The 112,702-nt window shown below is 61.2% G+C and carries 108 protein-coding genes and 1 pseudogene (2 of these 109 cut by a window edge); 43 read left to right on the top strand and 66 right to left on the bottom strand.

Annotation, left to right across the window (positions count from 1 at the left end; genetic code table 11):
- The 15 genes from J4D52_RS07400 to J4D52_RS07330 all read right to left on the bottom strand — a co-directional run.
- Positions 1–449, bottom strand: the 5' portion of a protein-coding gene (locus J4D52_RS07400; RefSeq protein WP_102676326.1) for a pyridoxamine 5'-phosphate oxidase family protein. The gene continues 445 nt to the left of window position 1, outside the view; only the first 449 of its 894 coding nucleotides appear in the window; it begins with the start codon at positions 447–449; its stop codon lies off the left edge, out of view.
- Positions 450–514: 65 nt separating this feature from the next.
- The gene (locus tag J4D52_RS07395; RefSeq protein ID WP_102676311.1) at positions 515–1,138 is read right to left on the bottom strand and encodes a glutathione S-transferase family protein; all 624 of its coding nucleotides are present in this window, start codon (positions 1,136–1,138) and stop codon (positions 515–517) included.
- A gap of 130 nt (positions 1,139–1,268) precedes the next feature.
- Entirely contained in the window at positions 1,269–2,171 is a 903-nt protein-coding gene (locus J4D52_RS07390) for a LysR family transcriptional regulator (protein WP_102676310.1), read from the bottom strand.
- 58 nt (positions 2,172–2,229) lie between these two features.
- Positions 2,230–2,886 carry an HAD family phosphatase gene (locus tag J4D52_RS07385; protein WP_025806902.1) on the bottom strand — a complete coding sequence of 219 codons (657 nt, stop codon included), beginning with the start codon at positions 2,884–2,886 and terminating at the stop codon, positions 2,230–2,232.
- Positions 2,883–4,085 (bottom strand): sugar MFS transporter, encoded by a 1,203-nt coding sequence (locus tag J4D52_RS07380; RefSeq protein ID WP_102676309.1) that lies wholly within the window; start codon positions 4,083–4,085, stop codon positions 2,883–2,885. Before J4D52_RS07380 ends, J4D52_RS07385 begins: the two co-directional genes overlap by 4 nt.
- Positions 4,078–4,983, bottom strand: a complete 906-nt coding sequence (locus J4D52_RS07375) for an ABC transporter substrate-binding protein (protein WP_102676308.1) — start codon at positions 4,981–4,983, stop codon at positions 4,078–4,080. The genes J4D52_RS07380 and J4D52_RS07375 overlap by 8 nt, the downstream gene beginning before the upstream one ends.
- Positions 4,976–5,584 carry a GDP-mannose pyrophosphatase NudK gene (gene nudK / locus J4D52_RS07370; RefSeq protein WP_063433474.1) on the bottom strand — a complete coding sequence of 203 codons (609 nt, stop codon included), beginning with the start codon at positions 5,582–5,584 and terminating at the stop codon, positions 4,976–4,978. Before nudK ends, J4D52_RS07375 begins: the two co-directional genes overlap by 8 nt.
- A 4-nt stretch (positions 5,585–5,588) precedes the next feature.
- Entirely contained in the window at positions 5,589–6,500 is a 912-nt protein-coding gene (gene mtnP / locus J4D52_RS07365; RefSeq protein WP_025806898.1) for an S-methyl-5'-thioadenosine phosphorylase, read from the bottom strand.
- Positions 6,497–7,609, bottom strand: coding sequence for a fatty acid desaturase (locus tag J4D52_RS07360; RefSeq protein WP_025806897.1), 1,113 nt, complete (start codon positions 7,607–7,609; stop codon positions 6,497–6,499). The genes mtnP and J4D52_RS07360 overlap by 4 nt, the downstream gene beginning before the upstream one ends.
- Positions 7,610–7,611: 2 nt before the next feature.
- Complete coding sequence (locus J4D52_RS07355; RefSeq protein ID WP_102676307.1) at positions 7,612–8,310, bottom strand: HAD family hydrolase; 699 nt, start codon at positions 8,308–8,310, stop codon at positions 7,612–7,614.
- Positions 8,307–9,680, bottom strand: coding sequence for an NAD(P)/FAD-dependent oxidoreductase (locus tag J4D52_RS07350; protein ID WP_102676306.1), 1,374 nt, complete (start codon positions 9,678–9,680; stop codon positions 8,307–8,309). The genes J4D52_RS07355 and J4D52_RS07350 overlap by 4 nt, the downstream gene beginning before the upstream one ends.
- Entirely contained in the window at positions 9,661–10,767 is a 1,107-nt protein-coding gene (locus tag J4D52_RS07345) for a DegT/DnrJ/EryC1/StrS aminotransferase family protein (RefSeq protein ID WP_102676305.1), read from the bottom strand. Before J4D52_RS07345 ends, J4D52_RS07350 begins: the two co-directional genes overlap by 20 nt.
- Positions 10,764–11,276 carry an NUDIX hydrolase gene (locus tag J4D52_RS07340; protein WP_226303174.1) on the bottom strand — a complete coding sequence of 171 codons (513 nt, stop codon included), beginning with the start codon at positions 11,274–11,276 and terminating at the stop codon, positions 10,764–10,766. The genes J4D52_RS07345 and J4D52_RS07340 overlap by 4 nt, the downstream gene beginning before the upstream one ends.
- Positions 11,276–12,385, bottom strand: coding sequence for a DegT/DnrJ/EryC1/StrS aminotransferase family protein (locus J4D52_RS07335; protein ID WP_025806892.1), 1,110 nt, complete (start codon positions 12,383–12,385; stop codon positions 11,276–11,278). Before J4D52_RS07335 ends, J4D52_RS07340 begins: the two co-directional genes overlap by 1 nt.
- The gene (locus tag J4D52_RS07330) at positions 12,375–13,454 is read right to left on the bottom strand and encodes a Gfo/Idh/MocA family protein (RefSeq protein ID WP_025806891.1); all 1,080 of its coding nucleotides are present in this window, start codon (positions 13,452–13,454) and stop codon (positions 12,375–12,377) included. Before J4D52_RS07330 ends, J4D52_RS07335 begins: the two co-directional genes overlap by 11 nt.
- A gap of 935 nt (positions 13,455–14,389) precedes the next feature.
- Between J4D52_RS07330 and J4D52_RS07325 the strand changes: the two genes are divergently transcribed.
- From J4D52_RS07325 to J4D52_RS07300, 6 genes are all read left to right on the top strand, one after another.
- Positions 14,390–15,070 carry a DUF3313 domain-containing protein gene (locus J4D52_RS07325; protein WP_102676304.1) on the top strand — a complete coding sequence of 227 codons (681 nt, stop codon included), beginning with the start codon at positions 14,390–14,392 and terminating at the stop codon, positions 15,068–15,070.
- A gap of 130 nt (positions 15,071–15,200) precedes the next feature.
- A complete protein-coding gene (locus J4D52_RS07320; RefSeq protein ID WP_063433652.1) occupies positions 15,201–15,662 on the top strand; it encodes a hypothetical protein in 462 nt (153 codons plus the stop codon).
- Positions 15,663–16,145: 483 nt separating this feature from the next.
- On the top strand, positions 16,146–16,967 hold the full coding sequence (locus tag J4D52_RS07315) for a winged helix-turn-helix domain-containing protein (RefSeq protein ID WP_063433485.1): 822 nt from the start codon (positions 16,146–16,148) through the stop codon (positions 16,965–16,967).
- Positions 16,964–17,446, top strand: a complete 483-nt coding sequence (locus tag J4D52_RS07310) for a hypothetical protein (RefSeq protein WP_063433487.1) — start codon at positions 16,964–16,966, stop codon at positions 17,444–17,446. Before J4D52_RS07315 ends, J4D52_RS07310 begins: the two co-directional genes overlap by 4 nt.
- A gap of 588 nt (positions 17,447–18,034) precedes the next feature.
- Positions 18,035–18,385: a hypothetical protein gene (locus tag J4D52_RS07305; RefSeq protein WP_063433489.1), complete on the top strand. Its 351-nt coding sequence runs from the start codon at positions 18,035–18,037 to the stop codon at positions 18,383–18,385.
- Between the two features lie 374 nt (positions 18,386–18,759).
- Positions 18,760–19,260, top strand: coding sequence for an outer membrane beta-barrel protein (locus J4D52_RS07300; protein WP_081251697.1), 501 nt, complete (start codon positions 18,760–18,762; stop codon positions 19,258–19,260).
- A gap of 1,021 nt (positions 19,261–20,281) precedes the next feature.
- Here the strand turns inward: J4D52_RS07300 and J4D52_RS07295 are convergent.
- The 4 genes from J4D52_RS07295 to J4D52_RS07280 all read right to left on the bottom strand — a co-directional run bounded on the left by J4D52_RS07295 (position 20,282) and on the right by J4D52_RS07280 (position 27,917).
- Positions 20,282–25,018 (bottom strand): hypothetical protein, encoded by a 4,737-nt coding sequence (locus tag J4D52_RS07295; RefSeq protein WP_124303807.1) that lies wholly within the window; start codon positions 25,016–25,018, stop codon positions 20,282–20,284.
- A 306-nt stretch (positions 25,019–25,324) separates the two neighbouring features.
- A complete protein-coding gene (locus J4D52_RS07290) occupies positions 25,325–25,900 on the bottom strand; it encodes an N-acetylmuramidase family protein (protein ID WP_063433495.1) in 576 nt (191 codons plus the stop codon).
- 11 nt (positions 25,901–25,911) lie between these two features.
- Positions 25,912–26,586, bottom strand: a complete 675-nt coding sequence (locus tag J4D52_RS07285; protein WP_063433497.1) for a hypothetical protein — start codon at positions 26,584–26,586, stop codon at positions 25,912–25,914.
- A gap of 611 nt (positions 26,587–27,197) precedes the next feature.
- Positions 27,198–27,917 (bottom strand): hypothetical protein, encoded by a 720-nt coding sequence (locus J4D52_RS07280; protein ID WP_124303809.1) that lies wholly within the window; start codon positions 27,915–27,917, stop codon positions 27,198–27,200.
- Between the two features lie 542 nt (positions 27,918–28,459).
- On the opposite strand from J4D52_RS07280, the pseudogene J4D52_RS07275 reads away from it, so the two are divergent.
- Positions 28,460–28,600 (top strand): annotated as a pseudogene (locus tag J4D52_RS07275) (OprD family outer membrane porin); the annotation flags it as partial.
- Positions 28,601–28,882: 282 nt separating this feature from the next.
- Here the strand turns inward: J4D52_RS07275 and glmS are convergent.
- The 21 genes from glmS to rpmH form a co-directional block, all read right to left on the bottom strand.
- The gene (gene glmS, locus J4D52_RS07270; RefSeq protein ID WP_102676303.1) at positions 28,883–30,715 is read right to left on the bottom strand and encodes a glutamine--fructose-6-phosphate transaminase (isomerizing); all 1,833 of its coding nucleotides are present in this window, start codon (positions 30,713–30,715) and stop codon (positions 28,883–28,885) included.
- A 10-nt stretch (positions 30,716–30,725) separates the two neighbouring features.
- Entirely contained in the window at positions 30,726–31,493 is a 768-nt protein-coding gene (locus tag J4D52_RS07265; RefSeq protein WP_007924514.1) for a DeoR/GlpR family DNA-binding transcription regulator, read from the bottom strand.
- A 227-nt stretch (positions 31,494–31,720) separates the two neighbouring features.
- Entirely contained in the window at positions 31,721–33,088 is a 1,368-nt protein-coding gene (glmU, locus tag J4D52_RS07260; protein ID WP_063433529.1) for a bifunctional UDP-N-acetylglucosamine diphosphorylase/glucosamine-1-phosphate N-acetyltransferase GlmU, read from the bottom strand.
- A 114-nt stretch (positions 33,089–33,202) separates the two neighbouring features.
- Positions 33,203–33,628, bottom strand: a complete 426-nt coding sequence (locus J4D52_RS07255; protein ID WP_009051696.1) for a F0F1 ATP synthase subunit epsilon — start codon at positions 33,626–33,628, stop codon at positions 33,203–33,205.
- A gap of 45 nt (positions 33,629–33,673) precedes the next feature.
- Complete coding sequence (atpD, locus tag J4D52_RS07250) at positions 33,674–35,050, bottom strand: F0F1 ATP synthase subunit beta (protein WP_009041461.1); 1,377 nt, start codon at positions 35,048–35,050, stop codon at positions 33,674–33,676.
- A gap of 27 nt (positions 35,051–35,077) precedes the next feature.
- Complete coding sequence (gene atpG / locus J4D52_RS07245) at positions 35,078–35,938, bottom strand: F0F1 ATP synthase subunit gamma (RefSeq protein WP_025806880.1); 861 nt, start codon at positions 35,936–35,938, stop codon at positions 35,078–35,080.
- Between the two features lie 50 nt (positions 35,939–35,988).
- Entirely contained in the window at positions 35,989–37,533 is a 1,545-nt protein-coding gene (atpA, locus tag J4D52_RS07240; RefSeq protein ID WP_007924506.1) for a F0F1 ATP synthase subunit alpha, read from the bottom strand.
- 21 nt (positions 37,534–37,554) lie between these two features.
- Entirely contained in the window at positions 37,555–38,091 is a 537-nt protein-coding gene (locus tag J4D52_RS07235; protein ID WP_007924505.1) for a F0F1 ATP synthase subunit delta, read from the bottom strand.
- A 12-nt stretch (positions 38,092–38,103) separates the two neighbouring features.
- On the bottom strand, positions 38,104–38,574 hold the full coding sequence (locus tag J4D52_RS07230) for a F0F1 ATP synthase subunit B (protein ID WP_007924504.1): 471 nt from the start codon (positions 38,572–38,574) through the stop codon (positions 38,104–38,106).
- A gap of 57 nt (positions 38,575–38,631) precedes the next feature.
- Positions 38,632–38,889 carry a F0F1 ATP synthase subunit C gene (gene atpE / locus J4D52_RS07225; RefSeq protein ID WP_002555987.1) on the bottom strand — a complete coding sequence of 86 codons (258 nt, stop codon included), beginning with the start codon at positions 38,887–38,889 and terminating at the stop codon, positions 38,632–38,634.
- A 133-nt stretch (positions 38,890–39,022) separates the two neighbouring features.
- Complete coding sequence (gene atpB, locus J4D52_RS07220) at positions 39,023–39,892, bottom strand: F0F1 ATP synthase subunit A (protein ID WP_025806879.1); 870 nt, start codon at positions 39,890–39,892, stop codon at positions 39,023–39,025.
- A 16-nt stretch (positions 39,893–39,908) separates the two neighbouring features.
- Positions 39,909–40,316, bottom strand: a complete 408-nt coding sequence (locus tag J4D52_RS07215) for a F0F1 ATP synthase subunit I (protein ID WP_016703952.1) — start codon at positions 40,314–40,316, stop codon at positions 39,909–39,911.
- 148 nt (positions 40,317–40,464) lie between these two features.
- On the bottom strand, positions 40,465–41,337 hold the full coding sequence (locus J4D52_RS07210; RefSeq protein WP_102676302.1) for a ParB/RepB/Spo0J family partition protein: 873 nt from the start codon (positions 41,335–41,337) through the stop codon (positions 40,465–40,467).
- Positions 41,338–41,346: 9 nt separating this feature from the next.
- The gene (locus tag J4D52_RS07205) at positions 41,347–42,144 is read right to left on the bottom strand and encodes a ParA family protein (RefSeq protein ID WP_009051700.1); all 798 of its coding nucleotides are present in this window, start codon (positions 42,142–42,144) and stop codon (positions 41,347–41,349) included.
- A gap of 18 nt (positions 42,145–42,162) precedes the next feature.
- Complete coding sequence (gene rsmG, locus J4D52_RS07200) at positions 42,163–42,807, bottom strand: 16S rRNA (guanine(527)-N(7))-methyltransferase RsmG (RefSeq protein ID WP_009051701.1); 645 nt, start codon at positions 42,805–42,807, stop codon at positions 42,163–42,165.
- A complete protein-coding gene (gene mnmG / locus J4D52_RS07195; RefSeq protein ID WP_025806877.1) occupies positions 42,804–44,696 on the bottom strand; it encodes a tRNA uridine-5-carboxymethylaminomethyl(34) synthesis enzyme MnmG in 1,893 nt (630 codons plus the stop codon). The genes rsmG and mnmG overlap by 4 nt, the downstream gene beginning before the upstream one ends.
- 587 nt (positions 44,697–45,283) lie before the next feature.
- Complete coding sequence (gene mnmE, locus J4D52_RS07190; RefSeq protein WP_063433537.1) at positions 45,284–46,654, bottom strand: tRNA uridine-5-carboxymethylaminomethyl(34) synthesis GTPase MnmE; 1,371 nt, start codon at positions 46,652–46,654, stop codon at positions 45,284–45,286.
- Positions 46,655–46,745: 91 nt separating this feature from the next.
- The gene (gene yidC, locus J4D52_RS07185) at positions 46,746–48,428 is read right to left on the bottom strand and encodes a membrane protein insertase YidC (RefSeq protein ID WP_009051704.1); all 1,683 of its coding nucleotides are present in this window, start codon (positions 48,426–48,428) and stop codon (positions 46,746–46,748) included.
- A 2-nt stretch (positions 48,429–48,430) separates the two neighbouring features.
- On the bottom strand, positions 48,431–48,676 hold the full coding sequence (yidD, locus tag J4D52_RS07180) for a membrane protein insertion efficiency factor YidD (RefSeq protein WP_010465488.1): 246 nt from the start codon (positions 48,674–48,676) through the stop codon (positions 48,431–48,433).
- Positions 48,669–49,070 (bottom strand): ribonuclease P protein component, encoded by a 402-nt coding sequence (rnpA, locus tag J4D52_RS07175; RefSeq protein WP_025806875.1) that lies wholly within the window; start codon positions 49,068–49,070, stop codon positions 48,669–48,671. The genes yidD and rnpA overlap by 8 nt, the downstream gene beginning before the upstream one ends.
- A 16-nt stretch (positions 49,071–49,086) precedes the next feature.
- Positions 49,087–49,221, bottom strand: coding sequence for a 50S ribosomal protein L34 (gene rpmH, locus J4D52_RS07170; RefSeq protein WP_003213577.1), 135 nt, complete (start codon positions 49,219–49,221; stop codon positions 49,087–49,089).
- A 567-nt stretch (positions 49,222–49,788) separates the two neighbouring features.
- On the opposite strand from rpmH, the gene dnaA reads away from it, so the two are divergent.
- The 4 genes from dnaA to gyrB are packed head-to-tail and all read left to right on the top strand — an operon-like array spanning position 49,789 to position 55,997.
- On the top strand, positions 49,789–51,309 hold the full coding sequence (gene dnaA, locus J4D52_RS07165) for a chromosomal replication initiator protein DnaA (protein WP_023967689.1): 1,521 nt from the start codon (positions 49,789–49,791) through the stop codon (positions 51,307–51,309).
- A 38-nt stretch (positions 51,310–51,347) separates the two neighbouring features.
- Positions 51,348–52,451, top strand: a complete 1,104-nt coding sequence (dnaN, locus tag J4D52_RS07160) for a DNA polymerase III subunit beta (RefSeq protein WP_009046209.1) — start codon at positions 51,348–51,350, stop codon at positions 52,449–52,451.
- Positions 52,452–52,471: 20 nt separating this feature from the next.
- A complete protein-coding gene (gene recF / locus J4D52_RS07155) occupies positions 52,472–53,575 on the top strand; it encodes a DNA replication/repair protein RecF (RefSeq protein ID WP_007924472.1) in 1,104 nt (367 codons plus the stop codon).
- 4 nt (positions 53,576–53,579) lie between these two features.
- A complete protein-coding gene (gene gyrB, locus J4D52_RS07150) occupies positions 53,580–55,997 on the top strand; it encodes a DNA topoisomerase (ATP-hydrolyzing) subunit B (protein WP_007924471.1) in 2,418 nt (805 codons plus the stop codon).
- A 77-nt stretch (positions 55,998–56,074) separates the two neighbouring features.
- On the opposite strand, the gene J4D52_RS07145 is transcribed toward gyrB, so the two are convergent.
- Positions 56,075–56,791, bottom strand: a complete 717-nt coding sequence (locus J4D52_RS07145; RefSeq protein ID WP_007921041.1) for a response regulator transcription factor — start codon at positions 56,789–56,791, stop codon at positions 56,075–56,077.
- Positions 56,792–57,022: 231 nt separating this feature from the next.
- On the opposite strand from J4D52_RS07145, the gene J4D52_RS07140 reads away from it, so the two are divergent.
- The 4 genes from J4D52_RS07140 (at position 57,023) to J4D52_RS07125 (ending at position 61,823) form a co-directional block, all read left to right on the top strand.
- Positions 57,023–57,313, top strand: coding sequence for a hypothetical protein (locus tag J4D52_RS07140; RefSeq protein WP_025806873.1), 291 nt, complete (start codon positions 57,023–57,025; stop codon positions 57,311–57,313).
- 304 nt (positions 57,314–57,617) lie between these two features.
- Positions 57,618–58,307 carry an aquaporin Z gene (gene aqpZ / locus J4D52_RS07135; protein ID WP_007921032.1) on the top strand — a complete coding sequence of 230 codons (690 nt, stop codon included), beginning with the start codon at positions 57,618–57,620 and terminating at the stop codon, positions 58,305–58,307.
- 198 nt (positions 58,308–58,505) lie between these two features.
- The gene (locus J4D52_RS07130; protein ID WP_025806872.1) at positions 58,506–59,492 is read left to right on the top strand and encodes a FecR domain-containing protein; all 987 of its coding nucleotides are present in this window, start codon (positions 58,506–58,508) and stop codon (positions 59,490–59,492) included.
- A 12-nt stretch (positions 59,493–59,504) separates the two neighbouring features.
- A complete protein-coding gene (locus J4D52_RS07125; RefSeq protein WP_102676325.1) occupies positions 59,505–61,823 on the top strand; it encodes a CHASE2 domain-containing protein in 2,319 nt (772 codons plus the stop codon).
- 170 nt (positions 61,824–61,993) lie between these two features.
- Here the strand turns inward: J4D52_RS07125 and J4D52_RS07120 are convergent, their stop codons facing one another.
- The 4 genes from J4D52_RS07120 to glyQ form a co-directional block, all read right to left on the bottom strand.
- Positions 61,994–62,764: a 1-acyl-sn-glycerol-3-phosphate acyltransferase gene (locus J4D52_RS07120; RefSeq protein ID WP_025806870.1), complete on the bottom strand. Its 771-nt coding sequence runs from the start codon at positions 62,762–62,764 to the stop codon at positions 61,994–61,996.
- 85 nt (positions 62,765–62,849) lie between these two features.
- Entirely contained in the window at positions 62,850–63,383 is a 534-nt protein-coding gene (gmhB, locus tag J4D52_RS07115) for a D-glycero-beta-D-manno-heptose 1,7-bisphosphate 7-phosphatase (RefSeq protein WP_025806869.1), read from the bottom strand.
- 7 nt (positions 63,384–63,390) lie between these two features.
- Positions 63,391–65,445 carry a glycine--tRNA ligase subunit beta gene (gene glyS / locus J4D52_RS07110; RefSeq protein WP_102676301.1) on the bottom strand — a complete coding sequence of 685 codons (2,055 nt, stop codon included), beginning with the start codon at positions 65,443–65,445 and terminating at the stop codon, positions 63,391–63,393.
- Positions 65,442–66,395: a glycine--tRNA ligase subunit alpha gene (gene glyQ, locus J4D52_RS07105; RefSeq protein ID WP_003177094.1), complete on the bottom strand. Its 954-nt coding sequence runs from the start codon at positions 66,393–66,395 to the stop codon at positions 65,442–65,444. Before glyQ ends, glyS begins: the two co-directional genes overlap by 4 nt.
- A gap of 81 nt (positions 66,396–66,476) precedes the next feature.
- On the opposite strand from glyQ, the gene J4D52_RS07100 reads away from it, so the two are divergent.
- The 3 genes from J4D52_RS07100 (at position 66,477) to J4D52_RS07090 (ending at position 68,282) form a co-directional block, all read left to right on the top strand.
- Complete coding sequence (locus J4D52_RS07100) at positions 66,477–67,040, top strand: DNA-3-methyladenine glycosylase I (protein ID WP_102676300.1); 564 nt, start codon at positions 66,477–66,479, stop codon at positions 67,038–67,040.
- Positions 67,041–67,084: 44 nt separating this feature from the next.
- Entirely contained in the window at positions 67,085–67,972 is an 888-nt protein-coding gene (locus J4D52_RS07095) for a lysophospholipid acyltransferase (RefSeq protein WP_023967681.1), read from the top strand.
- Positions 67,973–68,042: 70 nt separating this feature from the next.
- Complete coding sequence (locus tag J4D52_RS07090; RefSeq protein WP_025806866.1) at positions 68,043–68,282, top strand: pilus assembly protein PilZ; 240 nt, start codon at positions 68,043–68,045, stop codon at positions 68,280–68,282.
- Between the two features lie 149 nt (positions 68,283–68,431).
- Here J4D52_RS07090 and J4D52_RS07085 read toward each other — a convergent pair whose 3' ends face one another.
- From J4D52_RS07085 to def, 5 genes are all read right to left on the bottom strand, one after another.
- Positions 68,432–68,749, bottom strand: coding sequence for a tetratricopeptide repeat protein (locus J4D52_RS07085; protein ID WP_102676299.1), 318 nt, complete (start codon positions 68,747–68,749; stop codon positions 68,432–68,434).
- Positions 68,750–68,893: 144 nt separating this feature from the next.
- The gene (gene trkA, locus J4D52_RS07080) at positions 68,894–70,267 is read right to left on the bottom strand and encodes a Trk system potassium transporter TrkA (protein ID WP_023967678.1); all 1,374 of its coding nucleotides are present in this window, start codon (positions 70,265–70,267) and stop codon (positions 68,894–68,896) included.
- A 24-nt stretch (positions 70,268–70,291) separates the two neighbouring features.
- Positions 70,292–71,617: a 16S rRNA (cytosine(967)-C(5))-methyltransferase RsmB gene (gene rsmB, locus J4D52_RS07075; protein WP_025806865.1), complete on the bottom strand. Its 1,326-nt coding sequence runs from the start codon at positions 71,615–71,617 to the stop codon at positions 70,292–70,294.
- The gene (gene fmt / locus J4D52_RS07070) at positions 71,614–72,573 is read right to left on the bottom strand and encodes a methionyl-tRNA formyltransferase (protein ID WP_102676298.1); all 960 of its coding nucleotides are present in this window, start codon (positions 72,571–72,573) and stop codon (positions 71,614–71,616) included. Before fmt ends, rsmB begins: the two co-directional genes overlap by 4 nt.
- A 69-nt stretch (positions 72,574–72,642) precedes the next feature.
- A complete protein-coding gene (gene def / locus J4D52_RS07065; RefSeq protein ID WP_009041482.1) occupies positions 72,643–73,149 on the bottom strand; it encodes a peptide deformylase in 507 nt (168 codons plus the stop codon).
- 152 nt (positions 73,150–73,301) lie between these two features.
- Here def and J4D52_RS07060 point away from each other — a divergent pair, with 152 nt between their 5' ends.
- The 3 genes from J4D52_RS07060 (at position 73,302) to J4D52_RS07050 (ending at position 76,130) form a co-directional block, all read left to right on the top strand.
- Positions 73,302–74,327: a LysM peptidoglycan-binding domain-containing protein gene (locus J4D52_RS07060; protein ID WP_063433551.1), complete on the top strand. Its 1,026-nt coding sequence runs from the start codon at positions 73,302–73,304 to the stop codon at positions 74,325–74,327.
- 81 nt (positions 74,328–74,408) lie between these two features.
- Positions 74,409–75,518 carry a DNA-processing protein DprA gene (gene dprA / locus J4D52_RS07055; RefSeq protein WP_102676297.1) on the top strand — a complete coding sequence of 370 codons (1,110 nt, stop codon included), beginning with the start codon at positions 74,409–74,411 and terminating at the stop codon, positions 75,516–75,518.
- A 54-nt stretch (positions 75,519–75,572) separates the two neighbouring features.
- Positions 75,573–76,130 (top strand): L-threonylcarbamoyladenylate synthase, encoded by a 558-nt coding sequence (locus tag J4D52_RS07050; RefSeq protein WP_025806861.1) that lies wholly within the window; start codon positions 75,573–75,575, stop codon positions 76,128–76,130.
- Between the two features lie 136 nt (positions 76,131–76,266).
- On the opposite strand, the gene J4D52_RS07045 is transcribed toward J4D52_RS07050, so the two are convergent.
- Positions 76,267–77,244 (bottom strand): NADPH:quinone reductase, encoded by a 978-nt coding sequence (locus J4D52_RS07045; protein WP_025806860.1) that lies wholly within the window; start codon positions 77,242–77,244, stop codon positions 76,267–76,269.
- 168 nt (positions 77,245–77,412) lie between these two features.
- Here J4D52_RS07045 and hemF point away from each other — a divergent pair, with 168 nt between their 5' ends.
- Positions 77,413–78,330: an oxygen-dependent coproporphyrinogen oxidase gene (hemF, locus tag J4D52_RS07040; protein WP_053276807.1), complete on the top strand. Its 918-nt coding sequence runs from the start codon at positions 77,413–77,415 to the stop codon at positions 78,328–78,330.
- 115 nt (positions 78,331–78,445) lie between these two features.
- Positions 78,446–79,267, top strand: coding sequence for a shikimate dehydrogenase (aroE, locus tag J4D52_RS07035; protein ID WP_102676296.1), 822 nt, complete (start codon positions 78,446–78,448; stop codon positions 79,265–79,267).
- A 120-nt stretch (positions 79,268–79,387) separates the two neighbouring features.
- Here aroE and J4D52_RS07030 read toward each other — a convergent pair whose 3' ends face one another.
- From J4D52_RS07030 to betC, 3 genes are all read right to left on the bottom strand, one after another.
- Positions 79,388–80,956: a SulP family inorganic anion transporter gene (locus tag J4D52_RS07030; protein ID WP_102676295.1), complete on the bottom strand. Its 1,569-nt coding sequence runs from the start codon at positions 80,954–80,956 to the stop codon at positions 79,388–79,390.
- 155 nt (positions 80,957–81,111) lie between these two features.
- Positions 81,112–82,056: a choline ABC transporter substrate-binding protein gene (choX, locus tag J4D52_RS07025; protein WP_102676294.1), complete on the bottom strand. Its 945-nt coding sequence runs from the start codon at positions 82,054–82,056 to the stop codon at positions 81,112–81,114.
- Between the two features lie 15 nt (positions 82,057–82,071).
- Positions 82,072–83,586 carry a choline-sulfatase gene (gene betC / locus J4D52_RS07020; RefSeq protein WP_102676293.1) on the bottom strand — a complete coding sequence of 505 codons (1,515 nt, stop codon included), beginning with the start codon at positions 83,584–83,586 and terminating at the stop codon, positions 82,072–82,074.
- Positions 83,587–83,700: 114 nt separating this feature from the next.
- Here betC and J4D52_RS07015 point away from each other — a divergent pair, with 114 nt between their 5' ends.
- Entirely contained in the window at positions 83,701–84,651 is a 951-nt protein-coding gene (locus J4D52_RS07015) for a choline sulfate utilization transcriptional regulator (protein WP_025806854.1), read from the top strand.
- A gap of 9 nt (positions 84,652–84,660) precedes the next feature.
- Here J4D52_RS07015 and J4D52_RS07010 read toward each other — a convergent pair whose 3' ends face one another.
- Positions 84,661–85,311, bottom strand: coding sequence for an NAD(P)-dependent oxidoreductase (locus tag J4D52_RS07010; RefSeq protein WP_102676292.1), 651 nt, complete (start codon positions 85,309–85,311; stop codon positions 84,661–84,663).
- Between the two features lie 80 nt (positions 85,312–85,391).
- Between J4D52_RS07010 and J4D52_RS07005 the strand changes: the two genes are divergently transcribed.
- Positions 85,392–85,718, top strand: coding sequence for a DOPA 4,5-dioxygenase family protein (locus J4D52_RS07005; RefSeq protein ID WP_053276814.1), 327 nt, complete (start codon positions 85,392–85,394; stop codon positions 85,716–85,718).
- A 121-nt stretch (positions 85,719–85,839) separates the two neighbouring features.
- Here J4D52_RS07005 and J4D52_RS07000 read toward each other — a convergent pair whose 3' ends face one another.
- From J4D52_RS07000 to trpB, 3 genes are all read right to left on the bottom strand, one after another.
- Positions 85,840–86,307 (bottom strand): anti-virulence regulator CigR family protein, encoded by a 468-nt coding sequence (locus tag J4D52_RS07000; protein ID WP_102676291.1) that lies wholly within the window; start codon positions 86,305–86,307, stop codon positions 85,840–85,842.
- A 121-nt stretch (positions 86,308–86,428) separates the two neighbouring features.
- On the bottom strand, positions 86,429–87,241 hold the full coding sequence (trpA, locus tag J4D52_RS06995) for a tryptophan synthase subunit alpha (protein ID WP_097306349.1): 813 nt from the start codon (positions 87,239–87,241) through the stop codon (positions 86,429–86,431).
- Positions 87,241–88,476 (bottom strand): tryptophan synthase subunit beta, encoded by a 1,236-nt coding sequence (trpB, locus tag J4D52_RS06990; protein WP_009046242.1) that lies wholly within the window; start codon positions 88,474–88,476, stop codon positions 87,241–87,243. Before trpB ends, trpA begins: the two co-directional genes overlap by 1 nt.
- A 129-nt stretch (positions 88,477–88,605) precedes the next feature.
- Here trpB and J4D52_RS06985 point away from each other — a divergent pair, with 129 nt between their 5' ends.
- The gene (locus J4D52_RS06985) at positions 88,606–89,499 is read left to right on the top strand and encodes a LysR family transcriptional regulator (RefSeq protein WP_063433572.1); all 894 of its coding nucleotides are present in this window, start codon (positions 88,606–88,608) and stop codon (positions 89,497–89,499) included.
- Here the strand turns inward: J4D52_RS06985 and J4D52_RS06980 are convergent.
- The gene (locus tag J4D52_RS06980) at positions 89,496–89,822 is read right to left on the bottom strand and encodes a YqjD family protein (protein ID WP_025806848.1); all 327 of its coding nucleotides are present in this window, start codon (positions 89,820–89,822) and stop codon (positions 89,496–89,498) included. The genes J4D52_RS06985 and J4D52_RS06980 overlap by 4 nt on opposite strands.
- A 159-nt stretch (positions 89,823–89,981) precedes the next feature.
- On the opposite strand from J4D52_RS06980, the gene J4D52_RS06975 reads away from it, so the two are divergent.
- Both J4D52_RS06975 and J4D52_RS06970 read left to right on the top strand, forming a co-directional pair.
- Complete coding sequence (locus J4D52_RS06975; protein ID WP_025806847.1) at positions 89,982–90,197, top strand: dodecin; 216 nt, start codon at positions 89,982–89,984, stop codon at positions 90,195–90,197.
- A gap of 130 nt (positions 90,198–90,327) precedes the next feature.
- Positions 90,328–90,552, top strand: a complete 225-nt coding sequence (locus J4D52_RS06970) for a DUF1161 domain-containing protein (RefSeq protein ID WP_063433575.1) — start codon at positions 90,328–90,330, stop codon at positions 90,550–90,552.
- A 67-nt stretch (positions 90,553–90,619) separates the two neighbouring features.
- Here the strand turns inward: J4D52_RS06970 and J4D52_RS06965 are convergent, their stop codons facing one another.
- Entirely contained in the window at positions 90,620–91,621 is a 1,002-nt protein-coding gene (locus tag J4D52_RS06965; protein ID WP_063433577.1) for an LLM class flavin-dependent oxidoreductase, read from the bottom strand.
- 242 nt (positions 91,622–91,863) lie between these two features.
- On the opposite strand from J4D52_RS06965, the gene J4D52_RS06960 reads away from it, so the two are divergent.
- Positions 91,864–92,295 carry an OsmC family protein gene (locus J4D52_RS06960; protein ID WP_025806844.1) on the top strand — a complete coding sequence of 144 codons (432 nt, stop codon included), beginning with the start codon at positions 91,864–91,866 and terminating at the stop codon, positions 92,293–92,295.
- A gap of 217 nt (positions 92,296–92,512) precedes the next feature.
- Positions 92,513–92,752, top strand: a complete 240-nt coding sequence (locus J4D52_RS06955; RefSeq protein ID WP_025806843.1) for a DUF1161 domain-containing protein — start codon at positions 92,513–92,515, stop codon at positions 92,750–92,752.
- A 4-nt stretch (positions 92,753–92,756) separates the two neighbouring features.
- On the opposite strand, the gene J4D52_RS06950 is transcribed toward J4D52_RS06955, so the two are convergent.
- On the bottom strand, positions 92,757–93,176 hold the full coding sequence (locus tag J4D52_RS06950; RefSeq protein WP_025806842.1) for a hypothetical protein: 420 nt from the start codon (positions 93,174–93,176) through the stop codon (positions 92,757–92,759).
- A 42-nt stretch (positions 93,177–93,218) separates the two neighbouring features.
- Positions 93,219–93,632, bottom strand: a complete 414-nt coding sequence (locus J4D52_RS06945; protein ID WP_063433580.1) for a hypothetical protein — start codon at positions 93,630–93,632, stop codon at positions 93,219–93,221.
- A gap of 59 nt (positions 93,633–93,691) precedes the next feature.
- Here J4D52_RS06945 and J4D52_RS06940 point away from each other — a divergent pair, with 59 nt between their 5' ends.
- Positions 93,692–94,771 (top strand): aminopeptidase, encoded by a 1,080-nt coding sequence (locus J4D52_RS06940; RefSeq protein WP_063433582.1) that lies wholly within the window; start codon positions 93,692–93,694, stop codon positions 94,769–94,771.
- Positions 94,772–94,786: 15 nt separating this feature from the next.
- Here the strand turns inward: J4D52_RS06940 and J4D52_RS06935 are convergent, their stop codons facing one another.
- Entirely contained in the window at positions 94,787–95,437 is a 651-nt protein-coding gene (locus J4D52_RS06935; protein WP_025806839.1) for an HAD family hydrolase, read from the bottom strand.
- A gap of 28 nt (positions 95,438–95,465) precedes the next feature.
- Positions 95,466–96,011: a gamma carbonic anhydrase family protein gene (locus J4D52_RS06930; RefSeq protein ID WP_025806838.1), complete on the bottom strand. Its 546-nt coding sequence runs from the start codon at positions 96,009–96,011 to the stop codon at positions 95,466–95,468.
- A gap of 102 nt (positions 96,012–96,113) precedes the next feature.
- Between J4D52_RS06930 and prlC the strand changes: the two genes are divergently transcribed.
- The gene (prlC, locus tag J4D52_RS06925; RefSeq protein ID WP_063433584.1) at positions 96,114–98,165 is read left to right on the top strand and encodes an oligopeptidase A; all 2,052 of its coding nucleotides are present in this window, start codon (positions 96,114–96,116) and stop codon (positions 98,163–98,165) included.
- A complete protein-coding gene (locus J4D52_RS06920; protein WP_009046254.1) occupies positions 98,162–98,449 on the top strand; it encodes a YheV family putative zinc ribbon protein in 288 nt (95 codons plus the stop codon). The genes prlC and J4D52_RS06920 overlap by 4 nt, the downstream gene beginning before the upstream one ends.
- 135 nt (positions 98,450–98,584) lie before the next feature.
- Here J4D52_RS06920 and J4D52_RS06915 read toward each other — a convergent pair whose 3' ends face one another.
- The gene (locus tag J4D52_RS06915) at positions 98,585–99,241 is read right to left on the bottom strand and encodes a tyrosine-protein phosphatase (protein WP_063433586.1); all 657 of its coding nucleotides are present in this window, start codon (positions 99,239–99,241) and stop codon (positions 98,585–98,587) included.
- Positions 99,242–99,546: 305 nt separating this feature from the next.
- On the opposite strand from J4D52_RS06915, the gene J4D52_RS06910 reads away from it, so the two are divergent.
- The 6 genes from J4D52_RS06910 (at position 99,547) to J4D52_RS06885 (ending at position 107,400) form a co-directional block, all read left to right on the top strand.
- Positions 99,547–100,290, top strand: a complete 744-nt coding sequence (locus J4D52_RS06910; RefSeq protein ID WP_063433588.1) for a gluconate 2-dehydrogenase subunit 3 family protein — start codon at positions 99,547–99,549, stop codon at positions 100,288–100,290.
- Positions 100,291–100,292: 2 nt separating this feature from the next.
- Complete coding sequence (locus J4D52_RS06905) at positions 100,293–102,077, top strand: GMC family oxidoreductase (RefSeq protein WP_025806833.1); 1,785 nt, start codon at positions 100,293–100,295, stop codon at positions 102,075–102,077.
- A gap of 12 nt (positions 102,078–102,089) precedes the next feature.
- Complete coding sequence (locus tag J4D52_RS06900; protein WP_063433590.1) at positions 102,090–103,415, top strand: cytochrome c; 1,326 nt, start codon at positions 102,090–102,092, stop codon at positions 103,413–103,415.
- Positions 103,416–103,562: 147 nt separating this feature from the next.
- Positions 103,563–104,621: a PA0069 family radical SAM protein gene (locus tag J4D52_RS06895; RefSeq protein ID WP_102676290.1), complete on the top strand. Its 1,059-nt coding sequence runs from the start codon at positions 103,563–103,565 to the stop codon at positions 104,619–104,621.
- Positions 104,622–105,006: 385 nt separating this feature from the next.
- Positions 105,007–105,741 (top strand): carbonic anhydrase, encoded by a 735-nt coding sequence (locus J4D52_RS06890; protein WP_009046260.1) that lies wholly within the window; start codon positions 105,007–105,009, stop codon positions 105,739–105,741.
- A 90-nt stretch (positions 105,742–105,831) separates the two neighbouring features.
- On the top strand, positions 105,832–107,400 hold the full coding sequence (locus J4D52_RS06885) for a SulP family inorganic anion transporter (RefSeq protein WP_063433594.1): 1,569 nt from the start codon (positions 105,832–105,834) through the stop codon (positions 107,398–107,400).
- A gap of 149 nt (positions 107,401–107,549) precedes the next feature.
- Here J4D52_RS06885 and J4D52_RS06880 read toward each other — a convergent pair whose 3' ends face one another.
- Positions 107,550–108,200 carry a hypothetical protein gene (locus J4D52_RS06880; protein ID WP_025806830.1) on the bottom strand — a complete coding sequence of 217 codons (651 nt, stop codon included), beginning with the start codon at positions 108,198–108,200 and terminating at the stop codon, positions 107,550–107,552.
- Positions 108,201–108,572: 372 nt separating this feature from the next.
- Between J4D52_RS06880 and coxB the strand changes: the two genes are divergently transcribed.
- From coxB to J4D52_RS06860, 4 genes are all read left to right on the top strand, one after another.
- Positions 108,573–109,700: a cytochrome c oxidase subunit II gene (gene coxB, locus J4D52_RS06875; RefSeq protein ID WP_053276832.1), complete on the top strand. Its 1,128-nt coding sequence runs from the start codon at positions 108,573–108,575 to the stop codon at positions 109,698–109,700.
- Positions 109,701–109,782: 82 nt separating this feature from the next.
- Positions 109,783–111,384 carry a cytochrome c oxidase subunit I gene (gene ctaD, locus J4D52_RS06870; protein ID WP_038583292.1) on the top strand — a complete coding sequence of 534 codons (1,602 nt, stop codon included), beginning with the start codon at positions 109,783–109,785 and terminating at the stop codon, positions 111,382–111,384.
- A 49-nt stretch (positions 111,385–111,433) separates the two neighbouring features.
- On the top strand, positions 111,434–111,988 hold the full coding sequence (locus J4D52_RS06865; RefSeq protein ID WP_063433596.1) for a cytochrome c oxidase assembly protein: 555 nt from the start codon (positions 111,434–111,436) through the stop codon (positions 111,986–111,988).
- A 34-nt stretch (positions 111,989–112,022) separates the two neighbouring features.
- Positions 112,023–112,702, top strand: the 5' portion of a protein-coding gene (locus tag J4D52_RS06860) for a cytochrome c oxidase subunit 3 (protein ID WP_102676289.1). Its footprint extends 208 nt past the window's final position; only the first 680 of its 888 coding nucleotides appear in the window; it begins with the start codon at positions 112,023–112,025; its stop codon lies beyond the right edge, outside the window.

Here is a 112,702-nt window from a genome sequence, read left to right as displayed (position 1 = left end):
GACTCGAACTGACGCAGCTGGATGTAGCGCGGGCAGTTGCCGAAAGACTGCTCGACCCCCAGGGCAAAACCGCTGTCGTCCAGCTGGACGATCCGACCGTTGAGGCGGTTGCGCCGCCGGGTGTGCAGTTCGATGCCCAGCAGGCCGACGGCCGCGCCCGGCGTCAGCTGGGCAGGGTCTTCGGCGGCTGGCAGGCTGTCGAGCCGCAGCAACCCAGGGGTTGGCGAGCGAGCGAAACCGACAGCCCCTTCGAGCACGCTGGCCCAGGGATTGCCCCGGTTATCCACAGCCCCGAGCAACATGAACGGCAGCTGTTGATAAAACTGCCGGTGCTGGTCGGGCATCTCGCTGCGGATGACCTTGCGCCCGACGACGTCCATGCGTTCGGCCACGCCAGCCTGGGCTTGCAGGCGGGTTTCGCCTGCGTGCCAGGGGGATCCGGTATTCATCATGAGTCTCCCCTGCGTCGATGACGCAGCATTCAGCGGGCCCGGGAGGTGCCGGGCCGCCAGGTTCAGGCGCTTTGCAGGCCCACCGCGGTGCGCGGCATGCCGACGAAGCCGGGCAAGGCTTCGATGCGCGCCAGCCAGGCGCGGACCTGTGAATAATCCGCCAGCGACACATTGCCCTCGGGGGCGTGGGCGATATAGCTGTAGCCGGCGATATCGGCGATGGTCGGTTCGCTGCCCGCCAGGTAAGGGCTGGCCGTCAGTTCCTGCTCGACCACCTTGAGCAACGCATGGGAGCGGTCGATGGCCTCCTCGGCGTTGCGCTGCGCGCCGAATACGGTGATCAGCCGCGCCACCGCCGGGCCGAACGCAATAGGTCCCGCCGCCACCGACAACCAGCGCTGGACCCGTGCCGCGCCAACCGGATCGCTGGGCAGCCAACGGCCCTGGCCGTACTTCTGCGCCAGGTACACCAGGATCGCGTTGGAGTCGGCCAGCACCACGCCCTGGTCGTCGATCACCGGCACTTGGCCAAAAGAGTTCAGCGCCAGGAAGTCCGCCTGTTTGTGCTCGCCCTTCGCCAGATCGACGAAGATCAGCTCAAAAGGCAGCCCTAGCAACGACAACATCAGTTCGACGCGATGGGCATGACCGGAACGGGGGAAGTTGTAGAGCTTGATGGCGTGCATGGCAGACTCCGCTGGGCAGGGGTGCGGCTCACACGAGCGGCACTGACGGACGCCATCTTCCCTCTCGAGTCAAAACAACAGAATCACCAGAAAACACAATCCATCATTTCAGCCAGCGCAATGATCCGCGCTACGGTTGCAACGCCGGATGTTCGCGCAGCGCCTGCACCGCGAAGTCGACGAAACTGCGCACCCGCGCCGGGGCCTTGCGCCCGCCCTGATACACCACATGGATCGGCAGCGGCGCCAGTTCGAACTCCGCCAGGACAATCTCCAGCTCGCCGGCCGCCACCTTGCCCGCGACCTGGTACGACAGCACCCGGGTCAGGCCCAGCCCCAGGCACGCGGCACTGATCGCCGCCTGGTTGGCGGTGACCACCAGCCGCGGTTCCGGGCGAACGCTCAAGGGGGTTCCGTCCTCGTCGAACAGCCAGCTTCTGGACTGGCCGATGGAAGACGGGGCAATCACTGGCGCCTGGCGCAACTCCTGCGGATGTCGCGGCCGCCCATGCCGGGCCAGGAAAGCCGGGGACGCGCAAATGACCCGCCGCACCTCGCCGACGCGCATCGCGTGCTGGCCGCTGTCGGGCAACTCGCCGATGCGCACCGCGACGTCCATGCCCTCCTCGACCATGCTCACCACCCGGTCGACCAGCAGGGCGTTGATGCTGACCTCGGGAAAGCGTTCCAGGTAATCCACCATCAGCGGGGTCACGAACAGCTCGCCAAACAGCACCGGAGCGGTGATCGTCAGTTGTCCGCGCGGAAGGGCATGGATGCCGGCGGCCGAGGCCTCGGCGTCCTGCAACTCGGCGAGGATGCGCCGGCTGTCTTCCAGGTAACGCTGGCCGGCTTCCGTCAGCAGCACATTGCGCGTGGTGCGGGTCAGCAACTGGGTGCCGATACGCTGCTCCAGCGCCGCCACCGCCCGGGTCACGCTGGGCGCGGACAACCCCAGGCGCCGGGCCGCGGCAGCGAAGCCCTGCTCCTGGGCGACGCTGATGAACACCTGCATTTCCTGGAATCGGTCCATGGCGGTCCTCGCAGTACGGCGCCCTGCCCCGGCACTGTCCCGCATGGGTCGCCCGGGCTCAGGCAGGGACCTGGAGTCGCTGCCACAAGGCCTCATCGTTGAAGTCCCGGATGATACTCCGCGCACCCGCCTCGCGAAGCTGAGTTTCCTCGAGCCCCGACAGCATGCCGAAGGTGTGGATGCCCGCCGCTGCCGCGGAACGCACACCGGCCAGCGAGTCCTCGAAGGCCAGCGCCTGATCGGCGCTCACCTCCAGCAGTTGCAGGGCCGTCAGGTAAGGCAGCGGGTCGGGCTTGCCGCGCGCCAGCTCACCGCCGATCACCAGCGCATCGAAGCGCTCGGCGATCCCCAGGCCCTGGAGCATGGCTTCGGCGTTTTCCCGGGGCGCGTTGGTCACCACCGCCATGGGGATGCCGGCCGCCTGGGCATAGTCCAGGGTGCGCAGCACGCCGGGCACCGGAGTGGTCTCGCGCAGCTGGGCGCGGAACATGGCCTCCTTCTGCGCCGCCAGTTCCGGGTACTGTGCCGCCGGGGTATTGGGAAACAGACCGGAGAAAATCATGTCGTCGGGAAAGCCCATCACATGAGCCTTGTAGTAATCCAGGCTCATGGACTTGCCCCAGCGCGCCAGCAACTGGTTGTAGGCGTTGAGGTGCAGGTCATCGGTGTCGATGAGGGTGCCGTCGAGATCGAACAACAGGGCAGAAAGCTTCAAGGGCGTGCTCCGGGAAAATGCAGACCGCGCGCGATCGGCAGCATAAGAAAGGGATAAACAATCAACAGGCTGAAAGCCGCTTCGACCCCGATCCGCGAGGACAACAAGCCCAGCAGGAAAGGCGCCAGCAACAGCGCCACACCCACCGCCTGCGAGGCCTGGGCGCTGATGGCCGAGCTGGCCTGGGGCGCGACACGCATCGCCGAACCGAGGATCAACGGGAAGAAATTGCCCAGGCAGGCGCCCAGGACAAAGATGAACAAGGCTGTCAGCAGCTGGGCCTGGCTGAAGTACAGCACCACCAGGGTGGCGATGGCCCCGAGCATCACGCCGACCAGCAGCGGCAACGGGTTGATGCGGATCAACGCATAACGGCTGGCCAGGCGCCCGCACACCGTGCCGGCAAAATACAGGCTCATCAGCGTGGCCGCGGCCGAGGCGCTGACCTGGACGTGCACGGCCAGGTATTCCGCGCCCCAGAAGCCGACTCCCCATTCCGCGGAAATCCCCAGCAGCACCAAGGCCCACAGGCTCAGTTGCACCCGCCGGGTCATGAGGCTCTGCCCGCTCTCGCTGGCTTGATGGGCGGCGGCGAGTGTCGCCGGGGCGTTCCAGGCACTCAGCGAGAGCAAGGTCACCAGCAGCGCGACAGCGGCGATGCTGCCCGGCACCAGGCGCCACGACAGCCCCAGGCCGGTCATGCTACCCACCAGCAAGGCGCCGCCGAGCACGCACAGCCCGGCGACTATGTGCGCCTCCACCAGCCTCGGCGCGGCCTGCTCGCGATAACGCTCGCCCAGGGCCGCCTGCCCCACCGCCAGCACAAACCCGCCCGACAGGCCCATCGCCCCGGCGGCGAGCAAGGTCAGCGACCAGTGCCCGGCCAGCGCGAACAGACTGCTGGCGATAACCACCGAGAGGCAGGCGATGGTGCTCATGCTCGTCGACCGCACCCGTCGTTCCAGCCAGCGATAGGGCCAGCCAACCAGCGCCAGGCCGGCGGCATAGGCGGCGAAATGCAGGCCGGCCCAACCGAGGTCGAGCGCCAGGGTTTCGCGCAGGAACGGCATGATCGGCCCGAGCAACCCTTGCTGGGCGCCAAACAGACCGAACAGCAGGTAAAGAAACCACGGGCGCGCTTCACGGACCTGGTCCTGGCGGCTGAGCGCTTGACTGGAATCCCGCGCGGCTTCAGCCATGAGCCGTCTCCCGGCTGAACAGCGCCTGCCATTGCCGGCAACGCGCGGCCTTGTCCCGACTGGCCTGCAAGGCCGGCAGCGGTTGCAGCGTTCCGGTCGGATGGGCCTGGCCCGGCACCACCTTGCCATAACGCTGGCTGATCGCCGCCGCAGCAGGCGTGAGCATCCACTGCAACGCCTGCTGCGCATAGGCGGCGTTGGGCGAGCCGGCCCGGCAGGCGAACACCTCGTCCTCATAACAGCGCGCATCTTCGGGCACGCACCAGCGCAGGTGCGGGTGCTGTTCGGCGGCGCGGGTGGCCGCGGTCGACACCGTCACCCCCAGCCAGGCCTGCCCCTGCACGACCGCCTCGATCGGCGCCGTGGAGGAACCGCTGATCGAAGGGTCTTGCCTGGCCACCTGGGCCAGCAGCGCCCAGGCCTGCTCGCCATAATGTTCGAGCAGTGCGCCAAGATGCAGGTAGCCAGCGCCGGAGCGCCCGGGGTCGGGCAAGGCCAGCCGCCCGGACCACTCGGGGCCTGTCAGGTCCTGCCAGCTGGTCGGCACCGCTAGGCCCTCACGGGCGAGGACCTTGGGGTCATAACAGAAGGCCGGGACGAAACCCGACGCCGCGAACCAGCGGCGATCCGTGGCCACCGCGGCGTCCGGCAGGCCGGCGAACTCGATGTCCGTCAGCGGCATCAATTGCCAGGCCAGACCGGGGTCGAGCAAGGCGGTGGCCGCCGTCCCCAGCAACAGGTCCCAGGCCCCGGCGCTGCCGCTGTGCAGGCGTTCGATCAGCTCCGAGGTGGAACAACGGGTCAGGCGCACCGGCATGCCGATGTGCTGGCTGATGCCGGCGATGAATTCGGCCAGCTCGGCATGCTCCATCGAGCTGATGGCGTTGAGCTCAGTCATCGGCGGCCTCCAGCAAACGGTGCAGCTTGGCGTACTGCAGCAGCATGATGGTCTTGCCGTCGCAGATCTCGCCGCTGTCGATCATCGCCAGGGCGCGGTCGATCGGCAGTTCCAGCACTTCGATCTCTTCGCCCTCGTGTTCCAGGCCGCCGCCTTCGCCCTGCTTGTCTTCATCGAAATATTCGCCGACGAAAAAGTGCAGGCGCTCGGTGACCGACCCCGGGCTCATGAAGGCTTCGAACACCTTGCGCACCTCACGGATGCGATAGCCGGTTTCCTCCTCCGTCTCCTTGTGGATGCAGGTACGCGCATCGTCCTTGTCCAGCAGCCCGGCACAGGTTTCGATCAGCATGCCGTCGTGTTCGTTGACGAAGGCTGGGAAGCGAAACTGCCGGGTCAGCACCACCGTCTGCTTGGCCCGGCTGTACAGCAGGATGGTGGCGCCATTGCCGCGGTCGTAGGTTTCCCGGTTCAGGGTGCGCCAGACGCCGTCGCGGCCCTGGAAGTCGTAGGTGGTCTTGCGCAGCACGTACCAGTTGTCCGAGAGCACTTCGACCTGATGGATCCGCACACGGTCCTTGGTGGAGATGGCCTGGTTCATTGACTCACTCCTTGTTCGCTGACAGATGAGTGGCATTGGGCGCAACGCTCAACAGGCGCTCGACCATGCGTGGGTCGCGGTGCTCGGGAGCGGTCATCACCGCGGTGTCCAGGGCGCGGTCGCAACCGCAGGGGCAGGCCCCGGCATGCCGGCCCAGGCGCGTCACGGCTTCGGTCACCAGGCGTCGGGTCAGGTTGAAGGTGTCCGCCATGCGTTGCGCCACCAGCGTGGCGTTCACCGGCTCATGGGATTCGTGCCAGCAGTCGAAATCGGTCGGAATGGCGATCATCGCGTAGCAAAGCTCGGCCTCGCGGGCCAGCTTGGCTTCGGGCATCGCGGTCATGCCGATCACCGTGCCGCCCCACTGGCGGTACAGGTGGGACTCGGCGCGGGTGGAGAACTGCGGGCCTTCCATGACCACGTAGGTGCCGCCGTTGCGCGCCTGGATATCGGCGGCCTCGGCGCTCTCGGCGAGCACGCCGCGCATGCGCGCGCAGACCGGCTCGCCAAAGGGCACATGGCCGACCAGCCCGGGGCCGAAAAAGGTTTTTTCACGCTGGATGGTACGGTCGATGTACTGGTCGATCAGCACAAAGCTGCCTGGAGGCGCGTCGTGGGTCAGGCTGCCCACCGCGCTGACCGACAGCAGTTGCGTGCAACCGACACTGCGCAGCGCGGCGATGTTGGCGCGGGCATTGATCGAGGCCGGCGGAATCACGTGGCCCACGCCATGCCGTTGGACAAAGGCCACGGGCACGCCATTGAGCGTGCCCAGGGTGAGCGGCGAGGACGGAGTGCCGAAGGCGGTCGTGCACTCCACCTGCTGAATGTCCTGCAGGCCTGGCAGCTGTTGCAAGCCGCTGCCGCCGATGATGCCGATACGTTGAACGTGCTGGGTTGGAGTGGAATGGGTCACAGGCTACCTCTCGACTTCAGGGGGGACGGTTCGTGTTCGCTGCACACCAGGCGTTCATAGAGTTCGGACAGGGCCGTGGGCGCATTGCCGCGGGGCAACAGCAACCCTTCGCTGGCGTTGGTGCTGTAGCGCGGTTCGTGGATTTTCAGGTGCCGGTCGATCGCCGGCAGGTAGTTCCAGCGCACGCCGGGGTACAGGGAATGCGCCAGGTGATAGGCGTCGGACGTCGGGGCGATGAACACCCGCACCAGCCAGCCGGAAATCCCGAAGTAATCGGTGGGCCGGCCCGCCAGGTATTCCAGCTCGCGGCGGTTGCGCGCGGTGCCTTCGATGAACCAGCGGTGCTCGGTCAGCAGCGAGATCCAGGCAAAGACCGGATAGGACGTCAGCAACGGCAGCAGCCAGCCGAACAACACGCCTTTCCAGCCGCCGAAGGCGTACAGCAGCGCCGCCACCGCCGCCACACTCAGGCACCGCACCAGGGTGGTCAGGCGGGAATGGTTGAGCAGACTGCTGCGCACCAGGGTGGTGAGATTCACCCAGGCCCCGCGAGGGGTCAGCGGGTACAGCAACAGGCCATAGAAACCGCTGGGCGACAGGCCCGCAACGTAGCCGCCGGCATGCACCCGGGCGCGGTTGGGGTCGAGTTGCGGATGGTTGGGGTGGCGATGGTGCTCCAGGGTATGGGTCTGGTGCCGGCTGCGCATGTCACGCTTGAACATCGGGAACTGGTAGAACAGGTTGCTCAGCCACCACTGCCAGCCATGGTGGCGACACAGGGCGAAGTGCACCGCGTTGTGCCCGAATTCCTGCAACGCGCGCATGCGCCCGCCGCTCCACAGCAGCACGGCCAGCCAGGCCAGCGGCGACGAGTAGATCGATGCCGCCTGCACCGCGGCGACTATATCCAGCCACGTCCAGACAAAGGGCAGCGGCGCGAACCAGGTATCCAGCGGGCGGTAGTACTGCTCCCGCCGCCCCTCCAGGCGCGGTATCAGCTTGAGCAGGCGCAGCACCCGCTGCGCATCCCGGTAATAGAACGCCACCAGCGCGCGCAACAGCAGCGAAACAGCGATCAGGCCAAGCAGGACAATGTGCGCAGTGTCCATGATCAAGCCCCCTCGCGAACGACGGCGCGCCGCTCGTTGCTGGCGTAATGGCCCAGCAATTCGCCCAGCCCGCCGAAGACAGGGGCGTCGGCCTGCCGCAGGCGGTCGATGTCCTGATGGCCGGTGCTGACCAACAGCGGCTTCCAGCCGACGGCCCGCGCCACGTCGTAGTCGTGCAGGGTGTCGCCGATGAACAGGGTGCGCCCGGCCGGTGTGCCGAGCCTCTCCTGGAGCATCAGGGCCTCGGTGGTCTTGCTGGTGGCCTGGTTGTGGCTCAGCCCCACGACATGCTCGAAATGCCCGCGCAGGCCCTTGGCCTCCAGGGTCTGGAGCAGCACGTCGCAATGCGAGGCGGACACGATGGAGACGCCAATACCGGCATTGCGCGCCGCCTCCAGCACCTCGAACACCCCATCGTGCAGCGGACACTGCGCGACATTCGTATCGAAGTGCTCCAGGTAGTGCTCGACGATTTGCGCGAAGGGCGTGCGCTGCAGATCGAACCCCAGGGAGGCGTAGAAATCGGCAATCGGAAAGTCGAACAGCGCACGGTAACGAACGGCATCGATGGGCGGCACCGCATAGCGCTCGCCACAGCGATTGACCGCGCTGACCGCCAGGGCGATGTCGTCGATCAGGGTGCCGTTCCAGTCGAATACCAGGTGTTCGATCCCCGAGAAGTGCAGTCGATCATCGATCATGGTCGGGTTTTCTCCGCAAGAAGGGCGTTGAGGGCGATACGCGAGGCGATCGCCGGTGTGTATAGCTTGCTGGGCTCCATCACCAGGTTGGTCACGCCAATCTGGGTTTCCAGGGCCCGCCGATTGTTCGCCGAGACCTGGCCCAGGCCGGCGCCGTACCAATGATGGAAACGGGTGCGCCAACTGCGCTGGCCGACGGTTTCGGGAAAGCGGAAGTCTTCGGTGGTGGCCATGCTCCAGGCGCCATCGACCACCCCGCACAGGCGGCCCTGCAACTGGCGAAAGCCCTGGCCGTCCTGCAGCAATACCTCGTCGATGTGGCGGTCGATGCAATCGGCCTCCAGCGCGCCGATGGTCATGCCCTGGCTGTATAGCGGGTTCATGCTGCTCAGGGCGTCGCCGACCACCAGCAGCCCGGCGGGCCAGTGCTCGACCCGGTCGAAGTGGGTGCGGCGGCTGCCGGGCATCTTGAAGGTATGGACCGGCGACAGCGGCTCGGCGTCGCGGATCACCTCATGGATGTCCGGCACCGGAAGCGCCGCCAGCGCCTGCAGGAACTCCTGCGGATCGTTGCCGGGAAAGTGGCCGAACCAGCCACCGGTGGTGACCATCCAGCGGTCGCCTTCGATCGGGCTGATCACCCCCATGGAGCGCTGCAACGGCGCCTTGGGCAGCACCAGCAGCACTTGCCACTGCTCGGCATAGGCCGGAAGGCGCCGGTAGATGCGCGACGCATAACCCAGCTCGGTCTTGACCACGCTGGTCTCGACCTCGCCGAAGCCGGCCTCTTTCAGCCACGTCGGCAACCGCGTGCCACGCCCGCTGGCGTCGACCAGCAGGTCGCAGCGCAGCGTCCGCTCGCCATGGCCATCGTCGACGGTCACCGCCTCGACCCGCCGGGAAGGATCGGCCCCGGTGAACTCGATCTGTGTGACCCGGGTGCTGGACAGCACCTCGACATTCAGCACGCCGAGCAAGGCCCGGCGCAGCTGGTTGTCGATCAGGCGCCGGCTGCAGTAATGGGCATAGATGCCACTGCGGTAGCGGTTTTTCCAGCGCCCGCCCTGGTACCACTTCACGTCGTGACCCAGGTCGGCCACTTGCGCGCCCCCCTGCTCCAGGGCGCTCAGGGTGCCGGGGAAGATGCCTTCGATGATCTGCTTGCCGCGCAGCAGCAACAGGTGGACGTGATGCTCCTGGGGCAGGCTCTGGCGCGGGCCGGTCTCGTCGAAGAAATCACTCTTCTCGATCACCGTGACCCGCTGGAAACGCCGGGCCAGGACCGCGGCCGTCAGGCAGCCCGTCACGCTGCCGCCGATGACCACGGCATGTCGACCGCCCACGGCGGTATCAGGCTGGGGAGTAGTCATTGAGCACCTTTGCAATGTATGCCAGGTCGTCGTCCGCCAGGCCCGGGTGCAGCGGCACCGTGGTCAGCGAACGCAGCAACCGGGCGGCGTTGGGGCAATCGCGGCGGTACTGCGCCAGCAGCGGCAACTGGTACAGCGGCTGGTTGTCGTACTTGCCGATGTCCGATGGGATGCCATGACGCTGCTGGTAATGCACCAGTTCACGCCCATCGTGCCCCACCGCCTGCAACAGCAAGGCATAGGCGTTGGCCTCTCCACCGGGGGTCAGCGGCAGTTCGCGGAGCGCCGGGTTGTCCAGTTGCTCCAGCAGCCGCCGGCGGTTGTCCTGGCGCTGGTGCAGACGGCTTTCCAGCTGCCGCGAACGCGCCAGCCCGAGGGCGGCCTGCAGGCCACCGAGCTTGAGGTTGATGCCCAGGGTTTCGCCGGTGAGGTTGCCGAAGCGGGTGTAGGCCCGGATACGGCTGGCGCGCTCGTCGTCATCGGTCATGACAAAACCGCCCTCACCGGTGGACATGAACTTGCAGTCATGGGTGCTGAAGCAGCTGATGTCGCCATGCTGCGCCAGCCAGCTGCCGTTCAGGCGCGTCAGGTGCGCGTGGGCCAGGTCCTGGATCAGCGGGATGCCGGCCTGGCGCGTGGTGGCCCAGGAGGTGTGCGAGGCGATCGGATACCCCCACATCGGCACCTCGATCACCGCGCAGGTCCGCGGGCCGATGCAGCGTTGCAGGTCATCCGGGTCGAGCCCGAAGCTGTCCGGCGCCACATCGCAGAACACCGGGACCAGGCCCAGGGACAGAATCGGCAGGACGGTGCAGATCGGGCACGTGGGCGCGACTATCACTTCGTCCCCCGGCTGGAAACGCACGCCGGCCAGTGCCGCGGTGACCGAAGCGGCCCCCGACGACACGGCGATCACGTGGCGCACGCCGTACAGCACGGCGAGCGCGGTCTCGTAGTCCTCGACGATCTGCGAGGTGCCGGTCAGCCCTGTCGCCAGGGCGCGTTGCAGCTCGGGCACATCGTCGGCGGTATCGTGGCCGCACTTGTCCGCGATGACCCGGGTGGGTCGGGAGATAGCCTGGTTCATGGCGCCACCTTCCTGCCGACCATGTCCCACACCTCGGCATCGGCGAACACCCGGTCCACCATGCGCCGGAAGTTGGGGAACATCTTCAGCTCGGCAGTTTCCTGCCGGCTGAAGAAGCGCGCGTTTTCCACCTCGCGCTCCGGCGGGCAAGCCCGCAGGTCGGTGGCGGTGAGGTAGATCAGGTCCAGGTGGTAATGCGGCCCGCGCTTGTCATCGATGAACTCGCAGAGGATCCGGTAAGGCTGGTGCAACACCGTGACATCGGTCTCGGCATCGGCCAGTTCCAGGTCACGCTCGCCCAGCAGGGCGGCGTGAATCCCGGTTTCCTCGTAGATCTCGCGCAGCACCGCCACATCAGGGGTTTCCCCCTGTTCTATATGGCCGCCCGGGTACAGCCAGACCCCCAGCTTGCGATGGTGCAGCAGGAGCATCTTGCGGTCCGGATTCAACACGAACGCCGAGGCCGTGAAATGCCGGTCCAGGGTCGAACGATCGGGAACGTCCGTCATCATGGCGCACCGTACTGGTTGATCCGTTCGGCCATGTAGTCCAGTTCGGCGCGGGTGATGTCCGGATGGACCGGGATGGTGGTCATGCTGGCCAGCAGCGCCTCGGCGTTCGGGCAGTCGTTGCGGTACTGGGCCAGCGCCGGGAACTCGTAGAGTGCCTTGCAGCCGTAGCGCTTGATGTCCGACGGGATGCCCGCCTCGTCCAGGTAATCGATGAAGGCCCGGTTGTCGGCGAAGTGCAGTTCCAGGTTGAGGAAGTAGTAGTTGGTCCGTCCGCCCTCGATGATGACCTTTTCCCGCACCTTGCTGTGGTCGAGTTGCTGCAGGAAGTAGGTGGCATTGGCGCGTCGTTGCTCGATCTGCGCGGCCAGCGAATCCAGGCGATTGGCGCCCAGGGCGGCAGGCAGCGCGGCCAGCTTGTAGTTGAGGCCGAAGTCCTTGCCGTTGAGGTTGCCGAAGCGGCTGTAGTCGCGGCAGCGCTGGGCCAGTTGGTCGTCGTCGGTGAGGATGAAACCGCCCTCACCGGTGGCCAGCGGCTTGCGTTCATGGGTGCTGAAGCACGACAGGTCGCCATAGGCCGACAGTGGCCGGCCGTTGAGGGTGCTGCCATGGGAATGCGCGAGGTCGAGGATCAGCTTGATCCCCAGCTCGCGGGTCAGGCCTTGCAGCTCATCGACTTCGGTGGGGTAGCCCCACATCGGAATATCGATGATCGCCCGGGTGCGCGGGGTGATGCGCGCCTTGATCGATTCCGGGTCGGCGCCGAAACCGTGACGGCGGGTGTCGACGAAGATCGGGTTGGCGCCAGCGGCGATGATCGGATAGATGGTGCACAGCGGGCAGCTCGGCGTCAGCAGGACGTCGTCGCCGGGACCGACGCCGGCGGCGTAGATCGCCACGCTCAGGGCCGCGCCACCCGAGGAGACCGCGATCGCATGCCGCGCCTCGAACCAGGCCGCCAGCTTGGCCTCGTATTCGCCCACCACATCGCTGGTGCCGGACAGCGGCCGTTCCAGGGTGTTCTGCAGGGTCAGCAGATCGTCGGCGTACACCGGACGGTACTTGTCGGAAACAGAGATGCGGGCGGCGCTGGAGAGATTAGAGGACATTGGTCTGGGCTCCGAGAAAGGCTGGGGACTTGGCGGCATGGGTGGAGTGGAGGGCAAGCACGGGGGCGACATCGGCGCGGGCGCTGTCGGCATGACAGATCTGCTCGATCACCCGGAAGGTCGGCAGCAGGCTCTCGAAGCTGGCCTCGTAAGGCGAACGGTTGCGCACCGCGTCGAAGAACTTCTCCAGTTCGCCGAAATAACCGCTGCGCTCATAACCCGAATCCAAAGGCCCTGGCTGCCACGCACCACGCCAGCGCTTGGCGGTACCGGTGGCGCTGGTGCCATGCACTGGCTCGTGCAGGGTGATGTTCCACAGGTTGTTGAGCTCGACCATCATCGAATTGGAGCTGACGATCTTCATGTCGAATTCGAAGTACGGGAACATCGTCCCGCTCAGCAGGCTGACCGTCGCGCCGGAGCTGAAACCGAGCTCCAGGCTCACCAGCAACGAGTCCTCGTGGCGTTGCACCCGGGATTCGATATCGCGTAATTCGCCGCCGCCGAAGGTCACGCCAAGGTCGATGGTGTGAATCGCCTGGGCCAGCAGGAACGAACGCAGGGTGGAGTCCAGCCCCCACAACGGCGCGGTGGGTTTGCTCGCATAGTGGTTGAGCTGGATGTGCACGACCTTGCCGAACTGCTCGGTGCGCGTCATATCACGCAGCTGGCGCATGGGCTTGGCATATTTGAAGTTCATGCCCACGCCGGTGACCACCTGGGCCTGACGAGCCGCGCCGATCAGGTATTCGAGCTCGGCGAGGGTGAAGCACGGCGGCTTCTCGACGAAGACATGCACGCCCTTGGCCATTGCCTTGATCGCCAGGTCGCGGTGCGCCTGGGGCGGGCACGCCATGACCACCGCATCCAGCGCAGCGGTATCGAGCATCTCGTCGAAGTCGTCGGTGATCGCGACCTCGGAAATGAAACGGTGGATTTGTCCGGCGCGGGTCAGGTCGCTGTCGCACACGGCGACGATGCGAATATCCGGCATTTGCAGAAGCGTGGGCAGCAGGTTTTCTTGCATCTGCGCGCCGAGGCCGACGATGCCAACTCTGAGAACAGTCATAACCATCTCCATCCTGGAAAAGTGGGTACTGCGTCATGAAAAGGTTGGACGAACGACTACACGGGATCCGCCTCGGGTCACCTGCGGGGTGAGCCGATCCGGTCCGACATTCGCTTCAATCGAGGCAGGATTGCCTCAGAACAACGGATCACCTTTACAGAGTCCGTTCGGGCTGTTGCCCAGGGTCATCCGGGTAGAACACCCGGATGTTTCACGCCACACGCCGACACCCGCTTGATGACCAGAAGTCACCAAGGTGCGGCGAGCAGAATGGATATGACCGCGCAGGCGGCAGGTATGAGGGGAGGCAGGTCGAATTGGCTGCCAGTCACTGTGAGCGACCTGGCCGAAAGCCTTGACCAGAGAATCAGGTCTTCGTTGGAAAACCGAATAACGACCGAAATGACGATACGCATGCATGGCTGAATCATCCTTGAAGCAATAAATCTATCCCTTGTTATGCAGAAGCTCATGTTCCGTGAGCCCTTGCTTGCCACACACCTCATCAATGTGTGGCTTGGATGTATAGATCAGGCTTTTTCGGAGCGCAAATCAGTTGCTATATCGTTTCATCATATTGTTTTGAACAATCCGGACATAAGGCAACGGGCCATATAGGCCCGTTGTCACCATCGTCGAACCGCCGGGAAAAATTGAAACCGGATAATCAAATCCGTCTCACCAGAAGCCCGGGCCTCGAGCTGAGAGGCCTGGATGCACTTGGCTTGCCTAGTCCCCTGACATGCGGCCGGATACGCACGGGCGATGAAATTTGATCGTTGTTGAGGATTATTGATTCGGATTATCCAGCCACTCCGGGCAGCATCCACCACGCATTGAGCGACAGGCAAGCATCCGCTTCGCGTAGCTCAGGTCGGTGCCGGGGGCCAGGTCGGAACCTGAATGACAACGTTCATCACTTGGGAACAGAACACATGTGCATGTCGAATAAATGGATCGTGGGAATTGCCTTGAGCTGCATATTCCAGGTCGGATGTGTCTCGAAGGTGGCGCAGCAAGAGCAATATTCGGGCTTCCTCGCCAATTACCAGGGACTGGAGGAACACACCACGCCAAGTGAACAGAAGGTGCTGCGCTGGGTGGCGCCAGGGTTCGATCCTCACGCCTATTCCACTGTCGTGTTCAAGCAGGTAGAGCTGTATCCAGCGCCAAAACCGACCGAGCGCGTCAACCTGCAAACCCTGAAAGACCTGCAGATCATCGCCAGCAACAGTGTCAGGAACGCATTCGCTCCCACCTACAGGATCGTCTCGAATGCGCAGCAGGCACCGGCCCATTCGCGGACATTGATCTTGCGGGCGGCTATCACCGACGTCAGCGCCAGCAACGAGGGCATGCATTGGTATGAGGTCGTCCCCATCGCCGCCATTGTCGGGGCAACCCAGGCAGCCACCGGCCATCGCGATCAGACGGCCGAGTTGTATCTCGAAGCCGACCTGATCGATGCCAAAACCGGTTTGCCGGTAGCCAAGATGGTGCGCAAGGTGTTCGGCGAGACCTTGAAAAACGCCAGCCAGCCGATAGTCGCCAACGACTTCAAGGTCGCCTTCAAAAGCATGACCAACGACATGCAGACACTGCTTTCCAGGCAGTGACAACCGCGGGATACCCAGCGCAAACCTTGCATTGCCTCGAAAGGCCTAGGGTTTCAGAACGACAGTCACGCTGCGCCTGCCAAAAAAAGCCACCAGGCCAGGCAACGACGTCCAACGAGAGTCCGACTTGATGAAAATACTGAGTTTTACCTTATCGGCCTTTGTATTGCTCGCCAGCTCCGGTGCGTTGGCGGCAACGGTAGTTCCCCTGAAAGGCCAGACTTCCCAGACGATCCAGCAAGACACCAGTGCCTGCCAGTCGCAGGCCAATGCTCAGTTCCCGATACAAAACACTGTGCCTTACGGTGGCCGGATAAAAGGCGCGACTACCGCCGCCATCGCCGGGGCCACTGCTGCGGAGGTTCGGGGCCGGCAACATGAAAACGTCTATGACCATATCGACGACGATATCAAGCAAGACTATCGCCAGAACCATGCCCGCAGCGCCGCGACGGCCGGCGCAATGATCGGCGCATCGAGACAGCGCCAGGAACGCAGACAGGACCTTAAAAGCACCGAGCAAAACGTCACTGCCAACAACTCCGTGTACAGCAGTTGCCTGCAACAGCGTGGCTACAACGTTCAGCCTTGATCCAGCCGTTCCTTTACAAGGCACAGGCATTCTTGATGCAGATTGTGAAATCGATCCAACGTGCTGCACTGGAATGCCTGCAAGTTCATCCTTCCCCCTGAAGTAATGCCACTCTTCCCTTCTCCCTCCAGCCTGCCCCTCTGTTCAACTCTTCGCTTCAATACGCGGCGCGGATATCGCCGGGTCGCAAGCTTGTGCTTGAACAACGAGCCGTCCGATACTCTGCCCTGCAGTTTTCGGATGGCGCAGATGACTCGTACTGAGCATCATCATGACCTCCGATTAAACCCCGTGGATTACCCTTGCCTGATTCCAGTGAGACTTTTGATGGGTTGTTCCAGCATTGTCCAGTGACGCTCTCTGCACCTTGCGTGCTTGCCCACACATAGCCGTTCATCTCCCCGACAAGCATGTATTGCCTCAGATCCAGCCCAGCAAAGCCGTCCCTATACTCAGCCAGAACCACCTGAACGGAGGATTCGCATGCGCTACGCCTTCAAGTTGAAAAATGATTCCATGGTTCTTTTCGACCCGGATACTGCCTTGCTCTCCATCACGACACCTCATGGAGATGTTCAAAACTCCACGATAGGCAGAGCTGAATCGCGTCTACTGGGTTTGCTGCTTATGGAGCCGGGGCAGACTAAAAGCCGTGAGGAGATCATCGACTACGCCTGGAATGACCGAGTGGTCGCCTCCGGCAGTTTGAACCAGGCCGTTTTCTCACTTCGAAACATTCTCAACGACAGTCGAGATCACGAGATCTTGATGACGGTTCCTCGAAGAGGATATTGCTTCAACCGTCATTATGTAGTCGATGCACCGACAGACTTGCCGACGCCTTCAAATGAAGCCGCGCAACCTACCGTACCCGTCATTGAAGAGCGTCCACCCAGCGCAAAAGATCATCTTCCGCTACCTTCAGAAAAACCCATAAAGCCAACTCGCATAACAAAAGCCCAGTTGATCGGTTATCTCTTGACCTTGGGAGTCTGTGCCTTTACGGGTTTCCACACCACCTTCGACACGCCGAAAATAGAAGTTTCCAGCATAAAACAGAATGAACTGGTCATCCATGCAGTCGCCAACAGTGTCGCCGAGGCTCAATCGCTGAGAGATCTTTCGGCTCAACAGGTTCAACAGTTTTCGCCGAACTTGAAAGGCCAGGTCTGGTTGAATCTCGCTAAATCAAACTATTCCGTTTCGTGCGTCCGCCCGGATCTAAGCACTGCAAACCTACAATTGAACAGCGAACAGAAAGACCTCGCACTGATGATCCGGCAATGTTTGGAAGCCACCCTATGAAGCCAACAATATCGTCAACCGCTCATTGGATAGTGCTTGCGATCATCAACGCCGCCTGTATTTTTTTACTGACTTATTCGCCATCTCATTACATGGAAAACACCAGCTATCAAACCATCACTCGACAATGGCTCGAAGATTCGAACCAGCTCAATACGGAGGAGTACCTGACTATCGGACACGGTCGACTGACCCAAACCATGCTGGAAAGCCTGAACGGAAAGATTCGTAACGCTACTGTATCGGCGGATGTTATCCGAGAGAGCAAGCATCACTTTCAGATAAAAATCAGTACCGTGAAACTTAGCCAGGATAACGAGCTATTCGCCATCGAAAAGACACCTGATCTCTTTTTCAAACGCCAATACGTTCTGCAAGAAGGCGCTGTTCTAAACTACGAATTGATCCCTACCACCGATAAAAACACCCTGTGCGTTTATGTGCACGAACTGAGCCGCTTGCGCTGCATGAGTCACTAGGGCCTCCCAGGGCTGTCACATAAGTTTGACCAGACGACAGGGCCTGATGCGCTCTTGTTCTGCCTAACGCTGATTCAAACAGAAAAATAATAATCACTGATTTGAATCAGACGTTCCTTCCCCTTCAAGATCTCTCCACTCTGGCGTTCAGAGCCGTGCCTGTTGTCACTCGGCACAAAACCGGCTCCACGTCCCTCTCATTCGAACACTCACCTGGGTGCCAGATGAAAACATACATTTTTTGCGAGTCGTCAAATCGATGATAACCAGAATCTTGGCAGTTCTATCTTTAGCTGCAATATCCTTTCATTCGGTGGCGCACGATGAATACTCTGCCGGCAGCACGGAAATCGAACTCTACCAAATAGAATTGAGTCCGAATGAGAAACTAAAGTTGTCGCAACTGAACATCTACTTTGAGAATGAATACCATGACGAAGACGGGGCGATCGATCTTCCCCCTCCTTCCCCAGCACAAAATACCATTAGTGATATTCACGACTTTTCGCTAATCGCACTTTGATCATGATTACTTACGCGCTGACTCTGTGTCCTGCCTGAAAACTCATTAACAAGGAGCGCATATCGATGCTGCTGAAAAATCTCGCAACCGCACCCTTTGGTTTAGTGTTTTCTCTCAAGGACAAGGACAAGGAACTTTACAGCGCCGACCTGACGCGCATTGAAAACAGCAAAAAGACGCAGGGCAATGAAAAGTCCAGTTATAAAATTTGCACAGGCTATCTAGCCAATGATTATTTTGCCTTTGATGTAGCGGCCATCAGTCCAACACGTCAGAAAACGGTAATCTTTGGTTCACAAACAGCGCCATGCAAACTTGAAAACCTGAATTTGCCATCGAGCGAAAAGTACGTTTTTTCAGCAGCCTTGGAGCTTGTGCCGAAGTCATTGACATCGACGCCTGAAAAAAACGCTTAGCCTGAATTACCCACATCGACTTTTTCCAACTCGAGGGAATAAGTGTGCACTTTCGATTAAACGCACTGTCACTCAAACAGAAAATCTTCTTTTGCCTTGCCGCCTATTTATGTGGCGTAGCCTTAGCCTGGTTGATTGACGGTTAATAACGGCGTCCAGGCCGGATCCCGCCAAGTCAAATCATATTATTTCGGACTCGACAGCAACTAGCACACTGGCTTCAGAGGCTGTGTTATTGGCTGAAGAACGCCCTGCTCATGGGCTGGTGAAGTTACGCAAAGACATCAGGCAATGACTTTTATCAGTCTTCGCGATCACTCGAATTCTCAGTACCCCTCTCACAATCGACAACCTGTAGAAGGACGCCGCTTCACATGCTATTTCACAACCTTGGCTTCGTTTCACTGCTTTCGCTACTGTCTTTTCAGGCATTGGCTGACGACAAAGGCCTGTATCTTGGAGCAGGCGTAAGCAATATCGAAACCGACAAATCCCATCTGAGCGATGAAGACTATAGCTACAAGGTTTTTGCAGGCTATCGTCTCAACGGTTATCTGGCCTTCGAGGGCGCCTTCGTGGATCTCGGCCAATTCAAGGACAAGAATCTCGATTTCGATGGTAAATCCGTTCAGGCCAGTGCCCATCTCGGCTTCCCGCTGGGACAACGGGTGCGAGTTTTCGGTAGTGTCGGTGCTCATGCCTGGGATGCCGACGGTAATGCCAGTGATGATGACACCGGGGTGAATCTGACCTACGGTGCCGGCGTTGAACTTGATGTGTTTCGCAACATCGGTATCCGCGCCGAATATGAAGTACTCGAGGTCGGCGACATCAACCTGAATCAAACGACGGCATCGGCGTTTATTCTCTGGTAATGCCAACATGAATCGAGCGGCCATACTGGCCGCTCAAACCATCATCCTCGTCGGACTTGCCAGCCACGATTGCAAAGCAACCTGAACGACGGCAAACCGGTCGAACCGGCGCTGGCAAACCAGTCAAATGCCCGCGTGCGAAAAGCACGAAAAAGCGATTGGGAGCCAGCGCGCGAATAGCCCAGCATGACCCGGCGCCGGAACGACACTCAATTCAGACACCGGGGTATATCTGTTGGGGGCTCACAATATAGTTTGACACAGAGCCCAACGTAATTCGCGGCTTCCAGCGCTGGGACCTACCACTGCGAGCGAAACATAGTTTGACACAAACAGACGCCCACATCGAAAAAGGCGCTCCGCGGCGCGCAATATAGTTTGACACAACTAGCGACAAGCCCGCTCAAAGCTACCTCATCAATCCTGAAGGTTACCCGTAGCCGGCCTATTCGGAGTTTCCCTGGACAGGATATGGCCGGGGTTGACCTTCTCGGAGCTTCCCTTACTGCAGGAAGGGCACGACCAAAGCATCTGGTATCAATGCAATCGCCGCTACAGGGCTGCCAGAAAACTGAGGGTTCGGGCTTGTGACTTGCGTTGGAGCGCTCCAGGTGTGTCCATCTGACGAAGTTTGTTCATGAGTTTCTCCTTGAGTTTTTTGTAAATCCAAATACAACATGTGAAACTCCGGCTGAAGAGCCCGGATATCTGCCTTCTGGATTGATTTCCAATAGATGGATCATGCTGCTCTATAGCGAATCATAAAGACCTCCTTGTTTAGCTGAATGAATATGTCAGCATCGGCCAAGAATATAACTAGCCCTACCTCGTACAGTTGACCGATGTTCTGAAGGGCCTGCTCGGCCGACCATGATCCGTACGCCTACTTGAAGGACGTACTCACGCTCCCGCCCGCTTACCCAAGTACGCAGAGGCCACTTATCCGCCTCTTAAATGGTTGAAATAATTGTTAACTGCTGCACAACCAGTCATCTCCCGTCATGCAGCAGTAATACCAGCGTTAACCCATAAGAACGAAGTTCATAATCTCACCAGTAATGGGACTGGTGAGGGCCTGGGCGGGAGCATTTGCCGCAGCCTGGCCAGCCGCTTCGATGGCCATATTGCGGATATCTCCTGTGGTGGGCAGCCCGACGAAAGCCAATGCCCCATTGACGGCTGCTAGGGTGTCGTTTATTTCGGTGCCAGTTGAGGATTGGATCGTCGTAGTAGTAGCAGGTACATACACAACATTGGTCGTTGGCTGCGGGGAGGACCAGTTCGATCCGTCTGATGTCGAGGTGTAGTAGATCACACCAGGTGGATTCACGCTCGGAGTCGACCCCCAGGAAGGGCTGCTCATGAAGAACACGTAGAGCACTCCATTGAACTCGACGGGGTAGACGAACTGGGCAACAAAGTAAGGAACAACACCATTAGTCTGCGCCTGGAAGGTTGCCGTCGAGCCGATAGTGTTGAGGCCAGACCAAGTCGTGCCATCGTACGTACTGAAGGAAACTGGGAAGTTGGTATACGGGGTTCCCTTTCCGCTGCTGTCGCCGGTGTATCCACCCGTTTTGGTTACGTAGAACACATACAGCGTGTCATTGAAAACAATGGCTCGGGGCGGGGTTCCAGGATCAATACCATTAATCGTCTGGGGATCAGCCATTTGGATACCATGCCACTCGCTGATGATCGTCGATGAAATATTCGGCACGGGGTACTGAGTCCACGTGCCGTTGGCATAGGTGCAATATTGCAACGCGACTGCGTCTCCACCGACAGCTCCGGAGCTTCCTGCGGCTTGATAGAAAACATACGGTTGAGCTGTCCCACTCCCGGATGCAAAGGAAACGGCAGATGGGGATAGCGACATGAATCTATCGGCGTTGCTTCCCGCTGGGACAACCTCGTTGACGCTGCTCCAACTGCCTGAAGGGCTCATCGATGCGTAATATAAGAAGCCCGAGTGATTCGAACCCTGCCAGAAGACATATAGCTGGTTAGGATCGCTTGGAAAATCGAGGGGCGGCATAGCGACGACAGCCACGTTGTCATTAGTGTAGATGTCGCTACTGATTTGGCTGGGGCTCGACCATTGCAAACCATAAGCGCTATTGGTTGAAGAGGGGCTGGCGTATGTGCCATCGATGGTTGTGTATTGGATGTAACCGCCTGTGGCCGCAGGCCAGAAGACGTAAAGCAACTCGTCGCCCGAGGAGTCGGAGGAGGGGAATGTCGCCGCAATCGGCAGCACTGACGATGAGGGGGAAACACTGGCTGCAGCCGCTTCTGCGATTACAGTATTCCAACTCCAGCATTTCACATCGAAGGTGCGACTGAAGAACAGTTGGTTATCGGCGGTGATCGACCAGCCCTTGAAGGGTGAATAGTTGGAGGCATCTACGCCTTGGGTTACACACCACAGGTTGTTGTCAAAGGCTACGACCGACGGTCCTGTACTGCAGTTCATACGGCTGATCTGGGTGGCGGGTGCAAGCTTCATAGGAACCGTCTCCGCGGTCTGGGTAGTAACCTCGGGGAAGATATCGTAGTAAGTAGTCCCGTCATGCTGGTACATCAAATAGATTTGTCCATTCGCGACGCAGGCTAGAACCCCCTTGGTAGTCACGGTCAAGCTTGGACTGGTCTCAATTTGCCCCCACGTTGTGCCGTCGAGCGAGTAGCTACATTGTAGTGTGCCGGCGTCGTTACTGCCGGAACTCACCCAGAATAGGTACAATACGCCATTAAAAGTCACAATTGCCGGCGAGCAGGCGCTCGACACAGATGAAGCGCCAGGGATGTTCTGCGCACTCCCAGTCGCTATATTCGTGAGGTAGTTGATCGCCCCGCTGCCTGTATTGAAAAATACGTAGGGCGTACCATTAAACGTGACTGAAGCCGGAGAGTTAGCCATGGATATAAAGTTTCCATCACCGCTGAGGAAGCTGGAATTTTGCCCATAAGCGTCCCCAGCGTTATAGCCCACTGCTGCGATTGCTGGAGTGCCAAGGTCAACATTTTGAGCATCAGCAGTTGGCAATGGAACCTGCATGTAGGCCAGAGCCCCAGAGGTGTAGTTTAGTTCAGGAGAGCTTTCCAAGTATGTGCTGTTATAGAAAACGTAGATGTTGCCGTTAGCAATCGTTGCACTTGGAGCACCCGTCATCGCCGGGTAGTAGACATTATTAACGCCGCCATCGGAAGTGGTTTGATCCATGCAGAAAGCCCCCTCCATTAAACATCCTTGCGACGTACTCATGGGCATACATGTGCAATAGCCTATCTGTCCAGCGTTGGTGCCACTATTGTTGTGGTAGATATAGAGATACGAGACGCTGCTGAAAGAGTTGTAGTACATCATGGCGTTTGCCCAGCCATCGATGGTCTGGACCGTTGTGGTGCCAACCGGGGACCAAGACGAACTGCTTATATCATGAACGATATAGGCGAGTACTCCCGGGCTTGACGCTAATTGGAAGAAGATATTCAGTTTCCCGGAGCTCTGTAGCCAGTAGCTGGAAGGTGAATCGGTGATGAAGACGCCGGACACGGCCGCCTGCGTCCAGGACGTGCCGTCGGAACCTAAGAGGCAGTACATCAGCGGCACGCCACTACCGGAATCAATACCGCCGTAGAACACGAACAGTTGGTTGTTACCGGACGAGTCGGTGCATGCGCATGCCGATGGCGTTCCAGAAATGATGGCCGAAGAGGTCACTCCCTTCGGGACGATCTGAGTCGATGTTGACCACGTTCCAGTCGAACCGGAAAGGCAAGAGTAGAAAAGCGCACCGGAACTGCCTTCCCCCTGATAGAACACATATAGGTCGTTGTTATATACCGTGGCCGTGGGAGACCCAGTTAGTTGCACGCCGTTCACTGCATACGGTGTGCACCAACCCAAAGCATCACTATCAGTTACGTTCGGAGTAGATGTAGTGCAATAGAGCTTGCCGCTGGCGGTGTCCTGATAGAACAGATAGACCAAGCCATTGAAGTAGGCCAAGGCCGGCGATCCAGTGGCTGTGGTGCCGGAAATTGGGAGCGACGAGTTGGTAAAGGACCATTGTGTTGGTCCGCCGCTGCTCGCAAAAATTCCCTTCGCCGTGTTCACCGCCACAATACCAATCGAGCCAGTGCTTTCCGTAATTGGGAGTACCGCGGGCGAACCGGTGACGGAGGGAAATTCATTTCCCGGCTCTACGACGGCAGGCAGCGTAGCCCCCGGGGTCCACTGCCCATTTTCGTATACCGCATACTGAAATGCTGACGTAACGCCGGTCCAGTTGGAGTCAAACGAAGAATAGAATAGCCAGGGTTGAGGCGCTGAAAAACCCGGTAGGTCAACTGCAAGCAGAAACGCCCCGCCTGGTCCGACAACGTTGCCATCGCTCCCAGCTCCGAGTGGAGTAGCTTGCGAAGTACCTGTACTGTCACTCATGGATGATACAAATGCCGCCAATGACCCTAGGAGGGCAGTCTCATTGGGAATGTTGCCGGTTGGATAGACGTTGTTCAACCCATTAATTATGGAAGTGAAATAGATATCCGATGTAGATGCCATGCTGTTATTGAATGATTCGGGCGGAAATGTCGCTAGGGTTGAACCGTATCTATCATCCATTGTTTTGCCATTTGACAGTGTCGACGCTGAACTCCAGGAAGTCCCATCGAAGGATACGTAGCCAGTAGAGAAGCCTTGATATCCTGCTGGTCCATAGCTTTGATAGAATACATAGAGGAGTGGGTCGGGTGCACCCGGCGGGGTATGAACGATGGCGCTGGAAGATAATACACAAATAGTTGATCCGTTAGCGGAAACAACCGGAACTGTTACGGGAGAGCCAAACCCTCCCGCTGAGTCGGGATAAGCAATGTAGCTTGGCTGCTCACTATTTTCATCCACATAGAAAAGAAGTATCTGCTCTGTGTCAGACCCAGGCGCTGAATAAACAACTGGTGAGAGCTGTCCAGTCCCAATGTTTGGGCCAATACCATTGGGGGCGAGATCAGTCCATGTCTGTCCATCGGACGTTGTAACGCAGCCAATTTCCAAGCTTGACGAATAGGACTCGAAATTCGTGCCAGTCTTCGCATAAAACAGGTACAGTTGAGGAGCTTGCTCTCCGGGCGGAGTGAAGACAACAGGATATACACCCCAGGTACCACCCACGATATAACCATTTTGACAAACCATAGGGACGTTGATGATGGGGATTTGCGTTGGCTGAGACCAAGACCATGTTTGACTGCTAAAGATGTTGTAGTAAATAAGTCCGGTTTGCCCCTGGCTTCCCGGTTCGCCGCCATAGAACGCATAGACATTACCACCGAACATCACGGCCGAGATGGCGGTAGACGGTTGACTCGGTAGAGGACCGGTCATTGCGCAGAGCTGATCCGCACTGAGAATCCCGTATTGCCTGGCGCTATAATAAGGGTAACCTCCAACACCGTCGTCTGGGGTATACAACGACTGTCCCTGGAAGAAGCTGTACATCGTAGTTCCATTAACTACGAGCGAGGGAACTGAATATACATTCCCAATGCCAGGTATATCCGCATAAGGCGACCAGTATAGCTCTTGCTCAGTGTTGATTTGATTGATCCCGGTACTGACGGCATCACCCGTTACGTTTCCGAAAAAGTCAACGGCTATATCAGACCAACCTTTGTCATTTGTACCCAGCGCAATTCCGTAGTTGACTGCCCGCAGGATATTTTTGGTTGCTTTGTAGATAATAGGCATAAAAAGTTCCTTCTTTTAATCAATTGTGATTAATAGTCGATAGTTAAGTAATGTTGCTTCGGCAATCTAGCGTGCAGGCGAAAAGATCAAAGTGTTACGTCACCTTCAATCACAGAGTCTGCCTACCATGATCCGTACATCTACTTCCGGGGTGTACTTACCGTACCCACCCGTTACCACTCTCTTTGCGCATGATTGATGCGGTCCTCGACGAACACTGTTCAGAGGTCGATGAACAAGCCCATGTCCAATGCACTGATAATGCGAGGGCGTGCAGCCGTCTGAGCCCCAGTACACAGAGGCCACTTATTCGCAGTGCTGCGAATAAGCAGTGGCCAGCCGTATGTTGTATTGATTCTTTGCGTAATCGGGTCCGTTGTAGGCCGCTGCAAAAACGGCCCAGTCCTTCGTCCTCAACGCGTCGCGGAATGGAGGTCGATCGATGAACTGCACGAATGCCGCCAGCTGTTCATCTGCTCCCGCACGATGTGCTTCGGCGAAGTCGCGCACTGTCGAAAAGCCGCACGCGGGATAGTTGAAGCCCATCAGCTGGAACGTCCCCCAACTGGCGGACTCCAATGCCGCGTCGTGGTCCAGGGCCATAGCGGCATTAAGCCTGGCCCATTCTCCTTCCAGCGAACCGGCATACTTGGACTTGTCCCAGTGCGGATAACTCAGGTCGGGAGCAGTGGCATCGAAGTGCCCGCTCGTAAGTCGGTGAAAGATGTGCCCTTCGAAGAGCACCTTCGGTTCATTGGACGGCGGTGGAAGGAAGCCGGTGCCAGCCGACTCAACGCTGGCGACAGCCTGCAAGCAGGCGACTTCCACGCCAAGATTCCGTGCCGATGCGGCCCATGCCTGATCCGAGATAATTAGACTCATGCTTGTTTCCTCTAAGGTAGTGGTGCGGGTGAACTCGTGCTGTTGCCGCTGGAATCGCGCGGCGCAGTGGCAACAGGCAGATTGAGGGTGGCTGACGTCTGTGGAGTCCCCGAGGGTATTGACAGCGTGTACTGGGCCGGAGGCAGGTACACGGTCTTGTCGGGCAGGTTGAACTGATAGTGATGGAAGAGCGTGGCGCAGATCAGTCCTGCTCCCAGCACAACCAGAACGATGCCGGGAGAGGACGTGTTCAGCGCTACCTTCAATTGCGGTGTTTCTCCGCTGAGGGAGGTGGCTGGCTCTTGTAATCGACCAAGCACGAAGACCGCACCGACCAGACACAGCACCATTCCGGTCAAGAAGCCGAGGTTCAGCAACGAGGCCTGACGCAGAATCACCGCGTTGGTGGCCTGCTCTCTTGCTCGAAGCGTTTCACGCTCGAGAGTTACCAGGGCGTTCCATCGCATCAGCTCGGCCTTGGCTGCGCTTTCCAAGTCGTCAAGGGACGCCGATGCTTCCTCGACTTCAGGGGCAGTTTGCAGCTCGACGTGCATCAGGTGTATCTGGACGAAGCTACTCAGAAAGAACAGAAGCCCCATCACAGCAATGGCTCGAGTCATGAAGGGGAGGACCTTCAATTGCCATTGGTCGTTGGTCGTCGGCAGTGTTTCGATGGAAGCGTTCATGGTCCGTTTCTCTCCTCGCAATTGAGACGTTGCACTGCGAACCTCTCGGCGTGGTGTCATGCAGATAGCCAGCTGTAGCAGCTCCGTTGCTATCGACTTTCAGCCGCCTTTTCCCTTCACCTGAAGCCAGTGGATGACGGCATACCGCGGGGCGGTAATGAGCTCGCCAGAGGATTTGGTTCGACGATCAGGAGGCTAGTTCGAGCGTTTGGAACCTCGCTAGTACCAACGAGGTTTCCACTGCTCTCGTATGCTGAACCGCAGACATCGACGTCGGCGCCAACACTGCAAAACAGTGCGCCGGGATATCGACGTGGCGAACAAGTTGGGAAAGCCTTTGGTTCGGCGGGGGGACTTTCTTATCGTCTGACTTGCGGAGTCCCGTATTGTCGGTCGCTGAATCACCGCGGTACTCAAGGGGGGAGGACGAGGCCCAGGCGCTGGCACCAGAACACGGCTACAGACACCGAGTAAGTTCAGCGCCATTCAACGAGTGGTGCAACAGATTCACCGGATTGAGTCGTCGCTGATTGCTCGGCCCACGGAGCTGTAGAACGAGAACCAGCGATGGCTCGACTCGATGTGGCAGGGGGGAATTCAGTGCCAGAGCATTAGCTCAAGACTTCCGCCGCCTTGTGCCGTTCACCTGCGATGCCAAGACTGCGGCACAGGACATCACTGGCCAGTTGGATCGCCTGCTCACATCGCTTCAATGCCCATTCGAATGGGGCTTTCCATGCCTTGGCATAGGCATGCCAAGTAATTCCCAGGGTCTGAGCGCGAGCCAAATCTGAACAAGGGCGACGACCACGGCCCTGGCACTTTTGACAGGGCCCGGAACCTTCATGAACGAGCTGATACCCGGCTCCCTGACATGTCGAGCAAATCACCGCGGTACTCAATTCGCCCAACACACCACGAGTAAGGCGTTGATAGACTGAACTGGGAGAGGGCCATCGTTGTTCTTTTGCCTCTTCCATCGCGCTTCGATAGGAAGTAAGGCTACTTGCCGGGCTTGGCGAGCGATGCCTGAACGCGGTCAGCTCGAGCTCCGCTATGTCATGAGTCAGCTGGGTAGTTAAAGCCTGAATCGCACGCACCTTGCATTGGTCCAGAACTTGCCGCAACAACATTCGCTCTATATCTCGTTTGTTGTGGGAGGCGCTATCCGGCCACCAGACGTAGCAGAACAATTCTCGCGAAAACTCATCGTTGATCATTCTCAATGCGGCTGATACCTCTTGTGAGGAAAGTTCCGAATAGCCTCTCTGAATTACGCTCCATCCTGAACTGCTTTGACCCCTGCAGCACACTAAAGTACGACCGTCCATAGTCCTTCTCCATAGAAGTTACAGCGACTCGGATGTCGTCCTGCCGGGCTCACTCACCATGGCGTTCGATAGGTCTCCTCTCGAGCGCTAGACGAAGTCGTTACTGCGTAGGCAACCCGCTCAGGCACACATATGGACATCGTGCTGAGAGCAGTAAATGGGAGCCCCAAAAGAGTGATTTCAGGCCTCACGCCTGGTGAGCTCGCCAGAGGAACTGGTCCGACGGTGAGGACGCTAGTTCGGGGTTTTGGAACCTTGCCAGTACCAATGTGTGGGATCTGCGACCTCATGGACGTCGCAATCCGGGCGAGTCCAGTAAGCGCAAAGTTGTTGTTGATATTGACCGTGACCCGTTGTGCGCGATGACCACGCAGGCAGAAAGCGATGGGGGAGCAGGAAGCTCTTCCGATAATCGCCGACCTCGGTAATTGCAAGAGCTAGGGTGGTCTGTCCCGGGCTGAGTGGAGACTGACTCAAGGTGGAAAATGTCCACTGCAAGGAGCGTTCATGACCCAGACCAGAAGACGTTTCCCGAATCCTTCACCCTCGGCTTCGGCCTGGATGCCCACGTCTATTCCGGCTGGATGCTCGACAGCGGCGGTGGCCGGGCCGGCAAAGCGCGGCTGCTGGGAGTGGACAACGAGGGGCATCCCAAGGACCAGTTCAGCCGCGACGGGGCGCTGACTGTTAGCGCTGATGCGATTTTGACCAAGGCAGCTGATTTTAACTGACCCAAATGCAGCCTCTGATATCCCGCGAAGGTTATCGTTTGCAGAGTACTAGGCTACTACAGCTGAAAATCGAAGCGATGAATCCAGAACGAAGGATCGACCCGGAAAAGGAAAACCCCCGTAAATACGGGGGTTTAGGCCTTGTGTCAATCTATGTTGGCTTGTGTCAATCTTTATTATTTTGTGTCAATCTTTATTTTGAAAAGCCATCTGTACAACCGGGTTGTGGATAACTCACTCCACCGTCACGGACTTGGCCAGGTTGCGCGGCTGGTCGACGTCGGTGCCCTTGAGTACCGCCACGTAATACGACAGCAGTTGCAGCGGGATGGTGTAGAGGATCGGCGACAGGATGTCGTGGATATGCGGCATGTGGATAACATGCGTGCCCTCGCCGTTGGTCATGCCGGCTTTCTCATCGGCAAAGACGATCAGCTCGCCGCCACGGGCGCGGACTTCCTGCAGGTTGGACTTGAGCTTTTCCAGCAGTTCGTTGTTCGGCGCCACGGTGACCACCGGCATGTCGTTATCCACAAGGGCCAACGGACCGTGCTTGAGCTCGCCGGCCGGGTAGGCTTCGGCGTGGATGTAGGAGATTTCCTTGAGCTTGAGCGCCCCTTCCATCGCCACCGGGAATTGCGCGCCGCGACCGAGGAACAGGGTGTGGTGCTTCTCGGCGAACAGCTCGGCGGTTTTTTCCACTGTGCTGTCCATCGCCAGGGCTTCGCCCAGGCGGGTCGGCAAGCGCCGCAGTTCTTCCACCAGGGTGGCTTCGACGCCTTCGCCCAGGGTGCCGCGGACCTGGCCCAGGGACAGGGTCAGCAACAGCAGGCCAACCAACTGGGTGGTGAAGGCCTTGGTGGAGGCCACGCCGATTTCACGACCGGCCTGGGTCAGCAGGGTCAGGTCGGACTCACGCACCAGCGAGCTGATGCCGACGTTGCAGATTGCCAGGCTGGCGAGGAAGCCCAGTTCCTTGGCATTACGCAGGGCGGCCAGGGTGTCGGCGGTTTCGCCAGACTGGGAGATGGTCACGAACAGGGTGTCCGGCTGCACCACCACCTTGCGGTAGCGGAATTCGCTGGCCACTTCGACCTGGCACGGAATCCCGGCCAGTTCTTCCAGCCAGTAACGGGCAACCATGCCGGCGTGGTAGCTGGTACCGCAGGCGACGATCTGCACATTGCGCACTTTGGCGAACAGCTCGGCGGCCTGCGGACCGAAGGCCTGGACCAGCACCTGGTTCGGGCTCAGGCGGCCTTCGAGGGTGCGTTGCACCACGGCTGGCTGCTCGTGGATTTCCTTGAGCATGAAGTGGCGGAACTCGCCTTTCTCGGCGGCTTCGGCACCGTCGCGGTATTGCACGGCTTCGCGCTCGACCACTTTGCCGTCGACATCCCAGATCTGCACGCTGTCGCGGCGAATCTCGGCGATATCGCCCTCTTCCAGGTACATGAAGCGGTCGGTTACCTGACGCAGGGCCAGTTGGTCGGAAGCCAGGAAGTTCTCACCCAGGCCCAGGCCGATCACCAGCGGGCTGCCACTGCGGGCGGCGACCAGGCGATCCGGCTGGCTGGCGCTGATCACGGCCAGGCCATAGGCGCCGTGCAGCTCTTTGACGGTGGCTTTCAGGGCCAGGGTCAGGTCGCCCAGGTCCTTGAGCTTGTGGTCCAGCAGGTGGGCGATGACTTCGGTGTCGGTGTCCGAGGTGAACACGTAGCCCATGCCTTTGAGCTGCTCACGCAGGGCTTCATGGTTCTCGATGATGCCGTTGTGCACCACTGCCAGGTCACCAGAGAAATGCGGGTGGGCGTTGCGTTCGCACGGCGCGCCGTGAGTGGCCCAGCGGGTGTGGGCGATGCCCAGGCGACCGACCAGCGGCTCGCCGGCCAGGGCCTGCTCCAGCTCGCTGACCTTGCCCGGACGACGCATGCGCTCGAGCTTGCCATCGTTGGTCAGGACCGCCACCCCGGCGCTGTCGTAGCCGCGGTATTCGAGACGCTTGAGGCCTTCGAGCAGGATGGCCGTGATATTCCGTTCAGCAACGGCGCCAACAATTCCACACATGGTTTCTCTCCTAGATGACTGCCGCGCAAATCAGCGTGATGCCGCGGGCTTGAATCTGGTCGCGGGCCTCTGCAGGCAGGCGATCATCGGTAATAAGTGTATGGACGCTGCTCCAGGGCAGCTCCAGGTTGGGAATCTTGCGACCGATCTTGTCGGCCTCGACCATCACCACCACTTCCCGCGCCACCTCGGCCATCACCCGGCTCAGGCCGAGCAACTCGTTGAAGGTGGTGGTCCCGCGCACCAGATCGATGCCGTCGGCACCGATAAACAGCTGGTCGAAGTCGTAGGAACGCAATACCTGCTCGGCGACCTGCCCCTGGAACGACTCGGAATGCGGGTCCCAGGTGCCGCCGGTCATCAACAGCACCGGCTCGTGCTCCAGTTCGCTCAGGGCATTGGCCACATGCAGCGAGTTGGTCATGACCACCAGGCCCGGCTGCTGGCCGAGTTCGGGGATCATCGCCGCGGTGGTACTGCCGCTGTCGATGATGATGCGTGCGTGTTCGCGAATCCGCGCCACCGCCGCGCGGGCGATGGCCTGTTTGTAGCGGGAGACCGGCTGGCCGATATCGCCAACCAGTTCCTGCGGCATGGTGATGGCGCCGCCGTAGCGTCGCAGCAACAGGCCGTTACTCTCCAGGGCCGCCAGGTCCTTACGGATCGTAACTTCCGAAGTTTCGAAGCGTTTAGCCAGCTCGTCCACACTCACTTCACCCTGTTCATTGAGCAAGGCGAGAATATTGTGGCGTCGTTGGGGTGTGTTGCGTTTCGACATGAGCACTTAAGTTTCGATTCGAAAGATAACGGAAGCAATCAAAACCTATTGCCGGAAATTCGTCAAGCGAGGGAAATGAAAAAATGCTGTGGATAACAGACTGAAGGAATTATCCACAGGGATGGCGCTTCACGGCTACAGGAGGATGGGTATCAATCCTGTAGCCGCGAGTTTGCTCACGATAGGTAGAGTGAATAGCACCGACCTTGCATCGGACTGTGGATAACTCAGCTCTTCTTGATTTTCACCGGGCGTTTCCAGCCATCGATGTTCTTCTGCCGGGCACGGGCCACGGCCAACTGGGCTTTTTCCACAGTCTGGTTGATGGTGGAACCAGCCGCCGTGGTCGCGCCATCCTGGATATCCACAGGTGCCACCAACGAGTTGTTGGAGCCGATGAATACATCTTCGCCCAGCACCGTCCGATGCTTGTTGGCGCCATCGTAGTTGCAGGTGATGGTGCCGGCGCCGATATTGCTGCGCGCACCGATCTCGGCATCGCCCAGGTAGGCCAGGTGACCGGCCTTGGCGCCCTCGCCCATGCGTGCATTCTTCAACTCGACAAAGTTACCCACATGGGCACGGGCTTCGAGAACGGTGCCCTGACGCAGACGGGCAAACGGGCCGGCATCGCTGCCTTCGCCCAGTAACGCACCTTCGATGTGGCTGTTGGCCTTGATCACCACGCCCTTGCGCAAGGTACTGTCCTTGATCACGCAGTTCGGCCCGATCACTACGTCATCCTCAATGACCACGCGACCCTCGAGAATCACGTTGATGTCGATCAGCACGTCGCGACCGACGCTGACTTCGCCGCGCACGTCGAAACGCGCGGGATCGCGCAGGGTCACGCCCTGAGCCATCAGGCGGCGGGCCGCCCGCAGCTGGTAATGACGCTCCAGCTCGGCCAGCTGCTTGCGATCGTTGGCACCCTGCACTTCCATGGCATCGTGGGGTTGCTCGGTGGCCACCGCCAGGCCATCGCTGACCGCCATGGCGATCACGTCGGTCAGGTAATACTCGCCCTGGGCGTTGTTGTTCGACAGCCGGCTCATCCAGTCGCCCAGGCGATTGGCCGGTACCGCGAGAATGCCGGTGTTGCCTTCGGTGATCGCGCGCTGGGCTTCGTTGGTGTCCTTCTGCTCGACAATGGCGGCTACCTTGCCAGCAGCGTCACGCACGATGCGACCGTAACCGGTCGGATCGGCCAGCTCGACGGTCAGCAGGCCCAGTTGCTCAGGGCCTGCCTGCTTGAGCAGGCGTTGCAGGGTTTCCACCTCGATCAGCGGCACATCGCCGTACAGGATCAGCACGGTGTCGGCGGTGATGAAAGGCACGGCCTGGGCCACGGCATGGCCAGTACCAAGCTGCTTGTCCTGCAGTACGAAATTCAGGTCATCCGCCGCCAGGCGCTCACGCACCGCATCGGCGCCATGACCGATGACGACATGAATGCGTTGTGGATCGAGTTGCCGGGCGCTGTGGATAACATGCCCAAGCATGGAATTGCCCGCCACCGGGTGCAGTACCTTAGGCAACGACGAACGCATGCGGGTGCCTTGACCGGCAGCGAGAATAACGATTTCGAGAGACATGACTGGCTACCAATCCTGGGTGGTCGGCGGCTGCGACCAAGAGGTGAATTACAAAAAAGAAAAAAGGGTAGCCGAGGCTACCCTTTTTAATCAATCACGCGGAAATCCCGCGGCTTAGCCGCCGAACTTCTTGCGGATCTGCTGGACGGTGCGCAGCTGGGCTGCGGCCTCGGCCAGACGTGCTGCAGCGGCACCGTAGTCGAACTCCGAGCCTTTTTCATGCAAGGCCTTCTCGGCAGCCTTGACGGCTTCCTGAGCGGAGGCTTCGTCCAGGTCGGCAGCACGCTGCACGGTGTCGGCAAGAACCTTGACCATGTTCGGCTGAACCTCGAGGAAACCACCGGAGATGTAAAACACCTCGGTTTCCCCGCCCTGTTTGATCAAGCGGATCGGACCTGGTTTCAGGTTAGTGATCAGCGGAGCGTGACCCAGGGCGATACCAAGATCCCCCAGCTCACCGTGTGCGATCACCATCTCGACCAGACCGGAGAAGATTTCTCCTTCCGCGCTGACGATATCGCAATGGACTGTCATAGCCATCTGCTTGCCTCAACCTAAATTAGCGCCCGTTGCCGGGCGCCGGGATTACAGTTTCTTGGCTTTCTCGATCGCTTCTTCGATGCCGCCGACCATGTAGAACGCTTGTTCTGGCAGGTGGTCGTAGTCACCGTTGAGGATGCCTTTGAAGCCAGCGATGGTGTCTTTCAGGGAAACGTATTTGCCTGGAGAACCAGTGAAGACTTCAGCCACGAAGAACGGCTGCGACAGGAAGCGCTGGATCTTACGAGCGCGGGATACCAGTTGCTTGTCGGCTTCGGACAGTTCGTCCATACCCAGGATCGCAATGATGTCCTTCAGCTCTTTGTAGCGCTGCAGCACGTACTGAACGCCGCGAGCGGTTTCGTAGTGCTCGTTGCCGATCACGTTCGGGTCCAGCTGACGGGAAGTCGAGTCCAGTGGGTCCACCGCTGGGTAGATACCCAGGGAAGCGATGTCACGGGACAGTACGACGGTGGCGTCCAAGTGGGCGAAGGTGGTCGCTGGCGACGGGTCGGTCAAGTCGTCCGCAGGTACGTATACCGCTTGGATCGAGGTGATCGAGCCTTGCTTGGTCGAAGTGATACGTTCTTGCAGAACGCCCATCTCTTCAGCCAGGGTCGGCTGGTAACCTACTGCGGAAGGCATACGGCCCAGCAGTGCGGATACTTCGGTACCGGCCAGGGTGTAACGATAGATGTTGTCGACGAACAGCAGAACGTCGTTACCTTCGTCACGGAACTTCTCGGCCATGGTCAGGCCGGTCAGAGCTACGCGCAGACGGTTTCCCGGCGGCTCGTTCATCTGGCCGTATACCAGTGCCACTTTGTCCAGAACGTTGGAATCCTTCATCTCGTGGTAGAAGTCGTTACCCTCACGAGTACGCTCACCCACACCGGCGAACACGGAATAACCGCTGTGCTCGATGGCGATGTTACGGATCAGTTCCATCATGTTTACGGTTTTGCCCACACCGGCACCACCGAACAGACCGACTTTACCGCCCTTGGCGAACGGGCAAACCAGGTCGATAACCTTGATGCCGGTTTCCAGGAGGTCGTTGCCGCCAGCTTGTTCAGCGAAGGTCGGCGCAGGACGGTGAATGCCCCAACGCTCTTCTTCGCCGATCGGGCCAGCTTCGTCGATCGGGTTGCCCAGTACGTCCATGATCCGGCCCAGGGTCGCTTTACCGACCGGTACGGAAATGGCTGCGCCAGTGTTGTTGACGTCCAGACCGCGCTTCAAGCCCTCGGTGGAGCCCATCGCAATGGTACGTACCACGCCGTCGCCCAGCTGCTGCTGAACTTCCAGAGTGGTTTCGGCGCCTTGAACCTTCAAGGCGTCGTAGATGCTCGGTACGCTGTCGCGTGGAAATTCCACGTCGATAACGGCGCCGATGATTTGAACGATACGTCCGCTACTCATAGCTGGATCCTCTGAATATTTGAACCGTTAAACCGCGGCAGCGCCGCCGACGATTTCCGAGATCTCTTGGGTGATCGCAGCCTGACGCGCCTTGTTGTAGATCAGCTGCAAATCGCTGATCAAATCACCGGCGTTGTCGGTAGCGTTCTTCATCGCGATCATCCGCGCAGCTTGTTCAGCCGCGTTGTTCTCGACCACCGCCTGGTAGACCTGCGACTCCACGTAGCGAACCATCAAGCCGTCAAGCAGCTCTTTGGCGTCCGGTTCGTAGAGATAGTCCCAGTGGTGCTTGAGTTCTTGATCCGGGGTTGCCACCAGCGGAATCAACTGCTCCACCGTAGGCTGTTGCGTCATGGTGTTGATGAACTTGTTGGACACCACGGACAGGCGGTCAATCCGGCCGTCCAGGTAGGCATCCAGCATCACCTTGACGCTGCCGATCAGATCATTGATCGACGGCTCTTCACCCAGGTGGCTGATTGCAGCGACGACGTTACCGCCGAAGTTACGGAAGAAAGCCGCACCTTTGCTGCCAACCACGCACAGATCGATCTCGACGCCATTTTCGCGGTTTACCGCCATGTCCTTGACCAAAGCCTTGAACAGGTTGGTATTCAAACCACCGCACAGACCACGGTCACTGCTCACCACGATATAACCGGCGCGCTTGATTGCACGGTCGATCATGAACGGGTGGCGATATTCCGGGTTGGCGTTGGCCAGATGACCAATAACCTGGCGGATGCGCTCCGCGTAAGGACGGCTAGCAGCCATGCGCATTTGTGCCTTGCGCATTTTGCTGACCGCCACTTTTTCCATGGCGCTGGTAATCTTTTGCGTGCTTTTGATGCTCGCAATCTTACTGCGAATCTCTTTTGCGCCTGCCATGTAACACCTATCAGGTTAGCAAGCGGGAGCCTCGCGGCCCCCGCTGCGGCTTACCAGGTTTGGGTGGCCTTGAACTTCTCGATACCGGCTTTCAGGCCAGCGTCGATTTCGTCATTGAAGTCACCCTTCACGTTGATCTTCGCCATCAAATCGGCGTGATCGCGGTTGAAGTAAGCAATCAGCGCTTGTTCGAAGCTGCCGATCTTGGCGATTTCGACGTCAGTCAGGAACCCACGTTCAGCGGCATACAGCGACAGCGACATGTCAGCGATGGACATAGGCGCGTATTGCTTCTGCTTCATCAGCTCGGTAACGCGCTGACCGTGTTCAAGTTGCTTACGGGTCGCTTCGTCCAGGTCAGAAGCGAACTGGGCGAATGCCGCCAGTTCACGGTACTGAGCCAGAGCGGTACGGATACCACCGGACAGCTTCTTGATGATCTTGGTCTGAGCGGCACCACCTACACGGGATACCGAAACACCGGCGTTCACTGCCGGACGGATGCCGGAGTTGAACATGGCCGATTCCAGGAAGATCTGACCGTCGGTGATGGAAATCACGTTGGTCGGAACGAACGCGGAAACGTCGCCAGCCTGGGTTTCGATGATCGGCAGTGCGGTCAGGGAACCGGTCTTGCCAGTTACCGCGCCGTTGGTGAACTTCTCTACGTACTCTTCCGAAACGCGGGATGCGCGCTCCAGCAGACGGGAGTGGAGATAGAACACGTCGCCTGGGTAAGCTTCACGGCCTGGTGGACGGCGCAGCAGCAGGGAAATCTGGCGGTAAGCCACTGCTTGCTTGGACAGATCGTCATAAACGATCAGCGCGTCTTCACCGCGGTCACGGAAGAATTCGCCCATGGTGCAACCGGAGTACGGTGCCAGGAATTGCAGGGCAGCGGATTCGGAAGCACTGGCAGCCACGATGATGGTGTTGGCCAGAGCGCCGTTTTCTTCCAGCTTGCGAACAACGTTGGCGATGGTCGATTGTTTCTGACCGATAGCCACGTATACGCAGAAGATGCCGCTGTCTTTCTGGTTGATGATCGCGTCGATCGCCAGAGCGGTCTTACCGATCTGACGGTCACCGATGATCAGCTCACGCTGGCCACGGCCGACTGGGATCATGGCATCGACAGCCTTGTAGCCAGTCTGTACAGGCTGGTCTACCGACTTACGCCAGATCACGCCTGGAGCAACTTTCTCGACCGCGTCGGTCTCGGTGTTGTTCAGCGGACCTTTGCCGTCAACTGGGTTACCCAGTGCGTCGACTACGCGACCCAGCAGTTCCTTACCAACCGGAACTTCGAGGATGCGGCCGGTGCACTTGGCGCTCATGCCTTCAGCCAGAGTCGTGTATGCGCCCAGTACAACGGCACCTACGGAGTCTTGCTCGAGGTTGAGTGCCATACCGTAGACACCGCCCGGAAACTCGATCATCTCGCCGTACATGACGTCGGCCAGACCGTGAATCCGCACGATACCGTCAGAAACGCTGACGACAGTGCCTTCGTTACGGGCTTGAGAGGTCACATCGAGCTTTTCGATGCGGCCCTTGATAATTTCACTTATTTCGGAAGGATTGAGTTGCTGCATTGCTCTGCTGCCCCTTCAAACTCAAGATTTCAATGCTTCGGCAAGTTTCGCGATTTTGCCGCGAATCGAGCCATCGATAACCAGGTCGCCGGCGCGGATGACGACACCACCAATCAGGGCAGCGTCCTCCGCAACTTGCAGGCGCACTTCCCGGTCGAGTCGTGCACTGAGAACCTTGGCGAGTTTGTCTTGCTGTTCTTGGTTCAACGCAAAAGCACTGGTGACTTCCACATCTACCGACTTCTCTTGCTCGGCCTTGTACAGGTCGAACAGAGCGGCGATCTCCGGCAGAAGCAGGAGACGGTCGTTTTCGGCAACGACGTGGATGAAATTCTGTGCCTTGGCATCGAACTTGTCGCCGCACACGTCGATAAACGTGGCGGCCTTGTCTGCGCTCGTCAGTCGCGGGGCCTTGAGCACGCGCCGCATGGTGTCGTCTTGCGACACCGCTGCAGCCAGGCCGAGCATGGCTGACCAAGAGGCCAGCTGCTGGTGGGCCTGAGCGTGCTCGAAGGCCGCCTTAGCGTAAGGTCGGGCCAACGTGGTCAGTTCTGCCATGATCGCCCTCGCTTAAATTTCAGCAGCCAGTTTGTTAACCAGCTCCGCGTGCGCGTTTTGATCGATTGTGGCACCCAGGATCTTCTCGGCGCCGCCAACGGCCAGCACACCCAGTTGGGCACGCAGCGCGTCTTTGACACTGTTCAGTTCCTGCTCGATCTCGGCCTGAGCCTGAACCTTCACACGGTCAGCGTCGACACGGGCTTTTTCAACAGCCTCTTCGACGATCTGGTTACCGCGTTTCTTGGCTTGCTCAATGATTTCGGCTGCCTGAGCTTTTGCTTCGCGCAGTTGCTGACCCGCTTTCTCTTGGGCCAGTTCCAGGTCGCGAGCTGCTCGGCTGGCAGCGTCCAGTCCATCCGCGATCTTCTTCTGACGTTCGTGCAAAGCCGCGATGACCGGAGGCCACACGAACTTCATGCAAAACAGTACAAAAATGAAGAACGCAACGGACTGGCCAATCAGGGTTGCATTAATGTTCACGCCAACACCTCGCTCGTTCGTTGTCCATCACACCAATCAACTCGAAAATTCGAGTGATTAGCCAGCGAGTTGACCAACGAAGGGGTTCGCGAAGGTGAAGAACAGAGCGATACCAACGCCGATCATGGTTACGGCGTCGAGCAGGCCGGCAACGATGAACATTTTAACTTGCAGCATTGGAACCATTTCTGGCTGACGCGCAGCGCCTTCCAGGAACTTGCCGCCCAACAGGCCGAAACCAATTGCGGTACCCAGTGCGCCCAGGCCGATCAACAGTGCAACAGCGATAGCGGTTAGACCAACTACAGTTTCCATCTTTCCTCCCGACTTTTACGTCGTATGGTTTAGGTTTTTTAGATTAAAGCGGTAAAACAAATCGTTTCATCGTGCCCTATACGGGCCCCCTCCCGTTTGACCGGGAGGGACATCAGACTGGTCGAGACCGGTCTTAATGGTTCTCTTCGTGCGCCATCGACAGGTAGACGATGGTCAGCATCATGAAGATAAACGCTTGCAGGGTGATGATCAGGATGTGGAACACAGCCCACGCCCATTGCAGCACCACGCCCAGGCCGCTGAGCCAGAGCAGGCCGCTGCCGAACATCACGGCGATCAGAATGAACACCAGTTCGCCAGCGTACATGTTGCCGAACAGACGCAGTGCCAGGGAGATTGGCTTGGCGATCAGCGTCACGAATTCAAGCAGGAAGTTCACCGGAATCAGCAGCGCCTGAATGAAGATGTTCTTGCTGCCGAACGGGTGCAGGGTCAGTTCGCCGATGAAACCGCCGATACCCTTGATCTTGATGCTGTAGAAAATGATCAGCGCGAACACCGAGAAGGCCATGGCCAGCGTGGCGTTCGGGTCGGTGGTCGATACGGCACGGAAAGGAATGTGCGCATCGCCGGAGATCAGGATGGCCAGCTGAGGAATCCAGTCGACCGGGATCAGGTCGATGGCGTTCATCAGGAACACCCAGACGAAGATAGTCAGTGCCAGCGGTGCAATCACTGGGCTACGGCCATGGAAGCTGTCTTTCACGCTGCCATCGACGAACTGGACCAATACTTCAACGAAGTTCTGCAAAGCACCTGGCTGACCGGAAGTTGCCTTCTTGGCCGCCATGCGGAAAAGAAGAACGAAGATCAGACCCAACGCCACAGACCAGCCGAGAGTATCGACGTGGAATGCCCAGAAGCCCATTTCTTTGGCTTCTGCTGCGGTGTGGGCAAAGCCCCAGCCGCCATTAGGTAGCTGACCGAAGGTCAGGTTCTGCAAGTGGTGCTGGATATAGCCCGAAGCGGTTGTTTCTGCCATGGTTGCCTCAAACGCCCTAAGGTCTCGAAAGTCTTGTTCTCATAAGCAGGGGAGCGAACCAGCTGACCAGTTGAGTCAACACGAAGACGCCGAATACAGCTAGCGGCGCCAATGGCTTCACACCTGCGAACGTCAATGCAAAGAGCACTGCCGTCAAAATCAATTTGCCCGCCTCGCCGGCATAAAAAGACCGGACGATGGCTTGAGCTGCTCGGGCGCCGGAAAACCGAAATGCCCTGTGAGCGAAATACACATTGGGTAGCAAGGCTATCAGTCCCCCGCAAAGGCCTGAGTATCCGGCTACGACTCCATGCCATTGCCAGAGCGCCAAGGCGGCCAGCAGTAAAACGACCAATTGAGCCAATAAAACCGGGAAAACCGCCAAGCGATGGAACGGCAAGCGGTTTGGCGTGCGGGTTTCCATCACTCTTGCTCCTCATGGGTCGGCTGCCAGAATTCAATAACTTGGCATAATTTGTGCCGACAAAATGCGCGCAGAGTATAGGGGCGGTTCAGCCCCTATTCAACTGCCGGGTAGTGATTTCCGACTGCACGCTACATGAGGAAATGTTTCAGCGGATGTGTGCAAGGACGCCTTGGAGCTCATCGAGGGAGTTATACCCGATCACCAACTGACCTTTCCCTTTCTTTCCGTGACGAATCTGCACCGCAGAGCCTAGGCGCTCGGCCAGGCGCTGCTCCAGGCGAGCGATATCCGGGTCGGGTTTGACCGGTTCGGCAGGCTGCTGTTTGCCACTCAACCACTGGCGAACCAGGGCTTCGGTCTGGCGTACGGTGAGACCGCGTGCGACAACGTGTCGCGCCCCTTCAACCTGTTGATTTTCCGGCAAGCCCAGCAAGGCACGGGCATGACCCATTTCCAGGTCACCGTGGGACAGCATGGTCTTGATCACTTCAGGCAAAGCGATCAGGCGCAGCAAGTTGGCTACGGTGACGCGGGACTTACCCACAGCCTCTGCAACCTGCTGCTGAGTCAGCTGGAATTCCTGCTGCAGACGCTGCAGGGCAACCGCTTCCTCGATGGGATTGAGATCTTCGCGCTGGATATTCTCGATCAGCGCCATGGCGATGGCGGTTTCGTCCGGCACATCGCGGACCATCGCCGGGATGGTTTCCTGGCCCGCCTGCTGGCTGGCACGCCAGCGACGCTCGCCGGCGATGATTTCAAAACGGCCGGAACCGATCGGACGCACCACGATCGGCTGCATCACGCCCTGAGTCTTGATCGAGCTCGCCAGTTCTTCCAGCGCCTGTGGGTCCATGTCCCGGCGCGGCTGATACTTGCCGCGCTGGATCAGGTCCAGTGGCAGGTGTTGCAGCTCGCGCACATCGGCTTGAACCGCTTGTTCTTCCAGTGCGCTGACAGTCGGACCACTCAACAGTGCATCCAGTCCACGTCCGAGACCTCGTTTCTTGACGGCCATGGGGATTCCTTAAGTTGGCTGGGCAGCGGCTGCGCGTGAATTTTTCCGTTGCCGACGAACCATCTCGCCAGCGAGGGCCAGATAGGCGATGGCACCGCGGGACTGTTTGTCGTAGGCCAACGCCGGCATGCCATAACTGGGGGCTTCCGCCAGACGGATGTTGCGTGGGATCACCGTGTCGTACAGCTGATCGCCGAAGTGTTCCTTGAGCTGAGCGGAAACATCGTTCATCAGGCTCAGGCGCGGGTCGTACATGGTCCGCAGCAAGCCTTCGACCTTGAGGTTCGGATTGAGCAATTCGGAGATGCGCTTGATGTTATCCACAAGGTCGCTCAGACCTTCGAGTGCGAAGTACTCGCACTGCATGGGGATAATGACCCCATCAGCGGCGACCAAGGCGTTGAGCGTGAGCATCGACAGCGACGGCGGGCAGTCGATCAGAATGTAATCGTAGTTTTCCCGGATCGGCGCCAGGGCGCTGCGCAGACGGCTTTCCTTCATCTGCATTTCCAGCAGAACGACTTCCGCGGCGGTCAGGTCGCGGTTCGCCGGCAGCAGTTGATAACCGCCGTGCTCGGAGTAGTGCATGGCCTGGGCCAGATCGCATTCGCCGATCAGCAGGTCGTAGACCGAATTTTCCAGGCCGTGTTTATCCACACCGCTACCCATGGTGGCGTTGCCCTGTGGATCAAGATCGATCAACAGCACCCGGCGCTTGGTAGCAACCAGCGATGCTGCGAGGTTGATGCAGGTGGTGGTCTTGCCCACACCACCTTTCTGGTTCGCTATCGCGAATACCTTAGCCATTCTTGCTTGTGTTCCCAATCATGCCGTGCGGCGCAGTATCAGCAGATGGCGTTGGCCTTGGCAACCGGGTACGGCCAGGGCGTGTTCGCTATCGAGGTGGAAGTCTGCCGGCAATGCTACCAGCTCATCGGCGGGATGAACGCCCTTCATTGCCAGCCAACGTGTATCGCGGTCGCCGAGGTGGCGAGTCCAGTTGGTGAAGTTCTCCATGCTGCTGAACGCCCGGGAAATGATCCCGTTGAATGGCTGCTGCGGCTGGAAAGCTTCGACACGACTGTGGATAACATTCAGGTTATCCAGCTTCAGTTCCAGTTTGACCTGGGTCAGGAAGCGGGTTTTCTTGCCATTGCTGTCCAGGCAGGTCACTTGCGAATCCGGAAACAGGATAGCCAATGGAATACCCGGCATCCCGCCGCCACTGCCAACGTCCAGCCAGCGGCCGTTTTCGATGAACGACATCACGCTGAGGCTATCGAGCAGATGACGCGAGACCATTTCATCCGGATCGCGCACGGCGGTCAGGTTGTAAGCCTTGTTCCATTTGATCAACAGGGCCAGATAACCCAGCAGTAATTCGTGCTGGGCTTCTGTCAGGTTGACACCGAGTTGGCGAGCACCTGTGGATAACTCTTCTGCATGTTGCGAGGTGACCTGCGAACTCAAGCGCTTTGCTCCAACTGACGGCCCGCGCCGCGTTTTTTCAAGTGAATCATCAACAGGGAAATCGCCGCCGGGGTAACACCCGGGATCCGCGAAGCCTGGCCCAGGGTTTCAGGACGAGTGGCGCCGAGCTTGCTCTGGATCTCTTTCGAGAGGCCAGAGATGTTGCTGTAGTCGATATCCACAGGCAGCTTGGTGTCTTCGCTGGCCCGCAGACGAGCGATTTCGTCCTGCTGGCGATCGATGTAACCGGCGTACTTGGTCTTGATCTCGACCTGTTCGGCGACCTGTGGATCTTCTGCACCCTGCCCGGTCACTTCGACCAGACCAGCGTAGTCAATTTCCGGACGGCTCAGCAGATTCAGCAAGTTGTACTCATGGGTCAGCGGTGTGCCGAATTTTTCGGCGATCGCATCACCCTGTTCGGTACCCGGACGAACCCAGGTGCTTTTCAGGCGCTGCTCTTCCAGGGCAATGCCTTCGCGCTTCTTGCAGAACGCAGCCCAACGGACATCGTCCACCAGACCCAGTTCCCGACCTTTTTCGGTCAGGCGCAGGTCGGCGTTGTCTTCACGCAGGATCAGGCGGTATTCGGCACGGGATGTGAACATCCGATACGGTTCCTGGGTTCCCAGGGTAATCAGGTCGTCGACCAGCACACCGATGTAGGCCTCGTCGCGACGTGGGCACCAGCTGTCTTTGCCCTGCGCGCGCAGTGCGGCGTTGGCTCCGGCGAGCAAACCCTGGGCGCCGGCTTCTTCGTAGCCGGTGGTGCCGTTGATCTGGCCGGCAAAGAACAGGCCACCGATCACTTTGGTTTCCAGGCTGTACTTCAGGTCGCGCGGATCGAAGTAGTCGTATTCGATGGCGTAGCCGGGACGCACGATGTGGGCGTTTTCCATGCCGCGGATCGATTGCACGATCTGCAACTGCACATCGAACGGCAAGGATGTGGATATCCCGTTCGGGTACAGCTCGTGGGTGGTCAGGCCTTCCGGTTCGATGAAGACCTGATGGCTTTCCTTGTCGGCAAAGCGATGGATCTTGTCTTCGATCGACGGGCAGTAGCGCGGGCCGATCCCCTCGATCACCCCGGAATACATCGGCGAACGATCAAGGTTCGAAGCAATGATCTCGTGGGTACGGGCATTGGTATGGGTGATCCAGCAACTGACCTGCCGCGGATGCTGCTCTTTCGAGCCCAGGAACGACATCACTGGAATCGGCGTATCGCCCGGTTGTTCGGTCATCACCGAGAAATCCACGGAACGACCATCGATACGCGGCGGCGTGCCGGTTTTCAGGCGACCGACACGCAGCGGCAGTTCACGCAGACGATGGGCCAGGGCGATCGAAGGTGGATCGCCGGCACGACCGCCGGAATAGTTCTGCATCCCGATGTGGATAAGTCCACCGAGGAAAGTACCGGTGGTCAACACCACGGATTCGGCGAAGAAACGCAGGCCCATTTGGGTCACTACGCCGCGAACCTGGTCCTGTTCGACGATCAGGTCATCCGCTGCCTGTTGAAATATCCACAGGTTCGGCTGGTTTTCCAGGATTTCGCGGACAGCGGCCTTGTACAGAATACGGTCGGCCTGGGCGCGAGTAGCGCGCACGGCCGGGCCTTTGCGGCTGTTCAACACACGAAACTGAATACCACCTTTATCGGTAGCCATGGCCATCGCGCCGCCGAGGGCGTCGATTTCTTTGACCAGATGACTTTTACCGATCCCGCCAATCGCGGGGTTGCAGCTCATCGCTCCGAGGGTTTCCACGTTGTGCGTCAGCAACAGGGTTTTTGCCCCCATGCGTGCTGATGCAAGTGCTGCCTCGGTACCGGCATGACCGCCGCCGATGACGATCACTTCAAAACGGGAAGGGAAATCCACCACGCACCTCGTGCCTGCTTATATGGGTAAAAAAGGATGGGTTCTTGGGATAACGGACAAGTATAGGGTCTTCGCCCTTCCTAAAGAACCCTTTGCACAAAATTTAACCAGCTGTGGATGACTCACGGACAATAGAAATTAAAAAGAAAGAAATTTATTAAATCTTTGTTTTTATGTTTATTCTTAGGCACCGACCTATCTGTGGATAGATTAATACAGCCCTTTGTTTTCAATGTGTACAGAGATTCAAAAGTCTGTGGTTAGGTGGCCACGAGGCCCTTGGATAACCGGTGTAAGCCTGTGGATTAAAGTGGTGCTTATCCACAGAGCGGGTTTTCCTCAGTTTTGAGGCCCTGTTATCAACTGAGCCTAAGGGCAGTTATTCACAGGGCTTAATCCACAGAAAAAAGCTCAGCCGACCAAAGGGCGCCCACGAGAAATCCACCGAAGTGCTCGAGGCGCCCGGCAAACTCGGAAATGGTGGGGGGGACGAGGGATTGCGGGAGCGGGTTCGCCCGTGATGCCGGCAGAAATCGCCATTGAGCATCACGAGCGAGCCGTCGAACGGCTGCTCCTGGGGGATGGGGTTATTTACCGATACAGAAGCTGGAGAAGATCCGGCCCAGCAGGTCGTCCGAGCTGAAAGCGCCGGTAATTTCTCCCAGGGATTGCTGGGCTTGGCGCAGGTCTTCAGCCAGCAGCTCGCCGGCGCCGGCCAGGGTCAGTTGCGAACGGCCATGTTCAAGCGCCTCACTGGCGTGGTGCAGGGCTTCCAGGTGGCGCCTGCGCGCACTGAAGCTGCTTTCGGATGTCTGCTCGTAACCCATGCAGGCCTTGAGGTGCTCACGCAGCAGTTCCAGGCCCTCGCCTCCCGCCTTGGCGCTCAGGCTGATGGTCACGTGGCCATCGTCGCTGACTTCCAGGGCGATCGCTTCGCTGGTCAGATCGGCCTTGTTGCGGATCAGCGTGACTTTCGCCGGATCCGGCCGCTGTTCCAGGAATTCCGGCCACAGGGCGAAGGGGTCCAGCGCTTCCGGTGCCGTGGCGTCGACCACCAGCAATACGCGGTCGGCTTCGCCAATGGCCTTGAGGGCACGTTCCACACCAATCTTTTCTACCTGGTCTTCGGTATCGCGCAGCCCCGCGGTATCCACAACGTGCAGCGGCATGCCGTCGATGTGGATATGTTCGCGCAGCACATCCCGGGTGGTACCGGCGATCTCGGTGACAATGGCCGCTTCGCGTCCGGCCAGGGCATTGAGCAGGCTGGACTTGCCGGCGTTGGGTCGGCCAGCAATGACAACGGTCATACCGTCACGCAGCAAGGCGCCCTGCCCGGCTTCTCGGACCACTGTGGATAACTCGTCGCGTACTGCGTCGAGCATCTGCAGGACGTGACCATCGGCCAGGAAGTCGATTTCTTCCTCGGGAAAATCGATGGCCGCCTCGACGTAGATACGCAGTGCGATCAATTGCTCGGTCAGGTTATGCACACGCTTGGAGAACGCTCCCTGCAAAGAGCGCAGTGCGTTACGCGCGGCTTGTGCGGAACTGGCTTCGATCAGGTCGGCGATAGCCTCGGCCTGTGCCAGGTCGAGCTTGTCGTTGAGGAAGGCGCGCTCGCTGAATTCCCCCGGCCGGGCCAGGCGGCACCCCAGCTGCAGGCAACGCTGCAGCAACATATCCAGGACAATCGGGCCGCCATGACCCTGAAGTTCCAGCACGTCTTCGCCGGTAAAGGAGTTCGGCCCCGGGAAATACAGGGCGATCCCCTCGTCCAGGACCTCATCCCGATCGCTGAAAAACGGCCCGTAATGGGCGTAACGCGGTTTCAGCTCACGGCCGCTGATGGCCTTGGCGGCAACGCTGGCCAGCGGTCCGGAAATACGCACGATGCCCACACCACCACGCCCCTGGGCAGTGGCTACGGCTGCGATGGTTTCACGAGGGACATTCATAACCCGCTCCAGACATAAAGAGGCAGACAAAAGTGACAGATAGCAAAACGCCCCACTAGGGGGCGTTTTGAGTGGTTATCCACAGAGTAGGTCAGGCCGCTGCTTTCTTGGTAGCGGCTTCGATCTTACGTGTGATGTACCACTGTTGTGCGATCGACAGGCAGTTGTTCACAACCCAGTACAGCACCAGACCCGCCGGGAACCACAGGAAGAAGAAGGTGAAGATGATTGGCATCATTTTCATCACCTTGGCCTGCATCGGATCCGGAGGAGTCGGGTTCAGCTGCTGCTGGATGAACATGGTGGCGCCCATGATGATCGGCAGGATGAAGAACGGATCCTTGATCGACAGGTCGGTAATCCACAGCATGAACGGTGCCTGGCGCATTTCCACGCTTTCCAGGAGTACCCAGTACAAGGACAGGAACACCGGCATCTGCACGAGGATTGGCAAGCAACCACCCAGCGGATTGATCTTCTCTTTCTTGTACAGCTCCATCATGGCTTGCGACATTTTCTGCCGGTCGTCGCCATGTTGCTCTTTCAGAGCCGCCAGTTTCGGCGCCACTGCACGCATACGCGCCATGGATTTGTAGCTGGCTGCCGACAGCGGGAAGAAGATCCCCTTGATCAGCATGGTCAGGAAGATGATCGACCAGCCCCAGTTACCCACAATGCTGTGGATATGTTGCAGCAGCCAGAAGATTGGCTGGGCAATGAACCACAGAATGCCGTAGTCGACGGTCAGTTCCAGGCCTGGGGACAACTCTTTCAGTACGGCCTGGCTTTTTGGACCGGCGTACAGAGTGGCGGTGGTTTCAGCCTTGGCACCTGGTGCAACGGTCAGCGCCGGGCCAGTGAAACCGATGATGTAGTTGCCTTGGTTGTCCTTGCGGGTCTGCACCACGTTGCTTTCGTTCTTCGCCGGGATCCAGGCGGTCACGAAGTAGTGTTGCAGCCAGGCAACCCAGCCACCTTGCACGGTTTCTTTCAGCGAGCCCTTGTCGATATCTTTCATCGACACTTTTTTGTACGGCTCGGAACTTGTCCACAGGGCGGCGCCCAGGTAAGTCGCGGTGCCGGTTGCGGTGCTGGAAGAAGGATCGGAGCTGGCGTCGCGTTTGAGCTGAGCAAACAGGTTGCCAGTCCAGGCCTTGTCGCTGGTGTTGTCGATCAGATAGGTGACTTTCAGATCGTACAGACCGCGGGTAAAGGTGAAACGCTTGATGTAGTTGACGCCGGCGTCGCTGAATTTCAGGTCGACATTCAGCTGGTTCTGGCCGTCAGCCAGTTGATAAGTCTTTTTCTCGGCCGAATAAACCGGGCGTCCTGCAGGACGGGCATCCGGACCGTTGACACCGGTCAGGCCGCTTTGCGCCAGATAAGTACGTTCGCCACCGTTATCGAACAGTTGGAACGGAATTTCCGGATGGTCCTGGCGACGTGGATACAGCGGCAGCTTCAGCTGGGCGATATCACCACCTTGAGGATCGATAGCCAGATCGAGCACATCCGTTTTTACCTGGATGAGGTCTTTGCTTGCCGCTACCGGAGTTTCGGTAGGGGTGCTGGTATCGGTATTCGCGCTGGGTACATCGGCACTGGCGGAAGCATTGTTACCAACAGGCGTATCCGGTAGAGCCGGGGTGGCGGTGTTGGCAGCAACATTCTGAGTCGGCAGGGCAGCCTGGCCATAATCCTGGTTCCACTTAAGAACCATGACGTAGGACACGATTGCCAGGGCGACGATCAGGATCGTGCGTTTAATATCCATGATTACTCGGCCATCGAAGAAGAACGGGAGGTAGGGATAGGTGGAACCGGGTCATAACCACCGGGATTCCACGGATGACAGCGACCTAAACGACGAAAGGTCAGCCAGCCACCGCGCAGAAGGCCATGATTTTCGATGGCTTCATACGCGTAGCAGGAACAGCTGGGGTAGAAACGACAGTGACTGGCCATCAGAGGACTAATGGCATAGCGATAAAACTGGATCGGAACGAGTGCCAGTTTACGCATTCGGGCTGTCTACCCCTACAGTTTCGGTTTTGACTGCTGGTGCCGGCTTGTTACGGGCCAGACGCTTCCAGAGCTTGTCGAAATGCTGAATCAATTCGGGGTTTTCTACATCGCCCAAACCTTTGCGCGCGACGATAACGATGTCCCAGCCGACCAGAGAATCCTGGTTCAGGCGAAACGATTCGCGCATCAGACGTTTGAGGCGATTGCGCTCAACGGAGAGCTTGACGCTCTTTTTTCCGATAACCAGCCCCAGACGGGGATGATCCAGATCGTTGTTGCGCGCAAGGAGCAGGAGATTTTTCCCCGGAACCTTGCCGGTAGGGGAGTCAAAGACTGCCTTGAAATGCCGGGGGGTAAGCAGACGCTTTTCCCGACTGAAGTCCTGACTCACCTCCAGTGCCGGAGTATCAAACTGCCAGACGCGCACGACCTTTGGCGCGACGACGCGACAGGACGGCACGACCGTTCTTGGTAGCCATGCGAGCACGGAAACCGTGGGTACGAGCGCGTTTGATAGTGCTTGGTTGGAAAGTACGTTTCATTGTCGTGTTACCTGGTTCGTCCACAACGGGCCGGAATGGCCCCCGTTTTAAGAGATCGGCGATTCTAGAGAAAGCAAGCCTCTAGGTCAATTTCCAACCAGCTTTTCCTTTATCTGGGTATGTCCGCCTCTGAGGCCGAAGAACCGGGTCAGCCAGATATAAAAATAAAGAAGGGAATTATTTAAAGCTTTTCTGTAAAGCTTATAAAGGCTAGGGACGCCCCTGTCTGTGGATAACTACATTCAACCCTTATAAAACGTGCTGTACAGAGAATGACAACACTGTCGAGAAACGGTGTTCTGCCTGTGCTGCGCTATCGGAAAAGCTGTGTGTGGAAAGGTGAGTTATCCACAAGCGGGTTATCCACCGATTTTCGCCCCCAGTTGTGCAATGCCCTTAGGCGTGGTTATCCACAGAGCTTATGCACATACCATTGGTCGTGTTTTTTCGGGATAAAGCGTTGATTCATAGCGCCCTGTGATCAACCTACATGTGGATAAGTGTGCGTCTGGTCGTTACAATGGCGGCTTGTTTTTGCCTCACCGGCTTTCAACTTAGGGGATATCCGTGTCAGTGGAACTTTGGCAGCAGTGCGTGGAGCTTCTGCGTGATGAGCTGCCTGCCCAGCAATTCAACACTTGGATCCGTCCGCTACAGGTCGAAGCCGAAGGCGACGAGTTGCGTGTATACGCACCGAATCGTTTTGTTCTCGATTGGGTCAACGAAAAGTACCTGGGCCGCGTGCTCGAGCTGCTGGATGAGCATGGCAATGGCATGGCGCCGGCGCTTTCCTTATTAATAGGCAGCAAACGCAGTTCCGCTCCTCGTGCGGCACCCAATGCTCCGCTGGCCGCCGCGGTTGCCTCTCAGGTTCAGCAGGCAGCTGCTGCCGCCCCGGTCGCTGCGCCGGCTCCGGCCGCACCGACCAAGCCGGCGACCCAGAAAGTCGCCGAAGTCAGCGAAGAACCCTCTCGTGACAGCTTCGACCCGATGGCGGGGGCCAGCTCGCAGCAGGCTCCAGTGCGCGCCGAACAGCGCACCGTTCAAGTGGAAGGTGCGCTCAAGCACACCAGTTACCTGAACCGCACCTTCACCTTCGAAAACTTTGTGGAAGGCAAGTCGAACCAGCTGGCCCGCGCCGCGGCCTGGCAGGTAGCCGACAATCCCAAGCATGGTTACAACCCGCTCTTCCTTTATGGGGGCGTAGGTTTGGGTAAGACCCACTTGATGCATGCTGTGGGTAACCATCTATTAAAGAAGAACCCGAATGCCAAGGTCGTTTACCTGCATTCCGAGCGCTTCGTGGCTGACATGGTCAAGGCGCTGCAACTCAACGCGATCAATGAGTTCAAACGCTTCTACCGTTCGGTGGATGCGTTGCTGATCGACGATATCCAGTTCTTCGCCCGCAAGGAGCGCTCCCAGGAAGAGTTTTTCCACACCTTCAACGCCCTGCTCGAAGGCGGCCAACAGGTGATTCTCACCAGTGACCGCTATCCGAAGGAAATCGAAGGCCTGGAAGAACGCCTGAAATCGCGCTTCGGCTGGGGCCTGACCGTGGCGGTAGAGCCACCGGAACTGGAAACCCGCGTCGCGATCCTGATGAAGAAAGCCGACCAGGCCAAAGTCGAACTGCCTCACGATGCGGCGTTCTTCATTGCCCAGCGGATTCGCTCCAACGTGCGTGAGCTGGAGGGTGCGCTCAAGCGTGTCATCGCCCACTCGCACTTCATGGGGCGCGACATCACCATCGAGCTGATTCGCGAATCGCTGAAGGACCTGCTGGCTCTGCAGGACAAGCTGGTCTCTGTGGATAACATTCAGCGTACAGTCGCCGAGTACTACAAGATCAAGATCTCCGATCTGCTGTCCAAGCGTCGCTCGCGTTCTGTCGCGCGTCCGCGCCAGGTGGCCATGGCCTTGTCCAAGGAACTGACCAACCACAGCCTGCCGGAAATCGGCGACGTGTTCGGCGGCCGCGACCACACTACGGTCTTGCACGCATGCCGCAAGATCAATGAACTTAAGGAATCCGACGCGGACATCCGCGAGGACTACAAGAACCTGCTGCGTACTCTGACCACTTGATGACTCCAGCGCAGCTTATTAAGGCAAGGGACTAGACCATGCATTTCACCATTCAACGCGAAGCCCTGTTGAAACCCCTGCAACTGGTCGCCGGCGTCGTCGAACGTCGTCAGACCTTGCCGGTACTTTCCAACGTGCTGTTGGTTGTCGAAGGCCAGCAACTGTCGCTGACCGGTACCGACCTGGAAGTCGAGCTGGTCGGTCGCGTGCAGCTGGAAGAGCCGGCGGAGCCAGGCGAAATCACTGTCCCGGCGCGTAAGCTGATGGACATCTGCAAGAGCCTGCCGAACGATGCCCTGATCGACATCAAGGTCGATGAGCAGAAGCTGGTGGTCAAAGCTGGCCGTAGCCGCTTTACCCTGTCCACCTTGCCGGCCAACGATTTCCCGACCGTGGAAGAAGGTCCGGGCTCGCTGACCTGCCAGCTGGAGCAGAGCAAGCTGCGTCGCCTGATCGAACGCACCAGCTTCGCCATGGCCCAGCAGGACGTGCGCTACTACCTCAACGGCATGCTGCTGGAAGTCTCCGCCGGCATCATCCGTGCCGTGGCCACCGACGGTCACCGCCTGGCAATGTGCTCGATGCAGGCCGATATCGGTCAGCCGGATCGCCACCAGGTGATCGTGCCGCGCAAGGGCATCCTGGAACTGGCCCGCCTGCTCACCGAGCCGGACGGCAATGTCAGCATCGTGCTGGGTCAGCACCACATCCGTGCGACCACCGGCGAGTTCACCTTCACTTCCAAGCTGGTCGACGGCAAGTTCCCGGACTACGAGCGCGTGCTGCCGAAGGGCGGTGACAAGCTGGTGCTGGGCGACCGTCAGGCGCTGCGCGAAGCCTTCAGCCGTACCGCGATCCTGTCCAACGAGAAGTACCGCGGTATCCGTCTGCAACTGGCCAACGGTCAGCTGAAAATCCAGGCGAACAACCCGGAGCAGGAAGAGGCGGAAGAAGAGGTAGGCGTGGAATACAACGGCGGCTCGCTGGAGATCGGCTTCAACGTGAGCTACCTGCTCGACGTGCTGGGCGTGATGACCACCGAACAGGTACGCCTGATCCTGTCCGATTCCAACAGCAGTGCGCTGGTGCAGGAATCCGACAACGACGACTCGGCCTACGTTGTCATGCCGATGCGCCTGTAATCATGCTCAGCAGAAGCTAGATGTCCCTCAGTCGTGTCTCGGTCACCGCGGTGCGCAATCTGCACCCGGTGACCTTCTCCCCCTCCCCCCGCATCAACCTCCTCTACGGCGCCAACGGCAGTGGCAAAACCAGCGTGCTGGAAGCCATCCACTTGCTGGGGCTTGCTCGCTCGTTTCGCAGTGCCCGTTTATTGCCGGTGATCCAGTACGAACAACTCGCCTGTACGGTGTTCGGTCAGGTCGAGCTGGCGGAAGGAGGACATAGCAGCCTGGGGATATCTCGCGACCGCCAGGGTGAGTTCCAGATCCGCATTGACGGGCAGAACGCCCGCAGTGCCGCGCAGCTGGCGGAGATCCTGCCCCTGCAGTTAATCAACCCGGACAGTTTCCGCTTGCTGGAAGGGGCTCCGAAAATTAGGCGCCAGTTCCTTGATTGGGGTGTGTTCCACGTGGAACCGCGCTTCATGTCAACCTGGCAGCGCTTGCAGAAGGCCCTGCGGCAGCGGAACTCATGGCTGCGGCATGGTACACTTGACGCCGCTTCGCAAGCAGCCTGGGACAGGGAGCTGTGTCAGGCCAGCGCTGAAATTGATGAATACCGCCGCGCTTATATCAAAGCCTTGAAACCAGTCTTTGAGCGGACCTTGAGCGAGCTGGTAGAGCTCGAGGGCTTAACGCTTAGCTATTACCGTGGTTGGGATAAAGAGCGAGAGCTCAGTGCAGTGCTCGCGACATCCCTCCATCGTGATCAGCAAATGGGTCATACCCAGGCCGGCCCCCAACGTGCTGATTTGCGTCTCAGATTGGGCGCACACAACGCTGCGGACATCTTGTCCCGCGGTCAGCAGAAGTTGGTGGTCTGTGCCTTGCGGATCGCCCAGGGGCACCTGGTCAGCCAGGCCCGGCGCGGTCAGTGTATTTATCTGGTGGATGACTTGCCGTCCGAGCTGGACGAGCAGCATCGCCGCGCACTTTGTCGCTTGTTGGAAGACTTACGCTGCCAGGTGTTCATCACCTGTGTAGACCACGAATTATTGAGGGAAGGCTGGCAGACGGAAACGCCAGTTGCCCTGTTCCACGTGGAACAGGGCCGTATCACCCAGACCCACGACCATCGGGAGTGAAGGCATGAGCGAAGAAAACACGTACGACTCGAGCAGCATTAAAGTGCTGAAAGGTTTGGATGCCGTACGCAAACGTCCCGGTATGTACATTGGTGACACCGACGATGGCAGCGGTCTGCACCATATGGTGTTCGAGGTGGTCGATAACTCGATCGACGAAGCTCTGGCTGGCCACTGCGACGACATCAGCATCATCATCCACCCGGACGAATCCATTACCGTGCGCGACAACGGTCGCGGCATCCCGGTAGACGTGCATAAAGAAGAAGGCGTTTCCGCAGCGGAGGTCATCATGACCGTGCTGCACGCCGGCGGTAAGTTCGACGACAACTCCTACAAAGTATCCGGCGGTCTGCACGGTGTGGGTGTGTCGGTAGTGAACGCCCTGTCCGAAGAACTGGTGCTGACCGTTCGCCGCAGTGGCAAGATCTGGGAGCAGACCTACGTTCACGGTGTGCCTCAGGCGCCTATGGCGATCGTCGGTGACAGCGAAACCACCGGTACCCAGATTCACTTCAAGGCTTCCAGCGAGACTTTCAAGAACATCCATTTCAGCTGGGACATCCTGGCCAAGCGGATTCGTGAACTGTCCTTCCTCAACTCTGGTGTCGGTATCGTTCTGAAGGACGAGCGCAGTGGCAAGGAAGAGCTGTTCAAGTACGAAGGCGGCCTGCGTGCGTTCGTTGAATACCTGAACACCAACAAGACTGCAGTCAACCAGGTGTTCCACTTCAACGTGCAGCGTGAAGACGGCATCGGCGTGGAAATCGCCCTGCAGTGGAATGATAGCTTCAACGAAAACCTGCAGTGCTTCACCAACAACATTCCGCAGCGCGACGGCGGCACCCACCTGGTGGGCTTCCGTTCGGCACTGACGCGTAACCTGAACAACTACATCGAGCAGGAAGGTCTGGCGAAGAAGCACAAGGTCGCCACCACCGGTGACGATGCCCGCGAAGGCCTGACCGCGATCATTTCGGTCAAGGTGCCGGATCCGAAGTTCAGCTCCCAGACCAAAGACAAGTTGGTGTCTTCCGAAGTGAAGACCGCGGTCGAACAGGAAATGGGCAAGTACTTCTCCGACTTCCTGCTGGAAAACCCGAACGAAGCCAAGCTGGTGGTCGGCAAGATGCTCGACGCCGCCCGTGCCCGTGAAGCGGCGCGTAAGGCCCGTGAGATGACCCGCCGTAAAGGTGCGCTGGATATCGCCGGCCTGCCGGGCAAACTGGCGGACTGCCAGGAAAAAGACCCTGCCCTTTCCGAACTCTACCTGGTGGAAGGTGACTCTGCTGGCGGCTCCGCCAAGCAGGGACGCAACCGCAAGACCCAGGCGATTCTGCCGCTCAAGGGCAAGATTCTTAACGTCGAGAAAGCGCGCTTCGACAAGATGATTTCCTCGCAAGAGGTCGGCACCTTGATCACTGCACTCGGCTGCGGCATCGGCCGCGAAGAGTACAACATCGACAAGCTGCGTTATCACAACATCATCATCATGACCGACGCCGACGTCGACGGTTCGCACATCCGTACCCTGCTGCTGACTTTCTTCTTCCGTCAGCTGCCGGAGCTGATCGAGCGTGGCTACATCTACATCGCTCAACCGCCGCTGTACAAGGTCAAGAAAGGCAAGCAAGAGCAATACATCAAAGACGACGACGCCATGGAAGAGTACATGACGCAGTCGGCCCTGGAAGATGCGAGCCTGCACCTGAACGAAGAAGCACCGGGTATTTCCGGCGAGGCGCTGGAGCGCCTGGTGAACGACTTCCGCATGGTCATGAAAACCCTCAAGCGTCTGTCGCGCCTGTACCCTCAGGAGCTGACCGAGCACTTCATCTACCTGCCTGCCGTGAGCCTGGAGCAACTCTCCGATCACGCGGCCATGCAGGATTGGCTGGCCCAATATGAAGTCCGCCTGCGCACCGTCGAGAAGTCCGGCCTGGTCTACAAGGCCAGCCTGCGTGAAGACCGTGAACGTAATGTCTGGCTGCCAGAGGTCGAACTGATCTCCCACGGCCTGTCGAACTACGTCACTTTCAACCGCGACTTCTTCGGCAGCAATGACTACAAGACCGTCGTCACCCTCGGCGCTCAACTGAGCTCCCTGCTGGACGAAGGCGCTTATATTCAGCGTGGCGAACGCAAGAAGGCGGTGACCGAGTTCAAGGAAGCCCTGGACTGGCTGATGACCGAAAGCACCAAGCGCCACACCATCCAGCGATACAAAGGTCTGGGCGAGATGAACCCGGATCAGCTGTGGGAAACCACCATGGACCCAAGCGTGCGCCGCATGCTCAAGGTCACCATCGAAGACGCCATCGGCGCCGACCAGATCTTCAACACCCTGATGGGTGATGCGGTCGAGCCTCGTCGCGACTTTATCGAAAGCAACGCCCTGGCGGTATCCAACCTGGATTTCTGATCCGGGTTGCATCGCCGAAATGAAAAAGGCCAACGCTCAGCGTTGGCCTTTTTTATTGCCCGGCTAAAAAGGCCGCCCTACTCGGCCGCCGAAACACTTTCCAGTCGATAGCCATAGCCATAGATAGTCAGCAGCTGCCAGCCACGATCCGCGGTCAGCCCCAGCTTGTTGCGCAGTCGGTAGATATGGGTGTCCAGAGGTCGAGAGGAGACGATTTCCTCATGGGTCCAGAAACGCTCGTAGAGGTATTCCCGGGATAACGGCCGACCCAGGTTGGCGAACAGGCAACGGGCCAGGCGGTACTCGCGCTCGGTGAGGCTGATCGGGCTTCCGGCTCGGGTCACGGTCAGCTCGGCGTCGTCGAAGGCCAGGTCGTTGAAGGTCTGCACCTCGACGGCCGCCGAACGCTGCAAGCCATGGCGGCGCAGGACGGCGGTCACCCGTGCCTTGAGTTCGTTGGGACGGAAAGGTTTGCTCACATAGTCGTCGGCACCGGTGTTCAGGGCCTGGACGATATCGCTCTCGGCATCGCGGCTGGTGAGCATGATGGCGGCTGGTGGTGCCTCCATGTGTTCGCGGGTCCAGCGCAGCAATGAGAGTCCGCTGAGGTCCGGCAGTTGCCAGTCGAGAATCAGCAGGTCGAAGGTTTCGCGCCGCAGTTGCCGCAGCAGGTCCTCGCCACGCTCGAAGCTGTGCAGCGTCCATGGCTGTTCCCCGGGGCCGGGGATCTGTCGCAGTGTCTGTTCCACCCGTGCCAGTTCGGCGGGCTCGTCATCCAGTATTGCGACACGCATGCGGGGCAGTTCCTTTTATCGCGAGAGAATGCTGATGGCTTTATTTGAGGCCTTTCCTGGCGCTGAGTTTAGGCTTATCAGACGAATCTGAACAATTGTGGCGAATTGCTCTGGTTCATACCTTTGCTCGGTACGCTGATGTCATATAGCCGGTAGCCGACAGGAGCACTGTCCATCCGGCCTGCATTCATTGCAGAACGATACCGGCTCGAACGTGCAAGGAAAAGGACTATGGGGAACATCCTGGGGAAGGGGCGGTTGCTCTACGCGCGCATTGCGCAGGCAGCGGACCTGGCTCGATTTACCACTTTGATGCTCGCGGCTTGCCTGAGCCTGGGCTCGACCGCGGAGCAGCCTGCGCTGCCGTCTTCGGATTACGCCCTGCCGGTGCAGCGTTATTTCAGCCCGTCTGTAACCACTATCGGGTTCAGCGACTCCCAGGGGTTCGCCCCGATCAGCGCGCCACAGACACAGATGCCGCAGCCCATGGTCTATCAGGAGCAGCAGCGTTGGGTGTTCTAGATCAGACAATTCTGAACAAATATTGCAAACCGGCCCGGCTTCCACAGCATGTCGGTAAATTCGTAGTCGCTGAGTGGCACACAGGGGCAATCGGAAGTGCTCCGACACAGGGAGTGTCAACCGCCGGATTGGCGGATGGCAGGCCGGGGCTTGTCTTCGGTTTGCAGTACAGGGGAATACAGGGAGTGCCTCCTCAGGACGTAATGCTCCGACACAGGGATGTGTCATCCCTCCTCTCCCGCGCGGCCCCACGGCGCCGCCAGCCAACAAACAACTCCTCATTTTTTATCTGTGAAGGCCTCTGATGAAGACATTCGGCGCTGAGTTTTTCGGTACGTTCTGGTTGGTCCTGGGCGGGTGCGGGAGCGCCGTGCTGGCGGCCGGTGTTCCACAGTTCGGGATCGGTTATCTGGGGGTAGCCCTGGCCTTTGGCCTGAGCGTCCTGACCATGGCTTATGCATTGGGTCCGATTTCCGGGGCTCACCTCAACCCTGCGGTCTCGGTTGGCCTGTGGTTGAGCGGGCGTTTCCCGGGTAGCCGGCTGCTGCCTTACATCGTCGCCCAGGTTCTCGGTGGGCTCGCCGCGGGCGGCGTACTGTTCCTGATCGCCTCCGGCAAGGTCGGGTTCGACGCTTCGGCGGGCTTTGCGGCCAACGGTTACGGTGAACACTCGCCTGGCGGCTACTCGATGTTCGCTGCGCTGTTGACCGAAGTCGTGCTCACGGCGATGTTCCTCCTGATCATCCTGGGTGCCACCGCCAAGCGCGCGCCAGCCGGTTTTGCCCCGATTGCCATTGGCCTGACGCTGACCCTGATCCACCTGATCAGCATTCCGGTCACCAATACTTCGGTCAACCCGGCCCGCAGTACCGCGGTAGCCTTCTTCGCCGGCGAGTGGGCAGTGTCCCAGCTGTGGCTGTTCTGGGTAGCACCTCTGTTGGGCGCAGGGCTGGGAGCTCTGGCCTATCGGTTGATCTCCATCGAGCGGGACTGACCTGAACGGCTGGATGCGCCGATTCGCATCCAGCCGGCATGGAGCCAGACAGCACAGCCGCTCTTTAGCGGTTGTGCTGTTTGTCCCGTAAAGGAATGACCCTGGCCGGCCTTGGTTCAAGAGGTATGGTCAGAACGCTAACAATGCAGTTCTAATGGCACGGACTTCAGAAGAGCGCGACTACGGACCCATGAACCCATGACCTCCTTGCACATCCGCCACCGGGCCATGCTCGTTTCATTTCTGCTCGGCAGCACACTGGCCTTTTCCACGGCGCAGGCTGCCATTGCAGCACCCAAGCGCCCTCCCTATATCGATGACAACCAGCAATGCCGTGGCCAACCGCTGCCGGCGACGGTCGAGCACCTCACGGGCGAAGCCTGGAAGCTGGATGCCAAGGGCAACCAGGTGCCCCTGGAAGAAGGCATGAGCGTCGATGAACTCGAAGGAGTGAAGACCTCGCCGTCGGCATTCGTCAGCCTGTCCCTGGGCGATGGCTCGCTGGTGGTGTTGCCCTCCAGTTCCCAGATCACCCTGCACCTGAATGAAGAACATGCAATCCCCCAGGTCGCGCTCGAGCAGGGGCAGATCGAATCCTATGTGATCAAGCGCCCGAGCGATTACGACCGCTTCCAGATCGTCACGCCGATCGGCGTGCTGGGTGTACGCGGCACGCACTTCCGGGTGCGTAATGACGATCAGCAGTCGCTGGTGGAAGTGCTTAATGGCCAGGTAGCGGTCAATCGCGAAGACGGCGAAGCACCGAAAAAGACCAAGGGCAAGAAACGCCCTGTGGATAAACCGGTCGGACCTGTAGCTGGTGAAGTCCAGGTCATGGGGCGACAAGGTTTGCGCATCCAGAAAGAAGGCCCGCTGAAACCGGTCGATCTGTTGCCCGCGCCGCAGCTGATGGGCCAGGCGGGCCAGACGGGCGATCTGCCGGTCTGGCAACTGATCATGAAGCCCTTGCCGGGCGCCAAGCGTTATCGGGCCCAGGTGGCAACCGACAAGACCTTCCTCAATATCAAGCAGGAACAGTTCTCCAGCACGCCGGAAGTCAACTTCAGCGGCCTGGAAGCCTTTTTTTATCATGTCCGCCTTTCTGCTTTCGATGAGCACGGACTCGAAGGAGAGACGGGGGTCTATGACATCTTCTATTACCCCAGGACCACGCGTGTTCAATAAGTGCGCGGCGGTTTGTCGGTGAGGCGCTGGCGCCGACCCGAGGGCCGGGAGCCGACGCAAGCCCAGCGACTGTTTGGCGGTCTGGTGCGGGAATGGGCATGGGTCAGCCTGATCCTGCTGCCATTGACCGCCCTGTTGTCGCTGAGCCACGGGCTGGCGCTGAATAACCTGCTGTATGACAACCTGCGGCGGCTCAGCCCGCTGCCGGTCGATTCACGCCTGTTGCTGATCACCATCGACGATTACAGCCTGCAGCAGTTGGGCCAGTGGCCCTGGCCGCGTACCCTGCATGCCGACCTGCTGGATCGGCTGACGGCGGCCAAGGTCCAGGGCGTGCTGTTCGACGTGATCTTCAGCGAACCCGACAGCGTCCCCGAGAACGATCAGCGCCTGGCCCAGGCGATCTGCCGCGAGGGCCAGGTATTCCTGCCCCTGCTGCGCGAGAGCGTGGCCCGCTACGGCCAGCCGCTGGGCGAGATCGAGCCGGTGCAGCCGTTGAATCAGTGCGCCAAGGCGGTCGGCCATATCAATGCCGAAGCCGACACCGATGGCACGGTCCGCAGCGTCTATCTGCGCGAAGGCCCACCGCAGGCGCCGAAGGCGCAATTGGCCTGGCTGCTTTATCAACAGGCGCACCCGGCGGGTACTGCCCTGTCGATGCCTGGCTCGGACACCGCGCAGATCACCCAGGGCTGGATGCGCAGCAACGAAATACGCATCCCCTTCATCAGCGCCCAGGCCGGGTTCCCCAGCGTTCCCTATGTCAGCGTATTGCGTGGCGAAGTCCCGCCGGAGCTGTTGCGCGACAAGCTGATCCTGATCGGAACCACTGCTCCCGGCCTGGGCGACCGTTATGTCACCCCGCAGTCGGCCAGCGTTGGCACCACCCCGGGTATCGAGATCCAGGCCAACCTGCTCAATGGCTTGTTGCAGCAGCGCACCATCGTCGCTCTGGGGCAATGGCCGGCTGCGGCGCTGTCGGTGCTGCTGGTGGCGGCCCTGCTGGGATTGCTGCTGGTACGGCCGCGGCATGCGTTGTGGCTGACCCTGGCCTGTATGGCGGCGGCCCTGCTCGGTTCGGCCGGGCTGCTGCGCCTGGGGCTGTGGTGGCCACCAGTGGCCAGCCTGTTGGGGATGCTGCTGGCCTACCTGATCTGGAACTGGCGCCGCCTGAGCGTGATCCTGGCCTACTTCGGCTGGGAACTGGCGCGCCTGGACAGCGAACCCAAGGTATTGCCCGAACGCCGGCGCACCCAGACCCCCGCCGGGGATGTGCTGCAGGGACAGATCGTGGCTCTGGAGCAGGCCTTGAGCCGCACCCGCGACACCCGCCGGTTCATTGCCGATGGCCTGGAATACCTGCCGGTGGCCACCCTGATCAGCGATCCGGATGGCCGCGTGCTGCTGGCCAACCGCAACGCCCGCGAAGTGTTCGGCAATGCCTTGATCGGCGAGGACCTGGTCCACCAGTTGGCGGGCCTGGGTTATCCCGGCTTGCAGGACGGGCAACGCCCTGCCCTGTCGCAACTGCAGCCTTTGGAGTTTCGGGATATCGAACAGCGCAGCCTGCGCGTGGACCTGGCCCCCTTGCTGCCGATCGACAGCGATACCCCGATCGGCTGGCTGCTGAGCCTCACCGACCTGAGCCTCGAACGGGACGCCGAGCAGCAGCGGGCAACCCTGTTGCGCTTCCTGTCCCATGACCTGCGCGCGCCGCATTCGGCGATCCTGGCCTTGCTCGATGTACAGCGGCACCAGGGCTCGGGCGACACGCGGATCTACAGCCAGATCGAACTGCAGGTGCGTCGCGCCCTGGGGCTTACCGAAGCCTTTGTGCAACTGGCGAAGGCCGAGTCCGAGGCCTATCAGTTCCAGCCGAGCATGTTCGCCATGCTGGTGCTGGATGCGTTTGACCAGGCCATGACCATCGCCCAACTGAAAAACATCCAGCTGGTGCATGACCTCGACGACGATGCCGAAGGCATGGTGCTGGCCGATCAGTCCCTGCTGACCCGGGCCTTGTTCAATCTGCTGGAAAACGCCATCAAGTACAGCCCGTCGGGCTCGACCGTCCGCGTGCAAGTCGCTTGCACGGAAGGCTGGCTGATCTGCGATATCACCGACCAGGGCAAAGGTATTGCGGCCGATGATCTGCCGCAGCTGTTCGTGCAATACCAGCGCTTCGCCTCGGCCCAGGGCAGTGAAGGCCTGGGGCTTGGTTTGTCGATGGTCAAGGCGGTGGTCGACCGGCATGAAGGGCGGATTGTCTGCCGTAGCGTGGTCGGCGAGGGGACGACTTTCAGCCTGCAATTACCCTTGCTCACGGACTGAATATCGACAGGCGAAAAAAAACCGGCTCCAGGCCGGTTTTTTCGCATCCAAAAAACTTATGCACGTTTTTCTGGATTTTAACGGTTTATAAAATATGTATATAAATCATCGATTTATGAATTTTATATAGCGATTTCCGCTAAAACGGTACACAGGTTATCCACAGAAACTCAGATGGCCATTTTGTCCGGTGCCGCGGCTACCGGGGGCAGCGAACCCATGTCCCGCTGCGCCTGCTCATTCCAGGCCGCGACCCGGTCGTTGAGCTCGGCGATGGCCCGTGGTCCGGAGCCTTCGGCGTACATCGGCGCACCGATCACCACGGTGATGGTGCCGGGGTGTCTGATCCAACCGGTCTTCGGCCAGTATTTGCCGGCGTTGTGCGCTATCGGCAGCACCGGCAAGTCGGCATTGACCGCCAGGGCGCTGCCGCTGCGGGAAAACTTGCCCATCTGGCCGTAAGGCACCCGGGTGCCTTCCGGGAAGATCAGTACCCAGACATTGTCCTTGAGCAGTTCGTCGCCTTTGCTGGCGACCTGCTTGAGCGCGGCCTTGGGGTTGTCGCGGTCGATGGCGATCGGACGCAGCATGGCCATGGCCCAGCCGAAGAACGGCACATACAGCAGCTCACGCTTGAGCACCTGGCTCAGCGGTTCGAAATAGGCCGAGAGAAAGAACGTCTCCCAAGTGCTCTGGTGGTTCGAGACAATCACGCAAGGACGCTCGGGGACGTTTTCCGCGCCCTTCACTTCCACGTTGATCTTGAGAAACACCTTGGTCAGCCACAACGCGCAGCGACACCAATAGACGTTGATAAAGCGATAGCGCGCCTTGAACGGCAGGAAGGGCGCGATAAAAAAGCTCAGGGAGCACCACAGCAACGAACTGGTGCCCAGCAGCAGGTAAAAGAAGAAGGTTCTGATTGCCTGCAGGATCGACATAGCGGCGTTTACCGTTGCGGGCATTGCCCGCCTCTAAAAAAGCGCACTCCCGAACAGTCCTTGGCCAGGATGTCAGAAGAACTCTCTAATTGTGGATAAGTTCAGCGGCGACTGCCGCCAGGTCGTCAAAAATCAAGGTGCCTACCGGTAGGGGTTTCCCCAGGGTCTTTTCGCCTTTCCCGGTCTTTACCAAAACTGGCTGAGAGTCGACGGCTTTTGCGGCTTCCAGGTCACCGAGACTGTCGCCCACAAACCATAGACCAGCCAGATCCACTTCGTAGTGCCGGGCAATGGTCTGCAACATGCCGGGCTTGGGTTTGCGGCAGGCGCAGCCTTCGTCCGGGCCATGGGGGCAGTAAACGATGAGGCCGAGTTCGCCGCCCTGCTCGGCCACCAGAGAGCGCAGGCGCTCGTGCATGGCGTCGAGGGTGGCGACATCGTAGTAACCGCGAGCGATGCCCGACTGGTTGGTAGCGACCGCTACCGTCCAGCCGGCCTTGCTCAACTGCGCGATGGCCTCGACCGAGCCGGGGAGCGGAATCCACTCCTCCACCGATTTGATGTAAGCGTCGGAGTCGTGATTGATCACTCCGTCCCGATCGAGAATCAGCAGTTTCACGTACGCCTTACCCCAGCAACGAGATGTCGGCGACACCGAGGAACAGACCCCGCAGACGTGCCAGCAGCGCGTAGCGGTTGGCCCGCACGTTGGCGTCTTCGGCGTTGACCATCACCTTCTCGAAGAAGGCGTCGACCGGCTCGCGCAGGGCGGCCAGGCGGGCCAGGGTCTCGCTGTACTGACGCGCCGCGGCCATTGGCTGCACGGCCTGGTCCGCTTGCTGGATCGCCGAGTACAGGGAGAACTCGTTGGCGTTGTCGAAGTACTTGGCTTCCACTGTTGTCGGCACGCTGCCTTCGACCTTGCTCAGCAGGTTCGAGACGCGCTTGTTCACCGCGGCCAGCGCGGCGGCTTCCGGCAGCTTGCGGAAGGCCTGCACGGCCTGCACGCGCTGGTCGAAGTCCAGGGCCGAACCCGGCTTCAGGGCACGGACCGACAGGTAGGTGGCGACATCCACGCCTTCGTCTTCGTAACGGGCACGCAGACGGTCGAAGATGAACTCCAGGACCTGATCGGCCAGGCCGGCGCTCTTGACCTTACTGCCGAACGCGCTGACGGCGAACGCCACGGCTTCGGTCAGGTCCAGGTCGAGCTTCTTGTCGATCAGGATGCGCAGCACGCCCAGCGCGGCACGACGCAGCGCGTACGGGTCCTTGCTGCCGGTCGGCAGCATGCCGATGCCGAAGATGCCGACCAGAGTGTCGAGCTTGTCGGCGATGGCCACGGCGGCACCGGTGACGGTGCTTGGCAGCTCGGCGCCGGCGCCACGCGGCATGTACTGCTCGTTCAGCGCCAGGGCGACGTCTTCCGGCTCGCCGTCATTGAGGGAGTAGTAGTAACCGGCGATACCTTGCATTTCCGGGAACTCGCCGACCATTTCGGTGGCCAGGTCGCACTTCGACAGCAGGCCCGCGCGCGCGGCACGCTGGGCGTCGCCGCCGATGCGCGGGGCGATGAACGCGGCCAGTTTCGAGACGCGCTCGGCCTTGTCGTAGACGCTGCCCAGCTTCTCCTGGAACACCACGTTCTGCAGGCGCAGGTTGAAGTCTTCGAGCTTCTGTTTCTTGTCCTGCTTGAAGAAGAACTCGGCGTCGGTCAGGCGTGGGCGAACGACTTTCTCGTTGCCCTCGATGATCTGGCGCGGGTCCTTGCTTTCGATGTTGGCCACGGTGATGAAACGCGGCAGCAGCTTGCCGTCGACGTCCAGCAGGCAGAAGTACTTCTGGTTGTCCTGCATGGTGGTGATCAGGGCTTCCTGCGGCACTTCGAGGAAACGCTCCTCGAACGAGCACACCAGCGGCACCGGCCATTCCACCAGGGCGGTCACTTCGTCCAGCAAGTCAGCTGGAACGATGGCAGTACCTTCCTGCAGGCGCGCCAGTTCTTCGGTGCGCTTGCTGATCAGCTCGCGACGCTCGTTGGCGTCGGCCAGCACATAGGCGGCACGCAGGTCGTCCAGATAGTTGGCCGGCGAGGTGATGCGCACGCTTTCCGGGTGATGGAAGCGGTGACCACGGGAGTCGCGACCGGCTTTCTGAGCGAGGATGGTGCAGTCGATGACCTGGTCACCGAGCAGCATCACCAGCCATTGGGTCGGACGCACGAACTCTTCCTTGCGCGCAGCCCAACGCATGCGTTTCGGAATCGGCAGGTCGTTCAGCGAGTCTTCGACGATGGTCGGCAGCAGGCTGGTGGTCGGCTTGCCCTTGATGCTCTGGCTGTAGCGCAGCTTCGGCCCGCTCTGGTCGATTTCGCTCAGGTCCACGCCACATTTCTTGGCGAAGCCCAGGGCGGCCTGGGTCGGGTTGCCTTCGGCGTCGAAGGCGGCCTGACGCGGCGGGCCGTCGAGGTTGATGCTGCGGTCCGGCTGCTGGGTGGCCAGGCCACTGATCAGCACCGCCAGGCGGCGTGGCGCGGCATAGACATGCTTGGCCTCGAAGTTCAGGCCGGCGGCCTGCAGGCCTTTTTCGATACCGCCCAGGAAGGCTTCGGCCAGGGTGTTCAGGGCTTTGGGTGGCAGTTCTTCAGTGCCCAGTTCAACCAGAAAATCTTGCGCACTCATTGTGCCGCCTCCAACTTAGCCAACACTTCATCACGCAGGTCCGGGGTCGCCATCGGGAAGCCCAGCTTGGCGCGGGCCAGCAGGTAGGCTTGCGCGACGGAACGCGCCAGGGTGCGCACACGCAGGATGTACTGCTGACGCGCGGTCACGGAGATCGCGCGACGGGCATCCAGCAGGTTGAAGGTGTGCGAGGCCTTGAGGACCATTTCATAGCTCGGCAGCGGCAGCGGCTGGTCCAGCTCGATCAGGCGCTTGGCTTCGCTTTCGTAGAAATCGAACAGTTCGAACAGCTTCTCGACGTTGGCGTGTTCGAAGTTGTAGGTCGACTGCTCCACTTCGTTCTGGTGGAACACGTCGCCGTAGGTCACCTTGCCGAACGGGCCGTCGGCCCAGACCAGGTCGTAGACCGAATCCACGCCCTGCAGGTACATGGCCAGGCGCTCCAGGCCGTAGGTGATCTCGCCGGTCACCGGGTAACACTCGATGCCACCGGCTTGCTGGAAGTAGGTGAACTGAGTCACTTCCATGCCGTTGAGCCAGACTTCCCAGCCCAGGCCCCAGGCGCCGAGGGTCGGCGATTCCCAGTTGTCTTCGACGAAACGGATGTCGTGCACCAGCGGGTCGAGGCCGACGTGCTTGAGCGAGCCCAGGTACAGCTCCTGGAAGTTTTCCGGGTTCGGCTTCAAGACCACCTGGAACTGGTAGTAGTGCTGCAGACGGTTCGGGTTTTCGCCGTAGCGGCCGTCAGTCGGGCGACGACTGGGCTGCACATAAGCGGCGTTCCAGGTTTCCGGGCCGATGGCGCGCAGGAACGTGGCGGTATGGAAAGTGCCGGCGCCTACTTCCATATCGTAGGGCTGAAGTACCACACAACCTTGCTCGGCCCAGTATTGCTGGAGGGCGAGGATCAAGTCTTGGAAGGTACGCACGGCTGGCGTAGGCTGGCTCACGAAATTCACCTGTTACTTGGGCTGCGATTTAAAGAGCGGGAGTATACCCGATTCAGTTGTGTGCACGCCCACTGGAGCCTTATGCCACGCTGCTTTTGGTGCAACGAAGATCCCCTGTACATGGCGTACCACGATCAGGAGTGGGGCGTGCCGCTACGCGATGCGCAGCGTTTGTTCGAGTTGTTATTGCTCGAAGGGTTCCAGGCCGGCCTGTCCTGGATCACCGTCCTGAAGAAGCGCGAGCGTTATCGCCAGGTGCTGTTCGGCTTCGATGTGCAACGCGTGGCACAGATGAGCGATGCACAAATCGACGAGTTGATGCTCGATCCCGGGATCATCCGCAACCGCCTGAAACTCGCTGCCGCCCGGCGCAATGCCCAGGCCTGGATGGCGCTGGAGGACCCGGTGGAATTCCTCTGGTCGTTCGTCGACGGGGTGCCCAGGGTCAATCATTTCAAGGACCGCAGCGAGGTCCCGGCGGTGACCCCAGAGGCCGAGGCGATGAGCAAGGGGCTGAAAAAGGCCGGCTTCACCTTTGTCGGTCCGACCATCTGTTATGCGCTGATGCAGGCTTCGGGCATGGTCATGGATCACACCCGCGATTGCGATCGCTACGCCATCCTGGCAAACGGGCGGTTAGAATAACCGGCTTGCGACAAGGTTCATGACCCGGATATCAGGAGTCACCTGTGGATAAGTTTAAAGGCGCCCTGCTGGTAGGCGCTCTGCGATTGTTTGCCCTGCTGCCCTGGCGCGCGGTGCAGGCGGTCGGTTCGGCCATCGGCTGGATCATGTGGAAGACCCCCAACCGTTCCCGCGATGTGGTGCGGATCAACCTGGCCAAGTGCTTTCCGCAGATGGACGCCGCCGAACGCGAGCGTCTGGTCGGCCAGAGCCTGAAAGACATCGGCAAGTCCCTGACCGAAAGCGCCTGCGCCTGGATCTGGCCGGCCGAGCGCTCGATCGCCCTGGTGCGTGAAGTCGAGGGCCTCGAGGTGCTGCAAGAGGCGCTGGCGTCGGGCAAAGGCGTGGTCGGCATCACCAGCCACCTGGGCAACTGGGAAGTGCTCAACCACTTCTATTGCAGCCAGTGCAAACCGATCATTTTCTACCGCCCGCCGAAGCTCAAGGCGGTGGACGACCTGCTGCAGAAACAGCGGGTACAACTGGGCAACCGCGTGGCGCCGTCTACCAAGGAAGGCATCCTCAGCGTCATCAAGGAAGTGCGCAAAGGTGGTGCGGTGGGCATTCCCGCCGACCCGGAACCGGCCGAATCCGCCGGGATCTTCGTGCCCTTCTTCGCCACCAAGGCGCTGACCAGCAAGTTCGTGCCGAACATGCTCGCCGGCGGCAAGGCGGTCGGGGTGTTCCTGCATGCGCTGCGCCTGCCCGACGGTTCGGGCTACAAGGTGATCCTCGAAGCCGCGCCGGATGCGATGTACAGCACCGATACCGAGACCTCCTGCGCGGCGATGAGCCAGGTGGTCGAGCGCTATGTGCGGGCTTATCCGAGCCAGTATATGTGGAGCATGAAGCGTTTCAAGAAACGTCCGGCCGGCGAAGAACGCTGGTACTGACCGCCTGGCACGATCTGTGGATAACCTTTCGCCCAAGGTTATCCACAAAGGCTGAAGCAGAGCACAGCATATGCCCGATTCGCGCAAATCCCTGAGGATCAAGATCCAGCACGAAAGCTTCGGCGAATGCCTGGGCCAGACGCGCAACCTGTCCGCCAGCGGGGTCTACGTCCAGCACCCGGCATTGGCGGCGCTGCCCAAGGGCGCGGTGGTTTACGGCCAGGTGCAAGGCCTGCCGATGAGCGCCCCGCGGGTGAAGATGGAAGTGGTGCTGGTGGATGCCGAGGGGATCGGCCTGCGTTATCTCTGACCCCGTGTCTGTAGCCGCTGCCGAGCTTGCGAGGTTGCGTACGAGGGTGCAGTCATCGCTAAACCTGCGCATCAGGATTGTCTGGCAGATTGCGGTTTACGACCGCTCCGCGGTCGATCGCAGCCTCGCTCACTCGGCAGCGGCTACAGTCAGCCTTTGGTCTGGCGCTCGAGCTTCTTGAGAAACACCGTCATTTCCTTTTCCGCCTGCTTATCGCCATGCCCGCGGGCTGCTTCCAGGCCCTGCTCCCAGGCCTGGCGCGCCGCCGGATAGTCCTCTAGGCCCTGATAGGCCTTGCCCAGCAGCTTCCACGCCGCCGAATACTTGGGGTCGAAACCGACGCAGCGTTGCAGGTGCTCGGCGGCCTTGGCGTACTCGTGCAGATCCAGATACCCCTTGCCCAGGCCGAAACGCAGCAGCGAGTTATCCATGCCCTTGGCGAGCATTTTTTCCAGGGAATCGAGCATAGGGCACCTCGAGATAAGGGGAGTCAGCGGGATCGTTATCGCGGGCAAGTCGGATCGCCGCCCGCTCGCTCCTACAAGATTACGCGGACCGTAGGAACGAGGCTTGCCCGCGATGGCGCCAGGACCAACGACGCAGATTGCGGGTCAGAAAAAGCTCAACCCCACATGGAACAGCTTCTCCACATCGCGGATATGTTTTTTATCCACAAGGAACAGAATCACATGGTCGCCGGCCTCGATCACCGTGTCGTCGTGGGCGATCAGCACTTCCTCGTCGCGGATGATCGCGCCGATGGTGGTGCCTGGCGGCAGTGCGATGTCCTCGATGGCGCGACCGATCACCTTGCTCGATTTGGCATCGCCATGGGCAATCGCCTCGATGGCTTCCGCCGCGCCACGGCGCAGCGAGTGCACGCTGACGATATCGCCACGGCGCACGTGGGCCAGCAGGGTGCCGATGGTGGCCAGCTGCGGGCTGATGGCGATGTCGATATCGCCGCCCTGGATCAGGTCGACATAGGCCGGGTTGTTGATGATGGTCATCACCTTCTTGGCCCCCAGGCGCTTGGCCAGGAGCGAGGACATGATGTTGGCCTCGTCGTCGTTGGTCAGGGCCAGGAAGATATCGGCGTCGGCGATATTCTCTTCCATCAGCAGGTCGCGGTCCGAGGCGCTGCCTTGCAGGACCACGGTGCTGTCGAGGTTGTCCGAGAGGTAGCGGCAACGCGCCGGGTTCATCTCGATGATCTTCACCTGGTAACGGCTCTCGATGGCTTCGGCCAGGCGTTCGCCGATCTGTCCGCCACCGGCGATGACGATGCGCTTGTAGGATTCGTCGAGGCGGCGCATCTCGCTCATCACCGCGCGGATGTTGGCCTTGGCGGCGATGAAGAACACTTCGTCGTCGGCTTCGATCACCGTATCGCCCTGGGGCAGGATCGGCCGGTCACGGCGGAAGATCGCCGCGACGCGGGTGTCGACGTTGGGCATGTGCTCGCGCAGCTGACGCAGTTGCTGCCCCACCAACGGCCCGCCGTAATAGGCCCTGACCGCCACCAGCTGGGCCTTGCCTTCGGCGAAGTCGATCACCTGCAGGGCGCCGGGGTGTTCGATCAGGCGCTTGATGTAGTTGGTCACCACCTGTTCCGGGCTGATCAGCACGTCGACCGGAATCGCCTCGTTGTCGAACAGGCCGGCGCGGGTCAGGTAGGCCGCCTCGCGGACCCGGGCGATCTTGGTCGGGGTGTGGAACAAGGTGTGGGCGACCTGGCAGGCGACCATGTTGGTTTCGTCGCTGTTGGTCACCGCGACCAGCATGTCGGCATCGTCGGCGCCGGCTTGGCGCAGCACCGTCGGGAACGAACCGCGGCCCTGTACGGTGCGGATGTCCAGACGGTCGCCGAGATCGCGCAGGCGATCACCGTCGGTGTCGACCACTGTGATGTCGTTGGCTTCGCTGGCCAGATGCTCTGCCAGCGTGCCGCCCACCTGCCCTGCTCCGAGGATGATGATCTTCATCCAGTCACTCCCTTAGAACCTTTCTTAACCGCGCGCGGCGGCAATCTTGATCAGCTTGGCGTAGTAGAACCCGTCATGGCCGCCCTCTTGCGCCAGCAACTGGCGACCGTGGGGCTGCTTCAGGCCGGCCGGAGGCTGGCCCAGTTGCCCGGCGATGTCCAGTTCGCGAGCGCCCGGGGTACGGGCCAGGAAAGCCTCGATCACCTCGGTGTTTTCGGTCGGCAAGGTCGAGCAGGTGGCATACAGCAGGATGCCGCCGACTTCCAGGGTCGACCACATGGTGTCCAGCAGCTCGCCTTGCAGGGTGGCCAGGGCGGCGATGTCGTCGGCCTGACGGGTGAGCTTGATATCCGGGTGGCGACGGATCACCCCGGTGGCCGAACACGGCGCGTCCAGCAGGATGCGCTGGAACGGCTTGCCGTCCCACCAGGCAGCGGTGTCGCGGCCGTCGGCGGCGATCAGCTCGGCGCGGAGGCCCAGGCGGTCGAGGTTTTCCTGGACACGCACCAGGCGCTTGGCTTCCAGGTCCACCGCGACCACGCCGGCCAGCGCGGGCTCGACTTCGAGGATGTGGCAGGTCTTGCCGCCAGGCGCGCAGCAGGCGTCCAGAACCCGTTGTCCCGGCGCCAGCTCCAGCAGATCGGCGGCCAGTTGCGCGGCCTCGTCCTGCACGCTGATCCAGCCTTCGGCGAAGCCCGGCAGGCTGCGCACGTCGGCGGCTTCATCGAGGACGATGCCGTCCTGGCTGTAGACGCAAGGCTTGGCGGCGACGCCTGCCTCGCTCAACAGCTGCAGGTAGGCCGCGCGGGAATGATGGCGACGGTTGACCCGCAGGATCATCGGCGGGTGGGCGTTGTTGGCGGCGCAGATGGCTTCCCATTGCTCGGGCCAGAACGCCTTGAGGGATTTCTGCAGCCAGCGCGGATGGGCGGTACGCACTACCGGGTCGCGCTCCAGCTCGGCGAACAGCGCTTCGCTCTCGCGTTGGGCGCGGCGCAGCACGGCATTGATCAGCGCCTTGGCCCAGGGCTTTTTCAGCTTGTCGGCGCAGCCCACGGTTTCGCCGATGGCGGCGTGCGCCGGGACGCGGGTGTAGAGCAATTGATAGAGGCCCACCAGCAGCAGCGCCTCGACATCGGCATCGGCCGCCTTGAACGGCTTCTGCAACAGCTTGGCTGCCAGCGCCGTCAGCCGTGGCTGCCAGCGCGCGGTGCCGAAAGCCAGGTCCTGGGTGAAGCCGCGATCGCGTACTTCGACCTTGTCCAGCAGGGTCGGCAGCGAGCTGTTGAGCGAGGCCTTGCCATTGAGGACCGAGGTCAGGGCCTTGGCGGCGGCCAGACGCGGGTTCATTGGGCGTCCGCCGCTTGTCCGAGCACGGTGCCGGTGGCGAACTTCTCGCGACGGCTGTTGAACAGGTCGCTGAAATTCAGCGCCTTGCCGCCGGGCAATTGCAGGCGAGTCAGGCACAGCGCCTGCTCACCGCAGGCGACGAGCAGGCCGTCCTTGCTGGCGCCGAGTATGGTTCCCGGTGCGCCCTTGCCTTCGGCGAGGCTGGCGGCCAGCACCTTCAGGGCTTCGCCGTTCAGCGTGCTGTGGCAGATTGGCCAGGGGTTGAAGGCGCGTACCAGGCGCTCCAGTTCCACCGCCGGGCGGCTCCAGTCGATCCGTGCTTCGTCCTTGTTCAGCTTGTGGGCGTAGGTGGCCAGGCTGTCGTCCTGCACTTCGCCTTGCAGAGTTCCGGCAGCGAGGCCGGCGATGGCCTGGACCACGGCTGGCGGGCCCATTTCGGCGAGACGGTCATGCAGGCTGCCGCCGGTGTCTTCGGCGCTGATCGGGGTGCTGACCTTGAGCAGCATCGGCCCGGTGTCCAGGCCGGCTTCCATGCGCATCACGGTCACGCCGCTCTCGGCGTCGCCGGCCTCCACGGCGCGCTGGATCGGCGCTGCCCCGCGCCAGCGTGGCAGCAGCGAAGCGTGGCTGTTGATGCAGCCCAGGCGCGGAATATCCAGCACTACCTGCGGCAGGATCAGGCCGTAGGCGACCACCACCATCAGGTCCGGCGCGAGGGCCGCCAGTTCGGCCTGGGCCTCCGGGTTGCGCAGGGTTGGCGGCTGCAGCACGGGGATCTCGTGTTCCAGCGCCAACTGCTTGACCGGGCTCGGCATCAGCTTTTGCCCGCGCCCGGCCGGACGGTCCGGCTGGGTGTAGACCGCGACGATCTCGTAGGGGCTGTCGAGCAGGGCCTTGAGGTGTTCGGCGGCAAATTCCGGGGTGCCGGCAAAGACGATGCGCAGAGGCTCAGTCATGGGAATTCTCGCTAATAAATACGCAGAAAAGAAAAAGGCTTGCCGCTGCAAGCCTTTGGAAGAAGGGGATCAAGCCTGCTGACGATGCTGCTTTTCCAGCTTCTTCTTGATCCGGTCGCGTTTGAGCGTGGACAGATAATCGACGAACAATTTGCCGTTGAGGTGGTCGCATTCGTGCTGGATGCACACCGCGAGCAGGCCTTCGGCGATCAGTTCGTAAGGTTGGCCGTCACGGTCCAGGGCCTTGATTTTCACGCGTTGCGGACGATCGACGTTCTCGTAGAAGCCCGGTACCGACAGGCAGCCTTCCTGATACTGGCCCATCTCGTCGGTGAGCGCTTCGAACTCGGGGTTGATGAACACCCGTGGCTCGCTGCGGTCTTCGGACAGGTCCATGACCACGATGCGCTTGTGCACGTTGACCTGGGTAGCGGCCAGGCCGATGCCGGGCGCCTCATACATTGTTTCAAACATGTCGTCGACCAACTGACGCACTTCGTCGTCCACTACGGCCACTGGTTTGGCGATAGTGCGCAGGCGCGAGTCGGGGAATTCGAGGATGTTTAAAATGGCCATAAGCGTAGTTGCTACACGTGTGAAGTAAGTTCGGAGTCGGAGGCCTTGCGGGTTCTGGAAGGGCAACCGTTGTAAAACGTGCTCGGTCAGGAGCAGGGAGCGCACAGGCGCTGGCGTTTCACGCGAGTACACATAATAAAGGGATTCACCGCATGAGGAAATCACTACTCGCCTTGCTGCTCGTGGGCTGGGCCGGTTTCGGCCAGGCGCAGGTGCCGCTCCGGGAGGGTTATCCACAGCGCTACACCGTGGTGGCGGGCGATACCTTGTGGAGCATCGCCAACCGCTTTCTGCGCGATCCCTGGCAATGGCCGGCGCTCTGGCAGGCCAATTCCAGCCTTGCCGACCCCGATTTGATCTACCCCGGCGACTCCCTGGCGCTGGTACAGATCAATGGTGAGCCGCGCCTGACCCTGGAACGCGGTGCCTCCCGGGGCACCCTCAAGCTGTCGCCCCAGGTGCGCCGCACGCCGCTGGTCGAGGCGATCCCGACCATTCCGCTGCAGGCCATCGACAGCTTTCTGCTGAGCAACCGCATCCTCGACCGGGCCGACGCCTTCGACAGCGCACCCTACATAGTCGCCGGCGATGCCGAACGGGTGCTCAGCGGCACCGGCGACCGGATCTTCGCGCGCGGCCGCTTCGACCCGGAACAGTCGGCCTACGGCATCTTCCGCCAGGGCAAGACCTACACCGACCCGCAGAGCGGCGAACTGCTGGGAATCAATGCCGACGAGATCGGCGGCGGCGAGGTGGTCGCGGTCGAGGGCGATATCGCCACCCTGCAATTGCAGCGCACCACCCAGGAAGTACGCCTGGGCGACCGCTTGTTCAGCGGCGAGCCGCGGGTCATCAACTCGACCTTTGTTCCCAGTCCGCCGAGCCGGGCGGTCGAGGGCCTGATCATCGACGTGCCACGGGGCGTCACCCAGATCGGCGCGCTGGACGTGGTGACGCTGAACAAGGGGCGGCGCGATGGCCTGGCTGAAGGCAATGTGCTGGCGGTGCTGAAAACCGGTGAAACCGTGCGCGATCGGGTGGCCGGCGGCCAGGTGAAGATGCCGGATGAGCGGGCCGGCCTGCTGATGGTTTTCCGCACCTACGACAAGCTCAGCTACGGCCTGGTGCTCAACGCTTCCCGCTCCCTGGCGATCATGGACAAAGTGCGTAACCCGTAAAACCCGTCAACAAGTTACCAACAGAGTTATCCACAGCTTATTCCTGCTTCAGCTGGGCTTATAACGATCAAGGATGATCCCATGTCACTGCCTGCCCAGGCTCCGGTTTCCCCCGCGGAACTGGAAGCCCGTCTACGCTTGCACCGTTTGCCGGACTTCGGTCCGAAGCGTTTTCATTTGCTGCTCGAAGCCTTCGGTTCGGCCTCCAAGGCCATCAGCGCGCCGGCCAGTGCCTGGCATGCGCTGGGCCTGCCGGCGGGCGCGGCTGAGGCCCGGCGCAACGCCGAGGTGCGCGATGGCGCCAGCCGTGCATTGGCTTGGCTGGAGCGTCCGGGCCAGCATTTACTGATGTGGGACCAGCCTGACTACCCGCCACTGCTGAATGAAATTGCCGATGCGCCGCCGCTGCTGTTTGTCGCCGGCGATCCGCGGATCCTGGAAAAACCGCAGTTGGCGGTGGTCGGCAGCCGTCGCGCTTCGAGGCCCGGCATGGACACCGCCGCGGCCTTTTCCCGCAGCCTGGCCGCCGCCGGTTTTGTCATCACCAGCGGCCTGGCGCTGGGGATCGATGGTGCGGCGCACCAGGCCGCCCTGGAGGTCGGTGGGCAGACCGTCGGCGTACTGGGCACCGGCCTGGAAAAATTTTATCCACAGCGCAATCGGCGCCTGGCCGATGCCATGATCGCCCAGGGCAGCGCGCTGGTTTCCGAGTTCCCGCTGGAGACCGGGCCCCACGCCAGCCACTTTCCCCGGCGCAACCGGATCATCAGCGGCCTGTCCCTTGGCGTGTTGGTGGTGGAGGCCAGCGTCGCCAGCGGTTCGTTGATCACCGCCCGGCTCGCCGCCGAGCAAGGCCGCGAGGTGTATGCGATACCGGGGTCGATTCATCACCCCGGGGCCCGGGGCTGTCATCAGCTGATTCGCGATGGCGCGGTGCTGGTGGAGACCATCGAACATATCCTCGAAGCCTTGCGTGGCTGGCAACGGCTGCCGTTATCCACAGCCCCGCCAACGGCCGCGCCCGCTCACCCGTTGCTGGCGCTGTTGCACGCCGCGCCGCAGACCAGCGAGGGCCTGGTGGAGGCCAGTGGCTTGAGCCTGTCCAGGGTGCTGGCGGCGCTTACGGAACTGGAGCTGGAGGGCCATGCGGTATGTGAAGCAGGCTGCTGGTATGCCCGGGCAAAAGGCTAGGCTTTATAGGCAGGATCGGTAAACTGCGCACAGCCTTAATCCGGAGAGTCAGCAATGGTCAGCAGTTGGCGTGTGCAACAAGCCGCACGAGAAATTCGCGCAGGGGCGGTGATTGCCTATCCAACCGAAGCAGTCTGGGGGTTGGGGTGCGACCCGTGGAACGAAGAGGCGGTGGACCGGTTGCTGGCCATCAAGTCGCGCTCCGTGGACAAGGGCCTGATCCTGATCGCCGACAACATCCGCCAGTTCGATTTTCTCTTCGAGGACTTCCCCCAGGAATGGCTCGATCGCATGGCCAGCACCTGGCCGGGCCCGAACACCTGGCTGGTGCCCCATCAGAATCTGTTGCCGGAATGGGTCACCGGGGTCCATGACACCGTAGCCTTGCGGGTCAGCGATCATCCAGTGGTGCGAGAGTTGTGCGCGTTGGTGGGGCCGCTGATTTCCACTTCGGCCAACCCCCAGGGGCGCCCGGCCGCGCGCACGCGGATTCGCGTCGAGCAGTATTTCCGCGGGCAACTGGACATGGTCCTGGGCGGCAACCTGGGCGGACGCAGGAACCCGAGCCTGATCCGCGACCTGGTGAGCGGCAGGATCGTGCGTCCGGCCTAACACCGCGTCATCGTTTATCGCGGGCAAGGACTAGGCGTCCCCCCTGCTCCTACGCAACCCTGTGGTACACGGCATTGGGTTCGACACGAACCCGTAGGAGCGAGCGGGCGGCGATCCGACTTGCCCGCGATGCATTTCAAGGCAGCAGAATGGTCGAACCCGTAGTGCGTCGCGCCGACAGTTCGGTCTGCGCCTTCGCCGCGTCCGCCAGTGGATAACGCTGGCCGATCTCGATCTTCAGCTTGCCGCTGGCGATCATGCCGAACAGGTCGTCGGCCATGGCCTGCAGGTTCTCGGCGTTGTTGGCGTAGGTGCCCAGGGTCGGACGGGTGACGTACAGCGAGCCCTTGGCCGCCAGGATGCCCAGGTTGACCCCCTCCACCGCGCCCGAGGCGTTGCCGAAGCTGACCATCAGGCCCCGTGGCTGCAGGCAGTCCAGCGAGGTCAGCCAGGTGTCCTTGCCTACGCCATCGTAGACCACCGGGCATTTCTTGCCGTCGGTCAGCTCCAGCACACGCTTGGCCACGTCTTCATGGCTGTAGTCGATGGTTTCCCAGGCGCCGAGGGATTTTGCCAGCGCGGCTTTTTCCGGCGAGCTGACGGTGCCGATCAGCTTCACCCCCAAGGCCTTGGCCCACTGGCAGGCGAGCAGCCCGACGCCGCCGGCGGCCGCGTGGAACAGCACGGTTTCGCCGCCCTTGAGCTCATAGGTCTGGCGCAGCAGGTACTGCACGGTCAGGCCCTTGAGCATCACCCCGGCCGCCTGTTCGAAGCTGATGCTGTCCGGCAGGTGCACCAGATTGTCCGCGGGCAGCACATGCACCTCGCTGTAGGCGCCCAGCGGGCCGCTGCCATAGGCCACGCGATCGCCGACCTTGAAGCGGGTCACGGCGCTGCCCACCGCCTCGACCACCCCGGCCCCCTCGGCGCCCAGGCCCGATGGCAAGGCCGGTGGCGCGTAGAGACCGCTGCGGTAGTAGGTGTCGATGAAGTTCAGGCCGATGGCCTTGTTGCTCACGCGGACCTGTTGCGGGCCCGGTTCGGCGGGTTGGTAATCCACATACTCGAGTACTTCCGGGCCGCCATGGGCCCGGAACTGGATACGTTTGGCCATCTGCAATCTCTCCTCGGTCGTGTCGCGAAAGTGCCTTATCGGACTCCTATGCTTGACCGCCGTCAACTGCGACCGGCCCCCGCGCAGTGTTATGCTACGCGCCCATTTGCGCAGGCCCCCTGCTGTATCCCTGGCGCCGCGTAGCTTTGCCCGATTCAAGGTGATGCCATGACTACCCGCACCGAGGCCGTAAAAGCCTACCTGCTCGACCTGCAAGACCGCATTTGCGCTGCCCTGGAAGCCGAAGACGGCGGTACGCGCTTCGTCGAAGACGCCTGGACCCGACCGGCCGGCGGTGGCGGGCGCACCCGGGTGATTGCCGACGGTACGGTGATCGAGAAAGGCGGTGTCAACTTTTCCCACGTGTTCGGCAGCGGCTTGCCGCCGTCCGCCAGCGCCCACCGGCCCGAACTGGCCGGCCGTGGCTTCGAGGCGCTGGGCGTGTCGCTGGTGATCCACCCGCACAACCCCCATGTGCCGACTTCCCATGCCAACGTAAGGTTCTTCATCGCTGAAAAAGAAGGCGAAGAGCCGGTCTGGTGGTTCGGCGGCGGTTTCGACCTGACCCCCTACTACGCCAACATCGATGACTGTGTGCACTGGCACCGCGTCGCGGAAAAGGCCTGTGCGCCGTTCGGCCCGGACGTCTACCCGCGCTACAAGGCCTGGTGCGACAGCTACTTCCACATCAAGCATCGCAATGAACCACGCGGCATCGGCGGCCTGTTCTTCGACGACCTCAACGAGTGGGACTTCGACACCAGCTTCGCCTTCATGCGCGCCATCGGCGACGCCTACCTCGAGGCCTACCTGCCGATCGTCCAGCGCCGCAAGGCCCTGGCTTATACCGAGAAGCAGCGCGAGTTCCAGGAATACCGTCGCGGCCGTTATGTCGAATTCAACCTGGTCTACGACCGCGGCACCCTGTTCGGCCTGCAATCGGGCGGGCGTACCGAGTCGATTCTCATGTCCCTGCCGCCGCAGGTCCGTTGGGGCTACGACTGGAAAGCCGAGCCGGGCAGCGAAGAAGCGCGCCTGACCGAATATTTCCTGCAGGACCGCGACTGGCTGGCGGGCTCCGCGTAAAGCGTTGCAGCCGGCTGGCCGGCGCTGGACGATAATGCGATTGAACAGAACAGCGTAGCGCCCCTGTCGGCCAGCAAGCTGGCTCCTTCAGGGGCGTGCATGAGGGTTTTATTGGATGGATCAGTACGTCGTTTTTGGTAACCCGATCGGCCACAGCAAGTCGCCGCTGATTCATCGGCTGTTCGCCGAGCAGACGGCGCAGCGGCTGGTCTACACCACCCTGCTGGCGCCCCTCGACGATTTCGCCGGCTGTGCCCGCGGGTTCTTCGTCGACGGGCGTGGCGCCAACGTCACGGTGCCGTTCAAGGAAGACGCCTATCGCCTGGCCGACAGCCTGACCGCCCGCGCCCAGCGCGCCGGCGCGGTGAACACCTTGAGCAAGCTCGCCGATGGCAGCCTGTTGGGCGACAACACCGACGGCGCCGGCCTGGTGCGCGACCTTACGGTCAACGCCGGCTTCAGCCTCAAGGGCAAACGCATTCTGCTGTTGGGTGCCGGTGGCGCGGTGCGTGGCGCGCTGGAGCCGCTGCTGGCGGAGCAGCCGGCGTCGGTGATCATCGCCAACCGCACGGTGGAAAAGGCCGAACTGCTGGCCGAGCTGTTCGGCGACCTGGGGCCGGTGTCCGCCAGTGGTTTCGACTGGCTGCGCGAGCCCGTGGACCTGATCATCAATGCCACCTCGGCCAGCCTCACTGGCGACGTGCCGCCGATCGCCGCCAGCCTGATCGAGCCGGGTAGGACTGTGTGCTACGACATGATGTATGGCAAGGAGCCGACCGCCTTCTGTCGTTGGGCCAGCCAATACGGTGCGGCGATTTCCATGGATGGCCTGGGTATGCTCGCCGAACAGGCGGCGGAAGCCTTCTTCCTGTGGCGCGGCGTGCGCCCGGACACCGCGCCGGTGCTGGCGGAGCTGCGGCGCCAGCTGGCGCTCTGAGGCACCGCGTCATCGTTCATCGCGGGCAAGTCGGATCGCCGCCCGCTCGCTCCTACGGAATTGTGTCGTACACAACATTGAGGTTCGACACGAACCTGTAGGAGCGAGGCTTGTCCGCGATCAATCCTCAAACCGGATCGGGCATTTCTCCGCGCCTTCGAGCTTTCTCAACTCTTCGATCACCGACGCGCGCGCGCGGCGCAGGGTCAGGCTGCGGTTCTGCCGCAGCAGGCGGCGGGCTTCCTGGTGCAGCATGGCCACCCCGGAATAGTCTATGAAGTTGATCTGCCGGGCGTCGATCACCAGGCGTGGCGCATGGCAGCGCTGCATGCGCACTTGCAGGTAGTGGCTGGCGCCGAAAAAGATCGAGCCGCCGACCCGCAGGATGTCCTCGTCGCCTTCCCGGCCATGCTGCACGCGCGGTTGCGAGGTGCGCTTGAGGTAGAAGAACAGCGATGCCAGGACCCCGGCATAGATCGCCGTCTGCAACTCCAACAGCAAGGTGGCGACACAGGTCAGGCTCATCACCACGAACTCGGCGCGGCTGACCCGGAACAGCGCGCGAATGCCGTGATGATCCACCAACCCCCAGCAGATCAGCAGGATGCTCCCGGCCATGGCCGGGATCGGGATATGGGCGATCAGCGCCGCGCCGGCCACGGCGAACAAGGCCACCCACAGCGCCGAGAACACCCCCGCCAGGGGCGAACAGGCGCCGGCTTCGTAGCTCAGGCCGGAACGGGTGAAGGAGCCGGACGACAGGTAGCCGGAGAAGAACGCGCCGACGATATTCGACAGGCCCTGGGCGCGGACTTCCTGGTTGGCATCGAGCAACTGCTCGGAGCGCGCCGACAGCGAGCGGGCGATCGACAGGCTGGTCACCAGCCCCAGCATGCCCACCGCCACGGCGCTGGGCAGCAGGCGCAGGATCATGTCCAGATCCAGCGGCAGCGGACTGAACGGCGGCAGCCGCCCGGTAAAGGCGCTGACCAGCTTCACCTGGCCGAACAGCGCCGGCCACAGCCACACCACCAGAGCGCTGAGGATCAGGCTGATCAGCAGCGACGGCCAGCGCGGCACCAGCAGTTTCAGGGCCAGGCCGACGACCAGCGTGCCCAGGCCGAGGATCAGCGAGGGTTTATCCACGGCATCGAGATGGGCGAACAGCGAGGTCAGGCTGTTCAGCGCGGTGGCCTCGCTCGGCAAGTCCAGGCCCAGCAGGTTGGGCAACTGCCCCAGGGCGATCACCACCGCGGCGCCGAGGGTGAAGCCGAGCACCACCGAGTGGGACACGAAGTTCACCAGCGCGCCGAAGCGCAACAGCCCCAATAGCCACTGGAACAGGCCGGCGAGCAGGGTCAGCAACAGGATCAGGGTGATGTAGTCCTGGGACGCCGGCACCGCCAGGGGGCTGACGCTGGCGTAGAGGACGATGGAGATCGCCGCGGTCGGGCCACAGATCAGGTGCCAGGAGGAACCCCAGAGGCAGGCGATCAGCACCGGGACGACGGCGGCATACAGGCCGTATTCCGGCGGCAGGCCGGCGATCAGGGCGTAGGCGATGGATTGCGGCAGGGCGAGGATGGCGCCGCTCAGGCCTACCAGCAGGTCGCGCCCGACGCTGGCGCGGGTCTGCCGCGGTAGCCAGCTCAGGAAGGGCAAGAGTGAATGGCGATTGGGCCAGGCCATGGGTCCTCGCGGTCGGGATGGGGCGAAAGGCGTCAGGGTGGAGTGTCAGTTGACGTGGTGCAAGGGGTGAGATCTTTTCGCGAGCAAGCTCGCTCCTACAGAGAATTGAATGATCCATGTAGGAGCGAGCTTGCTCGCGATAGGGCCGGGCCTGCCTATAACTTGGCCTGCACCGCCGGCAGCGCATCCTTGCCGTCGAGGGTCTTCACCCCGTCCAGCCACTTGTCCAGCACCGCCGGGTTGGCCTTGATCCAGGTCTTGGCTGCATCCAGGTTGCTGACCTTCTTGTTGGCCACCTCGGCCATGATGCTGTTCTCCATTTCCTGGGTGAAGCTCAGGTTGCTCAGCAGTTTGCCGACGTTCGGGCAGGCCTGTGCATAACCCTTGCGGGTCAGGGTGTAGACGCTGCCGGTGTTGCCGAAGTACTTCTCGCCTCCCTTGAGGTAATGCATTTTCAGCTGCACGTTCATCGGGTGCGGGGTCCAGCCGAGGAAGGTGACGAACTTCTGCCTTTTCACCGCCCGCGAGACTTCGGCGAGCATCGCCTGTTCGCTGGACTCGATCAGCTTCCACTGGCCGAGGTCGAAGTCGTTCTTCTTGATGATCTCCTGCAACGACAGGTTGGCCGGGGCCCCGGAGCCGATGCCGTAGAGCTTTTTGTCGACTTCTTTTGGGTGTAGCTCGGCGTATTTGTTCAGGTCGTTGAAGTCATGCACGCCGGCGTCCCAGACGTAATCCGGCACCGCCAGGGTGAACTCGGTGCCGTCCAGGTTCTTCGCCAACTGGGTGACATCGCCATTGGCCACGAACTTGTCGTAGAAGCCCTGCTGCGCCGGCATCCAGTTGCCCAGGAACACATCCACCTGGCCGTCCTTGAGCCCGCCGAAGGTGATCGGCACCGCCAGGGTATCGACCTTGGCCTTGTAGCCCATACCGTCCAACAGGAAACCGGCGATGGCGTTGGTGGCGGCGATGTCGCTCCAGCCCGGGTCGGCCATCTTCACGGTCTCGCACCCCTGTTCGGCCCAGGCCAGGGCCGGGATCGAAGCACTGCCCAGCGCCAGAAGCGCGGCCGTCACTGCTGTGGATAACCTTTGCATGCTCTTCCCCTTACGTTATTGGTTTTGGCAGGGTTGTGGATAACGAGCTTTGCGCTCCAGATCGTCGAGATCGATGTGGTTGCGCATGTATTGCTGGCTGGCGTCGACCAGTGGCTGGTGGTCCCAGCTCTTCAGTTTGCCGAGGCTCAAGGCGCCTGCGACGAAGCGACGGCGGCGCTGGCTGGCGAGTACCTGTTGATGAATGTGCGGGATATCCCATTTGGCCCGGGCTTCGCGGAGAAAATCCTCGAATAGCTGGCGATGTTGCGGTGATTGGCTGAGTTCTTCCTGCTCGCGCGGATCGTTGGCCACATCGAACAGCAGGCACGGGTCGTCTTCGCTGTAGATGAACTTGTAGCGGCCGCGACGAATCATCATCAGCGGGCCGATGGTGCCTTCGGCCATGTATTCGCCGAAGACTTCGTCATGCCCGCCCTGCCCTTGCAGGTGCGGCACCAGGGAACGGCCATCCAGCGCCAGGCCCGGTTGCAGTTGGCCACCGGCCAGTTCCACCAGGGTCGGCAGCAGGTCGGCGGTCGAGACCGCCTGGCCCACCCGGCCAGCGGCGAACTGCCCCGGCGCGCTGACCAGCAGCGGCACCCGCGCGGCCATTTCGAACCAGTGCATTTTGTACCAGAGGCCGCGCTCGCCGAGCATGTCGCCGTGGTCGCCGGAGAAAACGATGATGGTGTCGTCGATCAGCCCGGTTTCCTCCAGGGTTTCCAGGAGTTTGCCGACGTTGCTGTCGATATAGCTGCATGCGCCGAAATAGGCGCGACGCGCGTCGCGAATCTTATCCACAGGCAGCGGCTTGTCCCACAGGTCGTAGACCTTGAGCAGGCGCTGGGAATGCGGGTCGAGCTCGGCCTGGGCCGGGGTCTGCGGCAGCGGAATATCCTCGTCGCGGTACAGGTCCCAGAAGGCTTTGGGAATGGTGTAGGGGTCGTGCGGGTGGGTCATCGACACAGTCAGGCAGAACGGCTGGTCGCCGTCTTCGCGAACGTGATCGAACAGGTACTGGCGGGCCTTGAACACCACCTCTTCGTCGAAATCCAGCTGATTGGTGCGCACGCATGGCCCGGCCTGCAGCACCGAGGACATGTTGTGGTACCAGCTCGGGCGCACGTCCGGCTCGTCCCAGTTCACTGCCCAGCCATAGTCGGCCGGGTAGATATCGCTGGTCAGGCGTTCTTCGTAACCGTGCAACTGGTCCGGGCCGCAGAAATGCATCTTGCCCGACAGCGCGGTGCGGTAGCCCAGGCGGCGCAGGTAATGGGCGTAGGTAGGGACATCGGCGGGGAAGTCGGCGGCGTTGTCATAGGCGCCGATCTTGCTCGGCAACTGGCCGCTGACCAGGGTGAAACGCGAGGGCGCGCACAGCGGGCTGTTGCAGTAGGCGGCGTCGAACACCACGCCTTGCTCGGCGAGACGGTTCAGGTGCGGCAGCTTGATGGGCGATGGACCGTAGAACGGCAACATTGGCGCGGCCATCTGATCGGCCATGATGAAAAGAATGTTCTTGCGCTTCATGTATTCGCGGCATTCCATAGTAGGCAGTTATGCGAAAGTGCTGCGATCGAGCATGTAACCCGTGGCTTTCGCGGTAAAGCCCATGTACGGCAATGACTAGGATAAGCACAGCTTATGTATGAAGCGCTTGGCGACCTGTCCCTGGACCTGTTCCGCGTATTCGAGGCGGCGGCGCGCCAGCGCAGCTTTACCGCCGCGGCAGTGGAGCTGGGCACCACCCAACCGGCCATCAGCCAGCAGATCAAGCGGTTGGAGGAGCAGCTCGGCACCCGGCTGTTCGACCGCATCTACCGTGGCATCGAACTGACCGAGGCCGGCAGCCAGTTGTTCGAACAGGTGCAGGCCGGCTTGCAGAGCATCGACAACGGCCTGAGCGCCATCACCGCCCAGCATCAGCATGAGGTGCTGCAGGTGGCCACCGACTTCGCCTTTGCCGCCTACTGGCTGATGCCGCGCCTGCACCGCTTCCATGCCGCCAATCCACAGGTGGACGTGAGCCTGGTCACCAGCGAGCGCAGCCACAACATGCTGCGCAGCGATATCGACGTGGCGGTGCTGTTTGGCGATGGCCGTTTCAAGCAGGGGGAAAGCCATTGGCTGTTCAATGAAGAGGTGTTTCCGGTGTGCAGCCCACTGCTGCTCAAGGAACGGCCACTGCCCCTCGGCGCCCAGTCGCTGCTGGAGTTCCCGCTGCTGCACCTGAAGGGGGAAAACAGCAGCCACTGGTTCGACTGGAGCGGTGTGTTCCGCGAGTTGGGGATCACCACCCCGCCGGCGCCGGGGCAGCTGCGTTTCGACAACTACACCCTGCTGATCCAGGCGGCGATCGGCGGCCAGGGCGTGGCCATCGGTTGGCGCCACCTTGTGGATAACCTGCTGGCGCAAGGTCTGTTGTGCCGGCCGATCAGCGAAACGGTGATTTCCCGCTACGGCTATTACGTGGTCCTGCCCCAGCGCAAACGTCGCGGGGCGCTGATCCAGCGGTTCTTTGACTGGTTGATGGCCGAGCAGGCCGACAGCGCGCAATCCCTGACCGGGTTGGGGTTGCCTTCGATTGCGATCTGAGATCAAGGCTCAACACACGAAGTTCACATGTTCGCCCACATGCAGGTTCAGTTGCTGTTCATCGGCGATGCCGGCAGCCACCCGCGCCAGTCGCTGCACTGGCTCGTCCAGCTTCGGCGGGAGGCTGCCGGCGGGCTGGCTGAAATGCTCCAGGGTCAGCCTGGGGACGCTCTGCGGCGCATTCACCAAGGTCCAGCGCAAGCTGCTGCCTTGCAGCGCGTCGAGGATGGCTTCGGCCGCCTGGCGGTCTGGGTAACCTTCCATCTCCGGCTGGTCCAGTACCTCGAAATTCCCCACCAGAAACAGGCGTCGGACGCCCGCGGTCTGCATGCCGGCGATCAGTGCTTCGACCGCGCGCACTTGCTCCCGGGGTTCGAGCTGCAGGTTTTCCTGCTGTTCGAGGCCCATGGGCAGCCCCGGGGCATCCAGCAGGCAGGCCACCACATCGCCTCCAGCCACGCTTTGCCTGACTCGTGCAGCGTCGAACAGGTCACCGCATTTGGTACGCAAACCGGGAAGGGGCTCGAGGGCCGTCAGGTCGTCGAGGATGGCGATGACCTCATGCTGGCGCCGCATGAATTCCGCCATCAGCGCGCAGCCCAGGCCGCTCATGGCACCATAGAGCACCAGCTTGACCACCGGGGTTTCGGCATTTTTCATGGCGCGGCTCATTTCTTTACACTGGTGATATTTTGACCTGTAGGCCATGGCCAGGGTTCGACTTTGTCGCGAGGGTTTCCATGCAACGCATCAAGGGCTATCACGCCCACGTGTATTTCGACGCCAGCACCATCGACCAGGCGCGGGCCCTGTGTGAACAGGCGGCGCAATTGTTTCCGTTGAAGATGGGGCGGGTGCATGAACGGCCGGTCGGCCCGCATCCGGACTGGAGCTGCCAGCTGGCGTTCGAGCCGCAGTACCTGGGGGTGGTGCTGCCGTGGCTGGCGCTCAATCGCAACGGGCTGGTGGTGTTCCTGCACCCGGATACCGGGGACGACCTGAAGGATCACACGGAGCATGCGGTCTGGATGGGAGCGATCAGGCCGCTGGATCTGTCGATTTTTTGAGTTTTTCGTAGGAGCGAGCGGGCGGCGATCCGACTTGCCCGCGATGAACGATGATGCGTTGTGACAGACGCACCGCATCGCCTTCATCGCACGCAAGCTGTGCTCCTACAGGAGCGGGTGGTCAATACAACACGCCGTCGAGGATCTCGTAGACGATCCCGCTGCCCACCGCGATCAGCACGATATCGGCGCCCATGCGCCGCCATTCATAACCCTGGTAGTACGGCAGGTGCGCCAGGGCGCGGTTGTCCAGGCGTTCGCCGTAGTAGCCGCGAGGCAGCGGCTGACCGCGCACCAGACGGATGCCGTGGGGCGGTGGCGCGCCACGTACGAAGTAGGCGTGATTGTCGCGAATGGTCTCGCGCACCGGGCCGAAATCCCGGGGCGGGCTGCCACGCCGATCGGCCTGCGGGCCGCGATGTTCATCGCCATGATTGTCCGCGCGATTGTCTCCTCGATTGTCGTAGCGACCCTGTTGCGGGCCTCCGCGATCATGGTCGTCGCGTGGGTCGGCGACCGCGTGCAGCAGCGGGCTGGCGCTGAGCATCAGCACACCGAGACCGGCAATCAGGCGTTTGGGCATTTTCATCGGGTCTTCCTCAGAACACGAACAACAAAAAGGGGTTCAGAACCTGGTTCTGAACCCCTTGGTCTTGCCGGTTTAGTCTGTGGATCCCGAGGCTAATTCCTCTGTATCAGGAACTTTACCCTCAGCTGACACGGGCTTGACGCACCCCTTCGGCGAGGGAAGCGCACAGGCTCAGCACGCCGTCCACGGCCTGCTCGGAGCTGGTGGCATTGGCGATCTGGTCGATCAGCGCCGAACCCACCACCACGCCGTCGGCCAGGCGGGCGATAGCCGCGGCCTGCTCCGGGGTGCGGATGCCGAAACCGATGCTGATCGGCAGGTCGGTGTGGCGACGCAGACGGGTCACCGCCTCTTCCACGTGCTCCAGGGTGGCGGAGCCGGCACCGGTCACACCGGCCACGGAGACGTAGTAGACGAAGCCCGAGCTGCCGTTCAGCACCTTCGGCAGGCGCGCGTCGTCGGTGGTCGGCGTGGTCAGGCGGATGAAGTCGATACCGGCGGCCTGGGACGGGTCGCACAGCTCGGCGTTGTGCTCGGGTGGCATGTCGACCACGATCAGGCCGTCGACGCCGGCCTCCTTGGCTTCGGCGATGAAGCGTGGCACGCCGTAGTGGTGGATCGGGTTGAAGTAACCCATCAGCACCAGCGGCGTGTCGTTGTTGCCGGCGCGGAACTCGCGAACCATCTGCAGGGTTTTCGCCAGGTTCTGCTTGGCTTCCAGGGCGCGGATGTTGGCCAGCTGGATCGCCGGGCCGTCGGCCATCGGGTCGGTGAAGGGCATGCCCAGCTCGATCACGTCGGCGCCGGCTGCCGGCAAGCCTTTGAGGATCGCCAGGGAAGCGTCGTAGCCCGGGTCGCCGGCGGTGACGAAGGTCACCAGGGCGGCGCGGTTCTGTTGCTTAAGCTCGGCAAAGCGCGTTTGCAGGCGGCTCATCAGTGTTTCTCCTGCTGGGAGTGCTCTTGTTGAGAGTGTTCCATGTGGTGCATCACGGTTTGCATGTCTTTGTCGCCACGGCCCGAGAGGTTGACCACCATCAGGTGATCCTTGGGCAGGTTCGGCGCGCGCTTGAACACTTCGGCCAGGGCGTGGGCGCTTTCCAGGGCCGGGATGATGCCTTCCAGGCGGCAGCACTGGTGGAAGGCGGCCAGGGCTTCGTCGTCGGTCACCGAGGTGTATTCGACGCGGCCGATATCGTGCAACCAGGCGTGTTCAGGGCCGATGCCCGGGTAGTCGAGGCCAGCGGAAATCGAGTGGGCGTCGATGATCTGGCCATCCTCGTCCTGCAGCAGGAAGGTGCGGTTGCCGTGCAGCACGCCTGGCAGGCCGCCGTTCAGGCTGGCCGCGTGCTTGCCGGTCTCGATGCCGTAGCCGGCGGCTTCGACGCCGATGATCTGCACGCTCTTGTCGTCGAGGAACGGATGGAACAGGCCCATGGCGTTGGAACCGCCGCCGATGCACGCCACCAGGCTGTCCGGCAGGCGGCCTTCCTGGGCTTGCAGCTGTTCGCGGGTTTCCTTGCCGATCACCGCCTGGAAGTCGCGGACCATGGCGGGATAAGGGTGCGGACCGGCCACGGTGCCGATCAGGTAGAAGGTGCTGTCGACGTTGGTCACCCAGTCACGCAGAGCCTCGTTCATCGCGTCCTTCAAGGTGCCGGTGCCGGCGACCACCGGGATTACTTCGGCGCCCAGCAGCTTCATGCGGAACACGTTGGCCTGCTGGCGCTCGATGTCGGTGGTGCCCATGTAGATCACGCAGTCCAGGCCGAAACGCGCCGCCACGGTAGCGGTGGCCACGCCGTGCATGCCGGCGCCGGTCTCGGCGATGATGCGTTTCTTGCCCATGCGCCGCGCCAGGAGGATCTGGCCGATGCAGTTGTTGATCTTGTGCGCGCCGGTGTGGTTCAGCTCTTCGCGCTTGAGGTAGATCTTGGCGCCGCCGCAGTGCTCGGTCAGGCGCTCGGCGAAATACAGCGGGCTCGGACGGCCGACGTAGTCGCGCTGGAAGTAGGCCAGTTCCTTGAGGAACTCCGGATCTTCCTTGGCCGCTTCGTATTCGCGGGCCAGGTCGAGGATCAGCGGCATCAGGGTTTCGGCGACGTAACGGCCGCCGAACGCGCCGAACAGGCCGTTGGCATCAGGACCGTTGCGCAGATTGGTCTGGGTCATTGGGGCGCTCCCGGTGGTTCGTCAAAAGGGTGAATGCGTGGACAGGCAATGGCGTTCACTCTACCCCTGACGCCCCAGGCTGAAAACCGATAAGATCGCCACAACCTGTCAGGAAAACTCACATATCCCATGAGCCACGACCTGCCCCCGCTGAACGCCCTCCGGGCCTTCGAAGCCACCGCCCGCCTGAACAGCGTCAGTCAGGCGGCCGAGCAGCTGCACGTCACCCATGGCGCGGTCAGCCGCCAGTTGAAGGTGCTTGAAGAGCATCTTGGGGTGAGCCTGTTCGTCAAGGAGGGGCGCGGCCTGAAACTCACAGATGCCGGGGTGCGCCTGCGCGATGCCAGCAGCGATGCCTTCGAGCGCCTGCGCACGGTCTGCGCCGAGCTGAGCCAGAGCACCGCCGATGCGCCCTTCGTGCTCGGTTGTTCCGGCAGCCTGCTGGCGCGCTGGTTCATTCCGCGCCTGGGGCGGCTGAATGCCGACCTGCCGGACCTGCGCCTGCACCTGTCGGCCGGCGAAGGCGATCTCGACCCGCGCCGGCCGGGGCTGGATGCCTTGCTGGTATTCGCCGAGCCGCCGTGGCCGGCGGACATGCAGGTCTATGAACTGGCCAGCGAACGCATCGGCCCGGTGCTCAGCCCGCGCTACAGCCGCTACGAGCAACTGCGCGAGGCGCCGGCCAGTGCGCTGCTCGGCGAGGCATTGCTACAGACCACCTCGCGCCCGCAGGCCTGGCCCAGCTGGGCGCGGCAGAACGGCATCGACGCCGGGGCGCTGAAGTTTGGCCAGGGTTTCGAGCATTTGTATTATTTGCTGGAGGCTGCGGTGGCCGGGCTGGGCGTGGCGATCGCGCCGCAACCGCTGGTGGCCGAGGACCTGCGCGCCGGGCGCCTGGTTGCCCCCTGGGGTTTCTGTGAAACCCCAGGGCAACTGGCGTTGTGGCTACCCAAGCGCGCCGCGGACGGGCGCGCCCGGCAATTGGCGCAGTGGCTTCGCAACGAGCTGCGCCAGACGCCTTAATTGCCGCGCTTGCACAGCAGGTAAGCGGCCAGCAGGCCCAGCGCGCCCACGGCGACGCCGGCAGTGGTCCAGGGGTGTTGCTGGGCGTAGTCGCGGGTGGCGACCCCGGTTTCACGGGTTTTCACTTTGACTTCTTCATAGGCATCGCTGAGCAGGCTGCGCGAATGTCTCAGCGCATTCTCGGCGTTGCTTTTCAGCGTCTTGAGGGTTTTGCGCGACTCGTCCGAAGCATCGTCCTTGAGGCTTTCCAGGGACTTGAGCAGACTTTCGATCTCGGCTTCCATGCTTTCCAATGAGGCTTTGCGTAACGAAGTGTTGGCCATGGTGGCTCTCCTGCATTGTTGATTGAGGGGGCTGTAAGGGTCCGACTGCGCGGCCTGGCGAAAGTGCATTAAATCTGAGGGCCGATCGGCCGGGGCTTGCCCAAGTGTTGCCGGTAATCGCTGCTAGGCTTTGATCTACCTCATCAAGGAGAGAACGCCATGTCTGATCATCACACCTACAAGAAAGTCGAACTGGTCGGCTCGTCCCCTACCAGCATCGAAGACGCCATCAACAATGCGCTGGCCGAAGCCAACAAAAGCATCAAGCACCTGGAATGGTTCGAGGTCACGGAAACCCGCGGGCACATCCGGGATGGCAAGGCCGCGCATTTCCAGGTCACGCTCAAGGTCGGCTTCCGGATTGCCAACAGCTGAACCTGGGCTAGGCTGTTGAACTTGGGCGCTGGCCGATTGCCATAGGGAATGGCGAAGCGCTATATCTGCCTCGAAGCCGAGCAGGCCGGGGCTTGACGCTTATTTTTGATTCGACCAGGGAATGTGACCGATGAAAAAACTGGTAATGGCTTTAGCGTTGTTGAGTGTCGCGGGAACAGCCCTTGCTGCCGGCAAGCCATGCGAAGAGCTGAAAGGCGAAATCGCCGCGAAGCTCGATGCCAAAGGCGTGTCGGGTTATTCGCTGGAAATTGTCGACAAAGGCAGCGCGACTGGCGGCAAAGTGGTCGGTACCTGCGAAGGCGGTACCAAGGAAATCGTCTACAAGCGTGGCTGAGCCCTTGTAGAAATGAACAAGCCGACGCGATGCGTCGGCTTTTTTGTGCCCGGCGATTACCCAGGCCTCAACCTTTCATCACTTGCGCCAGCAGCTCGTAGGAATGCAGGCGGTCGGCGTGTTCGTACAGGTCGCAGGTGAAGATCAGCTCGTCGGCGCCGGTCTGTTCGATCAGCACGTCGAGCTTGGCGCGGATCTTCGCCGGGCTGCCGATCATGGCCAGGCCGAGGAAGCTGCCCACGGCGTCTTTTTCATGGGGCAGCCACAGGCCGTCCATGCTCTTCACCGGTTTGCGCTGCACCAGGCTCTGGCCGCGCATCAACGCGAGGATCCGCTGGTACACCGAGGTCGCCAGGTAATCGGCCTGTTCGTCGGTATCGGCTGCCACCAGCGGTACGCCGAGCATCACGTAAGGCTTGTCGAGCACGGCTGAGGGCTTGAAGTGATTGCGGTACACGCGAATCGCCTCGTGCATATAGCGTGGTGCGAAATGCGAGGCAAAGGCGTAAGGCAAGCCGCGCTCACCGGCCAGTTGCGCACTGAACAGGCTGGAACCCAGCAGCCACACCGGCACCTGGGTACCGGTTCCCGGCACCGCGATCACCCGTTGTTCCGGGGTGCGTGGGCCGAGGTAGGCCATCAGTTCGGCCACGTCTTCAGGGAAGTCGTCAGCGCTGCCGGAACGTTCGCGGCGCAGGGCGCGGGCGGTCATCTGGTCCGAACCCGGCGCGCGGCCCAGGCCCAGGTCGATACGCCCCGGATACAGGCTTTCCAGGGTGCCGAACTGCTCGGCGATCACCAGCGGCGCATGGTTGGGCAGCATCACGCCACCGGAGCCGACGCGAATGCTCGAGGTGCCGCCGGCCAGATAGCCCAGCAGCACCGAGGTCGCGGAGCTGGCGATACCGTCCATGTTGTGGTGCTCGGCGACCCAGAAGCGGGTGTAGCCGAATTTTTCTACATGGCGGGCCAGGTCCAGGGAATTGCGCAGCGATTGCGCCGGGCTGCCGTCCTCGCGCACGGGGACCAGGTCGAGGGTGGAAAACTTAACGTCGGACAGTGGTTTCATAAGCCTGCTTCTCCAGTGGTGTGCAGGCCTTTGTCATGAGCCAAAACCTGCCGAATGCTGTAAGCCTGTTTCATGCAATGTGGGCATATACCCGAGTTTCAATAGCCAAGCTGAATTTGCTGTCCGGATAAACGGTGGATTCAGGCAGGATGAACTTCGCCGGGCCTTCTATCCTCTAGAACCCTGAGTAGCAGAAAACCACAAGGGCGCGGCCTTTCGCGCCCGTTCTCGAGGAGACAGGCATGAGCATCATCAAGAAAGCATCGGCTCACTGGGAAGGGGACCTGAAAACCGGCATTGGCTCGATTTCCACTGAAACCGGGGTACTGCGCGAAGCGCCCTACGGTTTCAAGGCACGTTTCGAAGGCGGCAAGGGCACCAACCCGGAAGAACTGATCGGCGCCGCGCACGCGGGGTGTTTTTCCATGGCCTTCTCGATGATTCTCGGCGAGGCCGGGCTCAAGGCCGACAGCATCGACACCCATGCCGAAGTGACGCTGGACCAGGTCGATGGCGGTTTTGCGATCACCGCGGTACACCTGATCCTCAAGGCGAAGATTCCCGGCGCCAGCCAGCAGCAGTTCGATGAACTGAGCAAGAAGGCCAAGGAAGGTTGCCCGGTATCCAAGGTGCTGAACGCCAAGATCAGCCTGGATGCGACGCTGGTCAGCTGAGCCACGGTCGAACCGCTACATCCCATCGCGAGCCCGCGAACGCGGCCTTTTGCAGGAGCAACCGGTCGCCGTTCGCTGGCTCGCGATGGCGTTCTCTTGGCAAAACCCCTGCGCCAGATATGCGCGGCGTCAGAACTCGCTTCATGAAAATGTGGTCGAATGCATGACTGCAGGCTCAGCCCATGACCTTGGGCGCTGCATCAAGGGAGCTCCACACATGAAACGTTTTGCCCTGGCAGTTGTTTGTTGCGCGCTGGCCACCTCGGCCCTGGCGGACCCGAAGGACTGCGAAGAACTCAAGAAAGAGATTGAAATCAAGATCCAGGCCAACGCCGTGCCCTCCTACACCCTGGAGATTGTCAGCAAGGAGGAAGCCGAAAAACATGACGTGGCCATGGTGGTCGGTACCTGCGAAAACGGCACCAAGGCAATCATCTATCAGCGAAACGACAGCTGATCGATCAGATCACGCAGTTGACCATATGGTCTTCGGCCAGCAGCTCACGCTTGGCGTTGTACAGCCGGGCACTGGGAGAGAAACCCAGCGAGCGGGCTTCCAGCAGGTAACGCTGGCCGGCTTCGAAATGGTCGTAGCGCAGGCTCAGGTAGCACAGGCGTTCCGCTGGATCGTTCATCATGCCGAGGCGTCCGCTGAACACCTCGAAATCGAAACGCACCATCAACTCATGACTGCCCGGGGTGACCTGGAAGTAGCGGCCATCGTTCAGGCGCTGGTTGTCCAGGCGCTCGGCCATCAGCAGCTTGCCGCCCGGCGTCGGGGTGGAGAAATCGACCCAGGCCTGTTGCGGATCCACCGCCGGCAGGGGGCTGGAGCAGGCAACGAGGCCGGTCAGGGCAAGGAGCAGCAAGGCTTGGCGCATGAGGTCGGGCCGTCCGGGGAAAGGCCTCAAGCATAGCGCCGATCAGGTGCGCTGGCAGCCCGCCGGTTGGCCGGTACCCACCAGATTGCGCTGCTGGTCATAGAGCTTGGCCCAGGGCCGGAAGCCGATATTGCCAGTCTGCAGCTGATAACGCTGGCCGGCGTTGAAGTCCTTGTACTTCACATTCAGCTGGCAGTCGCGCCACAGGGGTTCGCTGTCCGGGCCGATATTGCTGGGCTCCACGGCGAACCGGTAGCGCACCTTCAGCTCATGGTTGCCGGGCTGGACCTCGAAATATCGGCGGTCCGCCCAGGCCTTTTCGTCGACCTCCAGCGCCTGCAGCGCGGTGTCCTGGTGGCTGTCGAGGTCGATCCAGGCTTGCGTCGGATCGGGGGCGGGCAATCCGGCACAGCCGCTCAGGGTCAACAGTCCGGTGGTCAGCAGCAACACGCGCATAGCGAAACTCCAGGCAGGCGAGATAGTCTTGGGGGCAGACTCTCGAAGGATGATTCGATTTGATTAGGCCGCGTTCAAGCCATGGGTTACTTGATCATCTTTTACGCTTTTTGTTTCCGGGCCTGGCGCTCTTGCTGCTCAACGGTTGTTCCAGCGTGGGTTACTACGGCCAGCTGGCCAGTGGCCAATGGCAGCTGTTGCGGGCCCGCACGCCGGTCGAACAGGTCATCGCCGACCCTGCCCGCGACCCCTTATTGCGTGCCCATCTGACCCAGTCGCAGAAGGCCCGGCGCTTCGCCAGCCAGCACCTGCACCTACCGGACAACCAGAGCTACCGCCTCTACGCCGACATTGGCCGGCCCTACGTGGTGTGGAATGTATTCAGCACCCCCGAGTTTTCCCTGAGCCCCAAGACCCACTGTTTCCCGATTGCCGGCTGCGTGGCCTATCGCGGCTACTACAGCCAGGGCGCGGCCCGCGGCGAGGCGGCCTTGCAGAAACAGCAGGGCATGGATGTGGCCATCGGCGGGGTGGAGGCCTACTCGACCCTGGGCTGGTTCAACGACCCGATCCTCAGTTCGATGCTGCATTGGGGCGACGAGCGCCTGGCGACCCTGATCTTCCATGAGCTGGCCCATCAGCGCTTTTATGTGAAGGACGACACCGAGTTCAACGAGTCCTTCGCCACCTTCGTCGAGCAGGAAGGCACCCGGCAATGGCGCGCGGCGCGCAACCTGCCGCCGGCCAGCGATGCCTTGGTCAAGCAGAAGGACCAGTTCATCCAACTGATCCTCGATACCCGCCAGCGCCTGGAACGCCTGTATGCCCTACCGCTGCCCGCCGAGCAGATGCGCCAGCGCAAGGCCGCCGAGTTCGAACAGCTGCGCCGGGATTACCGACAGCTGAAGGACAGCCAATGGCACGGCGACTCGCGCTACGACTTCTGGATCAATACCCCGCTGAACAATGCCAGGCTGCTGCCTTTCGGCCTGTACGACCAGTGGGTGCCGGCATTTGCCGCCTTGTTCAAGCAGGTGAACGGCGATTGGCCGGCGTTTTACCAGGCTGTGGAGAAACTCGGCGCGCTGCCGGCTGAAAAGCGCAAGGCAGCGCTGCAAGCATTGATGGATGGCGCCTGAAAGGACGCTATCGGCTCAGCGCTGCAGGAACGCCTGATGCAGTTCATCCAGGGTCTGGAAGTGATAGGCCGGTGCCTCGGCGCTCAGTTCTTCGTGGCTGCCGAAGCCGTAACCCACCGCCGCCGCATCCAGCCCGTTGTTTCGGGCGCCGATCAGGTCGTGCTTGCGGTCGCCGATCATCAGGGTATCGCTCGGGTCCAGGCCTTCTTCGCCGATCAGGTGGCGGATCAGCTCGACCTTGTCGGTGCGGGTGCCGTCCAGTTCGCTGCCGTAGATCACCTTGAAGTGCCGGGCGAAATCGAAATGCCGGGCGATCTCGCGGGCGTACACCCACGGCTTGGACGTTGCGATGTACAGCTGGCGGCCCTGCCCACTTAGGGTTTCCAGCAGAGGCGTGACACCGTCGAACACGCGGTTTTCATACAGGCCGGTGACCTTGAAACGCTCGCGGTAGAAATTCACCGCCTCCCAGGCCTTGGCTTCGTCGAAGCCATAGAACTGCATGAACGCCTGCAACAGCGGCGGGCCGATAAAGTGTTCCAGCTTGCTCAGGTCGGGTTCGTCGATGCCCAGCTTGCCGAGGGCGAACTGGATCGAGCGGGTAATGCCTTCGCGCGGGTCGGTCAGGGTGCCATCGAGGTCGAACAGAACGGTTTGGTAATGCATGGGGATTCCTGGGCAGTGGGTAGGGGGCTCAAGCCTGATCGTAACCTTCGGCCAGGTGCAGGTCCTTGAGCTTCACGTAGTTGGCGGCGCTGTAGGTGAAGAACGCACGCTCCTTGTCGGTCAGCGGGCGGGCCTGTTTCACCGGGCTACCCACGTAGAGAAAGCCGCTTTCCAGGCGTTTGCCCGGCGGCACCAGGCTGCCGGCGCCGACGATCACGTCGTCTTCCACCACCGCGCCGTCCATGACGATGCTGCCCATGCCGATCAGCACCCGGCTGCCGACGCTGCAACCGTGCAACATCACCTTGTGGGCGATGGTCACGTCGTCGCCGATCAGCAGCGGGAAGCCGTCCGGGTTGAAGGGGCCGGCGTGGGTGATGTGCAGCACGCTGCCGTCCTGCACGCTGGTGCGGGCGCCGATGCGGATGCGGTGCATGTCGCCGCGGATCACCGTCAGTGGCCAGACCGAGCTGTCGGCGCCGATTTCGACGTCGCCGATCACCACCGCCGAACTATCGACGAAGGCCCGCGGGCCAAGGATGGGCGTGTGGTTCTGATAGCTGCGAATGGCCAAGTTGGATACCTGTTCTGACATTTATTAATGGGGGCGATAGCTGCGGTGTGCGTCGATTGTAATTAAGATGGGGCCACGTTTCTTCCAGCCAAGGTGCCAACCGTGAGTGTGAACAACCCTCTTCTGCAGCCCTACGACCTGCCGCCGTTTTCGGCGATCCGCGCCGAGCACGTACAGCCGGCCATCGAACAGATCCTGGCTGACAACCGCGCCGCCATCGCTGAAATCCTCAAGAACCAGGGCACGCAACCGACCTGGGCCGGCCTGGTATTGGCCATGGACGAACTCAACGACCGCCTGGGCGCGGCCTGGAGTCCGGTCAGCCACCTCAATGCCGTGTGCAACAGCGCCGAACTGCGCGAGGCCTACGAGTCCTGCCTGCCTGCCCTGAGCGCCTACGCCACTGAACTGGGGCAGAACCCTGAGCTGTTCCAGGCCTTCGAAGCCCTGGCGGGCAGCCCGGAAGCCTCCGGTTTCGACGTGGCGCAGAAAACTATCCTGGAACACTCCCTGCGTGACTTCCGCCTGTCGGGTATCGACCTGCCGCCCGAGCAGCAGAAGCGTTACGCCGAAGTGCAGAGCAAGCTCTCCGAACTGGGCAGCCGCTTCTCCAACCAACTGCTTGACGCCACCCAGGCCTGGACCAAGCACGTCACCGACGAAGCGGCCCTGGCCGGCCTGACCGCTTCGGCCAAGGCGCAGATGGCTGCCGCGGCCCAGGCCAAGGATCTGCAAGGCTGGCTGATCACCCTGGAATTCCCCAGCTACTACGCGGTGATGACCTACGCCCAAGACCGCGCGCTGCGCGAAGAAGTCTACGCCGCCTACTGCACCCGCGCCTCGGACCAGGGCCCGAATGCCGGCCAGAACGACAACGGCCCGGTCATGGAAGAAATCCTCGACCTGCGCCAGGAGCTGGCCCAGCTGCTGGGCTACGCCAACTTCGCCGAGCTGAGCCTGGCCACCAAGATGGCCGAGTCCAGCGACCAGGTGCTGAGTTTCCTGCGGGACCTGGCCAAGCGCAGCAAACCGTTCGCCACCCAGGACCTGCAACAGCTCAAGGCCTACGCCGCCGAACAGGGCTGCCCGGACCTGCAAAGCTGGGACAGCGGTTTCTACGGCGAGAAGCTGCGCGAGCAGCGCTACAGCGTGTCCCAGGAAACCCTGCGCGCCTACTTCCCGATCGACAAGGTGCTGGGCGGCCTGTTCGCCATCGTCCAGCGCCTGTACGGCATCGAGATCGCCGAACTGAAAGGCTTCGACACCTGGCACCCGGACGTGCGCCTGTTCGAGATCAAGGAAAACGGCCAGCACGTGGGCCGCTTCTTCTTCGACCTGTATGCCCGCGCCAACAAGCGTGGCGGTGCCTGGATGGACGGCGCCCGCGACCGTCGCCGCACTTTCGAAGGCGTGCTGCAAAGCCCGGTGGCCAACCTGGTGTGCAACTTCACCCCGGCCGACAGCGGCAAGCCTGCCCTGCTGACCCACGATGAAGTCACCACCCTGTTCCACGAATTCGGCCATGGCCTGCATCACCTGCTGACCCGCGTCGAGTACTCCGGCGTTTCCGGTATCAACGGCGTGGCCTGGGATGCGGTGGAGCTGCCGAGCCAGTTCATGGAGAACTGGTGCTGGGAGCCGGAAGGCCTGGCGCTGATCTCCGGTCACTATGAAACCGGCGAGCCGCTGCCCCAGGACCTGCTGGAAAAAATGCTCGCGGCGAAGAACTTCCAGTCCGGCCTGATGATGGTGCGCCAGCTGGAGTTCTCGCTGTTCGACTTCGAACTGCATGCCACCCACGGCGACGGCCGTGCCGTGCTGCAAGTGCTCGAAGGCGTGCGCGACGAGGTCTCGGTGATGCGTCCGCCGGCCTACAACCGCTTCCCCAACAGCTTCGCCCACATCTTCGCCGGCGGTTACGCGGCGGGTTACTACAGCTACAAGTGGGCCGAAGTGCTGTCGGCCGATGCCTTCTCGAAGTTCGAGGAAGAAGGCGTGCTGAATGCCGAGACCGGTCGCGCGTTCCGCGAAGCGATCCTGGCTCGCGGCGGTTCCCAGGAGCCGATGGTGCTGTTCGTCGACTTCCGCGGACGTGCACCGTCGATTGACGCACTCTTGCGTCACAGCGGCCTGAGCGAGGACGCAGCGGCATGAGCGAGGGGCCAGTGAAGACGAAAAAACGCTTTATCGCCGGGGCGGTCTGCCCGGCGTGCAGCGAGCAGGACAAGTTGATGATGTGGAGCGAAGACGACGTTCCCCATCGCGAGTGCGTGGCCTGCGGGTATTCCGACACCCTGAATGAACAGGGCCTGTCGGTGCCCAAGGAGCTGGGCACGCGGGTCAACACCACGGCCCTCAAGGTGCCGGATGCCAAGGTCCAGTCGGTGCAGTTTTTCCCCAACCCCAAGTTGAAGAAAAAGACCGACGAGCCCAAGTAACTGCAAATCCCCTGTAGGAGCGCAGCTTGCGCACGATAGCGGTGTATCAGATACACCGCGGTGCTTTAGTCGCCAGCAAGCTTGGCTCCTATCGGGGTGCGGTCGAAGCTCAATTCTGCAGCTCCACGCAGCTGGTCAATTTACCGGCTTGCTGGCGCTCACCGTCTCGAACCAGCTCTTCACCGAACAGGTGGCGAACACGCTGGTGCTGCAATCGCCATTGGCCAGGGCGGTGCGCAATTTGTCGACATCGGCCTGCATCATGTAGCGAATGCCGTCCTTGAAGTGGGAACTGTCGCCAAACCCGCCTTCGGTCATTTCATTCAGCGCCTCCTCCTTGCTCCAGCCCTGAACCACCACCCGATACATCGCCGACATCAGGCCGGTACGGTCCGAGCCGTGCTTGCAGTGCATCAGCACTGGCCCATCGTTTTCCGCGCTCTGGATCGCGCGCAAGGCCGCCAGCACGTCGGCGTCATCCACGTGATTGGTCCGGTAAGGCAGTTGCACCTGCTTGATGCCCGGGGCCTGTAGCCAGCTGGAATCGGACTCCGGCAGGAAGTTGATCACCGTGCCCACCTTGAGCTTTTCCAGCAAAGCCACGGCGCGGCTGTCCGGCAAGGCGCTGCGGTACAGCGTCGGCGACATCTGGTACAGGTTGTAGTGGGTTTCCACGGGCTGGGCCCACTGGGCCGGGCGGGTCGCGCCGGTTTCGGCGGCTTGCGCCTGGGGCCAGGCGAGCAGCGTCAGCAGGGACAGGCAGAGGGCGGGAAGGATACGAGAGTTGTGCATGCAGAAGGCCGTGAGCGGAAAGGGGGATGGAGGGAGCCTAGCTTCCATCCGGGCCGGTCAACGTCCTGTGAGGGGCTCGTCAAAGAAACGTGAAGCAGACGCGATGCAGTTTTTTTCCCGCTAATCGGTACTTTTTTCCTACTGAAGCGATTCATTTGAATGCTTAGCCTGCTACCATTTGTAACCAAAGTTTGCTGAACTGTGCTTTTCCCGGCGTCGGGATCGACCCGTTGCGCCGCCAGAACGACAAGCCACGCCATGACGCGGCTGCCCAACCCGTGAATGCCTAGTGTGAGGTGTCCCCCATGTCTGATCACGATCAAGACAACCCGCGGCGTGAGTTTTTGCGCAAATCCCTGACCTTGATCCCGGTGGTCACGGTCGCCAGTACCGGCCTGGGCAGTTCGATGCTGATGGCCGCTCCCGAAGCGCCCAAGCCGGTGGAGCCTGCCCGAACCCCGGTCAGCACCGAGGCTTACCAGCCGACCTACTTCACCGCCGAAGAATGGGCCTTTGTCCAGGCCGCGGTAGAGCGCCTGATCCCGGCCGACGAACAAGGCCCGGGCGCCCTGGAAGCCGGCGTGCCGGAATACATCGACCGGCAGATGAACACCCCCTACGCCGCGGGTGCCCTGTGGTACATGCAAGGCCCGTTCAACGCCGACGCCGCGCCGGAGATGGGCTGGCAGAGCAAACTGGTGCCCAAGGAGATCTATCGCCTGGGCATTGCCGCGACGGATGCTTGGTCGAAAGCCTTCAACGGTAAAACATTTGCCGCGCAAGACAGCGCTACCCGAGACGATTTGCTCAAGCAGCTTGAAGCGGGAAAACCCGAATTCGACAGCGTTCCGCCGAAGATTTTCTTCAACCTTTTGCTGCAAAACACCAAGGAAGGGTTCTTCTGCGACCCGATCCACGGCGGCAATAAAGGCATGGTCGGCTGGACGTTGATCGGCTTCCCCGGCGCGCGCGCCGACTTCATGGACTGGGTGGAACGCAACGAGCAATACCCTTTCCCGGCAGTGTCGATTCGCGGCGAGAGGGCTTGAGCATGGCAACGGTAATGAAGAAGGTCGACGCAGTGATCGTCGGGTTTGGCTGGACCGGCGCGATCATGGCCAAGGAGCTGACCGAGGCCGGGCTCAACGTGCTGGCGCTGGAGCGCGGGCCGATGCAGGACACCTACCCGGACGGCAATTACCCGCAGGTGATCGACGAGCTCACCTACAGCGTGCGCAAGAAGCTCTTCCAGGACATCTCCCGGGAGACGGTGACCATTCGCCACAGCGTCAACGACGTGGCCCTGCCGAACCGCCAATTGGGCGCGTTCCTGCCGGGCAATGGCGTCGGCGGCGCCGGCCTGCACTGGTCCGGCGTGCATTTTCGCGCCGACCCGATCGAGCTGCGCATGCGCAGTCACTATGAAGAGCGCTACGGCAAGAATTTCATCCCCAAGGACATGACCATCCAGGACTTCGGCGTCACCTACGAAGAGCTGGAGCCGTTCTTCGACTACGCGGAAAAAGTCTTCGGTACCTCGGGCCAGGCCTGGACCGTGAAAGGCCAACTGGTCGGTGAAGGCAAGGGCGGCAACCCTTACGCGCCGGACCGTTCGGACCATTTCCCGCTGGAGTCGCAGAAGAACACCTACTCCGCCCAGCTGTTCCAGAAAGCCGCCGGCGAAGTTGGCTACAAGCCGTACAACCTGCCGTCGGCCAACACCTCGGGGCCGTACACCAACCCCTATGGCGCGCAAATGGGGCCGTGCAACTTCTGCGGGTTCTGCAGCGGCTACGTTTGCTACATGTACTCCAAGGCTTCGCCGAACGTGAACATTCTGCCGGCCCTCAAGCCGCTGCCGAATTTCGAGCTGCGCCCCAACTCCCACGTGCTCAAGGTCAACCTCGACAGCACCAAGACCAAGGCCACTGGCGTCACCTATGTCGACGGCCAGGGCCGCGAGATCGAGCAGCCGGCTGACCTGGTGATCCTCGGCGCCTTCCAGTTCCATAACGTGCGCCTGATGCTGCTGTCCGGCATCGGCAAGCCGTACGACCCGATCACTGGCGAAGGCGTGGTGGGCAAGAACTTCGCCTACCAGAACATGGCCACCATCAAGGCCTACTTCGACAAGGACGTGCACACCAACAACTTCATCGGCGCCGGCGGCAATGGCGTGGCGGTGGACGACTTCAACGCCGACAACTTCGACCACGGCCCCCACGGCTTCGTCGGTGGTTCGCCGTTCTGGGTCAACCAGGCCGGCAGCCGGCCGATCGCCGGCACCTCCAACCCGCCGGGCACCCCGGCCTGGGGCAGCGCCTGGAAGAAGGCCACCGCCGACTACTACACCCACCAGGTGTCGATGGACGCCCACGGCGCCCACCAGTCCTACCGCGGCAACTACCTCGACCTCGATCCGGTGTACCGCGACGCTTATGGCCTGCCGCTGCTGCGCATGACCTTCGACTGGCAGGAAAACGACATCAAGATGAACCGCTTCATGGTCGAGAAGATGGGCAAGATCGCCGAGGCGATGAACCCCAAGGCCATCGCGGTGCTGGGCAAGAAGGTCGGTGAGCACTTCAACACCGCGTCCTACCAGACCACCCACCTCAACGGTGGCGCGATCATGGGCACCGACCCGAAAACCAGTGCCTTGAACCGTTACCTGCAGAGCTGGGACGTGCACAACGTATTCGTCCCGGGCGCTTCGGCCTTCCCCCAGGGCCTGGGCTACAACCCGACCGGCCTGGTGGCCGCGTTGACTTACTGGTCGGCCCGCGCGATCCGCGAGCAGTACCTGAAGAACCCCGGCCCGCTGGTCCAGGCATAAGGAGCGATGACCATGAAAACCCTCGTTATCGCGACCCTGGCCCTGCTCGGCAGCGCTTCCCTCAGCGCAGCCGAAACCGATCAACAAGCCTTGATCAAACAGGGCGAATACCTGGCCCGCGCCGGTGACTGCGTGGCCTGCCACACCGCCAAGGACGGCAAGCCGTTCGCCGGCGGCCTGCCGATGGAAACCCCGATCGGCACGATCTACTCCACCAACATCACCCCGGACAAGACCGGCATCGGCGAGTACAGCTTCGACGACTTCGACAAGGCCGTGCGCCATGGCGTGGCCAAGAGCGGCAGCAGCCTGTATCCGGCCATGCCCTACCCGTCCTATGCGCGGGTCAGCGATGCCGACATGCAGGCGCTGTATGCCTACTTCATGCAAGGCGTGGCGCCTGTGGTCCAGGAGAACCGCGACAGCGACATCCCCTGGCCGCTGAGCATGCGCTGGCCGTTGGCGGGCTGGCGCTGGATGTTCGCGCCGAGCGTGGCGGGCCTGCAAGGCAGTGGCCAGGCGCAGGCTGCGGAAGACCCGGTGGTCAGCCGCGGTGCCTACCTGGTGGAAGGCCTCGGCCACTGTGGCGCCTGCCACACGCCGCGCGCCCTGACCATGCAGGAGAAAGCCCTGAGCGCGAGCGAAGGCAGCCAGTTCCTGGCCGGCAGCGCGCCGCTGGAAGGCTGGATCGCCAAGAGCCTGCGCGGCGACCACAAGGACGGCCTCGGCAGTTGGAGCGAAGAGCAGCTGGTGCAGTTTCTCAAGACCGGCCGCAGCGACCGCGGCGCGGTGTTCGGCGGCATGAGCGACGTGGTGGTGCACAGCATGCAGTACATGTCCGAGGAGGACCTGACGGCCATCGCCCGTTACCTCAAGTCGCTGCCGGCGGTGGATGCCAACGACCAGCCGCACCAGTACGACAAGGCGGTGGCCGAGGCGTTGTGGAAAGGTGACGACAGCAAGCCGGGGGCGTCGGTGTACATCGACAACTGCGCGGCGTGCCACCGTACCGACGGCCATGGCTATACCCGGGTGTTCCCGGCGCTGGCGGGCAACCCGGTGCTGCAAAGCGCCGATGCCACGTCGCTGATCCATATCGTGCTCAAGGGCGGCACCTTGCCGGCCACCCACACCGCGCCATCGACCTTCACCATGCCGGCTTTTGCCTGGCGCCTGTCGGACCAGGAGGTGGCCGATGTGGTCAACTTCATCCGCACCAGCTGGGGCAACCAGGGCTCAGAGGTGAAAGCGGCGGATGTGGCGGGGCTGCGCAAGGGCGACCTGCAAAGCACCTCGAATGACGATCTGGGGCAAGTGAAGACCCACAGCGGCAGTTGATCGCATGCTTCGCTCCTGTAGGAGCGAGCAGGCGGCGATCCGACTTGCCCGCGATGCGCGCCGCCAGGCGCGTTTTCAGCCCAGCGGCGCTAGGCAGATGTTCCAGGCTCCATTACTGTATATAAATACAGTAATGGAGCGCCTCCCATGTTCAGTCCCCTGCCCCCGCGCGGCCGTGGCACCGCGATCAACCCGCACAACCGTTTTGCGCCCCAGCGCTCGGTGGCCTTCGACGACGGCTGGTACCAGGAAGCCCCGCTGACCCAGGGCACCGAGGTGCGCCTTGAGACGGCGAAATCCATCATCACCCGCAACAGCTCGCCGGACCTGCCCTTCGATCGCTCCATCAATCCCTATCGCGGCTGCGAGCATGGCTGCATCTATTGTTATGCGCGGCCCAGTCACGCCTATTGGGACCTGTCGCCGGGGCTGGATTTCGAGACCAAGCTGATCGCCAAGACCAATGCCGCGGCGATGCTGGAACAGCAGCTGTCCAAGCCCGGCTACAAGTGCGCGCCGATCAACCTGGGTTCCAACACCGACCCCTACCAGCCCATCGAGCGTGAGCACCAACTGACCCGCCGGACCCTGGAGGTGCTGCTGCGCTACCGGCACCCGGTGACCATCGTCACCAAGGGCTCGTTGATCCTGCGCGATCTCGATCTGTTGGTCGAACTGGCCGAGCAGCGGCTGGTGGCGGTGATGATCAGCCTGACCACCCTGGACGACGAGCTCAAGCGCATCCTCGAACCCCGGGCGGCGGCGCCCAAGGCGCGATTGCGAGCGATCCGGGTGATGCGCGAGGCGGGGATTCCCGTGGGGGTGCTGTGTTCGCCGATGATTCCGATGATCAACGACAGCGAGCTGGAAAGCCTGCTCGCCGAGGCCCATGCCGCGGGCGCGCAAAGCGCGGCCTACATGATGCTGCGCCTGCCCCTGGAAGTAGCGCCGCTGTTCGAGGAATGGCTCAACGCCCACTACCCGCAGCGGGCGGCCCATGTCCTGAGCCTGATCCGCCAGTGTCGCGGCGGCGAGCTGTACGACAGCCGTTTTGGTGCACGGATGCGCGGCGAAGGCCCCTTCGCGGCCCTGTTGGCGCAGCGTTTCGCCAAGGCCAGCAAACGCCTGGGGCTCGATCGGCGCGAAGGCTACAACCTCGACTGCACGGCCTTCTGTCCGCCGGGTGGGCAGATGTCGTTGCTGTAGGGGTTATTGGCCTATGGTGGAGTAGTGTCGGTGCACCCGCTTCTATAGGCTGGTCACCTTTTTGCATCGCCAATAGTGGCGTTTTAGAGCGCTCCGTTCAGTTTGAGTTAAGTTTGGAAGGCTACTTTGTTCATCGAGTGACCTTTGGGTTGCTGTCAGCGGGCTGGTTGTTTTTTAATCAATCGCTGGCGTCGTGCCGGATAAAACTGGAAAATTCACCTAAGGGTCTGAGCGAAAAGTCGGCGAGCGAAGGTCAGGCAAGGCAAAAACAGGCGAGGAAGCGGAGTTTAGGGGCCTAAATGAGCATTCCGAGCCTGTTTTTAACGCAGCATGACCGAGCGCAGCCACTTTTCGACAGAGCCTAATCCGTCGAAGAGGATGAATCATGAGTGACAAGGATAAACAGCCGTTGGCTGCGTCGGCTTCAGCGTCCACAGAGGTCGCCGAAAGCGCCGACGCAGCGCTGCAGATAATAGTTGACGGCTTTTTGCATTTTCATCACGAGGTCTTCCCGCAGCAGGAAGAACTGTTCAAGAAACTCGCCACGGCCCAGCGGCCGCGGGCGATGTTCATTGCCTGCGCGGATTCGCGCATCGTTCCCGAACTGATTACCCAGAGTGCCCCGGGCGACCTGTTCGTGACCCGCAACGTCGGTAACGTGGTACCGCCCTACGGGCAGATGAACGGCGGCGTGTCCACGGCCATCGAATACGCGGTCATGGCGCTGGGAGTGCACCACATCATCGTTTGCGGCCATTCCGACTGCGGCGCCATGCGCGCGGTGCTCAACCCGCAGAGCCTGGAAAAGATGCCGACGGTCAAAGCCTGGCTGCGCCACGCCGAAGTGGCCAAGACCATGGTTCAGGAGAACTGTGACTGCGCCGACGAGAACGCCAGCATGCATGTGCTGACCGAAGAGAACGTCATCGCCCAGTTGCAGCATTTGCGCACCCACCCTTCGGTGGCTTCGCGCATGGCCAACGGCCAATTGTTCATCCATGGCTGGGTGTACAACATCGAAACCAGCGAAATCAAAGCCTACGACGCGGATCAAGGGTGTTTCCTGCCGTTGGACGGACGCCACCCGATCCCGGTTGCGACGCCTAAAGCGCGCTTCTAAATCCTCCTAAATCCCAGTGGGGTTCAGCCATGACTGCCGTCAGCGCGGTCAGGCTTTGCCGCGCCTGAAGAAAGCTTCGGGAGAATCATCATGCGTGCAGCACAACTGAAAGCTGTTTTGCCACGGGAGCTGCTCGCTTCCGTGGTGGTGTTTCTGGTGGCCCTGCCCTTGTGCATGGGTATTGCCATCGCTTCCGGCATGCCGCCGGCCAAGGGTTTGATCACCGGGATCATCGGTGGCCTGGTGGTGGGCTGGCTGGCCGGCTCGCCCTTGCAGGTCAGCGGTCCGGCCGCGGGGCTGGCGGTCCTGGTGTTCGAACTGGTGCGCCAGCACGGTATCGCCATGCTCGGGCCGATCCTGTTGCTGGCGGGTTTCCTGCAACTGGTGGCCGGGCGCCTGCGCCTGGGCTGCTGGTTTCGGGTCACGGCGCCGGCGGTGGTCTACGGCATGCTTGCCGGGATCGGGGTGTTGATCGTGCTCTCCCAGGTGCACGTGATGCTCGACGCCCAGCCCCAGGCGTCCGGCCTGGATAACCTCGCGGGCTTCCCCGAGGCGGTGGCCCAGGCTCTGCCGAGCCTGGGCGGCGGCTTTGGCTGGCAGGCCGGGTTGCTTGGCCTGTCGACCATGGCGGTGATGTTCCTGTGGGAAAAACTGCGCCCGCATTCGCTGCGCTTTATCCCCGGCGCCCTGCTGGGTGTCGGCCTGGCGACCTTTGCCAGCCTGGCCCTGGCGTTGCAGGTCAAGCGGGTCGAGGTGCCGGAAAACCTCGCCGAGGCGATTGACTGGCTGCGTCCGGCCGACCTGCTCAACCTGGCGGACCCGGCACTGCTGATCGCGGCCTTTGCCGTGGCCTTTATCGCCAGCGCTGAAACCCTGCTGTCCGCCGCCGCGGTGGATCGCATGCACAGCGGTACGCGTTCGGATTTCGACCGTGAACTGTCGGCGCAAGGGATCGGCAACATGCTCTGCGGGTTGCTCGGCGCCTTGCCGATGACCGGGGTGATAGTACGCAGTTCGGCCAACGTCCAGGCGGGCGCGACCACGCGGCTGTCGGCGATCTTCCACGGCCTGTGGCTGCTGGCGTTCGTGCTGTTGCTGTCCAGCGTGCTGCAAAGCATTCCGGTGGCCAGCCTGGCGGGCGTGCTGGTGTACACCGGGTTCAAGCTGGTGGACCTCAAGTCGTTCCGCAAGCTGGGCCGTTATGGGCCGATGCCGATGCTGACCTACGGCGTGACCGCGCTGGCGATTGTCTTCACCGACCTGCTGACCGGTGTGCTGATCGGCTTTGGCCTGACCCTGGTGAAACTGGCCTGGGGCGCTTCGCGGCTGAAGATCAGCCTGGTGGACCTGCCGGCCGCAGGCGAAATGGAGTTGCGCCTGGTGGGCGCCGCGACCTTCCTCAAGGTGCCGGCCCTGACCCAGGCGCTGGGCAGCATTCCGCCGGGCACCACGGTGCATGTGCCGCTCAATAACCTGGGCTATATCGACCATGCCTGCTTGGAACTGCTCGAGGAGTGGGGACGGGCCAATGCGGCCAAGGGCTCGAAGCTGGTGATCGAGTCGCGCGGGTTGAAGCGTCGGCTGGAGGGGCGTTTGCACACCAACGTGGGCGTGAGTCCGGCCTCGAAGCTGGAAGTCAAAGGCCTGAGCCGGGCGTAAAGCGCTTCTGTAGGAGCACAGCTTGCGTGCGATGGCCGCGCCGCGGTCTGTCTACCGGACCGCGTCAGCGTTCATCGCGGGCAAGTCGGATCGCCGCCCGCTCGTTCCTACAGATCCTTCAGGAGCACGGCTGCGGGCGATGAATAGACTCAGGCAGCCGGCTGGTCGAGTTCCAGCTCCACGCCCAACTGGCGCGACAGGCACGGCCAGCGTTTCCAGGCGGCGTCGGTGTCGGGGCTGTTGAGCTTCTCACGGTAGGCCTCGACCGACTCCAGGGCGAAGCTCTCTTCATTGAGCATCGCGTCGACCGCATGGTGCACCGCTTCGTCCAGCTGGTTGGCGAAGGTTTCGCCGATCAACTGGTGGGCGATCAGGTTGGCCACCGTGGTGTCCAGCGGGATCAGCGGCTGGCCGAAATGGGTGATGTACAGGTCGTTGACCTCTTCCACCAGGCGATGGGCCAGATAGGCTTCGTCCAGCAGGCCGTCCAGGCCTTCGTGGCCGGCCATGATGGCGGGCGGCTGGAGGAAGAACTGCTCGGCGATCTTCAGCACTGGCTTGATCTGCGACTCGATGCCGGCTTCGCGCGCGACTTCGTTGGCGGCGTCCAGCAGGTCGGGAACCTGATCTATATAAGCGGCGACAAAACGGGTCATCACCCCCTGGGCGTCCACTTCGGGGAGCAGGATGGCGGGGTGCAGGTGCGGCAATTGGGTTTCCAGCTGACGGCGCAAATGCCCGGTGCTGGACTCATGTTGATGGGCTCGTTGGATCTGCTCGCGCAATGCGGCGGTGTTCATGAATACTCCAGGAAACAAGGGCAATTAATTAGGGAAGACATAAGTTAGCCTGCTCACGAAATCGCTTAAGACGTATTTCTCATAATTATTTCATGGTTAGTCGTCTGAGTTATATCGCTTCGCCATCATTCATCCCCTATCCCTTTCCAACCGTGGCCTATAAGGCCGCGGCAAACTGTTTCATTGGATTTACAGCACCGCGTTGCGAGGTCGAAGTCGCTGTCTATACTCGGGTCTGTATGAAGTTAGCTGATGACGCCCGACTGCATGTGCAGCGAAGGCTCGGCGGTTTAAGTTCGTAGTCTGGGCAGCCGATCCCTTGGCCGCAGGTGAAAGCCGGCGGGATAACAAGAACGATAAGGGGAACCCGCAATGATGCGACATCCACAAGTCTGGATGGGCCTCCTGTTGTGGTCGGTATTCAGCCAGGCGCATGGCGCCTGGACCGTGAATATGGCGCCTGGAGCGACTGATATAAGTCACGCGGTATTCGACCTGCACATGACCATCTTCTGGATCTGTGTGGTGATCGGCGTCATTGTCTTCGGCGCCATGTTCTGGTCGATGATCGTGCACCGCCGCTCCACCGGCCAGGTGGCCGCCAAGTTCCACGAAAGCACGACGGTGGAAATCCTCTGGACGGTGGTGCCGCTGCTGATCCTGGTGGCCATGGCCGTTCCCGCTACCGCGACCCTGATCAAGATGTACGACGCCAGTGAGCCGGATGTGGATATCCAGATCACCGGCTATCAGTGGAAGTGGCACTACAAATACCTGGGCCAGGACGTCGAGTTCTTCAGCAACCTGACCACCCCCGCCGAACAGATTCATAACCAGAGTGCCAAGGGCGAGCATTACCTGCTGGAAGTCGATCAGCCGCTGGTGCTGCCGATCGGCGCCAAGGTGCGCTTTCTGGTGACCTCCGCCGACGTCATCCATTCCTGGTGGGTCCCGGCCTTCGCGGTCAAGCGCGATGCGATCCCAGGTTTCGTCAACGAAGCCTGGACCCGGGTCGACAAGCCCGGCCTGTATCGCGGGCAGTGCGCCGAACTGTGCGGCAAGGACCACGGCTTCATGCCGATCGTGGTCGATGTGAAGACCCAGGCCGACTACGACACCTGGCTGGGCGAACGCAAGGCCGAAGCCCTCAAGCTCAAGGAGCTGACTAGCAAGGAATGGACCCTCGAAGAGCTGGTGGCCCGTGGCGACAAGGTCTACCACACCACCTGCGTGGCCTGTCACCAGGCCGAGGGCCAGGGCCTGCCGCCGATGTTCCCGGCGCTCAAGGGCTCGAAGATCGCCACCGGGCCGGTGGCGGATCACCTGAACATCGTCTTCCACGGCAAGCCCGGCACCGCCATGGCGGCCTTCGGCAAGCAGCTGTCGGAAGTCGACCTGGCAGCGGTAATCACCTACGAACGTAACGCCTGGGGCAACAACAAGGGCGACATGGTGACGCCCAAGGATGTCCTGGCTCTGAAACAGGCGGAAAGCAAATGACCCGGTCTATTGCGTGTTCCCGCAGCCGCTCGGGGCGTGTCGCCCTCGATCGTCCAGCCCAACCGTTTACAGGAGACAGGCCATGAACGCTGTGAGCGATGAGCACGGTCATGCAGTCGTTGGCGATCACGACCATACCCACGGCCCCGCCAAGGGCCTGATGCGCTGGGTGCTGACCACCAACCACAAGGACATCGGCACCCTGTACCTGTGGTTCGCCTTCTCCATGTTCCTGCTCGGCGGCTCGTTCGCCATGGTGATCCGCGCCGAGCTGTTCCAGCCCGGCCTGCAGATCGTGCAGCCGGAGTTCTTCAACCAGATGACCACCATGCACGGTCTGGTGATGGTCTTCGGCGCGGTGATGCCGGCCTTTGTCGGCCTGGCCAACTGGATGATCCCGCTGATGGTCGGCGCGCCGGACATGGCCCTGCCACGGATGAACAACTTCAGTTTCTGGTTGCTGCCAGCGGCATTCCTGCTGCTGGTCTCGACCCTGTTCATGCCCGGTGGCGGACCCAACTTCGGCTGGACCTTCTATGCTCCGCTGTCCACCACCTACGCGCCGGAAAGCGTGACCTTCTTCATCTTCGCCATCCACCTGATGGGTATCAGCTCGATCATGGGCGCGATCAACGTGATCGCCACCATCCTCAACCTGCGCGCCCCCGGCATGACCCTGATGAAGATGCCGCTGTTCGTCTGGACCTGGCTCATCACCGCGTTCCTGCTGATCGCGGTGATGCCGGTGCTGGCCGGCTGCGTGACCATGATGCTGATGGACATCCACTTCGGCACCAGCTTCTTCAGTGCCGCCGGCGGCGGTGATCCGGTGCTGTTCCAGCATGTGTTCTGGTTCTTCGGCCACCCCGAGGTATACATCATGATCCTGCCGGCCTTCGGCGCCGTCAGCGCGATCATTCCGGCCTTCTCGCGCAAGCCGCTGTTCGGCTACACCTCGATGGTCTACGCCACGGCGAGTATCGCCTTCCTGTCGTTCATCGTCTGGGCGCACCACATGTTCGTGGTCGGCATTCCGCTGGTGGGCGAGCTGTTCTTCATGTACGCCACGATGCTTATCGCGGTGCCGACCGGGGTCAAGGTCTTCAACTGGGTCAGCACCATGTGGCAGGGCTCGCTGACCTTCGAGACGCCGATGTTGTTCGCCGTGGCCTTCGTGATCCTGTTCACCATTGGCGGTTTCTCCGGGCTGATGCTGGCCATCGCCCCGGCGGACTTCCAGTACCAGGACACCTATTTCGTGGTCGCGCACTTCCACTATGTGCTGGTGCCGGGAGCGATCTTCGGCATCTTCGCCTCGGCCTATTACTGGCTGCCGAAGTGGACCGGGCACATGTACGACGAAACCCTGGGCAAGCTGCACTTCTGGCTGTCCTTCATCGGCATGAACATGGCGTTCTTCCCGATGCACTTCGTCGGCCTGGCGGGAATGCCGCGGCGGATCCCGGACTACAACCTGCAGTTCGCCGATTTCAACATGGTGTCGTCCATCGGCGCGTTCACCTTCGGCGCAACGCAGATCTTCTTCCTGTTCATCGTCATCAAGTGCATCCGTGGCGGCCAACCCGCGCCGGCCAAGCCTTGGGACGGTGCCGAAGGGCTGGAGTGGAGCGTGCCGTCGCCGGCGCCGTACCACACCTTCACCACGCCACCGGAAGTGAAATGAACAGCCTGCCGCGATGCTCGCTCGCCTCTGAAACAGCAGGAGGTTGCTGATGGCCGAGGTTTCGATGAAGAAGCTGGTCACCCGCCTGTTGCTGGTGGTGGCGGCGATGTTTGTCTTCGGTTTTGCCCTGGTGCCGATCTACGACGTGATGTGCAAGGCGCTGGGCATCAACGGCAAGACCGGCGGGCAGTATTCCGGCGAGCAGCAGGTGGATGTCTCGCGCCAGGTGCGGGTGCAGTTCCTGTCGACCAACGCGATCGACATGGTCTGGGATTTCTATCCCAAGGCCGACGACATCGTGGTTCATCCAGGCGCGGTGAACGAGATGATCTTCATCGCCCGCAATCCCAGCGGCCGCCCGATGAGCGCCCAGGCGATCCCGAGTATTTCGCCGAGCAGCGCCGCGATGTATTTCCACAAGACCGAATGCTTCTGTTTCACCCAGCAAGTGCTGCAGCCCGGTCAGCAGATCGAGATGCCGGTACGTTTCATCGTTGACCGCGACATGCCCAAGGATGTGAAGCACCTGACGCTGGCTTACACGCTGTTCGATATCACCGCGCGTCATCCACCGGTGGCCGTGAGCACCAACACCGGCGGCTAAGACGTTCAAGCGTGCCCGATAAGGAGAACAATAAATGGCAACTCATGAGCATTATTACGTTCCCGCCCAGAGCAAGTGGCCGATCATCGCCACCGTGGGCATGTTCGTTACCGTGTTCGGCCTGGCCACCTGGTTCAACGACCTCAAGGCCGCGCGCCCGGAATCCCATGGCCCGCTGATTTTCTTCGTCGGTAGCCTGCTGCTGGCCTACATGCTGTTCGGCTGGTTCGGCGCGGTGATCAAGGAAAGTCGCGCCGGCCTGTACAGCGCCCAGCTGGATCGCTCGTTCCGCTGGGGCATGAGCTGGTTCATCTTTTCCGAAGTGATGTTCTTCATCGCCTTCTTCGGCGCGCTGTTCTATGTGCGCCATATCGCCGGCCCGGCCCTGGGCGGCGAAGGCAGCAAGGGCATCGCGCACATGCTCTGGCCGAACTTCGAGTTTGTCTGGCCATTGCTCGAAAACCCCGACTCGAAGCTGTTCCCGCCGCCCAAGGAAGTCATCAGCCCCTGGGGCCTGCCGTTGCTCAACACCGTGCTGCTGGTGAGTTCCAGCGTCACCGTGACGATTGCCCACCACGCCCTGAAGAACGGCCATCGCGGCGCGCTGAAAATCTGGCTGGTGATCACCGTGCTGCTGGGCTGTGCCTTTCTCGGCTTCCAGGCCGAGGAATACCTGCACGCCTACCACGAACTGGGGCTGACCCTGGGCTCGGG

It is taken from the genome of Pseudomonas sp. GW460-12-10-14-TSB1 (assembly GCF_017349775.1).
GTDB lineage: Bacteria > Pseudomonadota > Gammaproteobacteria > Pseudomonadales > Pseudomonadaceae > Aquipseudomonas > Aquipseudomonas piscium.
Note: the sequence above shows the minus strand (reverse complement) of the source record. Positions and strands in the feature narration are given on the sequence as shown.

What these genes read in the sequence shown, in the direction of transcription:
- J4D52_RS07085 (WP_102676299.1), bottom strand. Translation starts at nt 68,749, where the DNA reads ATGCTCGATTCCCTGGAAAAAATGCTCGCCAAGGGCATGGATAACTCG.
- choX (WP_102676294.1), bottom strand. Translation starts at nt 82,056, where the DNA reads ATGCAAAGGTTATCCACAGCAGTGACGGCCGCGCTTCTGGCGCTGGGC.
- glyS (WP_102676301.1), bottom strand. Translation starts at nt 65,445, where the DNA reads ATGAGTGCGCAAGATTTTCTGGTTGAACTGGGCACTGAAGAACTGCCA.
- J4D52_RS06980 (WP_025806848.1), bottom strand. Translation starts at nt 89,822, where the DNA reads ATGGCCAACACTTCGTTACGCAAAGCCTCATTGGAAAGCATGGAAGCC.
- J4D52_RS07350 (WP_102676306.1), bottom strand. Translation starts at nt 9,680, where the DNA reads ATGACTACTCCCCAGCCTGATACCGCCGTGGGCGGTCGACATGCCGTG.
- atpG (WP_025806880.1), bottom strand. Translation starts at nt 35,938, where the DNA reads ATGGCAGGCGCAAAAGAGATTCGCAGTAAGATTGCGAGCATCAAAAGC.
- yidD (WP_010465488.1), bottom strand. Translation starts at nt 48,676, where the DNA reads ATGCGTAAACTGGCACTCGTTCCGATCCAGTTTTATCGCTATGCCATT.
- recF (WP_007924472.1), top strand. Translation starts at nt 52,472, where the DNA reads ATGTCCCTCAGTCGTGTCTCGGTCACCGCGGTGCGCAATCTGCACCCG.
- J4D52_RS07300 (WP_081251697.1), top strand. Translation starts at nt 18,760, where the DNA reads ATGCTATTTCACAACCTTGGCTTCGTTTCACTGCTTTCGCTACTGTCT.
- def (WP_009041482.1), bottom strand. Translation starts at nt 73,149, where the DNA reads ATGGCCATTTTAAACATCCTCGAATTCCCCGACTCGCGCCTGCGCACT.
- trpB (WP_009046242.1), bottom strand. Translation starts at nt 88,476, where the DNA reads ATGACCCAGACCAATCTGCGCAACGGTCCTGATGCCAACGGCCTGTTC.
- ctaD (WP_038583292.1), top strand. Translation starts at nt 109,783, where the DNA reads ATGAACGCTGTGAGCGATGAGCACGGTCATGCAGTCGTTGGCGATCAC.
- J4D52_RS06910 (WP_063433588.1), top strand. Translation starts at nt 99,547, where the DNA reads ATGTCTGATCACGATCAAGACAACCCGCGGCGTGAGTTTTTGCGCAAA.
- J4D52_RS07325 (WP_102676304.1), top strand. Translation starts at nt 14,390, where the DNA reads ATGTGCATGTCGAATAAATGGATCGTGGGAATTGCCTTGAGCTGCATA.
- J4D52_RS06960 (WP_025806844.1), top strand. Translation starts at nt 91,864, where the DNA reads ATGAGCATCATCAAGAAAGCATCGGCTCACTGGGAAGGGGACCTGAAA.
- J4D52_RS07235 (WP_007924505.1), bottom strand. Translation starts at nt 38,091, where the DNA reads ATGGCAGAACTGACCACGTTGGCCCGACCTTACGCTAAGGCGGCCTTC.
- J4D52_RS06955 (WP_025806843.1), top strand. Translation starts at nt 92,513, where the DNA reads ATGAAACGTTTTGCCCTGGCAGTTGTTTGTTGCGCGCTGGCCACCTCG.
- J4D52_RS07090 (WP_025806866.1), top strand. Translation starts at nt 68,043, where the DNA reads ATGCCCGATTCGCGCAAATCCCTGAGGATCAAGATCCAGCACGAAAGC.
- mnmE (WP_063433537.1), bottom strand. Translation starts at nt 46,654, where the DNA reads ATGAATGTCCCTCGTGAAACCATCGCAGCCGTAGCCACTGCCCAGGGG.
- J4D52_RS06945 (WP_063433580.1), bottom strand. Translation starts at nt 93,632, where the DNA reads ATGCGCGTGTTGCTGCTGACCACCGGACTGTTGACCCTGAGCGGCTGT.
- J4D52_RS07280 (WP_124303809.1), bottom strand. Translation starts at nt 27,917, where the DNA reads ATGGACGGTCGTACTTTAGTGTGCTGCAGGGGTCAAAGCAGTTCAGGA.
- J4D52_RS07290 (WP_063433495.1), bottom strand. Translation starts at nt 25,900, where the DNA reads ATGAGTCTAATTATCTCGGATCAGGCATGGGCCGCATCGGCACGGAAT.
- dnaN (WP_009046209.1), top strand. Translation starts at nt 51,348, where the DNA reads ATGCATTTCACCATTCAACGCGAAGCCCTGTTGAAACCCCTGCAACTG.
- J4D52_RS07030 (WP_102676295.1), bottom strand. Translation starts at nt 80,956, where the DNA reads ATGGCCTGGCCCAATCGCCATTCACTCTTGCCCTTCCTGAGCTGGCTA.
- nudK (WP_063433474.1), bottom strand. Translation starts at nt 5,584, where the DNA reads ATGAACCAGGCCATCTCCACCAAGGACCGTGTGCGGATCCATCAGGTC.
- J4D52_RS06905 (WP_025806833.1), top strand. Translation starts at nt 100,293, where the DNA reads ATGGCAACGGTAATGAAGAAGGTCGACGCAGTGATCGTCGGGTTTGGC.
- J4D52_RS06880 (WP_025806830.1), bottom strand. Translation starts at nt 108,200, where the DNA reads ATGAACACCGCCGCATTGCGCGAGCAGATCCAACGAGCCCATCAACAT.
- J4D52_RS06900 (WP_063433590.1), top strand. Translation starts at nt 102,090, where the DNA reads ATGAAAACCCTCGTTATCGCGACCCTGGCCCTGCTCGGCAGCGCTTCC.
- hemF (WP_053276807.1), top strand. Translation starts at nt 77,413, where the DNA reads ATGACTACCCGCACCGAGGCCGTAAAAGCCTACCTGCTCGACCTGCAA.
- J4D52_RS07380 (WP_102676309.1), bottom strand. Translation starts at nt 4,085, where the DNA reads ATGGCTGAAGCCGCGCGGGATTCCAGTCAAGCGCTCAGCCGCCAGGAC.
- fmt (WP_102676298.1), bottom strand. Translation starts at nt 72,573, where the DNA reads ATGACTGAGCCTCTGCGCATCGTCTTTGCCGGCACCCCGGAATTTGCC.
- J4D52_RS07015 (WP_025806854.1), top strand. Translation starts at nt 83,701, where the DNA reads ATGTATGAAGCGCTTGGCGACCTGTCCCTGGACCTGTTCCGCGTATTC.
- rpmH (WP_003213577.1), bottom strand. Translation starts at nt 49,221, where the DNA reads ATGAAACGTACTTTCCAACCAAGCACTATCAAACGCGCTCGTACCCAC.
- J4D52_RS06865 (WP_063433596.1), top strand. Translation starts at nt 111,434, where the DNA reads ATGGCCGAGGTTTCGATGAAGAAGCTGGTCACCCGCCTGTTGCTGGTG.
- trpA (WP_097306349.1), bottom strand. Translation starts at nt 87,241, where the DNA reads ATGAGCCGCCTGCAAACGCGCTTTGCCGAGCTTAAGCAACAGAACCGC.
- J4D52_RS06915 (WP_063433586.1), bottom strand. Translation starts at nt 99,241, where the DNA reads ATGCACAACTCTCGTATCCTTCCCGCCCTCTGCCTGTCCCTGCTGACG.
- J4D52_RS07145 (WP_007921041.1), bottom strand. Translation starts at nt 56,791, where the DNA reads ATGCGTGTCGCAATACTGGATGACGAGCCCGCCGAACTGGCACGGGTG.
- betC (WP_102676293.1), bottom strand. Translation starts at nt 83,586, where the DNA reads ATGAAGCGCAAGAACATTCTTTTCATCATGGCCGATCAGATGGCCGCG.
- J4D52_RS07375 (WP_102676308.1), bottom strand. Translation starts at nt 4,983, where the DNA reads ATGACTGAGCTCAACGCCATCAGCTCGATGGAGCATGCCGAGCTGGCC.
- J4D52_RS07305 (WP_063433489.1), top strand. Translation starts at nt 18,035, where the DNA reads ATGCTGCTGAAAAATCTCGCAACCGCACCCTTTGGTTTAGTGTTTTCT.
- J4D52_RS07335 (WP_025806892.1), bottom strand. Translation starts at nt 12,385, where the DNA reads ATGTCCTCTAATCTCTCCAGCGCCGCCCGCATCTCTGTTTCCGACAAG.
- J4D52_RS07050 (WP_025806861.1), top strand. Translation starts at nt 75,573, where the DNA reads ATGGTCAGCAGTTGGCGTGTGCAACAAGCCGCACGAGAAATTCGCGCA.
- J4D52_RS07205 (WP_009051700.1), bottom strand. Translation starts at nt 42,144, where the DNA reads ATGGCTAAGGTATTCGCGATAGCGAACCAGAAAGGTGGTGTGGGCAAG.
- J4D52_RS07100 (WP_102676300.1), top strand. Translation starts at nt 66,477, where the DNA reads ATGCCACGCTGCTTTTGGTGCAACGAAGATCCCCTGTACATGGCGTAC.
- J4D52_RS06920 (WP_009046254.1), top strand. Translation starts at nt 98,162, where the DNA reads ATGAGCGAGGGGCCAGTGAAGACGAAAAAACGCTTTATCGCCGGGGCG.
- J4D52_RS06950 (WP_025806842.1), bottom strand. Translation starts at nt 93,176, where the DNA reads ATGCGCCAAGCCTTGCTGCTCCTTGCCCTGACCGGCCTCGTTGCCTGC.
- gyrB (WP_007924471.1), top strand. Translation starts at nt 53,580, where the DNA reads ATGAGCGAAGAAAACACGTACGACTCGAGCAGCATTAAAGTGCTGAAA.
- J4D52_RS07285 (WP_063433497.1), bottom strand. Translation starts at nt 26,586, where the DNA reads ATGAACGCTTCCATCGAAACACTGCCGACGACCAACGACCAATGGCAA.
- J4D52_RS06895 (WP_102676290.1), top strand. Translation starts at nt 103,563, where the DNA reads ATGTTCAGTCCCCTGCCCCCGCGCGGCCGTGGCACCGCGATCAACCCG.
- atpB (WP_025806879.1), bottom strand. Translation starts at nt 39,892, where the DNA reads ATGGCAGAAACAACCGCTTCGGGCTATATCCAGCACCACTTGCAGAAC.
- glmU (WP_063433529.1), bottom strand. Translation starts at nt 33,088, where the DNA reads ATGTCTCTCGAAATCGTTATTCTCGCTGCCGGTCAAGGCACCCGCATG.
- J4D52_RS07315 (WP_063433485.1), top strand. Translation starts at nt 16,146, where the DNA reads ATGCGCTACGCCTTCAAGTTGAAAAATGATTCCATGGTTCTTTTCGAC.
- J4D52_RS07345 (WP_102676305.1), bottom strand. Translation starts at nt 10,767, where the DNA reads ATGAACCAGGCTATCTCCCGACCCACCCGGGTCATCGCGGACAAGTGC.
- J4D52_RS07215 (WP_016703952.1), bottom strand. Translation starts at nt 40,316, where the DNA reads ATGGAAACCCGCACGCCAAACCGCTTGCCGTTCCATCGCTTGGCGGTT.
- yidC (WP_009051704.1), bottom strand. Translation starts at nt 48,428, where the DNA reads ATGGATATTAAACGCACGATCCTGATCGTCGCCCTGGCAATCGTGTCC.
- J4D52_RS07000 (WP_102676291.1), bottom strand. Translation starts at nt 86,307, where the DNA reads ATGAAAATGCCCAAACGCCTGATTGCCGGTCTCGGTGTGCTGATGCTC.
- J4D52_RS07310 (WP_063433487.1), top strand. Translation starts at nt 16,964, where the DNA reads ATGAAGCCAACAATATCGTCAACCGCTCATTGGATAGTGCTTGCGATC.
- J4D52_RS07355 (WP_102676307.1), bottom strand. Translation starts at nt 8,310, where the DNA reads ATGATCGATGATCGACTGCACTTCTCGGGGATCGAACACCTGGTATTC.
- aqpZ (WP_007921032.1), top strand. Translation starts at nt 57,618, where the DNA reads ATGAAGACATTCGGCGCTGAGTTTTTCGGTACGTTCTGGTTGGTCCTG.
- atpD (WP_009041461.1), bottom strand. Translation starts at nt 35,050, where the DNA reads ATGAGTAGCGGACGTATCGTTCAAATCATCGGCGCCGTTATCGACGTG.
- J4D52_RS07060 (WP_063433551.1), top strand. Translation starts at nt 73,302, where the DNA reads ATGAGGAAATCACTACTCGCCTTGCTGCTCGTGGGCTGGGCCGGTTTC.
- J4D52_RS07390 (WP_102676310.1), bottom strand. Translation starts at nt 2,171, where the DNA reads ATGGACCGATTCCAGGAAATGCAGGTGTTCATCAGCGTCGCCCAGGAG.
- J4D52_RS07130 (WP_025806872.1), top strand. Translation starts at nt 58,506, where the DNA reads ATGACCTCCTTGCACATCCGCCACCGGGCCATGCTCGTTTCATTTCTG.
- J4D52_RS07360 (WP_025806897.1), bottom strand. Translation starts at nt 7,609, where the DNA reads ATGGACACTGCGCACATTGTCCTGCTTGGCCTGATCGCTGTTTCGCTG.
- J4D52_RS07340 (WP_226303174.1), bottom strand. Translation starts at nt 11,276, where the DNA reads ATGACGGACGTTCCCGATCGTTCGACCCTGGACCGGCATTTCACGGCC.
- J4D52_RS06885 (WP_063433594.1), top strand. Translation starts at nt 105,832, where the DNA reads ATGCGTGCAGCACAACTGAAAGCTGTTTTGCCACGGGAGCTGCTCGCT.
- J4D52_RS07255 (WP_009051696.1), bottom strand. Translation starts at nt 33,628, where the DNA reads ATGGCTATGACAGTCCATTGCGATATCGTCAGCGCGGAAGGAGAAATC.
- aroE (WP_102676296.1), top strand. Translation starts at nt 78,446, where the DNA reads ATGGATCAGTACGTCGTTTTTGGTAACCCGATCGGCCACAGCAAGTCG.
- J4D52_RS07395 (WP_102676311.1), bottom strand. Translation starts at nt 1,138, where the DNA reads ATGCACGCCATCAAGCTCTACAACTTCCCCCGTTCCGGTCATGCCCAT.
- glmS (WP_102676303.1), bottom strand. Translation starts at nt 30,715, where the DNA reads ATGTGTGGAATTGTTGGCGCCGTTGCTGAACGGAATATCACGGCCATC.
- J4D52_RS06985 (WP_063433572.1), top strand. Translation starts at nt 88,606, where the DNA reads ATGAGCCACGACCTGCCCCCGCTGAACGCCCTCCGGGCCTTCGAAGCC.
- atpA (WP_007924506.1), bottom strand. Translation starts at nt 37,533, where the DNA reads ATGCAGCAACTCAATCCTTCCGAAATAAGTGAAATTATCAAGGGCCGC.
- trkA (WP_023967678.1), bottom strand. Translation starts at nt 70,267, where the DNA reads ATGAAGATCATCATCCTCGGAGCAGGGCAGGTGGGCGGCACGCTGGCA.
- dprA (WP_102676297.1), top strand. Translation starts at nt 74,409, where the DNA reads ATGTCACTGCCTGCCCAGGCTCCGGTTTCCCCCGCGGAACTGGAAGCC.
- J4D52_RS06975 (WP_025806847.1), top strand. Translation starts at nt 89,982, where the DNA reads ATGTCTGATCATCACACCTACAAGAAAGTCGAACTGGTCGGCTCGTCC.
- J4D52_RS06970 (WP_063433575.1), top strand. Translation starts at nt 90,328, where the DNA reads ATGAAAAAACTGGTAATGGCTTTAGCGTTGTTGAGTGTCGCGGGAACA.
- coxB (WP_053276832.1), top strand. Translation starts at nt 108,573, where the DNA reads ATGATGCGACATCCACAAGTCTGGATGGGCCTCCTGTTGTGGTCGGTA.
- rsmB (WP_025806865.1), bottom strand. Translation starts at nt 71,617, where the DNA reads ATGAACCCGCGTCTGGCCGCCGCCAAGGCCCTGACCTCGGTCCTCAAT.
- atpE (WP_002555987.1), bottom strand. Translation starts at nt 38,889, where the DNA reads ATGGAAACTGTAGTTGGTCTAACCGCTATCGCTGTTGCACTGTTGATC.
- J4D52_RS07210 (WP_102676302.1), bottom strand. Translation starts at nt 41,337, where the DNA reads ATGGCCGTCAAGAAACGAGGTCTCGGACGTGGACTGGATGCACTGTTG.
- J4D52_RS07045 (WP_025806860.1), bottom strand. Translation starts at nt 77,244, where the DNA reads ATGGCCAAACGTATCCAGTTCCGGGCCCATGGCGGCCCGGAAGTACTC.
- J4D52_RS06935 (WP_025806839.1), bottom strand. Translation starts at nt 95,437, where the DNA reads ATGCATTACCAAACCGTTCTGTTCGACCTCGATGGCACCCTGACCGAC.
- J4D52_RS07140 (WP_025806873.1), top strand. Translation starts at nt 57,023, where the DNA reads ATGGGGAACATCCTGGGGAAGGGGCGGTTGCTCTACGCGCGCATTGCG.
- J4D52_RS07010 (WP_102676292.1), bottom strand. Translation starts at nt 85,311, where the DNA reads ATGAAAAATGCCGAAACCCCGGTGGTCAAGCTGGTGCTCTATGGTGCC.
- J4D52_RS07295 (WP_124303807.1), bottom strand. Translation starts at nt 25,018, where the DNA reads ATGCCTATTATCTACAAAGCAACCAAAAATATCCTGCGGGCAGTCAAC.
- J4D52_RS06965 (WP_063433577.1), bottom strand. Translation starts at nt 91,621, where the DNA reads ATGAAACCACTGTCCGACGTTAAGTTTTCCACCCTCGACCTGGTCCCC.
- J4D52_RS06890 (WP_009046260.1), top strand. Translation starts at nt 105,007, where the DNA reads ATGAGTGACAAGGATAAACAGCCGTTGGCTGCGTCGGCTTCAGCGTCC.
- J4D52_RS07330 (WP_025806891.1), bottom strand. Translation starts at nt 13,454, where the DNA reads ATGACTGTTCTCAGAGTTGGCATCGTCGGCCTCGGCGCGCAGATGCAA.
- J4D52_RS07005 (WP_053276814.1), top strand. Translation starts at nt 85,392, where the DNA reads ATGCAACGCATCAAGGGCTATCACGCCCACGTGTATTTCGACGCCAGC.
- J4D52_RS07120 (WP_025806870.1), bottom strand. Translation starts at nt 62,764, where the DNA reads ATGTCGATCCTGCAGGCAATCAGAACCTTCTTCTTTTACCTGCTGCTG.
- J4D52_RS07265 (WP_007924514.1), bottom strand. Translation starts at nt 31,493, where the DNA reads ATGTCGAAACGCAACACACCCCAACGACGCCACAATATTCTCGCCTTG.
- J4D52_RS07320 (WP_063433652.1), top strand. Translation starts at nt 15,201, where the DNA reads ATGAAAATACTGAGTTTTACCTTATCGGCCTTTGTATTGCTCGCCAGC.